Here is a 113,820-nt window from a genome sequence, read left to right on the forward strand (position 1 = left end):
ACGATCAATGATGTCAAAATAGGCAACATCGGCAATGAACATGGCGTGAATGCCAGTAAAATCCCTAATCCTAAGAATAAAGCCAAACTATAAGCTAAAGAATGTTGTTCTAATGTGCTCGACCATTTCTGATCTTGGGCCATAACAGTATTGTTGCTGTCTACCGTTGATTGGTCTTGTGGAGTTTCACTTAATACCGCGTTATTTGTATTCGCTGCCTGAGCAGATCGAGCAACATCTAAAAAACGCTTTTGAGAGTTTGCAGTGGTATTTTGCATACTCACCAAACCATCAATATCGGTTTGAAAGTCAATCGTTTGAGGTGGGTAACAAATTCGATCTTTGGCACAACCCTGCCATGTGACACGGTAGTGCTGCGATGCTAGTGTCGGAATATTGAATTCAACTTGCTGATAATAAACTTGGCTATGACCATAGTTTTCATCATATTGCTCAACGGCTTTGGGCAAATCCAACGCAACAGCTTGATTGCCTTGCTGAACTTCAAATTTATGTTGATATAAATAATAGTTTGGCTGAATTTCCCAACGTAATCGTGCTTGATCGGTTTGCGTCGATTCAACTGAAAATGTAAATGCCTCTTCAGGGCTTAATAATTGTGCTGCTGAATTTTCTTGGGCGTAGGTTAAAGACCCACATAACAGCAATAATGTACCCAAAAAGTATTGGATCAGCGAGACACTAGCCTCACCCCGAACATGCATTTTCATATCATCTCTCTATGTTCTCTCAAATGCCCGATTTCTTGAATGGCAGTTCAACATAGAGCATTTGAGAGATCATCTATCAGAATAAAACGGATACGCCTAAACCACCGTTATAACTTCTCACATCACCATCTAAATCGACACCCACACTTGCATCAAGCTGTGCACGATCATTGATGGCATAAACCAGTCCAGTCCCTAAACCATATTGATAGTCTTGGCTTTCTGCTTTACGATAAACAAACTCTGAAAAACCAGATAATTTACCCGCAATTTTATAATCAATGGTTGGAATTGCAGTCACGGCCCAATCACTGTTTTGTGCTTCATAACGCATGGTAATTGATGTACCCACCAAATCGCTGAAATTATACGCAACTGCTGAAGTGAGGCTATAAATATCATCTTGATTCGTGAATTCATCATTGCCAGTCGCAATAATCGCTTCTGCTAACAATGCCATTGTTAAACGATCATCTTTTAAATTAATCGCCTTTTTCAAACCAATACTGACATCACCCAAACCGTTGGTTTCTTTTTTCATGCCTGCATATTTATGTTGCTGCCAAACAGGACCTTGCCAACCCAGTTGCAGTTCTAGGCCATCAGCTAAACCTGTGCGTAAAAGCATGTCAGCGTTTAATGTAAGCGTCTTATCTTTTACGCCATCGACGGTCCCTTCTTGATAGCTTACGCTCGGTAGTCCTTGCTCCCACGCCAAGTGACCTACAGGTGTGATACCCGTACCTATACCTGAGCCTGGACGGTCAAAAGAAAATTCTGCTGCAAATGTTGCAGTTGTCATGATTGATGCAGCAATCAAGCCTAATACTTGAAACTTTTTCATTGTTCTCCCCTTTATATCTTGTTGGGTAGACTTATGCCGTTAGCTCTTTTGACATTTTCGCGCCATGTTTGCGTAATAATTCGAGTGTTTCACGCTCTTCTACCAAAGATTCTGACCAGTCAATTTCATCAAAATCGCAGTCAAAGAATAACTGGCTAATGGATGACAAAATAGTGAGACCCTCTTCATCTCTTGTGTTTGGATCGACTTTTTCATCGAGTAAGCGTTGAACCACAGGTGCGCATGCTGAACTTGCAGCATCCCAAAGCGGACCATAAAACTCTTCAGCATCCCATAAATGAAGATTGGCTTTCGCTTGAATTAATGCTTCTAAAATGTCTTGATAAACTTGTAATTGTTGTTGTTTGTCTGCTTCAGTCAAGGGCTGACCTGCTTCATAAGCTTCACAGACATTCTCCCACCACACAAATAAGCCATCACATAAAATAGAGACTGGGAAACCATGTTCTGGATCAATAAAGTTCGGGTCGAGTCCTTCAGCAAGTAAAGATTGCACTTGGTCTAAATCGAGTTGTTGTATGGCTTGCACCAAGGCCTGCTGCTGATTGCTTAACATGACCAATTCTCACAATATATTTAATGTTTCTATTATGCCGAATATCCCGACAGGTTTTTATAAAATCACGTATAAATTTGATATACACAAAAAAAAAGCCCAAAACTGGACTTTTTTTTCGCGTTTATCTTTACGCTTCATCATCAACTTTTACATCGTCATCGACGTCAACATATTCTGGTAAACCACCACGATGATGTTCTTTTTTCTCATATAAATGTTCCAAACTACGTTTTAGCTTATCAATCGCACCATGAATAGATGCATCAATATTTGCAGCTTTATGAGTCACGGCAAGTGGCTTCATACCCGCTGGACGAGCTTCGATCATACAACGTTTGTCATGATCGCCCGTTTTCTCCCCATTCTCATCACTAATATGAACCGAAAAATGTGTAATACGCTCGCTATAGCGTTGAAATTCTTGCGTAAGTTCTGCACGGACATAACTAATTAAACGTTCGCTACCTTGAATGTTTTTATCTGTACGGATTTCAATATTCATAAATATCTTCCTCTCTTTTCTATTGAGACGGTGCTACAAAACTTTGTTATCTGGCACACTTTGAGCATGCATTCATTCAGTGCAGTTGTATATTCTGATTATGTAAATGCTTGTGGTCTCCTTGCTTCGCATCTGTTGCTTTTCAGTAGTTAAGAAGATCTTCTATAACTCCAATATCTGACTTTCATAACAAATATGCAAGCTGATTTTTGACATTTTTATTAAAACTTGATCAAAAAGATTTTTAAATTCATTGGCTTTTTTCTTTTGGTCGGCTCTATACAAATCTTTTGAGCATCTGGTCAAATTTGGCTTTATTTTTGCTTAATTCCTTGTATGCTTGACACGCCATTTTTGGGGGGATTTTTTAAATGCAATTGAAGCAACTTGCAGCGACTTGTTTATTGGTATCTACAGCAGCTTTCGTTCAGGCAAAGCCTATTTGGCAAGATTTTAGCCTCACTGGTTTATACGGTGAAAACTATGAAGTTGTCGATGAAAAACAAACGACTTTAACTGTCGAATACGCTGCAAAAGTACAATATGCCGACGTATTCTTCTTTATGGATCGTATGCGTGGTGGTGACGACAACAAAAGTACCTATTTCGAACTTTCTCCTCGTTTGAGCTTAGGCGAAATTTTTGGTCAAAAACTTGCTTTCGGCCCAGTCAAAGATGTCTTGATCTCAACAACATGGGAAAGCAATAGTGCCAATGGCAATAACTTTGACAACTTCTTGTACGGCGTAGGCTTTGATTTAGCAATTCCATATTTCCAATATGCGAATGTAAACTTCTACCGTGCCAATAATGAAAACACTGCTGATGACTATCAAATGACCATTGCCTATGCAGTGCCATTTAAAGTATCCACTGAAGATTTCTTGGTCGATGGTTTCCTTGACTGGTCAAGTGCTGCCCACGATGGTAAGGAGCATCATGAAAGTGAACTCAACTGGACCACACAATATAAGTGGAATGTTGGCAAACATATTTCACCTGAAACACGCTTATATTTAGGTGTAGAACATTCTGTTTGGAATAACAAGTTTGGTATGAAAAACCGCGATGAAAACAATGTCAGCGCCTTGGTTAAATACCACTTCTAAACAGTCAATCAATTCAAAAACAGCAAGCTTAGTCTTGCTGTTTTTTTTGCAATCACGCATATTCAGAATATATGAACTTTCATTAATTCATCCATGCCATTCAAACTTAAGCTTGCAGCGCGTTCTTTGCATTCACCTTATCAAATTCGTTTTGCCACACTGAATGATTTGGAACAGATTCTTACGATTTATAATCATGAAATCCTGACGGGTACAGCCAACTGGAATGATCAAGCTGTTGCTTTAGAACAATATCAACAACGTTTTCAAGACATGCAACAGCAGCAATTCCCAATGATTGTGGTTGAAGACCAACACCATAATAAAGTTGCTGGCTATGCGTACTATGCTGCATTTCGTAGTATCAGCGGCTATCGTCAGAGTATCGAACATTCTGTTTTTGTTGATCCAAGCTACGCACGTCAAGGTCTAGGCAAAGCCTTGATGCAACAACTGATCCATCTCGCGATACAGCAAAACATGCATATCATGGTGGCTGCGATTGATAGTGAAAATATGGGTTCAATTGTGCTACATGAACAGCTTGGTTTTGTACAAACAGGTTATATGCCACAAGTCGGACAAAAATTTGGACAATGGCGTGACTTGGTTTGGATGCAGCTACAACTTTCAAGCTAACAATTTGCTCACAACATCTATTTTCACTTCTTGTTTAAAATGAGTATCAAGCAGCTTTAGAAATATTGAAAATGATGAGAACAACGCAACTTTGCCTAATGGTTATAACAGCAATTGGCTCAGCCTCAACTGTTGCTGAAGATTCATTTGAACAAGAATTACAACAAGGGTGTGCCAAAGTGAAACAATATGCCCAAGCAGGCAAAAAGTTTTACGATCAAAAGCAATATGCCAAAGCAGTGAAACAATTTGAAGATCAAGCCGCATGGGCACATTTCTGCCAAATGAATGCTGAAGAAAGCGGTATTAAAGTGACTGACCGTGAGATTGAAATAGCCAATAATAATGTCGGGTTGAGTTATGCAAAATTAGGCAAGCCACAATGGGCAAGAGTATGGTTTTTACGAGATGAAGATTCAAAAATCAGTCTATACAATTTAAAACAGCTTCCTAAACCGCAGATCACGAAAGACCTACAAGGCACTTATGTCCGAGCCAATGGTTTCGGACAATGGGATTACATCACGGTCAAGAAACAACAAAATAAATATCTAATTAATTTTGAAGGTTATTACTTTGGGATTCGAGGTCTGATTTATGGCCCAAATATGGGGCAGTTTGAAACGACCATGCCCATCACGGCAAAACAAGCAAACTACCGTTATGAACACTGTCAGATCAAACTTCAATTTGCTAACGATCCGAATCTAGGTCAAAAAATTGAGGTGGAACAGAAAGATAGTGAATCTTCTTGTGGCTTTGGACACAATGTTTATGCTGGTGGGACATTCTATAAAGTGGAGAGTAAATAAGTAAAAAGCCTCTTACGAGGCTTTTATTAAATCGCCACCAACTCCCTTATTCCCTTTTCAGGCATTTCTGCACCTTGCCCATGTGCAATCACTTGACCACGCGCCATCACCGTATAGTTATCTGCCAATTCTTCAGCAAAGTCATAAAACTGCTCGACTAAGACAATCGCCATTTCCCCTTGATCTGCCAATTTACGAATCACTCGACCAATGTCTTTGATGATCGAAGGCTGAATCCCCTCAGTCGGTTCATCCAAAATCAGGACTCTTGGCTCCGAAGCCAACGCTCGCGCAATCGCGAGCTGTTGCTGCTGACCACCTGACAAATCTCCACCACGGCGATGCTTCATTTCATCCAAGACAGGAAAAATTTCGTAGAGATGACTCGGTACTTTCCGGGTTTTTGCGCCTGAAAATTTTGCCATGCCAATCAGGATGTTTTCCTCTACCGTCAAAGTTGAAAAAATATCTCGTCCTTGCGGTACATAGGCCAATCCTGCACGTACTCGTTGCTCAGGCGACATCTTGGCAATATCTTTGCCGTCTAACAAAATTTGTCCTGATTTAATCGGTAAAATCCCCATCAAGCATTTCAGCAACGTGGTTTTACCTACGCCATTACGCCCTAAAACGACGCTGCATTTCCCTACAGGCGCTTGAAAAGACACGTCACGCAGAATATGACTACCACCATAAAACTGGTTAACTTCTTTCACTTCTAACATGGCAGTCTCCTAGCGTCCCAAATACTTTTCAATCACATCTTCATTGGCTTGTACCTCTGCCAATGTGCCCTCTGCCAAAATTGCGCCTTGCGCCAATACCGTAACTTTCTCGCTGATAGTGTCAATAAAGCTCATGTCATGCTCGACCACTACTAAGGTGTGATTCTTTTTAAGTTCTAAACACAATTCAGCGGTGCGTTCTGTTTCCGCATCGGTCATACCCGCCACAGGCTCATCCAATAAAATCAGCTTCGGACGTTGCATCAATAACATACCGATTTCTAACCACTGCTTTTGACCATGAGATAATAATCCTGCGGGCTTTTTTACAAATTCCTTTAAGCGAATTTGCTCCAAACTTTCCTCCAGTGCTAACTGTGCTTCTGGATCAAGTCGGCTAAACAAACTTTTTTTCACTCGCTTATCGTGTGGTGCAGCGAGCAATAAATTTTCCATCACAGTGAAATTTTCAAATACCGTTGGTTTTTGAAATTTGCGCCCAATCCCTGCTTCCGCAATTTCCTCGGTACTCATTTTGGCAAGATCATAGTTTTGACCAAAAAAAGCAGTGCCCGTGGTTGGACGCGTTTTCCCTGTAATCACATCCATTAGTGTGGTTTTCCCCGCACCATTTGGTCCAATGATGCAGCGTAATTCACCTTCAGCGATGTACAGTGATAAATCATTTAAAGCACGAAACGAATCAAACCAGACACTGACTTTTTCTAAATACAAGGCAATCCCGTGACTAAAATCTGCGCCCTCAGTTTTGGCACGTCCATAACCCTCGCCGAGTTGACCGCCATGTTGAGCTGAGTCTAGGAATAAATCACTCATTTAATTGCTCTCCTTTTTAAAACGGTCAAATAATCCAATCACACCTTTCGGTAAGAAAATCGTCACCACGATAAATAAAGCGCCTAAGATCAATAACCATGCTTCTGGTGCTGCTACTGTAAAATAAGTCTTCACAGCATTGATTAAACCTGCACCAAGAATCGGTCCAATCAAGGTGCCACGCCCCCCTGCTGCAACCCACACTGCCATTTCAATCGAATTGACTGGATTCATTTCACTTGGGTTAATGATACCGACCTGTGGCACATACAACGCCCCTGCGATACCTGCGATCACAGCCGACAATACCCATGCTGAAAGCTTGTACCACAGTGTGCGATAGCCCAAATATTGCAAACGGTTTTCACTGTCACGAATCGCGCCAAGCACTCGACCATAAGGACGATTCATCAGTTGACGTAAGCCGATAAAACACAGCATTAACATCAAAGCAGTGACAAAACATAAAGTGGCACGCATCGGCGCTGAGGTGATATCAAAACCAAGTAAGGTTTTAAAACCCGTGAAGCCATTATTTCCACCAAAACCTGTCTCATTGCGGAAGAACAAGAGTGCCGCTGCAAAGGTCATGGCTTGGGTAATAATTGAGAAATACACACCCTTGATTTTTGAGCGGAAAGCAAAGAAACCAAAAATAAACGCAACTAAGGCAGGCACAAATAAAACCAAGATCATCGCCCAAGCAAAGTGCTCAGTCCCCACCCAATACCAAGGGAGTTCTGTCCAACTAAGGAAGCGCATGAAATCAGGTAAGCCATCACCTGCGGATTCGCGCATCAAGTACATGCCAAAGGCATAACCACCCAAGGCGAAATACAAACCATGCCCCAAGCTTAAAATCCCTGCATAGCCCCACACTAAATCCAGTGCCAACGCGACCAAAGCCAAGCACATGATTTTGCCAATTAAGGTAATCCAATACGCTGACAGATAAAATGCCGAATCAGGGGATAACAAATGCAACCACGGCAAAGCCAGTAACACCGCAAAACAAATGGCAATCGCGATTGCACTATACGGTTTATCTGCAAATAAAGAAGTGATTTTCATTGGCTTACTCCACGAAACGACCTTTGATGGCAAACAAACCTTGTGGACGCTTTTGGATAAACAAAATCACAAGAACCAAGAGAATAATTTTTGCTAAAACCGCACCTAGACCAATCTCTAGAACTGTACCGCTAATCCCTAAACCTAAGGCTGCAAGTACCGCACCCCACACTTGCCCCACGCCGCCAACCACAACAACAAGGAAGGCATCAATAATGTAGTTTTGTCCGAGGTCAGGCCCGACATTCCCTACTTGTGCCAGCGCACAACCTGCCAATCCAGCTAAGCCTGAACCCAAACCAAATGCCAGCATGTCGATGCGTGCAGATCGAATGCCCACGGCACGCGCCATTTGACGGTTTTGTGTCACAGCACGGACAAATAATCCGAAACGGGTTTTGTTTAATAAGAAAACTAGAAGCAGTAAGACCGCCACGGTAAAACCAATAATCGCAATACGGTTATATGGCAACATCAGGCTTGGCGTCAGGGCAATACCACCACTAAGCCATGCGACATTCGACACTTCAACATTCTGTGCGCCAAAGATCATCCGAACCGATTGCATCAAGATTAAACTCACACCAAAAGTTGCCAATAATGTTTCCAATTGGCGACCATAAAGCGGACGAATCACAGTACGTTCAATCAACATGCCGATCAGCGCACTCACCAGAAATGCAGCAGGAATCGCAGCCAATAAATACCAATCGACTAAGCCTGCAAAGTGCGTTTTAAAAAAACTTTGAATGACGTAAGTGGTATAAGCACCGATCATGATGAGTTCACCATGTGCCATATTGATGACACCAAGCAAACCATATGTGATTGCAAGACCAAGCGCTGCTAAAAGTAAAATACTGGCAGTACTGAGACCCGAAAATACATGTCCTGACCATTCACTGATTTGAATACGCGTTTTAATTTTATTTTGTGCTTCAACTAAAGCTGCTTTCAATGCGGGATTATTTTGTGGTTGTTCTAAACTTTGATTGATTAATGCCAATACATCTGGACGATTTGAATCCGCCAAAACTTTTACCGCTTCGATCTTGGTAAACTCATCTGAGCTATTAAAATCTAAACGTGCTTTCAGTTGTGCTAAACGGGCTTTAACACCTTCACTTTTTTCATTGAGATAGAGTTGTTTGATCGTTGCGACATCAAGCTCATCCAAGTTATTTTCTAAAATATCAACAGCGGCTAAACGTTGTGATGCATCATCAGAATTCAATTTAACTTTGGCTTGTCCAAAGTTCAGTGCCTTACGCAAGGTATTGACCAAAGTCACTTGAGACAAGTCTGAAGGCCAAGTTTCGATGACTTGTAGTTGTGGGTAACTTAATAATTTTTCATCGTTTTTTAGAATATAAGTATTGCCTGCGCTATCAGTATATAACTCATTTTGATCAATATATGCCACCAACTGATCGAGTTGCTCAATACTGGCTGGCCATTGATTCAACATGGCACGACGAGTAGCAAAGTCAGATTTAACAAAAGTTTGGATGGCATCCTGAGAAGTTGTAGACGTCACAATTGTTGGTGAAGTAACTTCTGCCCATGCAGGATTAAACATGATCTGAGCCATGATGCAGAGCATTGCCAAAACATAGTGTTTCGCCATAAGACTCCCCTTATATTTTCTATTTAAACCAATCAACAAGAAATAAAACTAAGAAAAACCTACTGCCGAAACAGCAGGTTGCATAGGAAAATTATTTAGGAATATATGGGCTCCAAGGCTCAGCTTTGATGGTTTGAGGCGTTTTATAAACAACATCAAATTGCCCATCACCACGAATTTGCCCAATCATCACAGGCTTATGTAAATGGTGATTGGTTTCATCCATTTTGAGGGTATAACCCGATGGTGCTGCAAAAGTTTGACCTGCCATTGCATCACGAACTTTATCAACCTCTGTAGAACCTGCTTTTTCGACCGCTTGTTTCCACATATTGATACCAACATAAGTCGCTTCCATCGGATCGTTGGTTACAACTTTATCGGCATTTGGAAGTTTGTACTCCACTGCATATTGCTTGAATTTATTCACAAACTCGGTGTTTTTCGGATTTTTAACTGACATGAAATAGTTCCATGCCGCTAAATGACCTACTAATGGCTTGGTATCAATACCACGTAACTCTTCTTCACCAACTGAGAATGCCATGACTGGAATATCAGCCGCTTTAATACCTTGGTTACCAAGCTCACGATAGAAAGGTACGTTAGAGTCACCATTGATGGTCGAAATCACCGCAGTCTTTTTGCCTGCAGAGAATTTCTTAATATTGGAAACAATGGTTTGATAATTACTATGACCAAACGGTGTGTATTCTTCCATGATGTCTGCATCGGCAATGCCTTTAGACTTCAAGAATGCCCGTAAGATTTTATTGGTCGTACGTGGGTAGACGTAATCTGTACCAAGTAAAACGAAACGTTGTGCTTTACCGCCCTCTTCTCCCATCAAATACTCAACTGCAGGAATCGCTTGTTGATTCGGCGCTGCACCTGTATAGAAAATATTTTTTGATTGTTCCTGACCTTCATATTGCACTGGATAGAACAGTAAACCATTCAACTCTTCAACCACAGGAAGAACCGACTTACGTGATACTGATGTCCAGCAACCGAAAATAACAGCGACTTTGTCCTGAGTAATTAACTGGCGAGCTTTCTCAGCAAATAACGGCCAATCTGATGCTGGATCAACAATAACTGGTTCTAATTTTTTACCGAGTACACCACCATTGGCATTGATTTCATTAATAGTCATCAATGCTGTATCTTTCAGGGAAGTTTCAGAAATCGCCATAGTGCCTGAAAGGGAATGCAGAATCCCCACTTTAATGGTGTCACCACTTTCTGCTGGTGCTGTTTTTGCTTCAGTTTTTGTTTGTTCTGTTTTCTCTGCTGGTTTTGAGCAACCGACCAGTCCTACCCCCATCATCGCTGCCATAAGTACAGACATCGACATCAATTTATTTTGCATCTTTGTTCTCCACAGGTTGATCTTCTGATTTTTACTGAATGGAGTTATTCAATATCTGTGCCAACACATCAAGATATTGTTTTATAATAAAATTAATTCAAACCAGTAGAAAAAAATCCAATCTTGTATACAACATTGCATACAAAAAATACATGCTGAACTAAAATGAAGCACAATTAGGCAAAATAGAAAACTGACACCTTGCTCAGATAAAGAATATTTAACTTTTTGATCCAGAAGATTCAAAAATCAGATTGTTTTAACGAATCCAAGTAGCATTTCGGTATTTAAAACATAAAGCACACATGGTGACAGCTAAGCTATACGACCGAATTAAAGCAATCCAAAACCCATCAATACCCAATGGAGTAATTTCAAAGATCCACCAATCCATTCCCCAATATGCCAATAGCTGTCCGCCACCTAAACCAAAGATCAACAATGAAGTGCTATAAATCATGCTTGGCACAATCGTTATGCCCCAACAGCGTAATACCGTTGCAAAAATACATAACATTGCATCTGCTAAATGAAACAAAATTCCGAGGATAAAGAGGGAGGTCGTGATTTGAATAACCGCTAGGTCTTGGGTAAATAGAGAAATGAACTCATCTCGAAGAAGCAGTAATACACTGCATAAAGTGACGGCAAAAATAAAGATAAGCAGAAAGGCCTTTTTTGACCAAAGCAAAGCAACTTGTTTCTGTTGAGCGCCAATTTTTTCAGATAACATTAAACTGAAAACAACAGAAAATGCAGCTGGTAAAATATATAACATGGAACAAATACTAGCGACCACCTGATGCGAGGCAATCACGATACTTCCTAGTGGCAATGCTAGAATCGAAATTGCCATAAAAGCAATCACATCAATCACGATCATCAGTGCGGTAGGTATTCCAATTCGAAGAAAACGGCGCAACAATTCATAACTAAAGGAAAAACGACTCAGATCAAGTTTAAAAACAGCTTTGCCACGTATATAACCGTATAACAATATCAACATCACACTATCCCCAAGCAATGTCGAAAATACGGCGCCATAGACACCCCAAGGTGCAATATCAAAGTACGCTACTCGATTGATCAAAGCATAGGACAGAGGCAATTTAATCAATAAAAAAATTACGCCTATATAAGTTGCGATAATTGGACGATCAAGAACCTGTATTTGTATGGTTAAAATACGGCAACATAGCCGAACCACCAGATCGATTGAAAAAATCATCAAACAATTTTTAACCAATAACAGGACGGTATCTGATGCTTGAAAAAAGGTTAATAAATGCTCGGCATTATTGATCAAAACAATCGCAACAATACTAAATACAGCTGCGATTAATACCGCCAAGCTTACGATATTGGTTAATTTCTGCTGATTAATTTCCCTCCCTTTTTCTTCAGCGAGGATTTGAAACATTCCTTGTAGTAATCCGTAGCCCACCACAAAAACAATCATATAAACTGAGAGAGAAACCGATAAAGCCGTTAAATGCACATGGCTATAGTGAGATAAAAATGCGGTATCAATGACACCACTCATAATAAAAATCGTATTACTAAACAGAATTGGGAAAAAAATACTTAAAAAACGCTTCATTCTATTTTCACTATATCATTTAAAGATTTGATATATTTGAATTTTAAAATCTTAGAAACAAACAAGCTATTTTGATCAATACGCTTCAAATGTTAGATAAAATTTTACCAAGAGATAAAAAGCAAATAGCATTCCATGTTTGTTTTTCAGCTTATGAATTTACATTTTTTAAAAAGGCATAAAAAAAGCCCAGATCAACTGGGCTATGCAAAAAATCGATTCAAATCAAACCACAATATCCGCCAAATTACCTTTCTGCTCTAACCAGTGTTTACGATCAGCCGCTCTTTTTTTCGCGAGTAACTTGTCTAACAAACCTGCAGTTAAATGTGCATCATCTAGATCCAGTTGCACCAAACGACGTGTATTTGGATCCATCGTGGTTTCACGTAATTGACTGGCATTCATTTCACCCAGACCTTTAAATCGAGTGATTTGTGGATTTTTATTACCTTTTACTTTTTTCAGAATTGCCTCTAACTCATCATCATCTAGGGCATAGTGCACATCTTTGCCAATATCAATACGATAAAGCGGTGGCATCGCGACAAATAAATGACCGTCCTCAACTAAAGCTGGAAAATGTTTCACAAACAATGCACAGAGTAAAGTTGCGATATGTAGACCATCTGAGTCCGCATCGGCAAGGATACAGATTTTGCCATAACGTAGTTCAGACAAATCATCACTACCTGGATCAACACCAATCGCAATCGCAATGTCATGAACTTCCTGAGATGCCAAGACTTCATCCGAAGAGACTTCCCAAGTATTTAGGATTTTTCCACGAATCGGCATAATCGCTTGGAAATTTTTGTCACGCGCTTGTTTAGCACTACCGCCTGCAGAATCCCCTTCGACAATAAACAACTCACTGTCTTCACGGGTTAAACCAACACAATCTGCTAATTTTCCAGGTAATGCTGGACCAGCCACAATCTTCTTACGTTCGACTTTCTTAGCTGCTTTTAAACGACGACCTGCTTTGGCGATTGCCATTTCAGCTAGTTGAGTTGCGATCTCAGCATGTTGGTTTAACCATAACGCAAATGCATCTTTGGCAATATTGAGCACAATATTCGAAGCTTCACGACTCGAGAGACGCTCTTTGGTTTGTCCTGAAAATTGTGGCTCTTGGAATTTTAAAGATAGGATGAAATTCACCCCATCCCAGACATCTTCTGCCGAAAGTTTCATGTTACGCGGTAATAAATTACGTAATTCACAGAACTCGCGTAAAGCCTCTGTGACCCCCGAACGCAATCCATTCACATGCGTACCGCCTTGCGCAGTTGGAATCAAGTTGACATAACTTTCTTGAATCTGTTCACCACCCTCAACATTCCAGCAAATTGCAAATTCACATGCGGCTCTTTCTGCTTGTCCACTACTCACAAAAGCAGGTGCTGGTAAAATCTCTCGATCTTCCAATTCATCCATTAAATAGTCAACGAGACCATTTTCGAACTGCCATTCGATTTTTTCATTATTGATTTTATCGTCATAAATAATTTTTAAGCCTGCCGCCAATACAGCTTTGGCTTTTAAATTATGTTTCAGCGCTTTTAATGCAAACTTAGGACTATCAAAATATTTAGCTTCCGGCCAGAAACGAACGGTTGTCCCTGTCGCACGTTTCGCAACTTTACCTTCTAACACAGACAATGGCGCAACAGGCTCACCTTGCTCAAATGCCATTTGATACAAGTTACCCTGACGTTGTACAGCGACTTCAACCCGTGTAGATAAAGCATTGACCACAGAAATACCAACACCGTGCAAACCACCTGAAAACTGATAGTTATCAGTACTGAACTTACCACCTGCATGTAGCTTGGTCAGAATGATTTCAATACCACTTTGACCATACTCTGGATGGATATCGACAGGCATACCTCGACCATTGTCTTCAACTGACAACGAACCATCCTCATAGACCGTCACACAAATTTGGTCAGCATGTCCTGCCAGCGCCTCATCGACAGCATTATCAATCACCTCTTGCGCCAAATGGTTTGGGCGTGAGGTATCTGTATACATCCCTGGACGACGACGAACAGGATCTAAACCAGAAAGAACTTCGAGGGATTGTGCCGTGTATTGTGTCACTTGATCTGACTTCCTTTTTATATGCCTGCCGACAAAAATTCGAGTACTAAGGGTAATTTGTCTTTAAAATCATCCATTGCATGATTACCACCCACATCCGTTAATATCAATGCAGATGGATGTAGGGCACTATAATAGCGTTGTGCCTGACGATAATCCAAGACCTCATCATCTTGTTGCAACAGCACGAGAATTTTATCAGCCTGTTCTGTTTTCGTATCAGCAATTGATTGTAATTGCTGCAATTGATCGTGATCAAGCGTCCATGATTCAGTGACTTTGAGTGGGATTTGCTCAATACCAAACAACTCTTGAAAGAGTTGCCATGGTTGCATAGCAGGATTGATCAGTACAGCAGGACAATCATATTTGGCGACAAAATATGTCGCATAGAATCCACCCAAACTGCTACCGACCAAGACAACTTGATCGAGTGGTAAACTTTCGATTAAATTAGAAACGTGTTTTAAGACCACTTCAGGCGGTTGATTCAAATCGGGCAAATGCACGTGAATATGATCGTGATTTGCACAATATTGATACAGCTCTTGCCCTTTTTTTGACAGTGGGCTGCTTCTAAAACCATGTAAATAGATAATTTGCATATGCACCAAATTAGACAAGCGCTTGACTTATTGTGAAATAAATCACATTATTTTGCGTAATGATTAAACATATAACAATATAAATTACATTTAAGCTCGATATTGTCTGACACAAAAAACGATACTGAATTCCATTCATCAGTATTCTAAAAAAATTAGTTCTGAAAGACATAAGATGTAAGAGTTTGTTGTAGTTTATCTAAACAATGTTAAGTTAATAACTTCAAACCTTCGGTATATATATCAAGGATGGGGAAAAATAATATGCCAAGTTTAACACCTCTGCATGAAACCTACTGCAAATGGGACAGTACGCCCCCAAGTCAGGCAGATGTTTTGGAAGGTTTGGCACAATTAGTGAGCACAAGTTTAAGTGGTGTTCATGAACTGGTGCAATTAATTCAAACTGAAGTGTTAAGGACTACGCTCGGTTTAAGTGCACAAAAAGCCAAAAAATTACAGAAACATCCACAATTACAGAAATTCTATCAATTTTCATATGATGCTATTCAAAAATACGGAAGTAGCTTTCTTGCTCCTAGTCTGCGTCATATCGTTGAAAAATTTCCAGTTCTACACGATAAACCATTAACGCCAAGCCTTCATTTTGTTGTAGGGGCATTGAATGGGATTTTTGGGGATTTCTTCCTAAAACAACATAACCCAATGGCATTACCGATGGTGTTATATGATCACTATGGATCATTACAGCAAGGTGAACTTACTGGGCGTATCGTAATACTCACACATGGTTTATGTATGAACCATTTGAGTTGGTCAAATCATCGTTATGGCGGAATCGGTGAGCGTTTACTTGCTCAGCGTGACAATAACACGATGCTGTATTTAAATTACAATACAGGTCGTCGAATCTCTGCAAATGGTCGCAGTTTTGCCAACGTATTAGAAGATTTGATCCAGAGAAACCCTCGTATTACCAGTATCGATTTGATCGGACATAGTATGGGTGGACTGGTTTCACGCAGTGCGCTTTTCTATGGCAAACAAAATCTACATCAATGGGTACATATGGTAGAAAATCTCGTATGTATCGGTTCCCCACATCACGGTGCCGTACTGGAACGATTTGGTTTTGTCTTACAAGACAAATTAGGGGCATTCCCTTTTATCAGCCTGATCGGTCAATTAGTAAATGTACGCAGTAATGGGATACTCGATCTACGATATGGTAGTGTTCGTGATGATGACTGGGAACATAATGATGCGCGTATCGGCTTCGCGGACGACAATCGTAAACCTGCACCATTACCATCTCATATCAACACATTCCTGATTGCTGGAACATTAGAATTTGAGAAAGTTAAAAATAAAGCACTTAAAGTGATAGGTGATTATCTCGTCAGTGTTAAAAGTGCTCTTGGTGAACATCCGAACCCTCGTTTTCAGCTTAAATTACCAGATACACATAAAGCTGTTTTCTATGGTTTGAATCATTTTGAAATTCAATACCATTCGAGTGTTGCTGAGCAAATCACAAGATGGCTTTATCCAGAAGTTGGGGAAGTCGTTGAAGAAGGTGTTCAAACACATATGATTAATGTACCCAACAATTATACCTTTGATGATTTAGAAGGGATTGTTGAGACATAAAAGTAAAAAAGCTCAGCTGTATAGCTGAGCTTTTTTTAGATTTTTGAAATTAAATATTCAGATTAATTTTGCTTAACTGTAATTCTAATCATAAAATTCACTGTATCTTAGGTAAAAAAAATCTAAATTTAGAGCATTACTCCTCATAATCGCTGCAATCAATTTTATTGTTTTTCAAATTTTCATCAGTTGTATAGCCAATTTTAAAATTTAAATTCAATAAATCTTTTTTTCTAAAAACCTTAGGAACAATATTCCAAACATTTTTTCCATTAGTGACAAAAACTAAATTAAATTCTGGTACTTTATTATTAGTAGTATCAATTTGATACTCTACAGAAAATCCATCTTTTTTCTTACCAACAATATTATATATACGTGGCTCCTTTAACCCTTGATCACAAGCTTGATATATATAAATTTTATCTTTTAAAATCTTAATTGTACTTTCACTACAATAACATCCACCTGTTTCCAAATCTTTCATGATACCATTTGTATATTTAAATGGTTTTATTAGCTTTCCTTCTAAACTATCAAGGTCCAAATATGAATTTTTCAAATCTTTTATTTTAGAATTATTAAAATCACTTAAACATTTATAGTTTCCACTATTTGCTTCTTTTCCATTAAAATTACATTTTAAATTTCTATTTTTCAACCAAGAACATTGAGTATCAACAAGATATTTAACTTCATTTTTATTATCACTGATATAGCCTTTTATATCTGAATATACACTATTCAGATCATACTCACTATTACTATATATTTTTTTCTCGTCTAACCGTTGTGGTTTATAATCTGCAGCATTTGAGAAAATACATACACTGGTAACCAATAAAAAATTATAAAATTTAATAAAACTAGTTCTCACTATATGTACCTTCAATAAAAATCAAAACTCAGACAAGTTGCTATTTTTATAGTTTTTTTCTAATCCTAAAAACAAATATCACACCTAAGTTATTCATTTTAATAAACTATATTAGGTTGAAAAATGTAAGACTTACCATTCTTACATTTTTATTCAAAAAGAAAAACTAAATCAGTTTACCTGCTTAAAATATACTTTTTCCCCTTCAGAACATACTCCATAAAAAACTCCATAAGATTCATTCTTTACAGAGGGATTATTCAAATAACTATTACAGTCCAATACTAAATCTCCAGCATTTTTCTTAAAAAATATTTTTTGCTTTTGATAATATGGAGCACCCGTATAATTATCAGCTAAATAATAGATTCCCGATTTAAAATTCTTTGATTCAGCCTGTTTAGTTGCATATCCATTTTTTATAAAATCAATCCCACCCAAGGCTAGGTTAACTTTATCAATATTTAAACTCAACTCACTACTATTATTTTTATCAGCTTTAGCTTCTGCCCATCCAACTTGAACATCTTCACTATAAACATTTTTATAATATAAGGTAAAATTACCATTATTATCTTTTATATAAAATTCATCATATGCAGGATCAAGTCTTTTAAAGAGATAATTATCCATCTTTTTTGTAGGTGTAAAATTCTTACACTTTCCTGCCTTTTCACAGATTCGATATGAAAAATAAAGTTTTGTGTTACTTGATTTAGGCTGATCAGCTTCAGTTGTACATGCATACGTTAAACTAATTAAAAATACAAGAAATAATCTGCTCATCATTGCATAGTCTCTATGTGCATAGCACCTTCACCAGCTACATCTGCTAAAATAAAATATATTGAAACATTTGATACTTAATTTTGAACATCAACTGTTTTACGTAATTTAATATCAAATATTTTAGTTAAATATAATTAATAGTAATACATACCATCTTACACCTAATCTTATTACTTAAATAAGATTAGGTGTAAATAATATTATTCTCATATCAAGTACTTAGTCTCTCTAATTTATAAAAGTAAAAAAACTTACCACTCTTGCTATAAAGTTAAAGAGTTAATATAGTAAAAAACAACCTTGGTTATAACTCTGGAATTTCTTTAAAATAAATTTTTTCCTTATCAGAACAAACGCTATAGAACATGCCTGAATAATTATTCTTCGGATCTAAATCTTTCATATAACTTTTACAATCAAGTAAAAGCTGCTTATTTTTCTTTATAAAAGTTAATTTTTGATATTGTTTGAAAGAGTAACCATCATAGAAGTCATTAATTATATACATATCTTTTCTATAGTTTCTCGAGGGAACATAATTAGAGTTATCACCACTACCTATAGAATTATAGTTTCCTAAAGTTTGAAATATCTTATTAGTTTCCATAACTAGATTATTTTCATTATTTGTAACTATTTTCATTTGTGCCCACCCCATTTCAACACCTTCTGAAAAGATATTTTTATATATAACATAATATTTATTATCTTTTATTTCTATATAAAATTCATCTACCGGAGGCTTATAAGCAAACAATGCATAGCTGTTTTGATTTTTTGTATAATTAAATTCATTACAAATGTTTTTTAAAGTGCATTTTTTATATGAATAATAAATTGTATTAGCTGTATTAGCTGTATTAGCTGTATTAGCTGTATTAGCTGTATTAGCTGTATTGAAACATCCAGAAATTAATAAAACTAGTATTAATAATAAAGTATTTTTCATTGGGTTATCTCTATATGCATTGCACCTTCTCCAGGTTCATCCCCAGAAATAAAGCCACTAATGATACCATTAAGCTTAGCATCCTTACAGGCTTGCTTAAATTTTTTCCCTTGTGCATTCAAGTGACTATTAGTACCAAAACCATTACTATTTAATCCTATATCTACTACATTAACCTTGTTATATTGTTCAGTACTGACACAATGTTTGGAAACTTTTTTATTTTGTTTTTGTAATTCAATAATTTTCTCTACCATTTTACTAATAGTTTGTTCCTTCCTCATATTCTTGGCTTTACATTCATCTCTGACTCTTTTTACTTCTTCTCCCGGCGCAGTATACCTAATATTCTGACTATACATTGCATTAGCTTGGGATTCAGCTGTTCGAATTGTGCTTGTTATATATATTTTATTCATTCCCGCTTCTTTAGCTAAAAATGCTAATATTTTTTTGGTTTTTTCAGAAACAATATTTCGTCTCCACTCTTCATTCACGCCGCTAAATAGAACACTTACTCCTTCAACCTTAGCTACTTCTGCTTTTTGAATTTTCAAATTAATCGTTGCCATACTATTTTCAATTTTTCCATCAAAAATAATTTTCTCTTTATTGGATTCCAAAACTATAATTCTAATAGATTCATTTATTACCCCTTTATGAATTTTTTTACCCAGCCCATTTGCACCACTGACATGACTACGTTTTGTTCCTTTATACTCAACAATATAACTACCACCATTAAATAATTGATTAGTTTTAACGTCATAAGTTAAAACTGTAAATTCAACTTCTCTACTATCATTGACCACCATTTTGGGATGACCATCTTTACTTACCGCAGTGTTTTCATCTCTTTTAGGAGTAGAGTCATGAGTTTCAACTGGCTTATCAACTGGTTGTTTATGTTTTGATGAAGGAACTTGTCGTTTAGATTGAGCTATTTCTACAACTTTAGTCCCTGTCTTTATATTTTTTGATGCTTGCTCTATTGCTGACGAGTCAACGTCGATAACACGAAGCGATTTATTTTTATCAACTTTGATAGTCAATAAGTTCCGTTCATCTCTTAATTTATAATTCAGCTCGAATCCTGGCATTGCACTAACAGTTATCTTTCCATTACCATCAGTCTTTTTTTGCTTTATCTGATTTCTATATTTTTGAATTAAATTCAAATTTGTTATAGGTTTTTTCGTATCTTTATGTCTAAAAAGAATATTAAAAGTATGTAAATTAAGCTTTATCGTCTTTTCGCCCATACCTTCGTGTGCTGTAAAACGAATAATTTCTTGTTTTGAGTCTAGCCCACTAATTAAAAATGTAATCTCCTCGCCACTTAATGCTTTTAAGCTATTTTCAATACCATTAGCACCTACCCTATGCTTCTTTTCTGCATTTTTATATTTTAGAAAATAAGAAAAATTTGGAATCGGTTTATTTTCACTGTCTATGACTTTAATACTAAAATTAACATTTTTTTGCTGATCATTACTTTTACTTACTTTCGCGTTTTGCTCAACACTTGCTTTATTTTCTAATTTCACAGGCTCCGGTTTCTGCGAAGGAGTCGGTTGTTGGGTATGGATATCTGTTTGGGATTTGATTCCGCTTATACCATTTGCAACCACCAAAACTGCAGAATGATTTTTACCATCAGCAATTAATAGTACTGGCTTTTGATTATTATCAACAACAGGTTTTCCATCAACGGTAATCCTTGCTCCCCATCCTCCTTTCACTAAAATAGATCTAATTTTTCCTTGACTATTTGTCAATAAATTACTAAGAGTTGGCACTACTTTTGTTTTTTTGTAACCAACACTTACTCTAGAGTTAACTAATGGGCTAGCACTTTTATCTACAAATTGCAGGTAAAACCGTGATGTACCTTTGTATCTATGCCAACTCATATCATCATTTTCAGTACCTTTTATTTCAACTTTTTCTGTTTCAGAGTTTACAAATGCTGGTGGATACTTATAAATTTTTGGCTTATCCTTATGTAGTTGTGCTTGTGCTTTTGGGCTCCAATATAGCACGATGCCATTTGTAAAATCCTCTTCTTGTCTATTATAAATTGGTGACACTAAATCAATAATATGCTGAGTAGATTTAGAAATTTTATTAGATTTCATTTCCAACCTAACTTGTCGAACAGCATCAGTTTCATCTGTTAAAGCATCAAAATCATTTTTTAAATATCCCATTATACTTATGTGTTGAGCCCATTCACCAAAACCTATTCTGTTCATTATACAATGTGCAACGGCTCTCTTTGAAATATCTCCACAAATACCCGCTTCGCCTTTTATAGTTGCGATAAAATCAATAAACTCTTCAGAATAACTCATCGTTATTCTCCACATGGATTAGCTATTTTTTTATTAGCTAATATGGTTGATTCATTATTTGCTATTAAATTTAAACTACCATCAGGTAAAAAAGAACTCATATTTTTAAAATAACTGTAATAATCAAACCTTTGAATCAAACTATTAAATTCTTTAGTTTTTAAATTGACAATTTTTCTAGCCTTATTTGTAAACAATTTTCTTGCATAAATGATTTTCTTTTCACTATCACTTTCAATCAAACAATTATTTTTATTATCAATGGCAATAAATTCGTCTGTGGAATCCTCTTTATTTTGACTATAGAAAAGCGTAACTGAACATGGAGACCCACAAGATGTTTTTACTTTATATAAGTTTTGATTTATTTTTGAAATATTTAAAAGTTTGACACCTTTTATAACTATTTCATTCTGAGCATTTACAGTTCTCACAATGTCACAACTAGAATTATATTCATCCTTACATTTCGCCGAAACTTCAAACGTATCGCCATTTGCATAAAGATTAAAACTAAAAATAATTGTGCTCAATAGAAAAATTGATATAAAAGTCTTTTTCATATTCAATCGCGAAACTTGCGTTGTTTTTCGTTTAAATATTTCAATCATGTTCATGCTCTTCTCCACACCCACAACCATCAATCTCTTCATCGTCTAGTAATTCAGCTTCCTGTTCAGGAATTAGCTCTTTAATTTCTGTTAAATAAGCTCCCGGTATTAAAGCGAGTTCTACATTATCAACAGAATCACTATAAACTCTCGCGCTACTTTCTTGCTCAAACTCATATACAGCTTCAATTTTCTTAGAGTGATTAATCAATTTATACTTCATATTTTTTAATATATTAGTATCAAATATTTGATTTAAATCAAACCTCATACTGTACATCCCAGTTGCCGGCATTTTTGGCAACTCAGCATTTACTGTTGCTCCTCCCGTAAATAAATGCTGCCCAGCTTTACTTTCAAACTTACCGCCTGTGGTTGAAAATACGCCATTAGCATTAATTTTGAGCTGTGAACCACCTGCTGTTAATACAATTTCTTTTGGACTCGTAAGCTCGATTTTTTCTTCAGTAGAAATGAGCTTGATGACCTTCTTGGCAATTGCTTCAATAGCATCATCTTGTGCTTGCAGTTCCAGCTTTCCTTTTGCTGCATAGGCTCTAAAACCTTTTTGTGCTGCAAACAAACTAATTTTGTCTTGTGCATGCCCAATAATATTTTTTTGCGCACTCAGGTTAATTGAACCGCTGGCACTCTCAGCTATGTCCTGAGAAGCCTGCAAAATAATATTTTCAGGTGTGGTTAACGCAATTCCATTAGGGGATGCCAATAACATAAGCGCCTGTCTGAAAATCTTGCCTTGTTCTTGTTGTTTAGTATCGGAACTGCTTTCTAAGCCTTGGGTATAACCTTCCATAAAGCCTTGTAAAGAACTTAATGCTTTAGAAGGTGATACTTCCAATTTACTGCCTTTACTAAAAGTTCCGCACGCACTCATCAAATCAAAGTCTTTAATCTCGACATTGGCTAAGACTTTTCCAACCTCTTGAATACTTTCAAATGGATTTTTATGAATACGGTCTTTAATGCTAGCAAGTTTGCCTTTAACAATGTCAGGGCCATGTTCTTCAACGTTTTCGATAAATGCTTTTAAGTTTTCCACCGCATCTTTGGCATCGCTAAAGAAAGTATTAAATTCATCTACAACACCTTTTGCAGCTCCCCCTAGCGCACCAATATCTTGAATAAAACCACCACAGTCTTTTAAAGCGTGAATAGGATCGTTATTGATCCCTTCTTTAAACAGGTCCACCGTACTATTTAATGCCTGACCTGTGGTTTTTAACTCAAGTGACTGGATAAATTTGGGTAAGCGATTAATCACGTTCAAAGCATCAGTTTGTTGCTTGGCTGCAACTTCACTGAGCATTTTCATGCTTTCATAACCTTGTGACAGCAAAGATTGTGCTTGAGCGGCTTCTAGATGATCTGCAATCGCCTGTTCTTGAGCATAAGTACTAATCAACATGCCTTTACCAGCACGTACAGCCCCCCAAGCATCAGTTCTCAGTTCGAAACCTTCACCGCGACCACTGCTGGTTTCCTGAATTTTAGGATGACTTAAATTACCTAAGTTCAGTTGAGTTGCTGCATGGCTACTTTGCAACTGTGTACTGATTTGTCCTGTTGTATCATCGAAACGTAACTGGTTAAAACCACTACCATTGACTTCTTGACTACGGATACCACTGAGTTTTTTAGTATCGGGAAGCTGCCCTTTGACATCAAATTTGGTTGGAGAACGTTGCGCTTCATGGATTCGTCCTGTCACAAAGGGACGATCAATATTGCCATCAAAAAAATCAATAACGACAACTTCACCGATACGTGGTAAGAAGCGAGCTCCATACCCCTCTCCCGCCCAAGGTGTTAACACATCGACCCATGCTGAATCGGTATCATTGTCATTACTGCCCGCACCGCCATCATGTCCATGATCATCACTACGGGTAAACAGAAAGCGAACCTTAATACGCCCCCATTCATCTACATATATAGTTTCCCCTTCTGGTCCAACAACTTTAGCGCGTTGTGGATAGGCGATTGGGCGATGCTGTAGAGGATCATATTCTGGTGTAATTTTGATTTGACGGCGAATCAATGTCAGTTCATTTGCCTGCCGCTCAGCCTCTTCATCTTCTAGTGCATGCCAACGACTTTGTTTTAATAATTGGCGTACCTGTTGCTGTAAATCTTTCGGTAAATTATTTTGGTTGTAGAACGTTTTAGCAATAATCAAGAACTCTTGATCTACGACGTCATGCTGATTAATTTCTGGATGATCAATAAGGTTGAACCAATATCCTACTTGGCTGTCACGCACAGAACTATAAGCTTTAAAAAACTTGGCCTGAAAAGCATACCTGTCATTTAATATTTGATTTTGCTTTTCTAATTGGCTGTTACCTGAAGCTGTAGCTTGATCTTCACCTTTTAAATCCTGCATCCATGCTGGACTTACATGCCATGCTTGTTCAAGACCTAAACTGACTGAGTCAAAACTTGTAGAATGACTATGTGTGGTGATGACTGAACCAGCGCCTTCGTCTTGTGCTAAAGCATCAGGCTGCCAACGTTGCAAATGAACAGCAGTGGGTTGCAAACTTCGCACTGCGACAAAACCTGTAATACTGTCTTGGTATTCGGTTGCACTACTTCGATGATAGCGAATACTGCGTCGAGCTAAAGCTTGATATTGACTATTATCATCAATCAATCTTAGCTTTTGTGATTGAATCGGTATGGAAAAATGCGGAACAAAAAGCTCTGCTTCATCAATGAGCCAGCTAATCCCTTCACTACGCCATAAGCGTGTAAGAAAATCATAATCAGATTCATTATGCTGCATCACAAATGGACGCACATCATAACTTTGCTTTAGTCCATTCAGGTCAAGACTCAAACTTGCAGCAAATAATGGGCTTTTTTCTTGCCATTCTTTGAATAAAACTTCTGTAACTTCAACGATTGTTTTATTCATAAAAACACGACTATTACGGCGTTTATGCCATAAGTTTGTCGCATCACTCAGAGTCAGTTTATATAGAGTTAAGGCACCATCACTTTGTCCATAGCACGCTTCAGTTACTATGCCAGTCATACGGAACAACTGTCCTGAATCTGTGACTTGATCCACAGCCAGTTGAACACCGATAAATTGTTTTAATGCAATATGAGCATTGGTAGAGAGGCAAATTAACTCCGCATGTAAGCCATCATTCAGTTGATGCTTTCCCTCGATACGCTGTAAAAAAACTTGGTTATTTAATTCTTCATTAGAAAATTGTACGTGTATTGCACGTTTTTGTGCATTTAGCCCTATTTTTTCTAATACATTAGATATATTAAAAAGCATTTTTTTATAATCATAGGATAAAGAAACGGCTGCACTTTATAAAAAAAACAGACCTATCTGTCTATAATTATATTTTATTTTTAGCAAATCTTTACATTTTCGCTTATCAATAAAAAAAGAGCCTATAAATTTCGGCTCTTTTTATTCAAAATGGTATTTTAAGCTTTAGTAGAATCATATTTTCTAAACAACTGCCACAAACAAATCAGCAGAATAAAACTAAAATATACCAAAGACCAAACAGGTAACGACTGACCTAAAAAAGTCCAATCGATCAAGGCACATTCACCAGAACCTGTTAGCACTTGCTGTAAAACCGTTTTCATCGGCAAAGCTTCTACCAAATAATCCAAACCAGGACCACAACTTGGCACTTGATCAGGTGGTAGATTCTGCAACCAAACATGACGTGCAGCAACACCCGCAGACCAACCAATTGATAAGGTCGCTAATAATGCATAAAAACGTTTGAAGCCATTCGAAATCGGATTATGAATAAAAGCAATCAATGCGATAAATCCCATACCGATCAAACCAATACGTTGGAAAACACAAAGTGGACATGGCTCTAATCCTTGTACGTGTTCTAAATACAAGGCAAATGAGATACCAATAATACTGGTCAGAACAAGTAAAGCACTGACCAAACGGTAATTCCAACGCATGGGAAATCCTCTAAAAAATTTTTAACGGTATTTTGCAAGATATTGGCTAAAACTCATGTCGTTATCTTGTTCAAGTTCAGCCTGTTTTTGCAACGAAGTTTGTGCTAGCTCATCAAAATACTGTTTTCTTTCTTGGTTTAATACATGCTGATCATAATATTGCACATGTTGCTGAGCCATAACGCTGCCAAAACTCCATGTACCACCATGCTTCAAGGTATCTTCAATGACATGCGCTGAAAGCGTATTTTCAACATGTGCTAAGCGTTGTTGCATCACAACAATTGCGTCTTGATACAACTGTGTTTGATTCGCTTGATCGAGTAAAATCGCACATTGCTGAATAGTTGCCAAATGCTGCTGTGCCCAAGCTTGAAAAGTCATTGTTTTCTCACCAAGCTCAATCTTTACATCAGCTGCACGACCTCGATTCACAACCTCTGTTTGATTGCGATCAATCTGTTCTTGTTCATCTGCATACAACTCTGGACTATCACTCAGTAAACAATATAAAGCTAGACTTTCAAGAAAACCAGCAGCAATCTCATCAATACCGATTGAACTATACGGATTGACGTCAACAGCACGAAGTTCGACATAACCAACACCACGATTTTTCAACGCTTGTGATGGCGTTTCACCGGCCTGAGGAACTTGTTTTGGACGTACCAAACTATAGTATTCATTTTCGATCTGAAGCACATGATCATTAATTTGGATAGGTTCACCAGACTCATCGTCTAAGCCCAACGCACTAAACTCTGGATAAGGCGTATGTACTGCTTTCTGCAATCCATCCAAATAGTCATGCAGATCGTTATAATGAATGCCTAATTCTTTCTGTGCTGAGTTTTGGTATCCCAAACGCCCCATACGTAAAGCCGTAGCCTCTGGTAAATACAAAGTGCCTTTAACCAAAGGTTGTAAATGATGTTCACGACCTGTCAGGAAACAACGACAAACGGATGGACTCGCTCCTAATAAATACATCACCAAAGGAGTTAAACGAATAAAATTACGAATTAAGCCAAAATAACGATGGCTACGATAATCTTGAGCACTGAGTTGTTTTAATTCTTGATCGCTCTCTTGCTGTTGTAACTCAGCAAACAATTGATCAGGGAAAGATAAATTATAATGCACCCCTGAAATCGTCTGCATACGGCGACCATAACGCACACCTAAACCACGGCGATAAAGCGTTTTAAAACGACCAATATTCGAGGTTCCGTACTGTGCTAATTGGATATTCTCTTCATTATCATCCAGCATACATGGCATCGACAGTGGCCATAAGCGCTCACCTTCTTCTAGGTGTTGATGCACCACGGTGTGAATATCTCGCAATTCATCTAATGCCGCAGCAATAGTAGATTGAGGAGTGGTAATAAACTCCATCAATGCTTCTGAATAATCCGTTGTAATATGAGGGTGCGTGAGTGCAGACCCTAAAGCTTTTGGATGATTTTTTTGTGATAAAAATCCATTGCTTTGCATTCTTAAACTTTCACGTTCTATGCCGCGTAACATCCCCTTCAATAGCGAAGCATCTACCCATGTTGGAATCACAGAGGAAGAAAATGTGTTGGGTTGATTCATAATTTATATGCTCGCTTATTCAAGATCGGCCAACAAGATAAGTGTTAGCGACTTCGTTATTCTGCCAATTATAACGACAATTGTGATCTAGTCATCTGATTTAATTTGGCAATTTTTATCACAATCTTGTTACATAAGACACGCTGAATTTGTGATTTTATTAAAATAATCGATCTTTCATTTGGCACTTCTTCATGCAAGCACAAGACATTCTCGACTTTTGGTTTGATCCGAATCATCGTTCACTTTGGTTCGCGAAAAGTGATGCTTTTGACGATAAAATTCGCGAGCAATTTCAAATAATTCACCAGCAAGCAAGCCAAGCAGAACTTTGGTCTTGGCGCAAAACGCCAGAAGGTCGTTTGGCTGAAATCATTGTACTCGATCAATTCTCTCGTAATATCTACCGTGACCAAGCACAAGCATTTGCTTATGACAGTTTGGCATTGGCACTGGCACAGGAAGCGATTAGCTTACAACTTGATGCGCAATTGAGCCCTGAACAACGTTCTTTCTTATATATGCCGTTTATGCACAGTGAATCTAAATTGATGCATGAATATGCCCTCAAGCTTTTTCAACGCTTGGGGAATGAAATCAATCTGAGTTTTGAAAAGAAACATAAGATCATTATTGATCGTTTTGGCCGCTATCCACATCGAAATGAAATTTTAGGTAGAACATCAACGGCGGAAGAGTTGGAATTTTTAACCCAACCCAACAGTAGCTTTTAAGTCAGTTTTACAGACATTGAAATAGGAATTGCATATGAAAACTGTATTGAAATGCACCCCTCTCCTTGTCGCATTGGCATTTACAGGGTGCGCGACCATTCCACAACAACCCAAAACCTTTGACCAACTTGGTCAATTCACCGCTTATCCATTAAATAGCAAAACGTATCGTATTGGTTTTCAAGCAGGTCCAAATCTAAGTTATGGTACAGCTGAAGAAATTACCTTATTAAAAGCTGCTCAAACAACACTCAAAAATGGATACCGTTATTTTACGGTTGTGGATGACCCAAGTAATGCACGGAATAAAGCACCGCGTCAGACTGTGATTTATCCATCGCCTAGCTATTATCCATATGGCTACTATCGTCGCCATCCAGGCTTTTGGCCCGATCCATTCTATGATATGCCACAAGTGGTCAATATTGATCCAATCCAAGTGTCGTATACTATCGAGTGTTTCAAGACTCAAGATCAATCTCCAGATGCTTTTGACGCGCAAATGATTTTGCAATCATTAGGATCAAAGTACGGATTGAGTCCATCAGGAGATGTGTTACAGCCCGCTGTGCCCACTCAAAACAAAAAGTGAATAAAGGATGACTAAATGAATTCAGTCGAAGAAATCCACGTACCTAGCCTCCAGAGAAGTAAATACTTCGCCACGATGGCACTGATTATTGCGGTAGTGTCATGGATTGGCTTAATGGTCGCGGCGCATTTTTTTCCTGAATACAAATGGATCATCCATATATTTATGCTTGGTGCAGAAGCAGGTGTGGTTGGTGGTTTAGCAGACTGGTATGCTGTCACAGTATTATTTCGTAATCCTTTCGGCAAAATGCCTTTACCGAAATTACTCCGTGACCACACGGAAATTATTCCACGTAATAAAGCCCGTATTGCCGAATCGATGGGTCGCTTCGTCCAAGAAAACTTTTTATCACCGCAAATCGTAGAACGTAGTCTCAAAAATGCAGACATGAGTTTGGCAATTGGTGAATGGTTAGCGAATCCTAAAAACAATACGCAAGTGGTGCAGATGATTCAGCACACAGTCCCTAGAATTTTTGAATTTGTCAGCCAAGATCAAATTGCCCACTTTGTACAGAACAATAGTGTGCAATGGGTTCGTAGCACCAAAATCAACAAACTTGCCAGTGAAATGTTACGTGCTGTTTTAGATAATGATTTCCACCAAGATGTATTGCAACGTGGGCTTGATCTAGCACATGAATGGATGGTGTCTCATCCTGAAGAAGCACGAGACCTATCTCGTAAATTATTTCAAGAATTAGGCGTATGGAAACTGGCAAAAGGTGCGAGCTGGATTGGAATTGATGTACAACAACGGACGATTGATTCACTGATCGAAAAAGTTGAATCGATGTTAGCCAACCCTGATCACCCATGGCGCCAAGACATTGAAGCCACAACACATACACTGATGTTACAACTTGCTGATAACGATAGCGAAGCCAGTCTACGTCTAAATAGTGGCAAGGATGCTTTGCTCGATAGTCCTCAGGTGCTCAATTTTATTAGTGGTGCTATCGCGATCCTGTGTGATGCAATTAAAACGGATTTAATGCAAGAAGATTCAGGTATCGCAACGAATTTAAGAACTGCGATTCAACAGCTTGGTATAAGCTTGATTCAAAATGAAAAAGTTCGTGAAGTTTTGAATGAAAAAATGGTCGGCTTAGCAACCAACTTCAGTGAACAATATAGCGATAAAATTATTCGTTATATCAGTGAGCGCATCCACGAGTGGGATTCTCGAGAAATGATCGCCAAAATCGAAAGCGAAGTGGGTGGCGATTTACATATGATCCGTGTGAATGGTGTGATTGTTGGCGCATTTATTGGTTTGGCACTTGGCGTCATTCGTGCAATTGTTGAAAACGTTTTATAAACGATAGAGCCATATACGGTAGAGTCTTTCGACTTTGCCGTCTTTTGCTCTAAGCACCCTGTGATTAGGGCTCATCCATCTTCCCAACAAAAACACATAAAGAGAAAGATCTCTTTTCCTGTCATTCATCAGCAAACCAACTGCTTACTTTCTTGATAATAGCGTGCCAAAGCTTCGGTATCTTGTTTTAAAAAGGCAGTTACGTACGCTTTTACTTGAACCAATGACAGATGGCTAAAATGAATTCTCTCTTTTGCCTGAAATTGTACTAAACCAAAGATTTGTTTTTTAGCAACGACCACAGGAATATCTGTTTTTACCGTGAAGCTCAACTCTTGAGATGAGGCATAGGGATTTAAAACGATTTCGATGGTGTGTTCTGTATTACCATCTGTAATGGTAAAAGTCGGGCTTGCACCGTCGAGCTGCAACCAACGATTGAGTTGTTGTTTCCAACCCATTCTGTCAAATCGAGTTAATACCCCAATGGTATTTAATGCTCCACATTGTTCTACATCATTTAAATCAAGATGATGCGGATAGCGTATTTTTAGATCGAAATTGTCCATTGCTTAATGTCCTATTTCACAATTATTCGTATTTATTTTAATCTCTCGATATAAATTATATCGCTTAAATAATTAAATTAAAACACCATATGTAATTGAAAAATAATAATTTATTAGACAAATTTAATTAAAAAATGACCAATTCTGTCACTATTGTTTTGATTAAGACACTATTCCACTATTTCTCTTGATATTTAGCACATTATTGAAGCAAGGAAGAGACGTAAATCTCTGTTCGCACCAGTTGCGACGATTTGGATATCTCATCCTTTTACCGATACAATCAACTCAAAACAAAACTTCAATTAGGTTAATCACCATGCTGCAACTTCAGTCAAAACTTCCAAGTCAAGGTGTGACCATTTTTAGTGTAATGACTGAACTCGCTCACAGGCTCAATGCCTTGAACCTATCACAAGGTTTTCCTGATTTTCCTGCCCCACCCGCTCTGTTAGAAGCACTTAGCCAAGCAACATTAGATGGCTATAACCAATACCCAGCAGGAGATGGTGTACTGGCTCTGCGCGAACAGTTAGCACAACAATTTCTGCAACGTGATCAATTAAATTGCGACCCCATCACCGAAGTTACCATTACACCTGGTGCAACCATTGCCATTTTCTGTGCAATCCAAGCCTGTATCCACGCAGGTGATGAAGTTATTATTTTTGATCCAAGTTATGACAGTTATGCACCTGCGGTACAACTCGCAGGTGGTAAGTCGATTCATATTCATTTGGAAGCACCTTCATTTCAGGTAGATTGGCAAAGGGTTCAAGACAGCATCACTGCCAAAACTCGCATGATTATTGTCAATACACCACATAATCCTACAGGAGCAATTTGGTCAGAGCAGGACTGGCAACAACTGATTCAACTTATTGAAGATAAAAATATTGTTGTATTGTCTGATGAAGTTTATGAACATCTGGTCTTTGATGGGCAAAAACATTTTAGTGCTCTAAGTTTTCCCGAACTGCGTGAACGTAGTTATGTCATTGGTTCTTTTGGAAAGACCTATCATGTCACGGGTTGGAAAACAGGATATTGTGTTGCTGCACCGGAATTAATGAGTCTATTTCGACAGATTTATCAGTACGCAAATTTTTGTGGTACTACACCATGCCAAATCGCACTGGCTAATTATATGCAGCAGCATCCTGAGCATATTCAAGAACTTCCTCATTTCTACCAAGCAAAACGTGATCGTTTTAATGCTCAAATCCGAGACTCACGTTTTAAATTTCTACCATCTCAGGGAACCTATTTCCAAAACCTAGACTATAGTGAAATTCGACCTGATCTGAATGACGTGGAGATGTGCCAATTCCTTGCAGAGCAACACAAAATTGTCGCTATCCCAATTTCTGTCTTTTATCAGCAAGCCCCTGAATCGCTCAGACTCATTCGATTTTGTTTTGCTAAAACCGATATAACCTTGCAACGTGCAGGAGAAATCCTCGTACAGTGTTGATCAACAAAACATAAACCGAACTCAACCCAAGCTCGTGCTGCATATGTTATTTTGAAGAGATGATTTGCGTTTCCAATAGACGCGTAAAGGAGTTTAAATGACGCCACGCCAAACGTTGGTGATGCAACCCAATCTCTGGAAAACCTTTTTTGTTTTTCTTGTCCCGCTAATCGCCACAAATATTTTGCAGAATCTTTCAGGTACGATTAATACGATTTTTGTCGGTCAGATGATGGGCGTGGATGCGATTGCAGCCGTTTCTGTATTTTTCCCTATCCTGTTTTTTCTCTTGGCTTTTGTGATTGGAATTTCAGCAGGCACTACCGTATTAGTTGGGCAAGCATGGGGAGCACAAAATCTTGAAAAGGTTCGCTGTGTCATCGGCTCAACATTATTTATTACCCTGATTGGGGGCACCTTGATTGCCATTTTAGGTCTGGTATTTGCTGAGCAGATTTTAAATGTGTTGGGCACCGACCCTAAAGTCATGCATCTATCATTACCCTACGTTCAATGGATGCTAGTGGGTAGTCCGTTATTATTTGTTTATATTATTTATACCTCGATTTTACGGGGTGTTGGCGATAGCGTGACACCGCTAATTGCCTTGAGTTTAACCAGTTTAATTGGCTTGGTGGTTACACCTGTTTTATTAAAAGGCTATTTTGGTTTTCCTGAATTAGGCATTATCGCACCTGCAGTTGCCACCATCATGGGTTATGCGGCTGTACTCATTTTTCTAGCTTTCTACTTAAATTATAAAAATCATCCTCTTAAAATTGATCGTCAACTGCTTCGAAGTATTCGTCACGATCCAAGTTTAAGTAAGTTAATTTTAAAACTGGGTATTCCGACAGGCGTACAAATGGTCACCACGTCTTTGGCTGGCTTAGTGATTATTAGCTTAGTTAATCGTTATGGCGCACACGCAACTGCCGCATATGGCGCAGTCAATCAAGTTCTGAACTACATTCAATTCCCAGCCATGTCGATCTCCATAGCGGCATCAATCTTTGCAGCGCAAGCGATTGGGGCTGGAAAATCCGACTTATTGGCTAAAGTGACACGGACTGCCTTAGGCATGAATATCTTGTTTACAGGAACACTCATCACTTTGGCTTATCTATTTTCTAAGTATTTAATGGCGCTTTTTATCACCGATCATAGTGTGGTGGTATTAGGGCAACAGCTATTATTTATTGTGCTATGGTCAATTTTGTTTTTTGGTGCAAGTGCTATTTTTGCTTCAATTATGCGTGCCAGTGGTACAGTCAATGTCCCAATGATGATCAATATTTTGACCATCCTTCTGATCGAAGTGCCTTGTGCTTATTGGTTTAGTTCTACGTGGGGCTTAAATGGTATTTGGACAGCTTACGCGCTCGCCTTTGTATGTCTATGTATTTTCCAAGCAAGTTATTATCAATTTGTCTGGAAAAAACGTGATATTAAACGACTCATCTAATAAATAAAAAAGCCATTCAAATCTGAATGGCTTTTTTATCAAGCATATAAAGCTTAAAGCATCTTAGTTGCAAAAGCTGCAATACGTTGATAGCCCGTAGGGAATAGACGTTGGAAAGAATCTAAAATTCGAGCATCTGTTCCAATCAACAAACGGCGTTTATCTTTTAATACCGCATTTAAAATTTGACGTGCAGCTTCTTCTGGTGGTGTACGCAAGAATTTATCAAACTGCTTGATTGATTTGCCTGGATCCATACCTAGGCTCTTTAAGCTGTCGTTCATTTTTGCAGCTTTGGCAATATTGGTACGAATACCACCTGGGTGTACGCAAAGTGAACTTACACCGCTCTTTTCAATATCAAGTTCTTGGCGTAATGACTCTGTGAAACCGCGTACCGCAAATTTTGTTGCGTTATAAGCAGATTGAGTTGGTTGTGATGTCAAACCAAAAATACTTGAGATATTGATGATGTGACCATCTTTAGTTTGTTTGATGAATGGAAGGAATTCTTTTGTTCCATACACCACACCCCAGAAGTTAATTCCGACGATCCACTCTAAATCTTCGTAGCTTGCACCTTCAACGGTAGAACCCAATGCAACTCCTGCATTGTTAAAGATCATATTGACACAACCATGATCTTGAACTGTTTCTTGTGCCCATTGTTTTACCGCTTCGCGATCAGAAACATCAAGCACTTTGGTTGTAACTGTAATTGGATTATCTTTCACAAGCTCAACAGTTTGTGCTAAGCCTTTTTCATTGATATCGCTCAATGACAAGTGACAACCTTGTTTAGCCAATAAAACTGCCAGTTGTTGTCCAATCCCAGAACCTGCACCTGTGATCGCTGCGACTTTATTTTTAAAATTTTTCATTGCCTATCCTTTGTATTGCGAATGAATTGCACACATTTGAGTAGATCATGTGCAGTTTGAGTTATAACCAATATAATTTTGACAATACATATTGTCAATATAGTACAATATCACTTTAAGACAAATGGCAAGAATCAACATATTGCTTGTCATATTAGGTCTATTTACATTTCATGACCTAAGATCTTGGAACGAGACAAAGCATATTGCGTGGAATTTAGTTATGCTAGAGCCGCATAAAGCATCGACAATTGGTAAAAAATGTTATTGTCGAGAGTGTTAGGACTAAGATGTTTCCCCAAACTTCGTTATAAAATTTAACAAGGGGAATAATTTTGTCTACCTTTTGCAAGTTGTGGCATGGATGGTCATCCTCATGATTTTTGATCTGAAATGACAGTAATTCAATGCAAACTCGTCCGAGCCACACGATTTAAAGATTTTTTAGGGAACGGTTTTTCTAATGACGACTCAAGATCAGGCGACACGTAAAAAAAAGAATGTTGACGCGAAAGAACGCCAATTTAAAGGGCTTTCTTTGAGTGAGCGTAAAGAAGCGCGCCGAGAGAAACTGATTGAGGCGGGTATCGCCACTTATGGGACACAAGGTTTTTTCTCTGTCACTGTGAAAGATGTCTGTAATGAGGCAAAACTTACTGAACGCTATTTCTATGAATCTTTTAAGAAAAGTGAAGAGTTATTCCAAACCGTTTTCTTAAAAATGATTGGAAAAATGCAAACTTGCTTGACCCAAGCGGTCATCATGGCTGCCCCTGAACCTAAAAACATGGTAACTGCGGGTTTATCTGCATTGCTCACTGCGATTAAAGATGATCCGCGTATGGCACGTATCATTTATATTGATGCCATGCTCGTTCAAGACTTACATAACCAAGCCACCATTCAAGAAACATTGACGCAATTTGACCGCATTATTCAGGCTTTCGTCATGATCACGATGCCGAATGCCCCTCAAGGCAATGATGAAGTGTCGTTAATGGCTACAGGGCTGAATGGATACGTGACTCATATTATTATTCGTTGGGTCTCTGAAGGCTTTAAACAACCACTTGATGAAGTTCTTGCAGCCTGCTGTGCCGTGTTTTTATCCTTTATCGAAACCACATCACAAAAAAATTAAAATCTTTTTACAGTTTTGTTACAAAGCATATACTTAAATGATGATCCGATTAAACGAATGAATTCATTTGATTTATTAATCAGCAACCTGTCATCATTTGGTCATTGCTCTGCCCCACAATTGTCACAATTTATTGCTAAATTCGACTTTATTAACTCTTTTGCAATGATATTGTCATAATTAATCTTTGTAATAAGCCTGTCATAACAACAAAACGGTTCACCGTTACAGATATTAAGGGTATTGCGCTGTGAAAGATGACTATATTTTAATTGTCGATGATGAACTACCGATCCGCGAAATGATCCATACATCTTTGGATATGGCAGGCTTCCAATGTTTGCAAGCGGAAGATGCTAAACAAGCGCATCAGATTATTGTTGACCAGCGTCCTGCTCTTATTTTGCTGGATTGGATGCTACCGGGTGGTGTGAGTGGTGTCGATTTGTGCCGTCGCCTAAAACGCGATGAAAACTTAGCAGAAATTCCTGTGATCATGTTGACTGCACGCGGTGAAGAAGACCATAAAGTTCAAGGTCTTGATGCTGGTGCTGATGACTACATGACCAAACCATTTTCGACGCGTGAACTGGTTTCACGTATTAAAGCAGTGTTACGTCGTGCCAATGCGCTGAGCGGTGAAAAAGTTATTGATGCCAATGGCTTAATGCTTGATCCTGTCAGCCAGCGTGTGAGTTTTGGAAACAGCATCCTCGAGATGGGGCCGACTGAATATCGTTTGCTTGCTTTCTTTATGACTCACCCTGAACGTGCATATACACGTGCTCAATTACTTGACCAAGTTTGGGGCGGCAATGTATATATCGAAGACCGTACTATTGATGTACATATTCGTCGTTTGCGCAAAGTGTTAGAACCCTTTGGTGTTGATCGTTTTGTTCAAACGGTACGTGGCACTGGTTATCGTTTTTCTACACGAGCTGACTTAGCAGCAGGTTAAAACCCTTTATGTATGAACCTTATCCCGTCCCTGAACTGGCACGTGAGCACCAACAATTTCGTTACAGCAGTTTGTGGACGTTTGCAAAACAAGATTTAAGACTGTTGATGTTTTTCTTATTGATTGCAAGCTTAATTGGATTTGGGGTTGGATACTTTTGGAGCTGTATCTTTGTTGCCTTTGTTGTTTTCTTTCTTTTGCAGCTCCGCTCGCTTTATCTAGTCAATGATTGGATTTCAAATCGTCCCTACGATATGCCACCTAATCTAAATGGCATTTGGGGCGCACTATTATTTAATGTCTACCGCGCACAACGCCAAGAACGAATCGTACAAGCTGAGATGGTGGGATTAATAGATCGTGCCCAGTCATCATTAGTTGCATTAGCTGAAGCGGTGGTTTTAATCGATGATCAGCATCAGATTGAATGGTGGAATCCTGCTGCTGAAAAGTTATTGGGAATTAATCCTTTAGATCGTGGTCGCAATTTACTCTCTATTTTGCGCCAACCCAATTTCATTGAATATTTCAAAAATAGTGATCAAGCGCCAGATGGAATTCGTCTTCAAGCACAGATGGACGAAGAGCGTTATGTACAAGTTAAAATCACACGTTTTGGTGGGGAAAGCCGTCTCTTGGTTGCACATGACATTACTCGAATGCATAACCTTGAACAGATGCGTAAAGATTTCGTGGATAATATTTCCCACGAGCTACGCACGCCACTGACGGTATTGAGCGGATACCTTGAAACCTTTACCGATCAAGATGATATTACCCCACGTTGGAAACGTGCATTTACCCAGATGCAGTCGCAAACCAAACGTATGAATGCTTTGGTCAATGATTTATTACTATTATCCAATTTAGAGAATAATAAAAAAGTCGCTAAAAATCAGATTATTGATATGGCAAATCTGATGAATCAATTATTTGATGATGCACGTGCCTATAATCTCGATTATGGTCATACACTCAACTTAGATATTGATAGCCACTGTGATCTGATTGGTTCGGACATGGAAATTGCTAGTGCTTTCAGCAACTTAATTACCAATTCCATTAAATACACACCCAAAGGTGGAATTATTACCATTGGTTGGCACGAAGATGGCGATCATGCCTATTTTTCTGTCCAAGACAATGGTATTGGGATCAACCCTAAACACCTCCCTCGTCTCACGGAGCGTTTTTATCGGGTTGATAGCGCTCGCAGTCGTCAAACTGGCGGCACAGGTCTAGGTCTAGCGATCGTTAAGCATGTGCTGATGCAGCATGGTGCACATCTCGAAATCACCTCTAAAGAAAATGAAGGTTCTACATTTACAGCCGTGTTCCCGAAAGAACGCCTTTACCATATGATCTAAAATAGTTACAGGGAACTGCCAAGTTCCCTGATTTATGATGTTTTTCTATACTTTTAAATAATATAATAAGTTGTTGTTTCATTTCGCTATTTCTACACCTCATCTCGATGTAAAAACGACTTATGATTATTTCTTTAATTCGCAGCTTTGCGTTACTCCTCGGACTCATTACTGCTTTTCATATTCAAGCAAGCCCTTTTGATCCTCTAATTGGTACATGGAAAGTTGTCGATGAACGCACTGGTTCTTATGTGTCAGATATTGTGATTCGACGCAATTCTAAAACAGAACAATACAGTGCTGTCATCGTCAAAATGTATCCCTCTGCTAAAGAGGTCGCTCCGACTACTTGCACAAAATGTACAGGTGCTTTGAAAGATCAACCTATCGTCGGTATGGAAGTATTAACTAAGCTCAAAAAACTCAATCAAGATGAGGAATTTGGTCAAGGTGTCTGGATCAACCCTTATGATGGTCATAAATACAGTATTCAAGGACGTTTAAGCAAAACAGGTAAAATGCTAAATATCAGTGCCAAACATCCAAGTAATAATAGCTTTCGTGCTATGACATGGATTCGCTTATAAAAAATATACATCGCTTAATGTCATAGATAAAAACATGGGGGCTTTTATAAGTCCCCATTTTTATGTGCAATCATGATTGCTTGAATAGGCTTTGATTTAAATTAAAGCTTAGTCGTTGAAGGCAATGGTTTAGTTTCAAGCAAGTGACTGGGTAAACCAAATAAATGATCAAAAAAGTAATTATAAACAAAGGTATAGCATGGAATGATGATCATCAAACTAAAATCTAATAAGAAGGCTTTGACTAAACTGATTTGCATCCACCAAGCAATCAATGGAATCAAAATAGTGACTAAGACCACTTGAAAGCCGATAGCATGGGCGATACGTCTAAAAATGGTTCGTGTCTTAGAATGCTGTCGTTTTTCCCACCATTCAAAGGCATAGTTGTAAAAGAAATTTACGCTGACAGCGATCACCGCAATTAATAATGACAAAGGTCCAGTGTGACTGATCGTTGAGCCTGAAAGTACAGCCAAAATCATCGCACAAATCAAAAAACTGAGTACTTCATAGAAAAATACATAGGTCACTCTTCTTTTCATTCCTTGCATGACAGCACCTCAAAATCAACAAAACGTGGATTTTACGCGCTCTTTCTGATAAAAAAAGTTAATCGTGATCAGTTTTACTGACAAGCAAACTTGAGATAAATATGAATAGTGAACAGCTGGAATTAATTCTTGAAGTGATTGATCGAGGCAATTTCTCTGCTGCAGCACGTGCTTTAAATCGAGTACCTTCGGCTGTGAGTATGGCCATTGCGAATTTAGAAGCAGAATTGAATTTAAAATTATTTGAACGTAGCAAAAATCATTTAGAACCTACCGAGATTGCCCTATCTATTGAACCACATGCACGATTAATTGTGACCAAATTGCGTCAACTTGAAATGCATCTCACAGAGCTTTCTATGGGATTGGAAACAAATCTTAAAATTGGCGTTGCGGCTGATATTAATCAAAAAATTGTATTGGCAGGCATCGAAGATTTAACGCATCGCTATCCGCTGTTAAATATCGAAATGCACTGCGCAGCACAGCAAGAACTCAAAGCACGCCTTAGAAATAATGAAATCGATCTGTATGTTGCTTATAGTTCATCTACGATTGATGCCAATGAACGCTTCCGTTTATTGGGTGTTGAAAAATTTGTTGCTGCGATTTCCCCTAAAGAAGCACAACAGCTTCGGGCACAACATAAAAATGAACTGACGATGTTATCTGAGCTTCGACAAATTATTGTGGCAAGTAAAAATTATCCTCTCCCTGACCCACGTATTTTGGTCTCAGATGCCTACTGGCATACAGATAATTTATCCATGGCGATTGGGATGGTGGAGCAAGGACTCGGCTGGGGTAATTTTCCGTTGTCCATCGTTCATGAGCATTTTGCTAAACAAAGTTTGGTTCGTTTGGAGTTTAGTGATACCACCAACGGACTAGATATGCCAATCCATGCGATTTGGCCTAGTTATAAACCTCTCACTAAAACTCTCCAGTTGCTGATAGAACTTTGGGCAACACAACAGCTTTAACAGAAAAGAAAAAAGCCCGACATCCTGTCGGGCTTTTTCGTATTCCTTTCACTAGATACAACTCCTGTCATATCTCACATCCTGATGCTCAAACTTATTATTATTGTTTTATGTTTTTGGAACTTCCTGTTCCTGATGAGTTGATATTAGGGAATTTAACTTAGGCTGAAAATGGGACATTGACGTTAATCGGTGTAGGAAATGGCTTACAGAATTAGTTTTATGTTTGGCAAGAAATATCAAACATGCTTAAAAAGCAGCCGACTTGTTTCCGAGTCGGCTTTTTAGTGTTTGTTTGGATTATGTAAAATTTATAAGATATTGATTTAATTGAAATAATAAAGAATATGTTATTCCCAAGTAGAAATGTCCTACCTAATAACCAAATAGAAATGTCCTATATGGACATTTCCAAGTCAAGCACAGGATTTAGATTTCGTTGTTCAATCGCTGTTTTCTGTGCTTGTCTACGTGGCATCTTTTGAGAACGATTGCGTTTGTTTTGGTGTTCCAGTTGTTCATGCTGTTGTTGAATATGTGCCAGCACAGAACCCAAACGTTTATTCTCAACGATCTCTCGCTGGTTGAGCTGACTTAATTTATCAAAGATGCTGTAATTGATTTTTCTTCCCTGATATTCAATGGCTACAGTACCATCCGGATATTCCAGGAACTCAAGATACTTGCCGCCCAATCTTTGATTTTCTTCGCTGTTTTCCAAGATATATACGCATTTATCATAAGTAATCGTCAAGCTGTTCGTGACCCTGCGGGGTTCACGCCAGGTAAAAACATCATCTAATTCTTCGGCTGTTTCAGCGATAGGCCGATGTAGATCCTTGGAATTAAAAGCCATCTTGGCGAATTTACGATTAAATTGCTCAATAAAGCACGGCAGCCACTTATTGGCATCTGCAATTGAACTGATGCCTTCTAGACGCATCTCCTTAATCAGACGATCCTGAAGTGTTCTATTCGCTCGTTCTACACGACCTTTGGCTTGAGGGGAGTTAGCGAAAATGATATCGATATTGAGAGTGCTCAGAACACGTCCAAACTGGGTAATCTTGGTGTCTTTCTTGCTACTTTGATTCACCCTAAAAACTGAATGTTTGTCACTGTAAAATGCCAATGGCTTACCATGCTGTTCGATATATAAACGTGTCGAAATCATATAGTCAAAGGCTGACTCTGACGCACAGAAGCGTAAATGCTGCAATTTTCCTGTGGCATCATCGATGAATACTAGCAGACAGCATTTAGGTGCTCGACCTTCAAACCAATCATGGTGTGAGCCATCAATTTGGATCAATTCACCATAACAATCTCGGTTATAACGAGGCTGATATGGTCGTTTCAGGCGCTTGCAGCGAGGGATCCATAAATCGGCTGCAATCATCCAGGAACGCAGGGTTTCTACTGAAAGATCGAATCCATGCACGGTGGTGAGCTTTTCATGCGCTAAAGTGGGTCCGAAACCATAAAGTTGATCTGAAACAATATTGAGACACTTAAGTCTGAGTTCTTCAGGAAGTTTAGAATTGCTGATTTGGCCACGACCGGCATGGGCTAATGCAGCGGGACCTTGAGCTTTGTATTTCTGCAGTAAGCGTCTGATGTGACGTTCTGAGATATGAAGTAGCTGAGCAGCCTGGGATTGAGTTATACGTTGATCACAGATTTCTTGCAAGACCGACAATCGTTTAAGTTCTTTATCCGACATAGACACCAACATATCAAACCGTCCGCTAAGGAAATTGCAAAAGCGCATATTCTAAAAGCGGACATTTTTACTTTGGAGAAACCGGACATTTCTATTTTGGGCTTACATTAGAATTTCGTATAAGGTGTATTATGTTAATTTTAGAAATATTTAAAAATAATAAAATTTACTAAATTTTAGATTTTCATTATTTAATTCTAAAAATATCTTTATAATTGTAAAATCAATATTTTACAGGGGGATATATGAAAAAGTACTTATTACTAGTTAATTTAATCATTTTGACAGGATGTTCTACTGTTGGATATGGCACAGCTAGACACAATGGAAAGCTATATTATTTCCCACCAAACTGTAAGCAATTCTCTTATTCTTACTCAGATACGGATACATTGTATTGCCAGCATAATGGCATGGCTACAGGGCAAGTTATTACACCAGCAGATAGTGCGCAGATCGAAGCATATAAAATGCAACAACAAGCAAATAAACAGGCTTGGAATGATCTTAATGAAAGCCTACAAAAGATGGCTCCAAAAACTACTAATACCAATTGTTATAACTATGGATATGCAGTGAATTGTAGCTCTACAACTTATTAAATCCACCCATTTAACATAATGGCGCTTATGCGAAACTATTCTTGTAAGCCCAAAATAGAAATGTCCGGTTTCTCCAAAGTAAAAATGTCCGCTTTTAGAATATGCGCTTTTGCAATTTCCTTAGCGGACGGTTTGATATGTTGGTGTCTATGTCGGATAAAGAACTTAAACGATTGTCGGTCTTGCAAGAAATCTGTGATCAACGTATAACTCAATCCCAGGCTGCTCAGCTACTTCATATCTCAGAACGTCACATCAGACGCTTACTGCAGAAATACAAAGCTCAAGGTCCCGCTGCATTAGCCCATGCCGGTCGTGGCCAAATCAGCAATTCTAAACTTCCTGAAGAACTCAGACTTAAGTGTCTCAATATTGTTTCAGATCAACTTTATGGTTTCGGACCCACTTTAGCGCATGAAAAGCTCACCACCGTGCATGGATTCGATCTTTCAGTAGAAACCCTGCGTTCCTGGATGATTGCAGCCGATTTATGGATCCCTCGCTGCAAGCGCCTGAAACGACCATATCAGCCTCGTTATAACCGAGATTGTTATGGTGAATTGATCCAAATTGATGGCTCACACCATGATTGGTTTGAAGGTCGAGCACCTAAATGCTGTCTGCTAGTATTCATCGATGATGCCACAGGAAAATTGCAGCATTTACGCTTCTGTGCGTCAGAGTCAGCCTTTGACTATATGATTTCGACACGTTTATATATCGAACAGCATGGTAAGCCATTGGCATTTTACAGTGACAAACATTCAGTTTTTAGGGTGAATCAAAGTAGCAAGAAAGACACCAAGATTACCCAGTTTGGACGTGTTCTGAGCACTCTCAATATCGATATCATTTTCGCTAACTCCCCTCAAGCCAAAGGTCGTGTAGAACGAGCGAATAGAACACTTCAGGATCGTCTGATTAAGGAGATGCGTCTAGAAGGCATCAGTTCAATTGCAGATGCCAATAAGTGGCTGCCGTGCTTTATTGAGCAATTTAATCGTAAATTCGCCAAGATGGCTTTTAATTCCAAGGATCTACATCGGCCTATCGCTGAAACAGCCGAAGAATTAGATGATGTTTTTACCTGGCGTGAACCCCGCAGGGTCACGAACAGCTTGACGATTACTTATGATAAATGCGTATATATCTTGGAAAACAGCGAAGAAAATCAAAGATTGGGCGGCAAGTATCTTGAGTTCCTGGAATATCCGGATGGTACTGTAGCCATTGAATATCAGGGAAGAAAAATCAATTACAGCATCTTTGATAAATTAAGTCAGCTCAACCAGCGAGAGATCGTTGAGAATAAACGTTTGGGTTCTGTGCTGGCACATATTCAACAACAGCATGAACAACTGGAACACCAAAACAAACGCAATCGTTCTCAAAAGATGCCACGTAGACAAGCACAGAAAACAGCGATTGAACAACGAAATCTAAATCCTGTGCTTGACTTGGAAATGTCCATATAGGACATTTCTATTTGGTTATTAGGTAGGACATTTCTACTTGGGAATAACAACATAAAATAAAAAGCCCCTATCTAGGGGCTTTTTATAATTTTACTAATTAAATCGAATGACCTAACCGCTCACCCATTACCACAGTCGAGTTCGCTTTAAATTGTTCTTCCCATACCATTTTATCTTTTTCAAATAAAACCACAGCAGTAGAACCTAAGTAGAAACGACCTAACTCAGCACCTTTATCTAACTGCATTTGATGATGCTGTAATTCAACTTTACCTGAAGGTTTTACTTTACCTGTTGCAACAGTTTCAATCCCAGCCACAATCATCGCACCAACTAAAACCACCGCCATACGACCAAGTTCTGTATCAAACAAACATACCATACGCTCATTACGCGCAAACAAACCTGGTACATTTTCAGCAGTCGTTTGATTAACTGAGAACAACTCACCTGGGATATATAAAGTTTCAGTCAATGTACCTGCAAATGGCATATGTACACGGTGATAATCTTTTGGTGATAAATAAACTGTTGCAAACTGACCATCTACAAATGGCTTTGCAAGTTGCGGATCACCAATCAATTTCTCTACAGAAAAACTTTGACCTTTGGCTTGGAAAATATCACCTGCCTCAATCTTACCCAGCTGAGAAATTGCACCATCCGCAGGACAAACAATACTATCCGCACGCTCGTCCACACCGCGTACACCTTCTTTCAATGCACGGGTGAAGAACTCATTAAATGATTTATATTGATTCGGATTAGTCTGCTCAGCAATGCTCATGTCAATGCCGTATTTCGCTTTGAATGCCTGAATCACAGCAGTTTTTACCAAAACATTTTCACTGGCTGCCACTTTGCCGATGACACGGCTCAGTTGATGTTGAGGTACTAAGTTTTGTGCTTTGATAAAAAGTTGTTTTTTTAGGTCTGCTGAAAAACTCAAGATGGTGACTCCCCTGAAATAATAGGACTATCGAGGCGATTGCCCCATTCACTCCACGCACCATCGTAGGCTCTCACTTGCCAATTGAGTAATTTTGCCAAGATATACGCCAAGCCCGAACGGTGATGTGACTGACAATACACCACCACAGGTTGTTGTAAATTAAAGCCTAATTGTTCCAAACGTTGTTGAGTGCGTTCAAGCGGGTGTAATTTTAGATGATTTTCACGATTTAGGGCAGTACTCCATTCAAAATGCAAAGCATTTGGGATGTGACCACCGCGTCGCGCAGCAAGACGTAAACCCGTATATTCATCTATGGTACGGCAGTCCCAAAGTTGAATATTCTTATGATTGACTTCATTGAGGAGTTCATCATATTCAATACGATGCTGTTGGACTGCCTGCTCATCAATAGCAACTAACTCTGCAACAGGTTTGTATGGCTCAACTTCAGACGTGGTTGGTAAACCTGCACCTAGCCAGCCATGAATACCACCATTAATCAAACTGGTACGTGTGAAACCTAAGCAGTGTAAATTCCAAATCAAACGCCCTGCCCAAGCACCACCCTCGTCGTCATACACCACTACATGATGTTGCGGTGAAATATTTAATTTCTCAATCAAGGTTTTTAAACCATCGACATCTGGCAATACACCATTCGCTTGTTCATTCTGCGCAACTAAATATTTAGGTTGCAAATGAATAGCATGTGGAATGTGCAGTTGCTCATAAACCGAAGCTCGGCTTAGATCGATCACTCGAATCAACTCATGACCCAAGTATGGTACAAGTTGTTCAGGTTCAATCAATAAACCTAATTTAAAATCTGTGTCAGTCATTGTTATGGTGTCTTGTGATTACAGCATTGCATCAAATTTTAGCATAGCTCACTTTTTATCTTTGTCTGATTTTTCATATTCATTTAGCAGAAAACAAGATATAGGAAAAAACCCAACGATTTTAGATTTAAAGCATAAAATTTGCTGACAATTGCGAAAGTTAAGCCATATAAACCTGTCGAAAAAATTTACTGGTGCAGAGGCGGCATCCATGCCGTCTCTGTGGCTGCCTTGCGCTGCTTTCAAAGCGTTGCTTTGAAATTGCTGAGGATGTGCCGTCAGTTCAACAAAAAATTGTTACTTTGGATCTTTCAAAAGTAAAGAGTACCTATTACAGATCTCTCATAACATTTGAGCGATTCCACAGCCGTACTAAATTTTGAGTATGAAAGAATAATTAGGCCTCTTCAATCTCAAACACCTGACGCAAATACGCCAAAAACGTTTCATTATCGCTCATGGTCTTGCCTGAACTATCAGAAATTTTTGCTACCGATTGCCCATTACATTCCACCAGTTTTAAAACAATATTAAGCGGTGTCTGTCCCATGTCATTGGTGAGATTAGTTCCAATACCAAAACTAACCTGAAAGCGATCTTTAAAATATTGGTGCAATAACCATGCTTTCTCTAAATTTAAACCATCACTAAAAGTTAACATTTTGGTCTTGGTATCTATTTTTAATTTGCGATAGTGCGCAAAGGCTTTATCACCCCATTCATAAGGATCACCACTATCATGGCGCAAACCATCAAATAATTTGGCAAAATACAGATCAAAATCTCGCAAGAAAGCATCCATCCCAACCACATCGGTCAAAGCGATACCCAAATCCCCTCGATACTCTTGTACCCACGCTTCTAAAGCCGCTTTTTGGAAATTACGTAACCGTACATCCAATGCCTGAAAAGCCTGTAAAAACTCATGTGCCATGGTTCCGATCGGGCTAATGCCTAATTCTTTCGCTAACAGCACATTGCTGGTGCCACGGAAAACTTTGGGTGCAGCTGAGTGAAAGGCTTGAACTACATGTTTTTGCCATTCAAAACTATAACGTCGTCGTGTTCCAAAATCTGAGACTAAGAATGGAGGATCATTTTCTTGCTGTTGCTGAGCATAATCTTGTAGTTGAACTAGCTTCTGCTGTAAACGGCGCTCGCCTTCTACAAAAACGTCATCATTACGGATGCGTTGGAAATACAGCTCATTGACGATAGCTAAAACGAAAATCTCAAACATCATGGCTTGTACCATTGGACCTTCGATTCGAATATCGAGCCGACCTGCCTCATCCATACTGGCTTGGATAAAACGACGTTTAAGTTGAAATAACTCTAAGTAATCAACAAAATCACTTTTAATAAAACGCAAGGAACGTAAATACTGTAACTCATCATCGGTGAAGCGCAGCTCACACAACAAATCAAGTTGATGGTTCAAATCATCCAAAATCTCAACTAGCGGATAAACCGTGTCATCTAAATTGCGGCAACGAAATAAATAAACACTGTGAGTTTGCGGAAACTGATGTAGCACGACTTGCAACATCGTGAATTTATACAAGTCCGTGTCGAGTAAAGATCGAATAATGGCAGGCATAAAGGATGGTTTTAACCAATTTTTATTAGATATCTGTTGTTATACAACCAAACGCTGGAGATTGAATAGTAGACTTTTGCTGCACGACTCATTTTTATCCTTTTGCTCTGCTAAAATTGCGCATCTCCTATCATCCAATTTTTAAAGTTATGCGTGCATTAATTCAGCGAGTTCTTGAAGCAAAAGTGGTTGTGGACGGACAAACCACGGGCGAGATTGAAAAAGGCTTATTGGTTTTTCTAGGCTTAGGGAAAGACGATACTTTAGAAAAGGGTCAGAAACTGATAGATAAGATTCTCAAATATCGAATCTTTGACGATGAAAATGGCAAGATGGGGTGGAATGTGAGTCAAGCCAGTGGCGGTATTTTATTGGTATCTCAATTTACCCTCATGGCACAAACTCAAAAAGGGTTACGACCAGACTTTGGACCTGCGATGCCACCTTCAGATGCCAAAGCACTCTACGAGCAATTGGTTGAATACGCACAACAGCAATTTGAAAATGTACAAACAGGTATTTTTGCTGCGGATATGAAAGTACATTTGGTGAATGATGGACCTGTGACTTTTAATCTAGAGATTGAATAACTTTAGGCAATAAAAAAACTCCCATCTAGGGAGTTTTTTTCAGGCTTGTTATTTACCTGTTTTTTCTTTAATAAACGCACGTGCTTGGCGAATTTTTTCTTTTACAGGTTTTGGTACTTTAGGTGGGATCAATTTCGCTGCTTGGTTGAACCAAACCAATAAGCTAAAGTCACCTTCCATTTTAATGCTACCGTCTTGCATACCTGTCATGAATGCTGTTGGGTCGCCTTTTACTAAAGTTTTTACGCCTTGCTCACTTGAAGCAAATTGCAAAATAAAATCCGCTTTTTCAGGATTGCCTGCAACTGTATCGATCTTACCGTGATTGACAATAATCTGACGCGCCATACCCAAATCTGTACCAATTTGAATACGAAATTCACGATCATGAACTAACTCAATAAACTTAGGGCTAGTACGTGCCAATTGCTTCATACGCAACGCCAAACCTGCCACCAACAAATCCAGTGGATCTGTACTTACATCAACGATAGGTAACTTAACCACAGGTAGAGAAGAAAGCTTCATGACAATTATGCCCACAGTATAATGATGAAAATTAAGACAACCCGTATCCTAGCACAATTGTGAAGAACTCTGTAAAAGCTTTGTTTCAGAAAGTGAATGTAAAAAAGGCGTGCTGAGCACGCCTTTGATGTGATTAGAATTATTATGTATTTATCGACTAGAACATTGTTGTTGGTCATCCTTATAAACAGGCGTGTGTTCAATATACTGGCGATTTGCCAGTTGTTTTTGTGCTTGTTTGTCTTCACGTAAAAGAATAAATGTCACCGTCACCATCGCAAGGCTGAGCGCTGTCAGATAACTATAAGCGACAGACATTTCGAACATGGTTTGCACACCAAAGCGTACCACTTCGAGCAGTCCCCAACTAATCATACCCGCCAACATAAAACCTAACCAACGACGATAAGGAGAGAAGAAAACAGCAATAACTGCGACAGCGATCAAGCCAAATCCAACCCACATGGTGAAATTCGCTGCTTCCATAGAAACCTCCGTCTTTAAAAGGATGTCTGAATCAACGTTCAGACCTTATATTGTTCTGTAATCTCTAACAGTACTTCGTGTTGCATTAACGTCTTTATGCATTATGGAGCGTTTTTTTTAGAAAAAAAGAGCTTAAAATTAACGATACGACACAAGATGTCGCAATATGCTTTTGTAATTACATTTTTTAAAAATCATAATTCTGAAATTTCTATATAGCATCAATTACTGAGTGTCATTACAAAAAAATACGCTTAATTTTGACGTCAAAAAAACTTTTTTCTGAATTTTTTAATTGTAGGTTTTCTATACATTTAGACATAAATATGACGAAGTGATGACAGCCAATAAAATCAATAAAGCCACATGATCTGTGGCTTTATTTGAGGGCTCAGATCTACATTTATCTATGCTCGATTGAGGTCTTTATCATGCATACCTAAAAGATAAAGCACGCCATCTAAACCCACACTCGAAATTGCCTGATTGGCATTTTGACGAACTAGAGGTTTGGCACGGAAAGCCACACCTAGCCCAGCGATTGACAGCATTGGTAAATCATTTGCGCCATCACCAACAGCCATCGCCTGCTCTAATGAGATACCCATTTTATCAGCCAACTGGCGTAACAGCTCTGCCTTACGCGCACCATCAACAATCGCACCTTTCACTTCACCAGTGACAAGCCCATCTTGCACATCCAAAATATTGGCATGCACTTCATCAATGCCAAGTTTAGCTTGTAAATACTCTGCGAAATATTGGAAGCCACCTGAAAGAATTGCTGTCTTATAACCCAAGGCCTTCAACGTTGAAATTAAGCGCTCTGCACCTTCTGTCACAGTTAGACGCTCAGCAATTTTAGGCAGAACAGATGCATCTAAGCCTTTTAACAACGCAACACGTGCACGGAAACTTTGTTGGAAATCAAGCTCACCTTGCATTGCACGTTCTGTAATTTCAGCAACTTGCTCACCCACACCCGCTTCTAATGCAAGCTCATCAATCACTTCTTGCTCAATCAATGTAGAGTCCATATCAAAGCAAACCAAGCGACGATTACGGCGATAAGCATTATCTTCTTGTACGGCAACGTCGATGTTTAACTCACCTGATAAACTCAAACAAGCAGCACGCATTGCTTGTGCATCCAGCATTTGTCCGCTTAATCCGAACTGAACGCAAGCGCGTCGTGGGAACTGACTTTCTTCTTCTAGTTCTAAACGTCCTGATAAACGTGTTACCGTTTCTATGTTAAACCCTTGACCCGAAACAATTTGAGTCACAGCTTGCAAATGTGCAGCGGTCAGTTCAGGTGCAAGAGCCGTCACGATATAGCGTGTACGTCCGCCCTCACTCACCCATTGGTCATATTCTGCGTTGCTGATTGGTTTAAATCGCACAGTTAAGCCAATATCATGTGCTAAAATCAGAATCTCTTTCATTGCTAATGCTGTTGCAGTCTCGTTATCTGATGCAACAACGATCCCAAGGGTCAGTTGATTGTGAATAACCGCCTGACCGACATCGAGTATTTGCAAAGAATGTACGGAGAGTACCTGCATTAATCGAGTAAACTGATTCGGTTGATCTGGTCCTAAAAAGGATATAAGAATGATTTCTCGCATGAATTGACTCGTGTTAGAGCGACAACTATTGTAAGAATCATAACATAACCCATGAATCTATTTGCCTTGGAAGTTTAACTTGAATGCGCCTCGCCAAGGGCTATTTGCTAGCCTACTGATCGTTAGTTTTGCCTTGCATACCTTTTTATTGGTGATTGCAACGACTCATCAACTCAATGAAAACCGCGCCAGCCAAGGACAACTGATGACCAGTCAGTTAGTGGCAGATACTCTTTCTGAAATGGAACCCGCCAATACTGTTTCTTTAGCGTTGGTTGCTAATCGCTATGCGACCAATCCAAGTGTTGCCTCAATCCGCATCTTGGATGCCAACAAACAAGTGTTAGCAACTAGCGGTATGGCTAAAACTCGTCAAGGCGAAGTATTTGTCCGTGATGCCTTACAGAATGAAAAGAAAGTGGGAACAGTCGAAATAACGCTGATACAACCAAGTATTGGTGAAATTTTACGCACACAGTGGTTAGCGATTCTATTGTCTCTCTTGATTCATGGATTAATTTGGTTAGGCTACCGTGCTATTGCACGCCCAACGCGAACCGAATATCTTGCTCGTATCAATCAAGAAAATCATCTCAAGCATGAAATTCAACGTTTAACTCAAGCTTTGGCATTAGAAAAACAAAATACCGTTACTTTGGTCGCTCAAGCACAACAACAAGCAAAAGTACAACCCAAAACTCGAGTTGAGAAAGTCAGCACTGAAACACCTCCAGTTGATCAGCATACATTGGCGCTTAACATCCAGTTTTATGATCCAAAACAACTCTTAAATAGTGTTAACCAATCCGTTTCATTGCCTTACTTTAAGCTTTGTCAGTTATTTTTGGATAAAAGTATCGATCTATGTGCTAAACATTATCAAATTGATCCATCTAAAATTTGTGTTGAACAAGAGTTTAATGCTGAAGGGGCAACCTTAAGTACTCAGTCAGATCAAACACATGCTTTAGAATGTCTTATGATGATTGGTGCTGTTTTCCAACTGCTCGCAGAAGTACTGTATAAACGTTATCGCGAAGACAAACGCTTTGCCTTGCAAACGCGTGGTTCTGTTGCTAGCCCTGTAGATGCCATGCAGCTCGACGCAATTGAAGCTTCGAAACGCCTAACTCAACATTTACATGCAAAAGAAGCTGCCTTGCATTTGAATCTCGAGCAATTAAAAGCGATTCAACATAGCTATGAATTAGTTGCTATGCCTAACCCAAGCAACATCATGACACGTCATGCATTTATGATTAATGGTATGAATGAGGAGTGTGCAACTTTAGCTCAAAATCTGCGCACTGAAATTTTAATGGGTAAAAAGGCAAAAGTCTCATCTGAATCATCCAGCCTTTCGTAATTCACCTCGATAAAATATCCCCATTTTTTAAGTATAGAATGGGGTTATTATTTGAATAATGATAAAGTTCATTCCATCAAAAAGTGCTTGATTTGCCTAAATCATCAACACACTCAAACTATTTTCTTAAATCGATTCAGCGCAGCTTGAGTTAAAAAATTATTGTAAAATAATGAAATTTTTAGAAAAAACAAAATATTATATTCTGAATCAAAACCAAATATTTAGATCAATAAAAGCGTTGACTCAGCGTGATGTATAAATTCGCCACGTGCGATAAGAAGCACAGGCGAAAAGTTTTAAAATGCGGTAAACTATGCCAAATTTATCGAATACTAATGCCTTAAAAGGCTGCTTAAAAGGTGAAAGCGAATGCCGCTGAGTCGTGTTGAAGAACTTGTCGCAGATATTCGTGCAGGCAAAATGGTTATCCTCATGGATGACGAAGATCGAGAAAATGAAGGTGACTTAGTCATCGCTGCTACCCATGTTCGTCCTGAAGACATTAACTTCATGATTACGCATGCACGTGGTTTGGTCTGTCTGACATTAAGCCGCGAACGTTGTAAGCAACTCAACCTTCCGCTTATGGTTGATCAAAACGGCGCTCAACATGCCACGAACTTCACCCTTTCAATCGAAGCAGCCGAAGGCATCAGCACAGGCATCTCAGCAGCAGAACGTGCTCATACCATTCGCACAGCTGTAGCTGCCCACGCTAAACCAAGCGATATTGTTCAACCTGGTCATATTTTTCCATTAATGGCTCAACCAGGTGGTGTCTTACACCGCGCAGGTCATACCGAAGCTGGATGTGACTTAACACGCTTAGCAGGTTTAGAGCCTGCTTCGGTCATCTGTGAAATTATCAATGAAGATGGCACTATGGCGCGCCGTCCTGATTTAGAAGTATTTGCAGAAAAGCATGGTCTCAAGATCGGTACGATTGCGGATTTAATTCACTACCGCATGACCAACGAGCAAACTGTTGAACGCTTATCTCAAGAAACCATTCAAACTGAATACGGGACTTTTGATCTTTATAAATACCGTGAAATCGGTAACCCAGACATTCATTTAGCTTTGGTAAAAGGTGAGCCGAAAGAAGGTGTGACCACTGTTCGTGTTCATGGATTCAATCCTGTTCGTGATCTTTTAAAGCTCAATAAAGCTGATGGTTCTCCAGCATGGAATCTTGATCTTGCAATGAAAACGATTGCTGCAAGTGACCGTGGTGTATTGGTTTGGATTGGACAAGATCACTTGGAAGATTTAGGTCATGCCATTCATCATTTGAACCAACCAAAGCCACTGAAATCAAATGCAGCGCTATCGCAGCAATATCAAACAATTGGTGTCGGTGCACAAATTTTACGTGATCTTGGTGTTGAGAAAATGAAGTTGTTGAGTTCTCCGCTTCGTTTCAATGCTTTATCAGGATTTCATTTAGAGGTGGTGGAATACATCACTGCCGATCAAATCACAGCAAAATAATCGAGGTTGCTATGGCAATTCGCCGAATTGAAGGTTTATTACATCTCGCAAGCGAAGGTCGTTATGCGATCTTAGTTGGTCGTTTCAACAGCTTCGTTGTAGAACATTTACTTGAAGGTGCGATCGACACATTAAAACGTCACGGCGTTGCAGAAGATGCGATCACCGTGATTCATGCACCAGGTGCATGGGAGCTGCCGATCGTTGCGAAGAAATTAGCGGCTTCAAACAAATTTGATGCCATCATTGCTTTAGGTGCAGTAATTCGTGGTAGCACACCTCACTTTGACTTCGTTGCTGGTGAATGTGCTAAAGGTCTAGGTGTTGTAGCACTTGAAAGCACAATGCCTGTGATCAACGGTGTTTTAACTACCGATAGCATCGAACAAGCGATTGAACGTTCAGGTACGAAAGCAGGTAATAAAGGTAGCGAAGCTGCACTTACTGCTATCGAAATGGTTAACTTATTAAAGGCAATTTAAAGCATGTCGCAAACACTTCAGGCCGCTTATGCAGCGAAACGCAAAGCACGTCGTTTTGCTGTACAAGGGATTTATGAATGGCAAATGAGTCAAAATCCTGTTCATGAAATTGAAGCACGTACACGTGTTGAAAATGCCATGCACAAGGTTGACCTCAACTACTACCATGAATTACTCACTCAAGTGGTTGCTCAACATGAAGCTTTAGATGAGTTACTCATTCCTGTACTTGACCGTGAGCTATCTGCACTTGATGGTGTAGAACTTGCAACCTTACGATTGGGCGCTTATGAATTACGAGATCATCTCGAAGTTCCTTATCGCGTTGTACTTGATGAAGCAATTGAGCTAGCAAAACACTTTGGTGGTGCAGACAGTCATAAATACATCAATGGTGTATTAGATCGTCTTTCTTCAAAGCTTCGTGAAGCCGAAAAACAACAAGCGAAATAATAGGCTTGATGTTTCATGGCTGAGTTTTCAATTATTGACCGTTACTTTAAACGAGCATCTCATCAGGATGTCAGTTTAGGTATTGGTGATGACTCAGCCATCCTCACCCCTCCTTCCTCGCAACAACTCGTCATTTGCACAGACACTCTAGTCGCTGGTCGCCATTTCCCTTTAGACACCTCAGCACATGCTGTGGGTTGGAAAAGTGTAGCCGTGAATTTATCAGATATCGCGGCAATGGGAGCTCAACCACACAGCATCTTGCTTGCACTCAGTTTACCAAGTGTAGATGAGGCATGGTTGGCTGAATTCAGTCGAGGACTCTTTGAATGTTGTGACCAATTCAATGTTGCATTAATCGGTGGAGATACTACGCAAAGCTCCCAATTAACGATTACAGTGACAGCGCTAGGTTGGATCGAACAAGGACAAGCAATTACGCGAGCTGGTGCGCAAATCGGTGACTATATATGCGTGAGTGGGCAAGTTGGTGATGCTGCGTATGGACTGCACCATTTAGGTCATGCACTACAACAACGTTTAGATTATCCAACACCACGTTGTCAGTTAGGTCAGCGACTGAAAGGTCGAGCGACCAGTATGATCGATGTCTCGGATGGTTTAGCACAAGACTTAGGACATATTCTGAAAGCTTCTAGCGTGGGTGCGACCTTATTTTTAGATCGTTTGCCAATAGATTCAGCACTAAAAGCATTAGACCAACAACAAGCTTGGCAATATGCGCTCGCTGGTGGGGATGACTACGAATTATGCTTTACAATATCACCGCAAAAATTCGAAGAACTATCGCGACATCAATCTGATGTACCGTTTACAATAATCGGCGAAATTACCCAACAAACTGGATTGTTATTTAAGTATATGGGCGAAGTTTACCCATTACATGTTCATGGATATCAACACTTTGCATAAACCCCCTATTCACTTTAGCCAAATGACTTGGTTTGACCGCTTTATTGTGTTCTGCGGTGTAGGATTTGGCTCTGGTCTCAGTCCCAAAGCCCCTGGTACTTTTGGGTCAGCGTTTGCTCTTCTTTTCGTCCCCCTGTGGCTAATACTTGGCTTCAATGCCAGTGTTTTTGCAATCCTACTCATGTCGATTGCAGGCATTTATATTTGTGGTCACACTGCCAAAGTGATTAATGTCCATGATGATGGTCGTATCGTTTGGGATGAATTTGCGGGACAATCGATTACCTTTTTACCTCTGCTTTACTTACAGCAAATGAATTGGTTATGGGTCATTGCAGGTTTTATCTTATTCCGTATATTCGACATATGGAAACCATTTCCAATTAATTGGGCTGACCAAAAAGTTTCTGGCGGCTTTGGTATTATGCTTGATGACCTGATTGCAGGACTTTGGGCTGCATTGTGTATTTTTCTTATTCAATTTTATTTTTTGACCTAACACATCAATATTAGGGTTAATTATGTCAACAACCGTCATTATTCTAGCTGCAGGGAAAGGAACGCGAATGCGTTCAAAGCTTCCTAAAGTATTACAACCACTTGCAGGTCGTCCACTTTTGGGACACGTCATTGAAACCGCAAAAAAACTCAACGCCCAAAATATTATTACCATTTATGGGCATGGCGGTGAACTTGTTAAACAAAGCTTTGCACAAGAACAGATTGAATGGGTTGAACAAGCTGAGCAATTAGGTACTGGTCATGCTGTACAGATGACCTTACCCGTTTTACCGCAAGATGGTATCTCACTCATTTTATATGGTGATGTGCCTTTAGTTCGACTCAGTACTCTTGAACAATTACTAGAGGCATCTAGCCAGTCTGGTATTGGGATGATCACACTCGATGTCGAAAATCCAACGGGCTATGGTCGTATCGTTCGTCAGGCTGGAAAAGTTCAAGCCATTGTTGAGCATAAAGATGCCAATGAAGAACAACGTCAGATCCAAGAGATCAATACAGGTATCTACTGCGTTAGCAATGCAAAATTACACCAATGGCTACCAAAGCTGTCGAATAACAACGCACAAGGTGAATATTATCTTACCGATATCGTAGCGATGGCGGTTGCAGATGGTCTAGAAATCGCTTCCATTCAACCTGAACTGGCATTTGAAGTTGAAGGCGTAAATGATCGTCTACAACTCGCTACGTTGGAACGTCAATTTCAACAGCAACAAGCCAAAGAATTAATGCAACAAGGCGTTCACTTAATTGATCCAAATCGTTTTGATCTACGTGGCACATTAAAATGTGGGCAAGATGTTCAAATCGATGTGAATGTTATTATTGAAGGTCACTGTGAGCTCGGTGATAACGTACAACTTGGTGCAGGTTGTATCCTAAAGAACACGCGTATCGCAGCAGGCACTAAAGTTCAGGCTTATAGTATTTTTGAAAATGCAGTAGTAGGCGAAAATACTCAAATTGGTCCTTTTGCTCGTTTACGTCCAGGCGCAAATCTTGCAAATGATGTGCATATCGGTAACTTCGTAGAAGTTAAAAATTCTAATATTGGTGTAGGTTCTAAAGCCAATCATTTCACTTATCTTGGTGATGCTGATATTGGTGCGGATTGTAATATCGGTGCAGGTACGATTACTTGTAACTATGATGGCGCAAATAAGCATAGAACTATTATTGAAGATCATGTATTTATTGGCACCAATAATTCACTGGTTGCTCCGATCAAAATCGGTACTGGTGCTACAACTGGCGCTGGTTCAACCTTAACACGAGATGTGACTGACCATAGTTTGGCTGTCGAACGATCTAAACAGTTTGAAAAAGCAAATTATCAACGTCCCCAAAAGCTGAAAAAATAAGAGGATAAAATTATGTGTGGTATTGTTGGAGGCGTTGCTCAGCGTTGTGTAACTGATATTTTGATCGAAGGACTCAAGCGTCTTGAGTATCGTGGTTACGACTCTGCTGGCTTAGCATTACTCAATAATCAAAAAATTCTACGTGAGCGTCGCGTAGGAAAAGTAGCTAATCTTGCCGAAGCTGTTTCAGACCAACATTTAATGGGTAATATCGGAATTGCACACACACGTTGGGCAACTCATGGTAAACCAACTGAAAATAATGCACATCCACACGTTTCTGGAAATGTCGCTGTCGTACATAACGGTATTATTGAAAATTACCAAGAATTAAAAGACGATCTACAAACCTTAGGTTATGTATTTACCTCTCAAACAGATACCGAAGTTGTTGCTCATCTCGTACATGACGCATTAAAACATACTGATAGCTTACTTGAAGCCGTACAAAAAGTTATTCCACAACTGAAAGGTGCTTACGCTCTTGGAATTATTCATACTGAACATCCAGATGAATTAATCACTGTCCGTGAAGGTTCTCCTCTCGTGATTGGTGTAGGTATCGGTGAAAACTTTATCAGTTCAGATCAATTGGCTCTACTTCCAGTCACGAATCGCTTTGTTTATCTAGAAGAAGGCGATATTGCTCGCTTAACTCGTACGAGCATTGAAGTTTTTGCGCAAGGTGAAGCTGTTCAACGTCCAGTGAAAGAACTGGATGCTACGGTTAGCAACGCATCTAAAGGTGAATATAAGCACTTCATGCTCAAAGAAATTTATGAGCAGCCAGAAGCGATCCAGCAAACCATTTCTCAAGCTCTAAATGGCAATTATTTGCGTGAAGATTTTCTTCAATATGCTAATGCTGATTTTGCTAAAATCCAACAGGTACAAATTATTGCCTGTGGAACCAGCTATCACGCAGGTATGATTGCAAAATATTGGTTTGAACAATTAATCGGCGTACCTTGCCAAGTCGAAATTGCCAGCGAGTTCCGCTATCGTACGCCTGTGATTGTGGCAAATACGCTGTACATCTGTATTTCTCAATCTGGTGAAACGGCAGATACCCTAGCAGCCTTACGTGAAACCCAAAAACGCGCTAAAGCCAATACGATTGACATTAGCACGATGACGATTTGTAACGTTGCGACATCATCGATGGTTCGCGAAACTGATCATCATTTGCTCACTCTTGCTGGCCCTGAAATTGGTGTTGCTTCAACTAAAGCATTTACCACGCAACTTGCTGCATTAATGTTACTGATTCTAAAAATCGGTCAAGTGAAGCAACGTCTCTCTGATGCCCAGTTAACAGAAATTACTGAAGCTTTATGGCATTGCCCGAAAGTAATTCTAGATACTTTGCAGCACAATACTTCGATTCTTCGTTTGTCTGCGTTATTTGTAGAAAAGAACCACTGTTTATTCCTTGGTCGTGGAACACACTTCCCAATCGCACTAGAAGGTGCTTTGAAGCTCAAAGAAATTTCATATATTCATGCTGAAGGTTATGCGGCAGGTGAACTCAAACATGGTCCATTGGCATTAGTTGACAATGAAATGCCTGTGGTAATTTTGGCACCAAATGATGACATGCTCGATAAATTAAAATCGAATATGGAAGAAGTACAAGCGCGTGGCGGCGAGCTTTTTGTTTTTGCTGATGAAAATAGCGGAATCCAAGAAAAAGATCGCCAACACGTGGTTCATATCCCAGCAGTCAATGAATGGTTAGCACCTCTTGTTTACAGTATCCCTGTACAGCTTCTGTCATATCATGTCGCTGTATTGCGTGGTACTGATGTGGATCAGCCACGTAACCTTGCAAAAAGCGTAACGGTCGAATAATAAAAAAATGGAAGAAAGGTTCGCCTGTAAGTAGACAATAAAGCCTCACACCAAACAATAAAGTGTCATACTAAACAAAAAAGTATCATACTAGATTGTTTGTTTTATGAACACCTGTTATGCTCATTTCAGATGAACACAACAGGTGTTTTTTTATGCTCTCAGTCCAACAACAACAGAAATGGATCAAAGATGGCCGAGGTGATGGTGAGTTATCATCATATAAACCGTGGTTGACTGTTCGTGATCTATCATCACTTGGTCGTTCTCATCGAGTTTATGGCCATAAAACAAAGCGGACACACCATCTACTCTCAGACTTAGAGCTCGCTATTTTCTTAATTTTAGAATGGAATCCTCTGATTCAAGATATACGAGAACAATTCCCTCTCCGAATAGAACAGACTGAAGAAATCGCCCATTTAACTTGTATTCCACACCCTGCCGTTAGAGGCATTAAGCAGATAATGAGTACAGATTTTTATGTATTTAGTTCCGACGCTATGAATCCTCGATTTAGCATACAAGCTAAATACCAGAAAGATCTTGAAGATATCCGTACAATTGAGAAACTAGAAATCGAACGACGTTATTGGCAAAGCAAAGAAATCCCTTGGCAAATCATCACTGAACAAGAAATTCCTAAAGTGGTTTTTGACAACATTAAATGGTTATATCCTGCCATTAGAGATAATGATCACATCAATCTGTATGATCAAATTGAATTCTATGTAAAACAGTTCCATAAATATCCAAATTTATCCTTGATTAACTTAGCAAAAAAAATTGATTCATCTTATGACCTTGAGATAGGTACATCTCTATCAGAATTACGTGTACTTTTTGCTCAACGTTATTTTAAATTCGACCTAAAATTAAATTACAAAGATTTAGTCCCACCCAATATTCAATTAGGCAATCTAACGACTTGGGAGGAGGTTCGTTATGCTGCGAATCAATGATGTATATCAGTATCAGGATCTCTCGATCAGAATCCTCAAAATTTTATCTGAACATATTGTTTGGATTGATATCAATGATGTGAAAGCACTTCCTGAAATCATCAGCAAAACGGAATTATTTCATGCCATTGAATCTTTTGAGGTATTTCGAATTGAAGATCCATTCCAAGAAATTGCCCTCATCCAGCCCGAAAAAGGTTCTACTTCTCAGCTAAAAAGAGATGAAAATTATAATTTAATCAAAGCCATAGTGGATAATGAACAGTTTTATATTCCCAGTATCCGATCTTCACTAATTAATGAAATTATAAATAATAAAAAATCTACTAAACAGACAATATACCGCTTGCTTAGACAATACTGGCAAAGAGGACAGACACCAAATGCCTTAATCCCTAACTACCAAAACTCTGGTGCAAAAGGAAGCAAAAAAGTTGCAAGTCAAAAATTAGGAAGAAAGCGCACTCACAAAGAAGGTACTGGAGCTATTATTACACAAGAGATTGAACGTCTGTTTCATCTCACGATTAGCAAATATTTATTATCAAATAAGAAGCATTCTTTAAAATATGCCAATCGAGAATTTCAAAAGCTATATCGCACACTTTACCCAGATATCCCTGAAAATGAATATCCTACATTACGCCAATTTCAGTATTTTTATCACCGAGAATACAATCAAGTAGCTCGTTTACAGAAGCGATCAAACGACATTGAGTACTCTAAAGACTTACGCCAGCTCCATTCTACTGTAAATACACAAGTTCTTGGCCCTGGTTCACGGTATGAAATAGACGCCACGATTGCTGATATCTATTTAGTTTCTAATCTTGATCGAAGCCGAATAATTGGCCGACCAACAATTTACTTCGTCATTGATGTCTTTAGTCGTATGGTTACTGGCTTATATATTGGCTTAGAAAATGCTTCTTATAAAACAAGTATACAAGCTCTTTATTGCGCTTTTACAGATAAAGTCGCTTTATGCAAAAAGTATGGAATAGATATTACTTATGAAAACTGGCCTTGTATCGGCTTGCCTGATGCGATTTTGGCTGACCGAGCCGAGTTATTTGGTCATCAAGTTGAGAATTTAGAAAAAAGTTTTTCGATCAGGCTTGAGAATGCACCACCCTATCGTGGTGATCTAAAACCAATTGTTGAAAGCAGATTCAAATTAATACAAGCTGAATTTAAACCCTTTGCAAAAGGAGTGGTTCAAGATGTGATCACAAAGAAACGAGGTGGAAAGGACTACCGTTTAGATGCAACACTTAATCTAGATGAATTCACTAAAATTATTCTTTTATCAGTTCTGAAATATAACCAATTTCATCAAATCAACAATTATGATCGTGATATCGATTTACCACATGACCTACCAGCCGTCCCAATGGCGTTATGGAACTGGGGAATACAGCATCGTACGGGGAAACTACGAACAGCTTCCGATCAGGCTGTTTACGTCGCATTATTGCCTAGAGAAAAGGTAACTTTGTCGAACCGAGGTTTGAAACTTTTTGGTGTGACTTATACCTGCCCAGAATTATATGAAAAGGGTTGGCTACACCGCCAAAATACAATAAATCGACCCAAGTTTTTATATGCTGCCTATGATCCAAGTAATGCAGAAAAAATTTATGTTTTCTATGAACAAAGTAGTCTGAAATATTGGGAGGCAACGATTTCCGACTATTCCCGTGAATTTAGAGGCTATAGTTTTTGGGAAGTTTGGCAAATTAATAGTGTTCAGAAAAAAACTTTTGAAAAACAAGACATAAAAAACAACTTAGCTCAATCTGAGCTAGAACAAAAAATCATGGATATTATTCAACAAGCCAGTAGCGAAACACCATTGTCCACTCAAAGCCAGAAAAGTCGAATCTCTGAGATCAGAAGTAATCGAAGCCATGAAAAAGAGCTTGAACGTTCTAAATTGAAGGGTACGACTTCCAGTGTTATTGATACTGCGACAAGTGTTATGAAGCCCGAAATCACACAAGATGCTCAGAGCAATGTCATTCCTATGCCAAAGCGAAAGAAGTCATCTGATGAACTTGATGAGGATTTAAAGTTACGTTTCCCCCTATACCACGATTTACTCAGTGAAGATGATGAGCCATAACGTTATTCACGAATAAGGATAAATAGAATGAGTAATAAAGTCATTGTTAAGGAATATCAACCTAGTATTGGGCATTATGCTGGCAATCCATTCATTGAAGCATTACCCCCTATTCTAGATACGCCTGATATTATCAAGGCCTTGAGAGGAAAAGTAAATTTCGATATTACAGATCAATCCCTGCCAGCATCACAGCGCATACATCTTATTCCTCAATTGCTGAATAGTTTTTTTCATCCAATTGAACGACATATTGAACTTTGGACAAAATTTTCAATTATGTTAAGACAAGGGTATGTCGGTCGAAATATATCAAATGGAGAATTGAACAAACATATTCAGAACGGTTATGAGCGAACAATGAAAGGAGATATTTCAGCTTTTAGGTATGAGCCTGCTCGATCAACAGCTCAAAGTATGAGTATTATCGGATGTTCTGGAATCGGTAAAACTACAACAATCAATAATATTCTCAGTGTATACCCACAAGTTATTTATCACGAAAAGTATAACTTTACCCAAATTGTATACTTAAAAATTGACTGTCCTCATGACGGTTCATTAAAAAGCTTGTGCTTACATTTCTTTAGAGCCGTTGATATTGCTCTTGATACCAACTATGAAGCTAAATACGCTTTAAAGCGTCATGGTGTTGAAACGTTACTCAATTTAATGCGTCAGATTGCAAATTTTCATGCAATTGGCTTGCTTATTATTGATGAAATACAGCACCTTAATATCAAAAACTCTGGCGGTGCTGATAAAATGTTAAATTTCTTTGTCACACTCGTTAATGTGATTAGTTTGCCCGTCATCATGGTAGGTACACCAAAGGCAAGGTATATATTTAATGATCTTCGTGGTAACCGTAGGGCTGCTGGATTTGGATCTGTATTATGGGAACCTATAAAAAATGAACCAAACCTTGAGTTAAATAATCGCATATATAAATCTGAATGGAATGCTTTTACCGATGCTTTATGGAAATATCAGTGGTTAAACAAAGCAGATATGCATCTCTCTGATGAGATTCGTGAATGTCTTTATGATCTTAGCCAAGGCATTCTTGATATTGCTGTCAAATTGTTTGTACTTGCACAAATTAGTGCCATTACATCTGGTCTAGAACGCATTACAATTAAATTATTAAAAAAGACTTACCATGATGAACTTAAGCCCATCCATCCAATGGTCAATGCACTTAGATCTAAAGATCCAGAAAAAATCATACAGTTTTCTGATCTAATTATTCCTGAAGTCGATCAGCAAATTCTTAAATTACAAATGATTGTAGATAAGCATACTGAATCTACTGAGTATGATGATTTGAGTGAATACAATGGTAATAAAGAGGCTATACGCTTACATCACCTTTTACTTGGGCTAGACTTTAAATCTGAACTTTTAGTACCAACTATTAAACGAGCCTTTCAGCAACATCCCCATCTTTCAATGCAAGAACTTATGCCAATTGTCATGATATGGCTGAATGATATAGGCAAAAATATTCAGACTAACCCAAAGCCTAAAAATAAAAGTAAAAGGGTTAAACAAGATCAATGGCATACTTTAGATACAGAGGATTTACGATTCCAATTCTCACAAAAAGATGAGAAACAAAATTTCTATCAACATCTTAAAGAACATACTCAGCTTATTTTTAATATGGAACGCTGGTTTGAGCAGGTGAGTTAGATGCTAAATTTCCCTCTGCCATATCAGAATGAACTCATTTACAGTACTGTGGCTAGGGCTGGAATCCGTCTTGCTTTAAGCAGTCCAAAACAATTATTGGATGAAATTTTTCAAAACCGCAAAGTTATTGCTACAGTTGATCTCCCTTGTCACTTAAACGCTATTATCAACCAATATCCTAGCAATCAGTTAAGCCTAGAGGATATTGCATATCAGCATACGCTCTTCCCTATCTATGCCCCCTTTGTACCTGAGGATAGACGGCAACAGTGTTTACAATGGATGGCTGAAGTATCCCAAGGCTCAATTCATCTTGCTCTGGGTGTTAATGCGTCACGACTTAAACCCATCCATAAACTCCGCTATTGCCCAGCCTGTTTTAAAGAACAGTTAGAATTATATAGTGAACTTTATTGGTCACGCTTATGGCAAATACAAGGTGCTTGTTGTCCAATACATGGTGAACTTATTGACTCAATCATTGAACTAAGATCATTACATCGACATGATTTCATCACACCAACATACCAAACGTGCCCTGAGCAAATTCAGTCGAAAGCGACATCAGATAGCCTATTTATTACAAAGAAATTATTAGAATTATTGTCTCTTCCGTCTTCTGAGTCACCTCATTATGAGCAATGGACAAGGTTCTACCATCAGCTTGCTCAAAAAAATCATTGTATACGTGGTCGAAACTACATTAGTCACGACAAAATCTTAGACAAAATCATTGCTCGATGGTCTTCCAAATTTTTAAGACAATACAATTTAGGCGACTTAAAATCTGAAACAGGTTGGTTAAGAAGTATCTTTAGAAAACACCGAAAAAGTTTTAGTTATCTGGAACATATCGTTGTGATTGAAGCATTAAGTAATAAAGAATGGACTTTTTCAGCGATTCTAGAACAAGTTAAAAATTTAAATGAAGACTCGAAAGACAATAATAGTCAAAATTTAAATATATGTGTGCACCCCAACCACTTTGAATATAGAGAAAAATGGCTAAAACTGGTCAAAGAATTAGGTATTAAACCCGCTCGTTCTATAGATCAAGCTTTATATGCTTGGCTATACCGTAATGATAAAGACTGGCTATTGAAAATAAATCAAACCTTCCATCAGGGCTTTATTCCACAGGGAGCTAAAGTTGACTGGTACAACCGTGATCTTACTTATGTAAGACAACTTATTCAGCTCTACAATGAGCTCATTTGGGATGTAGATAGTCCTCGACGCTCTGCAAAATGGTGGCTTTCACAAATCACCCATGTTTCGACTATTGAAAAAAATTTATATCGTTTACCCATTACTCAATCATTTTTGAAACGCTATAGCGAAGATATTAGTAGCTACCAAATTAGACGGTTAACTCAAGTTTTTATTGAAATAAAAATGCAAAGCCAAGACTTACCTCGTTGGAGAATTTTACGCAAAGCAGGTTTGAGTGACGAGCGTATGACCTCTGAAACGGCAAAATTTCTAAATATGGCATTACAATACTTAAGGTTAAATTAATGAAAATTAAGAATTTCCCAGAAAATGCAAAAATTACATTCTTAGGTGAAATATTTAAATTTAATCACTTAAAATCTTGGAATATTAAATTAGGAATCCATGTTGATTCTGAACTATCAGTCAAGCACTCACGTCTATCTAATTTACCAGCTTTTGCAAGAGGTCGATGTCTGAATCCAAGTGACGGTCAATGTAGTAAAGGTGGGTATAAAATTAATATCAATATTCAATCAAATGAAGATTGGAAAGTTAAAGTTGATTCAAAGAATAGAGGGTATTATTTTGAATTTGATTTTAATAGAGGTAGTGAACAAAACCCAGATCTCCTGCATATCCGTATACCCCAGATTGAGTTAGCACGCGTTCTTTTCTTTCACAATGCCTATTTAGCAAGGAACTGTATTGATCAAGGTATCTTAGCGAGAGAGTTTTTTGTTGATCCTATAGATCAGACAACGACCGTTATTCATGTGCTACCACACCGCACATTTCCTTTAGGCCAATTTAGTAATGAAGGCATCCGCAGATTACTCTCATGGATATTATTAGATGAAAACGCTAGGCAATCCTATGAAAGTATTGCTCATTATTTCAAATTAGAAGCTAAGCAATTTGAAGAAAAAACATCCTGGCAATTTCATTTTATACCACCACAATTAGTAAATATTTCACTCAAAATGATTGGTCGATTTGATCCCACCACAAATGAATATATAGTCTTTGAAATCACTGATCTTCATAATATTCAGACCTCTCTTCCTCCAATCGTTCTTTATGAAAGCCCTGAGTTCAAATCAGGTAATTCAACAGGCTCTGGAGGAGGCTCTTCTGGCTCTAATCAAGGGGGAAATGATTCTTCGGTAGATGACGATATTGAAGGTGATTCAAATTCAAAATTAGTAGAAATAGAGATCCCTCAGACATCCTTAAGTTTTTCGAATCCTATTGAAACAAGAAAAGTCGTGAAGAAAAAAACGAAAAGCGGATCATGTGGATATGATGATGTGACTGAGTACGAAGAAGTCGGTGTTGGAACAGGTGAACCAACCGTTAATGGAGATGGGGCTCAAGGCGAATTTAATGGATTAAAAGATGACAGCGACGTGATCGCTCTCTACATGCAACGTTTTGATGCTTTTAAACTTCTTGTAAAACAACTTGCCTTAAAACATCATCTAAAATATGAAGAAAAACTGCACTATTTGCAAAAAGTTGGACGTTCACGTCTGCATCGGACACTAGACGGAAACAATCGATGCCTACTTGAGGTTAGATTCTTTATTGAGAATCACTGGTATGCAATATTAGAAATTGATACCAGTGATAACGCAAAACCACTCTCAACATTGATTGTACAAATTTATGATCTCAATAAATGGAATCATAATTTTAAAGATATTGCTAAAAAGATTGTTAAAAATTCTCTTCGATGGCCATCTGTTGAAAGTCTACAAGATTTTGGGACTCCTTATACGTTGAATCATCCCAAGCATTTAGTAGAGCTAACTGAATCTGATGATGAGTTTAATGGGTGGCTACAACGGATGGAAAAGCTACTCAATCTTTGAAGTAATATTGCTCCAATCATTGCAAAAACTATAAATAAAGCATACTCAGCTTTTACCATTCAATGACTAAAATGGAGTTTATATAAAGCAATAAAAAAACTATATTTTACATTTAATTCCTAGGTGACAAATATAAATATTTGCAATAAAATTTGGTTGACATATTTTTTTATTTGCAATAAATTTTAAGAACCAACATCTTACTAGGGCTTACTTTATGGATTTATCGAAGAATCCTCCCCCTAACTATTATGATTCCTCATTAAATAACGAAATATTAAGTTATTTTGCTAATCATATGTTAGAGGTCCACTCTCAAACATTACGTGATCTTAACAGCCAAGATGATGATAACTACACAATTAGTTGTACTATTTTTGGCCGTTGTCGCAATAGATTTTCACGTGTAATTCGTAATGGTAATGCGCCTGTATCAACCTCTTTGGAAGATTCATCGAATAAATTCACATTTAAAATCGGGAATACATCTGGAATCCGTTTTTTCAAAGAATCTGATTATTTAAGACCTAAAAGACCCAACTTTTTTAAGCAAAGTCATAATTTCGAGCTCTTTGAAATCGATGATAACTTACCAGTTTTTTGGCGCTTCATTTTAGTTCCAGCTAGAACTGATGAGGAAGAAACATTTATTGCTTTTGTTGGTTTTAACCAAAAACTACAGCCGATAACTGCTTGGACATCAAATAATACTTCTAGATTTATTTTTGATCCAGAAGCTATTCTGCCAGAACCAGCAGATTTGAAGTCCTACAATATTGATGATCTATTAGCTGATGATGATTTAGACAACACAAGTGAAATTGAATAAATCCTTAACAGCAAATAGGTAAAAGTTGATGAGAAAATGAATACTTATTTTAATGGCCTAGAATTACGACTCTTAAGACAATTGAACCATTTGTCACTAGAGGATTTATCAACCCATGTAGGTAAATCTCGTCAATTTTTGCATAAAATTGAAATGAATCAAGTCGCTCCGACATCAGATTTAATCGGTGTTCTGAGCAACTTTTTTAATGTTAAAACGGAAATTTTTTTTAGTTCTCATCCTATTTTGCAAGAAGAACAAATAAACTTCCGAAGTAATAAAACAGCAAAAGTATTTACAAAGCAGTCGGTCATTGCACAAGGTGAGTACTTAAAAAGGTTAGTAGAGTTTATAGAAGCTAATTTAAGGCTACCTAGATATTCTATTCCTTCAGTTGATCATGTACAAAACTTCCAAGATATTGAAAATGCTGCTCTGCAATTTAGGAAACATTTTAACTTGGGTTTAGGTCCTATCAGTGACATGACTAAACTCTGTGAAATGCTTGGAATTTTTGTTACTACATTTCCTAGCGTTTCTAATGAAGTAGACGCGCTTTCTATTGCATCAAAACGTCCAATTTTCGTTAATAATGAAGATAGCAGTACGTGCCGCCAACGATTTAATTTAGCACATGAGTTAGGACATCTAGTATTACATGATGGTTGTGTCACTGGCGACTCTCTTACAGAATCCCAAGCTCACCGATTTGCTAGTGCCTTACTAATTCCTCAAGAAATGATGAACTCTCATTTCCGTTATTGTTTCAATGGCAGATTTAACTGGAATAAGTTAAGTAAAATGAAAATGGATTGGAAAATCAGTAAAGCTGCATTGCTTTATAGAGCCAAATCATTGGGGCTTATAGATGACGTAAGTTATCGAAGTGGCTATATTCATTTAAAACGTACAGGTGAAGCACTCTTAGAAACAGAGGATAAGGATATTCCAAGAGAAATTCCCCACTTACTAGAGAATTGTTTCAAAGCTTTGAATAAAAAAAGAATATCAGCTGAATCCATTGCAAATGAGCTCAATATTTCTTTAGATTTATTGAATAAAATTACTCAACTCAATCATCAGAAGCCAAATACCTCAAAACTACAATTAGTGATTTAACCCTTGGCGGGTATTCTCCCGCCTTATTTTTCTAAAATTTTGTTTCGAAGCAAAATTCAAAGTCATGGGAAAAATCAATTTTTGGAAAATAGTAAAGCTAAGAATTTTTATAAAGATCACAAACCTAATCATTTTCGTTTAGAATTACAAAGTTCTCATTTATTAAATTCAAACTAACTGAAAGTCAGAGTAAAGGAGCTGTGGAGTGAAAACTGTTCACCAAGTATGCCAATTGCAGCCAAAAGCATTAGAAATTAACGTTGGTGATCAAATCGAACAGCTTGATCAAATTATTCATGATACTGATGGCAGCGAATATTTTAAAAAAACATTTATTACAGATGGTTTTAGAAATTTACTTTCAAAAGGTATAGCACGCCTTGCTGGTAAATCAAATGATGCTATTTTTCACTTAAAACAAGCTATGGGTGGAGGTAAAACCCATTTAATGGTCGGTTTTGGTTTACTTGCCAAAGATGCCCAACTTCGAGATGAAATTCTAAGTTCAACCCTCTACCAATCCGATTTTATATCAGCAAAAATTGCAGCATTTAATGGGCGAAATAACCCTCATACATACTTTTGGGGCGAAATAGCTCGCCAATTAGGCAAAGAAAAAGATTTTAAAGAATATTGGGAATCGGGCGCAAAAGCTCCTGATGAACAAGCTTGGATAAATCTTTTCGAAGGTGATGAACCTATTTTAATTCTATTAGACGAAATCCCCCCTTACTTTCATTACTACAGCACACAAGTTTTAGGGCAAGGAACTATCGCAGATGTAGTAACCAGAGCTTTCTCAAACATGCTTACGGCCGCACAAAAGAAAAAAAATGTCTGTATTGTTGTCTCAGACTTAGAGGCTGCATATGATACAGGTGGCAAATTGATTCAAAGAGCATTAGACGATGCTACACAAGAATTAGGTCGGGCTGAGGTATCAATTACACCTGTAAATTTAGAATCAAACGAAATTTATGAAATTCTACGTAAGCGATTGTTTTCATCATTACCTAATAAAAATGAAATTTCTGAAATTGCCTCAATTTATGCAGCCAGACTTTCTGAAGCGGCTAGAGCAAAAACCGTTGAACGTAGTGCGGAAGCCCTTGCAAGTGATATCGAATCAACTTATCCATTTCATCCAAGCTTTAAAAGTATTGTTGCTCTTTTTAAAGAGAATGAAAAATTTAAACAAACTCGTGGATTAATGGAACTAGTATCTCGCTTACTCAAATCAGTATGGGAAAGTAATGAAGATATATATTTGATTGGCGCTCAACATTTTGATCTTTCTATACACGAAGTACGCGAAAAATTAGCTGAAATTTCAGAAATGCGTGATGTTATTGCTAGAGATCTTTGGGATTCTACCGATAGTGCTCACGCACAAATTATTGATCTAAACAATGGGAATCAATATGCGAAGCAGGTAGGCTCTTTGTTATTAACTGCAAGCCTTTCTACAGCTATAAACTCAGTTAAAGGCCTAACCGAAAGTGAAATGCTAGAGTGCCTAATTGCTCCAAACCACCAAGCTAGTGATTATCGTAATGCCTTCGTAGAGCTTACAAAATCAGCTTGGTACTTGCATCAAACACAAGAAGGTCGGAACTACTTCAGCCATCAGGAAAATCTTACCAAAAAACTTCAAGGATATGCAGATAAAGCACCTCAGAACAAAGTTGATGAATTGATTCGTCATCGCTTGGAGGAAATGTACCGTCCAATAACTAAGGAAGCCTACGAAAAAGTGCTGCCATTGCCTGAAATGGATGATGCTGATGCCACTCTCAAGAATAGCCGTGCCTTATTAATCATCAGCCCAGATGGAAAAACTCCACCAGGGGTGGTAGCAAACTTCTTTAGAAGCTTAGTGAACAAAAATAATATCTTAGTTTTAACAGGCGACAAGTCCTCTATTGCCAGCATTGAGAAAGCTGCACGTCATGTTTATGCCGTAGCCAAAGCTGACAACGAGATTGCTGGGTCTCATCCACAGCGTAAAGAATTAGATGAAAAGAAAGCACAGTATGAACAAGATTTTCAAACCACTGTACTTTCAGTATTTGATAAACTCCTATTTCCTGGCAATAATCGTGGCGAAGATGTGCTACGCCCTAAAGCATTAGATAATACCTATCCTTCCAACGAGGCTTATAATGGCGAGCGTCAGGTGGTCAAGACTCTGACATCAGATCCGATCAAACTCTACACCCAAATTACTGAAAACTTTGATGCACTAAGAGCAAGAGCAGAATCATTACTGTTCGGTACTCTGGATGAAGTCCGAAAAACTGATCTACTCGATAAAATGAAGCAAAAAACACAGATGCCATGGATACCTAATCGAGGTTTTGACCAGCTAGCTATAGAAGCTTACCAACGTGGTGTCTGGGAAGATTTGGGAAATGGCTACATTACGAAAAAACCCAAACCCAAAACTACTGAAGTCATAATCAGTGAAGATTCATCACCAGATGATGCTGGTACAGTTCGTTTGAGAATTGATGTAGCCAATGCAGGCAATAGCCCTCGTATTTATTATGCTGAAGATGGTGACGTATCTCAAAGCAGTCCAGTGCTCAGCGATAATACTTTGGCAACTAAGGCGTTAAAAGTACAATTCTTAGCAGTGGATCCGACCGGTAAAAATCTTACTGGCGACCCAACTACTTGGAAGAATCACCTAACTTTACGCAATCGTTTTGATGAGATTTCAAGAACGGTTGAATTGTTTGTAGCGCCCAGAGGTTCTATAAAATACACTCTTGATGGTTCCGAAGCGCGTAATGGTGAAACATACACTGTCCCAATTCAACTATCTGATGAAGAGACCACAGTCTATGTTTTCGCTGAATGTGAGGGTTTAGAAGAAAAGCGAAACTTTACCTTTGCTGCATCTGGTTCAAAAGAAATCCCCATCATTAAAGATAAACCAGCCATACTAGTTAGCTCCTCACCGAAACGTATGGATAGCTCAGCAAAAACCTATGAAGGACTAAATATAGCAAAAGACAAAGGTATCAAGTTTGAACAAGTTAGTTTGATGGTTGGTTCTGCTCCAAAGGTGATACACATGTCACTAGGGGAAATGAAAATTAGTGCAGAATTCATTGAGACTGCTTTAGCCCACTTACAAACTCTGTTAAGTCCAGAAGCACCGGTAGTAATGACTTTCAAAAAGGCATATACCCAAACTGGCCATGACCTTGAACAATTTACTAAACAGTTAGGTATAGAGATCGGAAGTGGCGAGGTAGAGCAGCAATGAATAAAACCATTGATTTTGGTGCGTCTCCAGAGTTTGGCATGCATCATTTTTATGTAGAGATTCCTGCAGCACCTCATGATGCAGTAACAATTTATGAAGATTATGGTTTCGATGGTGATGAATCACGTCGAGAAACTATTGAATGTCGCTTGATATTAGCTAGAGAACTATGGACCAAAATCCGTGATGATGTGCGTCGTGATTTCAATGCTCGCCTCAAGGTGAAAAACCAAAGTACAGGTACTTGGTCTACGGGTAAAATAAAGCTTGATCGTTTTCTAGGGCGTGAACTGTGTGTATTAGGCTGGGCAGCCGAACATGCCTCACCCGATGAATGCCTAGTTATTTGTCAAAAATGGCTAGCTCTACGTCCAGAAGAAAGATGGTGGCTTTATAGTAAAACTGCTGCCGAGGCAGGTCGTAACGATCAAACTTATCATGGATGGCGAAAAGCCCTGTATTGTGCACTTTCTGATGGTTCGAATATAAAACTGGGAATCAAGATAAAACCCAAATCTAAAAAGCTACAAACTGAAGAAAAAGTACAAGATCTATTTGGATTTATAGAAAAGGGAGAGATTTAATGGCATTGCAACCCCTTGAATGGAAAGATAAACCATCCTTGATTGAGCATCTTTTTCCTGTGCAGAAAATTTCTGCAGAAAGTTTTAAAGAGCAAAGTGCTGTACAAAGTAAAACTTTAGTTGCTTTGGGTAGTTACTGGAAGGGTCGTAAGCCTTTAGTTCTTAATAAAGCTTGTATTTTAGGTGCTCTGCTACCAGCGACAGAAAATCATTTGAAAGACCTGGAAATCTTTGAGCTTCTTATGGGTATGACTCCCGAAGCAATGCAAAAGCGAATCGAAGAAAATTTGCCTCTTTCCAAACGTGATGATATTGGTGATTATTTAACCCTTCCATTTAATGATCAGGTTCGTGCCGGCAAACGCGCCGAGGAAATTGGAGACTCTCTTTTTTCCTTAATTTGGAATAAAGTTAATACCCATTTAGGTACATCAGCAAACTCGATTCCTGAATTAGTAGAGCAAATGGGTATTGCTCGCTTTGGTCATAGACCAAACGTCGCAGATGTATTTTCAGGTTCAGGGCAAATTCCTTTTGAAGCGGCTCGACTAGGCTGCAATGTATATGCCTCTGATCTGAATCCTATGGCATGTTTATTGACATGGGGAAGTTTTAATATTGTTGGTGCACCTGCAGAGAACATATCAAACTTAACCATTGCTCAAACTAAATTAGTCGAAAGAGTTCAGCAAGAAATTGATGAACTTGGCATTGAAACCGATGGTAAAGGCTGGAGAGCAAAAGCGTATCTTTATTGTGTCGAGGTCATTTGTCCAGAAAGTGGTTGGGCCGTTCCTCTTCTTCCAACACTCATTGTTAGTGCAAGCAAGTTTGTAGTAGTCAATTTGGTTCCTATTGAATCAGAAAAACGTTATATGATAGAAGTTAAGTACTGCAAAAATAAAAATGAAATGGAAATGCAGGATAAACCAACAGTTAGTGGAGGTTATTTAATTCATAGCCCGTCTCCTGATCAAGAGTATAGATCAAAAATTAGTAGTATCCGAGGAGATATTCGCGTCGGAAGAAATACTACTTCAGCCCTTCGAAAGTGGGAAAAGGAAGATTTCACTCCCAGAAAAGATGATATTTTTCAAGAACGGCTTTACTGCGTGCAATGGGAAAAGGTAGCTAAAGAAAAATCACGACTTGAAACTGAATTCCGCTCAGTAACTCAAGCTGATTTAGAACGAGAAGCTAAAGTCATTAGTTATGTTGAGAATCACTTTAAGGAATGGCAGGAAAAAGGTTATATACCTGATATGGTGATTGAGAAAGGATACAACACTGACCAGCCAATTAGAGAAAGAGGTTGGACCTATTGGCACCATTTGTTCGCACCAAGACAGCTCTTAATGTTAGGGATCATAAAAAAAACATTGTTAACAGATCCCGAGTTTTCTGAACAGTTATATGTATCATTCAGTAGGCTTTTAGATTGGTCTACGAAGCTGTGTCGCTATGGAACTGGTGCAGCACGAGAATCTATCGCACAAACATTCTACAATCAGGCACTCAATACATTTTACAATTATGGGGTGCGCCCTTTTTCTTTTGCCACTAAGTATTTATTAGAAAAGACGTATAATTTCCCTCTTCCATCAGAGACATTCGTCAATTGCCACCCTGCTCAAGACATTGAAGTTGAGAATGATATTTATGTAACCGACCCTCCGTATGGAGATGCTGTTAAATATGAAGAGATAACTGAGTTCTTTATTGCTTGGTTACGAAAAAATCCACCAGAAAAATTTTCTCAATGGACATGGGACAGTAGACGATCTCTGGCAATTAAGGGAGAGGATGACGGATTTCGAACAGGGATGATTGCCGTCTATCGCAAAATGGCCCAAAAGATGCCAGACAATGGTTTGCAAATTCTTATGTTTACCCATCAAAGCGGTGCTATATGGGCAGACATGGCCAACATTATTTGGGCTAGCGGTCTGCAAGTAACCGCCGCATGGTACGTTGTAACAGAAACTGATTCTGCTTTACGTGGTGGTTCCAATGTGAAAGGCACCATCATCCTAATCTTACGTAAGCGCCATCAGAACCTAGAAACCTTCCGTGATGATTTGGGTTGGGAAATAGAAGAAGCCGTAAAAGAGCAAGTCGAATCATTAATTGGTCTGGATAAAAAAGTTCGTGCCCAAGGTACTGAAGGTCTTTATACTGATGCTGATTTGCAAATGGCTGGTTATGCCGCGGCATTAAAAGTTCTAACAGCTTACTCCCGTATTGATGGTAAAGATATGGTCACTGAAGCTGAGGCTCCACGCAAAAAAGGCAAAAAGACTTTCGTTGATGAACTGATTGATTTTGCGGTACAAACTGCGGTTCAATTTTTAGTTCCTGTCGGCTTTGAAAAAGGAGAATGGCAGAAACTTCAAGCAGTTGAGCGGTTTTACCTCAAGATGTTAGAAATCGAACATCAAGGTTCTAAGACTCTAGATAATTACCAAAACTTTGCCAAGGCATTTAAGGTTCACCACTTTGATCAATTGATGAGTGATGTCTCAAAGGCAAACTCTGCAAGGTTAAAGCTCTCATCCGAATTCAGAAGTGCCATGATGTCAGGTGATGCTGAAATGGCTGGTACACCATTACGGGCTTTACTCTACGCTTTGTTTGAACTCTCAAAAGAAGTTGAAATAGATGATGTATTGTTACACCTAATGGAGAACTGTCCTAATTACCTACCTAATAAGCAACTGTTAGCAAAAATGGCAGACTACTTGGCAGAAAAACGTGAAGGTTTAAAAAGTACCAAAACATTCAATCCTGAGCTAGAAGCAAGTTGTGCTCGAATATTAGCTGAAGCTATTCGAAACCAAAGGTTATAATCTATGGCTATTCAGCGTTTTTCTTCCCGTACGGAAAAATTAGATACGGAATTCTTAGCTAAATCATTAAAAGGAGCAATCAAGTACTTCCGAATTGCTGGATATTTTAGGAGCTCTATTTTTGAACTCGTCGGTGAAGAAATAGCAAAGATCCCAGAGGTTAAGATCATCTGCAACTCCGAGCTCGATCTAGCTGATTTTCAGGTGGCCACAGGTAGAAATACTGCACTGAAAGAGCGTTGGAATGAAGTAGATGTAGAAGCTGAAGCACTTCTAAAAAAGGAACGTTATCAAATTTTGGATCGGCTTTTACAATCGGGTAATGTCGAAATTCGTGTGGTACCTAGAGACCGTTTATTTCTGCACGGTAAGGCAGGCTCTATTCATTACAACAATGGCTGTCGCAAGTCTTTTATTGGATCGGTGAATGAATCTAAAAGTGCCTTTGCTCACAATTACGAGCTTGTTTGGCAGGATGACGATGAAGAAAGTGCCGATTGGGTAGAAAAGGAGTTCTGGGCACTTTGGAACGATGGAGTACCATTACCTGAAGCGATTCTAGCTGAAATCACAAGAGTAGCTCATCGTAAAGAAATAACCATTGAGGTATTAAAACCAGATGAAGTGCCAGCCGCAGCTATGGCAGAAGCACCGATATATAGAGGGGGTGAACAATTACAGCCATGGCAACGATCATTTGTCACGATGTTTCTGGAGCATCGAGAAGTCTATGGCAAGGCTCGCCTACTATTAGCTGATGAAGTAGGGGTGGGTAAAACGCTATCAATGGCGACCAGCGCATTAGTTAGTGCTCTGCTTGATGATGGCCCTGTTCTGATTTTGGCACCATCTACGCTCACCATACAGTGGCAAATCGAAATGATGGACAAACTTGGTGTTCCTGCTGCAGTTTGGTCTTCACAGAAAAAGGTCTGGCTAAGTGTAGAGGGACAAATACTCTCACCCCGAGGTGATGCTTCCTCCATCAAGAAATGTCCTTATCGAATTGCAATTGTCTCTACTGGTCTAATTATGCACCAACGTGAGAAGGCTGACTTCGTTAAGGAAGCTGGAATGCTTCTGAAGAATCGTTTTGGCACAGTTATTCTGGATGAAGCGCATAAAGCTCGTGTTCGTGGTGGCTTGGGTGATCAGGCTATAGAGCCTAATAATCTCATGGCCTTCATGCAACAGATTGGCAGGCGCACGCGGCATCTGATACTGGGTACAGCGACACCTATTCAAACTAATGTTCGAGAACTTTGGGATTTAATAGGTATTTTAAATAGCGGCGCAGAGTTTGTGTTAGGTGATGCCTTATCACCATGGCATGATCATGAACAAGCCATACCTTTGATCACTGGCAAGGCTCAGATAACATCTGAGGCTGAAGTCTGGCATTGGTTAAGTAATCCTTTACCTCCAGGAAAAGAACACCACATTGTCCAGCAAATACGTGATTACTTGTCGATTGATAATAAATCCTTTGGTTGTTCACATCGTTTTGAGGACCTCGACTATATGATTCAAAGTCTATGGCTCTCAGAATGCATGTCAGCTGATTTCTTTAAAGAAAATAATCCCATCCTTCGTCATACTGTACTACGCAAGCGTAAACAACTGGAAGATGACGGTCTTTTAGAGCGAGTTGGAGTATACACACACCCAATAGCACGCAATCTGGCTCAGTATCAAGCCCGATTTGTAGGGCTTGGAATTCCGACCAATACACCATTCCAGGTAGCTTACGAAAAAGCAGAAGAGTTCAGCAAGCTGCTTCAGTCTCGTACACGATCCGCAGGTTTCATGAAATCTTTGATGCTGCAACGGATCTGTTCTAGCTTTGCGTCGGGTTTAAAAACTGCTCAGAAGATGCTAAAACATACCGTTTCTGATGAAGACGAAGATTTGATTGCAGATGTTGAACATGTACTCTCCGAAATGACTCCCGCAGAAGTAGCCTGTTTAAAAGCTATAGAAACACAACTATCACGCCCCGAGGCCGTTGATTCAAAGCTAAACACAGTGAAATGGTTCTTAACGGACTTCCGCACCGATGGAAAAACTTGGATGGAACATGGTTGTATTATCTTTAGCCAGTATTACGACACAGCAGAGTGGATAGCGAAAGAACTAGCCAAGTCCTTTAAAGGCGAAGTAGTAGCTGTTTATGCTGGTGTTGGCAAAAGTGGGTTATTCAAAGGTGAGCAATTTAATAATGTAGAACGTGAAGTTATTAAATCTGCAGTAAAGACACGCGAAATCCGATTAGTAGTTGCTACAGATGCCGCCTGTGAAGGTTTAAACCTACAAACCCTTGGGACACTCATCAATATCGATCTACCTTGGAATCCATCACGGTTGGAACAGCGGCTTGGGCGAATCAAACGTTTTGGTCAGACACGTAAGTTTGTAGATATGCTCAACCTTGTATACAGTGAAACACAGGATGAGAAAGTCTATAACGTGCTGTCAGAACGTTTACGCGATACATACGACATTTTTGGCAGTCTCCCTGATACAATTGATGACGAATGGATCGACAATGAGGAAGAGCTCAATAGTCGCATGAATGAATACATGCACGAGCGTAAAAAAGCACAAGATGCTTTCTCAGTGAAGTACCGCGGCACCCTTGATCCAGATGCCCATCTATGGGAACGTTGTGCTACAGTTCTATCACGTAGAGATATTGTGAATAAACTTAGTGAACCATGGTAAAAGACTTTACAGAGCTTTTCGTTATTCAGTATGAAACTTTATTGTTTCTTTTTCCATCTTGGATACTCTAAACCAAAAAGTAGTATGAAACTTTATTGTTTTATGATGAAATAAATATCAATAACTTACGAAAAATCCAGTATGAAACTATATTGTCTCATTACATCGCCTTTCTTCCATTTCTTTTTAGAAACTTTTAATCGTATTAAGCAATATAACGACTGGTTTTATGATTCAATAAAATAATTAAATTTAAAATTACCGCACCCAAAATTGAAAATAGAATTAACTTCCAATCCACATAAAATAACGATGCCAGTAAAATTGCAACATCGATGCCCATCTGTACTTTTCCAGCAGGAATTTTAAATCTCTCTTGCAGATATAAAACCAACAAGTTAATTCCACCTAAACTCGAACGATGTCGAAATAAGATCAAAAAACTGACTCCCATCAATACATTTGCAAAGATAGTTGCATAAATCGGATTGACATCAGACAACTGAAAAAAATGTGGAATGGTCTCTGTAAAGCTAGCCAGTAAAGCAACAGCAATGAAGGTTTTGACCACCAACCCCATACCCATCTTTTTATAAGCAAAATAATAAAATGGAATATTAATCAGGAAAAAGAGTACCCCGAATTTAATATCGGTCACATAGTGGATGAGTAAGGATAGACCAGCTGTACCACCTGTCATAATGCCCGCTTGCTGCAATAGGGTCATCGCAAAAGATAAAATGAAGGTACCGATTAACATGGCCAAGGCATCCTCAATCTTAGAATGCTGATCTATTGCAGACATGACTGGACTTACCAAAGATACATTTTGATCGGTATTCATAATGGTATAACTCAATAGGAGAACAACAGAAGGGAGAGATCTTTAAAAAAGATATGACATATTTGATCATTTTTATTTAATTTTCGCAATTTTTTCTTATATTTTTTATCATAAATGCAATTTATATTCACAATAACGGATTTCGAATGATCAATCAGATATGAATATCCAGCAATTTGACTAATCAGCTTTTAGCGTCATAGATCAAATTTTTTATTTCATCGCGATGCCATTTTCTTTTAATTTTTCTAAAACAATTGAGGTATTTAAGTTACTTACACCAAAATCACTGGAGGACAAGATCCCAATCAGTTTTACCATTTCATCTAAGCTTTTAACAGCGACTTTAAGTGCAAAGTCATAACTGCCTGTAAGTTTATGAATATCTTTAACCGCAGGTTCTCTTAAGAGAAAGTCGACAAAGCGATCATGCGTCGCATCATTATAATTCTGCAATTTAACTTCAATAATTCCCATAATTGGCGTGGGATCTGCGCTCAGAGCCACCTGAGCATAATATCCTGTAATCACTTTGGTCTGTTCTAAATGGATTCGTCGACGAGAACATTGCGAGGTCGAAAGCCCCACCAGCTCAGCCAATTCTTGATTAGCTAAACGACCATTGAGTTGTAAATGATGAATAATTTTTTTATCAAAATCATCTAATTCGTCAATCATACAACTCTCAAATAAATCTGGGTAAATACAAAGCATCACTCGATAAAGTGTAGCTGTTTTGGGATATAAACCACAAGTTTAAAGCAAAATGCTGGAGGCTTCGATGCGATGCACGCCCTTCTGCGACATATCTTGCCATGCTTGTTGCAAAGAGCCGTTTAAATCAATTGCCTTGCAGGCATCTTCTATCACATAAGTATCAAAACCCAGTTCAGCAGCATCAATCGCAGTCCAAGCGACACAAAAATCTGTAGCAATCCCAACGATAAACACAGTATTTATCTGATGTTCTCTCAAATATCCATTCAATCCAGTTGGTGTCTTACGATCTGCTTCCATAAAAGCTGAATAACTATCAATATTTTGATGGCAACCTTTTCGAATAATCAGTTGGGCTGTCGGGATATTTAAATGGGGATGAAATTCAGCATCATGCGTCCCTTGAACACAATGTTTAGGCCATAATACTTGGCGACCATAATCCAATTCGATGGTCTCAAAGGGATTTTTATTGGGATGATTATCTGCAAAAGAAATATGTTGGTCAGGGTGCCAGTCCTGCGTTAGCACAATATGCTCAAACTTTTGTGCAAGTTGATTAATCTTCGGAATAATTTCATCGGCGTTTGCCACCGCTAAATTTCCTCCTGGCGTGAAACCATTCTGCACATCCACTACAATTAAAACACTTTGTTTTACTTGCTTAAGCATTTGATCAACCTATTTAAATTCCATCATTCTAAAATACGCTGCTGCTTGTTCTATGACTAGTCATGTTTAACTTTTTCAGCAAATGAAAAGAATTCAATACAAAGATCAATTAAAGTTTTCCACAGTTTAACTAAAGCATATTGTTCTTATGTCGCTGATCAGTCATAATTTGCATAATTGTCATTCAACTCACCATATTGATTGAGTGACGAATCAAAATACTGCAACCATCCAATATTTCGTTTCAAATACTTCAATCTCGGATGGGAAAATAGGATATTTTTTCAAAATGACTCAGCTAGCACAGAATATTCAAGGCTCAATTGTCGCAATCGTCACCCCTATGTATGAAGATGGCAGCGTAGATTGGAAGAGTCTTGAGAAGCTTGTTGAGTGGCACATCCAACAAGGTACTCACAGTATCGTTGCGGTCGGCACAACAGGCGAAGCATCGACCCTTAGTATGGAAGAACATACTCAGGTCATTAAAGAGGTGATTCGTGTTGCAAACAAACGTATTCCGATTATTGCGGGTACAGGTGCAAACTCAACACGCGAAGCGATTGAGCTGACCAAAGCTGCGAAAGAATTAGGCGCAGATGCAGCATTACTTGTAACGCCATATTATAATAAACCAACTCAGGAAGGCTTATACCAACACTATAAAGCTATCGCTGAGGCCGTTGATATTCCACAAATTCTTTATAATGTTCCAGGTCGTACAGGCGTGGATATGCAAAATGAAACTGTTATTCGTCTTGCAGATGTGAAAAACATTATTGGTATCAAAGATGCAACAGGCGATGTTCCTCGCGGACAAGCTCTCATCGAAGGTTTAGCTGGTAAAATGGCTGTTTACTCAGGCGATGATGAAACTGCTTGGGAACTGATGCTACTAGGTGCTAAAGGCAACATCTCTGTAACTGCGAATGTTGCACCAAAGCAAATGAGCGACGTCTGTGAAGCTGCTTTAGCTGGCGACAAAGAAAAAGCTCAACGTTTAAATCAACAAATTGCAAATCTACACAATATTTTGTTTTGCGAATCAAACCCAATTCCTGTGAAATGGGCTTTGCATGAGATGGGTTATATTAGCACTGGTCTTCGTTTACCGCTAACCCCTCTCGCTGAACAATATCGTGAACCTATCCGTAACAGTCTAAAAGCTGCGGGAATAATTTAATACGAGCAATTTATGATGCAATTACGTCTTGGTGTTGTCCTTGTTATTTCAGCTTTAAGTTTGGCTGGTTGTGGTCGCTTTGCCCTCAATAATCACTCATTAGATTATAAAAATGCGAAAACACTGGAACCTCTCAAATTCCCTGAGAATGCAACGGTAAGACCATTTACACCATTGTATCCAGCTCCAACGGTTGATCCACTTGCGATTCAACATGCACCTACATTCGAAAATAAAAGTGGCAACCGTTACGCTTTACCTCGCCCTGATCCGATGCAGGCAACAGCGAATACCAGTGATGCGACTACAGCAACTTTAGGTCGTCCTCAACTTGTAATGGATGGCAATAAAAACCCGTTACTTAAAGTTGAAGGTCCAACTGCTGCAGCTTGGCAATACACTTTCGCAACATTGAGTAGTCTCAACTATAAGATTGTCTCTCAAGCAGATAATGGTTATGAGGCGACGATTACTGTAGGTGATCAAAATTACCTACTCAAACTCTCTGCTGTGGGCTCAAGTAATACTGTTGCTCTGTTTAAGCTAGATACAACTTTTGCTGACCCTACTGTCGCAACTGAAGTATTAGCCCAGATTTATCAAAATTGGCCAGCCTAGTCGTTTACTAGGCATATTTTTCAAAAGGTTCCCCCATGTTAAAACAAACCTTGCTCTATACTGGTAAAGCAAAATCTGTGTATGAAACAGATAATGCTGACCACCTGATTTTAGTCTTTCGTGATGATGCCTCTGCGTTCAATGGCGAAAAAATCGAACAACTAGATCGTAAAGGCAAGGTCAACAACCGTTTTAACGCCTTCATCATGGAGAAGTTGGCTGAAGCAGGTATTGAAACTCATTTTGAAAAGTTACTTTCTCCAACGGAAGTACTTGTTAAAAAGCTTCAAATGATTCCTGTAGAGTGTGTCATCCGCAATTATGCTGCTGGTTCACTTTGCCGTCGTTTAGGTGTTGAAGAAGGCAAAGAGTTAACGCCTCCTACATTTGAATTATTCTTCAAAGATGATGCTCTTGGCGATCCAATGGTAAATGAATCGCAAGCAATCGCTTTAGGTTGGGCAACTGCTGATCAACTTGAAAAAATGAAAGAACTTACTTACCAAGTGAATAATGTACTTAAAGCATTATTCGATGCAGGTAATATGATTCTTGTTGATTTCAAACTTGAGTTTGGTGTGTTCCATGACCGCATCGTATTGGGTGATGAATTCTCTCCAGACGGTTGCCGTTTATGGGATAAAGATACCAAGAAAAAATTAGATAAAGACCGCTTCCGTCAAGGTTTAGGCGGTGTGGTTGAAGCTTATGAAGAAGTTGCTGCACGTTTAGGCATTAACTTAGATGATATCTAATCATTTTAAGCATTCATGATTTATAAAAAACCAGCTCCTTTGAGCTGGTTTTTTATGTCTTCATTTTGAATACTGCTGATAAATAAATTTACCTTCTTTATAGGTCGCCAAAACTTTAATTTTTTTGATTTCTCGGCTTGGTACAGTCAGTGGGTTCTTATCTAAAATCACTAAATCAGCGAGCTTTCCTTGCTTTAAGGTACCCTTATATTGATCTTCAAAATATTGATAAGCAGCCCAATCCGTCATCGATTTTAAGGCAAGATAAGGACTTATACGTTCATCGGCACCTAGAACATAATCACTACGCGTCACGCGATTGACTGTAGCATCGAGCATCATCATGCTATGTGGTGGAACAACGGGAGCATCATGGTGTTCGGTAAAGATTAAATTTTTCTTTAGTGCAGTTGCTGTTGGGGAAATATGTGCTGCTCGCGTCTCGCCTAGTGTTTGTTGGCGATGCCAATCCCCCCAATAATAGGTATGTAATGAGAAGAACGAAGGAATAATATCTAAAGCCTTCAATTGGTCTAGTTGATCATCTCGAATCGTTTGCGAGTGAATCAATACACTTCTGCGGTCTGCTTTACCTTGTTTTGCCGTAGCATCTTTGACAGCACCTATAAACTGATCTATTGCCGCATCTCCATTGGCATGAACGAGCACTTGCCAGCCATGTTTGAAGGCTACATTAATATATTGATCGACCTGTTGATCGTCTTTGATCGCTGGATAGCCTTTATAATTTTTATCTTTACCTTCAGGTGGAATCTTATAGGCTTGAGTTAACCATGCAGTCTTACCTTGAGGTGAACCATCTAAACTGATTTTAACGCCACCTATACGGAAGTGATGATCGTATTGTCGGCTACTTCCTTGCTTAAGCATATATTCTTGGCTAGTGGTGATATCAGGATAAGATACGACATCTATCGGAAGTTGATTTTGCTTGGCAAGCGCCTGCCACATCTCCGTCGTACCTTGATCTGCTCGTTCCTCTTGTACTGTAGTGAAACCATTTTTGACATAAGCATCAAGACCTTTACGAGCAATTTCAAACATCACTTGCGGTGGCACATCTTTGAATATTGAACCAATCGCAGTAAATAATGCGGACTCTTCCAGCACCCCATTAGGAACATTCGAATTTGCTTCTCGACGAATAATCCCCCCTGCTGGATTTTCAGTATTTTTATTGATATTTAGCTTTGTGATTCACTGAAGCGAGATGCCCTGATTGATGTAAGATCATCACGGGCTGATCTTTGGAAACTCGATCTAAATCGGTTGCTGTCAGATGACGCTGTTCACTTAATTGCGCATCATCATAGCCATTTCCTAAAATCCATCCCCCCATCGTTTGAATGACTTGAGGATTTTGCTTTTTCCATTGTGTTAATTAATACTTGAACCAAAGAATCAATATCAGAAACTTGACCGTCTGGCGCAGGATAAAGATTTGCAACCATCTGATGGAATCCAACCATATTTACATGGCTGTGTGCATCAATAAAACTTGGCAAAAGTGTTTTATTTTTTAAATCAATGGATTGAACATTCGAATTTGCTAAATGCTCTGCCTGTTTTTTTGAACCAACAAAAATGATCTTTCCATCTTTAACCAGCAAGGCTTCTGCATATGTTGGCGTCATACCTTCCATCGTTAAGATCGAACCACCAAAGAACAATTGTTCTGACCGATCTTGATCAAGTGGAGTACTTGCACAGCCTGATAAGGTAAAGGCGATGATTGTTGCTGTCGTCAGTTTATTCAAATATTTAAAAGTCATAGATTAAAACCATATTTTTATTATGCCTTTTTAGATTAAGGCTCATTCTTTCTGATATAAAAAGGCATAACTTGTTATTTTTGTAATGCTTGATAAATTTTTGAATCAATAAATAGTTTAAACCATTGATCAATAGCTATTTCACCAAGCTGATTTGAATAAAAAACACTTTTTGCTTATGACTTCGCCTTTGTCGCCAACCAACACAGTATAGAACCGACACACACCATCAGCGCACCATACCAAAAAGAAAGACCTAATGGCGTACTCAGTAACAATGCAGCAAAAAAAGCGGAAAGCACAGGAATAAAATAAGATGCTCCTGCCAGTAATGTCACATTACCATGCAAAATTCCAACATTCCAAGCTGCATAGCCGAAGCCCATCGCAGCAGCAGCAAAAACCAAGGAAATAGAGGATGACCAATGAAAAATAAAGCTATTACCCCCCATCACAAGATATTTAATCCAAAGCACGATCGAAACCAAAATAAAGAATAAAGTAATTCCATTTGCTCCCTGAGCGATTCGTGCTGTAAGGGTACAATAAGCCGCCCACAACAATGTCCCTAGAAATGCCAATCCATAACTCAGTGGGTTCTGTTGAATATTGTTAGCCATGCCAATCAAATCAAATCCTTGCTCTCCTCCCAAAACCCAACAAATACCGAGTAGAGAAACAACGAAGCCAGGAATGATCAGAAAATTTGCTTTTTGTTGATTAAATAAAATCGCCGCAACCATCGTGAAAGTTGGCCATAAATAATTGACCATTCCGACTTCAATTGCTTGTCTATTTGTTTGGCTATATCCAATTGAAAGTGAAAGACAAATTTCATAGGCGACAAATAAAAAAGCACCCCAAATCAAATAAGTTTTTGGAAAACTTTTGAGAGGCGTCCAACCAACAGAAAGTAATAAGAATATTGAAGCAAGTGTATAGATTAATGCCGCACCACCAACTGCACCAAACTGAGTACTTACTTCTTTAATGAGCGCAACAATTAAACTCCAAAGCAAAATGGCAAGCAGTCCAATCAGTGTTGCTGTTTTTGAGTTCATATTGATATCAATTGAATCTTGGAACCAAAGCAACATGCCATCAATCGGGGCTAAAATGCTGTTTGGTAAATTTAAAATGAGGCACGCGCCCAGAACGTATTATTGCTGTTGCTGTTCTTGCTGCCAGCGGCGCTGTTGCAAACGTTCAGCTTCAACTTCACGTTTATTTAAGGCTCGTTCATACAGCTTCGTACCACGCAATTCAGGTGGTAAATAGTCTTGTAATACAAAATGTTCAGGATAATTATGTGGATACAAATAATCCACCCCATATCCTTGTTGCTTCATCAGTTTGGTTGGCGCATTGCGTAAGTGCAATGGTACAGGCAAATTCGCCGTTTTCTCTGCCAACTCTAAGGCACGATTGATGGCTAAATAGGTACTATTACTTTTCGGGCTGGTTGCCAAATAAACTGCGCATTGTCCTAAAATAATACGCGCCTCAGGCATACCCACCGCTTGAACTGAACGGAAGCACTCCCCTGCAAGTAACAAGGCATTTGGATTAGAATTTCCAATATCTTCTGATGCCGCAATCAACATGCGACGAGCAATAAATACTGGGTCTTCTCCACCTTTCAGCATTCTTGCCATCCAATACAAGGTAGCATCTGGATCACTTCCCCGAATCGATTTAATAAATGCTGAAACCAGATCGTAGTGCTGCTCACCTGACTTGTCATAACGCGCAATGTTCTGCTGTGCAACTTTGACGACAATCGCGTTGGTCACGACATTTTCAACATCAGCTTCAAAGGTACTGGCGATTAAATCGATCAGATTAAGCGCCTTACGCGCATCACCTGCAGCAAATTGAATCAGTGCATCATATTCTTCAACTTGAATAAAACGCTCTTTGAGAAACTTATCACTTTGAATCGCTTTATTGATGAGTGTTTGAATGGCATCCGCATCCAAACTATTCAGCGTGTAGACCTGACAACGCGACAGTAAAGCGCTATTAACCTCAAAAGATGGGTTCTCTGTGGTTGCGCCGATCAGCGTAATTTTGCCTTTTTCGACTGCATTTAGTAACGCATCTTGCTGCGATTTATTAAAGCGATGAATCTCATCAATAAACACCACTGGAGTCAGCAGATCACCACTTTCCGCAATCACTTCTCGCAGCTCTTTTACACCAGTATTCAACGCAGATAAGCTAATAAATGGGCGATCAACTGCTTGCGCCAGCAATAATGCGATCGTAGTTTTACCTACCCCTGGCGGACCCCAAAAGATAATCGAAGGTAAATGCCCTTGATCAATCATTTGGCGCAAAGGTGCATTTTCACCTAACAAATGATCTTGTCCGATAATTTCGGATAAGTCACGAGGACGTAAACGTTCAGGTAAAGGAATATGCGTATCTGACATCATCACTGGCTTTATGCTGTTTTATCCTAGTCTATTGTGTCTGAATCAAATCTACAATTTGAATCTACCAACAACTGAATAAGTTAACGGGTCGCTTTCTCTTTAAGAATCTGCTGCATCGCTTGATAGGTTGCTTTAATACGCGCTTCATTTGGGAAATTGGTATTGGCGAGCATCACCATACCGATTTTATGCTGAGGGACAAATGCGGCATAAGCTCCAAAGCCATTGGTAGATCCTGTTTTATTAAAATAAGTGGATTGTGAGGCAATTTTGGGGTGTTTGATCAGCGTTACTGCATGGCTTTCTAAAGCCATTTTACTTGAGTTGCCTTGTAAAAGTGTTTCAAGCTTAACGGGATAAGCATATTGCTCCCATCCCAAACCCTGCGTCATTGCACCGACTTTAAAATAACCGATATGGGTATTTTCAACGGCTTGACGAATTGGCTGATCTAATTGAGCTGAATTGATCTGTGCATCTAAAAATTTCAGCATATCCGAACTACTGCTTTTGACACCATAGGCTTCAGCATCAAAGATCCCCGCTGATACACGGATTGCTTGGTTATTCTTATAGCCCCAAGCATATTGTGACATCTTTTGTTCAGGGACATGAATATAACTCTGCGTCATTCCTAATTGAGGAAGTAAGGTTTTCTCTATCAATTCCGCATATGGCTTTTTCATCGCCAAAGCTGTGACATAACCCATTAAACCAATACTCGGATTTGAGTATTGACGAGCCTCCCCGATTTTGGTTTTTGTTTTCCAGTTTTGAAAATATTGAACCATATCCTGCTGAGTAACAACTTCATCTGGAAATTGCAGTGGAAAACCACCTGCACTATAGGTTCCCAAATTCAGCAATGTAGCCTGATTCACGGCTGCATTTTTAAGTTCAGGGAAGTATTTGGCAGGATGATCCGATAATGACAACCGTCCTTGTGCTTGCGCATAACTTGCTAGAGTAGCATTGAAAGTTTTACTGACTGAACCAAGTTCAAATAAGGTACTGTTGCTGACCACTTGTTTGCTTTTGCTTTGTAGCGAAGCAACACCATAATTTACAAAGTAATGTTGACCATCTAAAGTCACGGCAACGGCTAAACCAGGAATTTTGTATTCTTCTAAAAGTGGTTTAAATTGCTGATCGACTATTTTTTTTATCTGTAGCTCAGTTAAAGGCTGTGCCCATAAACTGGAGCTACAGGACAACAGCCCAATCAACATCAATGTTTTATTTGAAAATAAATTTTGGTATTTCGACTGCATCATTAATCTTTTCACTTTGAGTTCATATTTAGTTTGCATTGAGCTTTAGCAATTTCGCTTGTGGACCATTCTCAATCACCCAAATCGAACCGTCTTGTGCTTGTTGTAAGCCACGAATTCGTTGCTTCATATCCAAACGTTGCACTTCTTTAACGGGTTGCGATTTTAAATCAACCACAATAATCGACTTGGAAGACAAACCACCAATCAAAGCTTTCTGCTGCCATAATGGGAATTTATCGCCCGTGTAAATAATCATGCTTGAAGGTGAAATCACAGGTGTCCAATCGATTGCTGGTGCTTTAAATTCTGGGCGTGTTTTGTGATCTGGAATTGGTAATCCTGAGTAATGATCGCCATTCGATACGATTGGATAACCATAGTTCGCGCCTTTAAGAATCTGATTAAGTTCATCACCTCCTTTCGGCCCCATTTCCACTACCCACAATTGTTTTTGGTCATCAAACGCCATACCCAGTGGATTACGATGACCCAATGACCAAATTTCAGCAGTCACGCCACCTTGTTGACTAAAAGGGTTATCTGATACAGGAGTTCCGTCTTCATTTAAACGTAAAATCTTACCTAGATTGCTTTTCATATCTTGGGCAGGATCGAATTTTTGTCGCTCACCTGAACTTACCCAAAGTTTTCCATCAGCACCAAATAACATACGATGAGCATAATGTCCTTGCCCTGACACTTTAGGTACTTGCTGCCAAATTCGTGTTAAATCGGTTAATTTCGGTTGTTCAGGATTAGATAAATCAAGTTTGGCACGAGAAATTTCAGCACCATAACCACCACTGCCTTGCACAGCATAGCTGAGATAAATCCAATGATTATTTTTAAAATCAGGATGCAAGACTACATCACCTAAGCCACCTTGCCCCCCATAACTTACAGTTGGGATGCCCTGAACATTAAGATTCTTCTTAGTTTTAGGATCAAATAATTTTAACTGTCCTTTACGCTCAGTGATCAGTAAACGCTGATCAGGTAATACAACAACAGCCCAAGGTTCATCAAACTGGGCAAAAGTATCAATTTGAAAAGTTTGGTTGAGCGTATTTTGAGTATGTTGAACAGAGTTTTCTGGTGCCTTAGAGTTGGTGTTATTGGGACCACAAGCGAGTAGCAAAAGTGCACTGCTACAAATTAAAGGTGCTACAAATAATTTTGACATGACTGATCTCCCTTCGCATTCATTCATATTACGGGGATCAGCATATAGAAATACTGTAAAATTGTTGTTTTTGATCAAGATCCATTTAACCAAACGATATGATTAAAAGATCAACGCACCCACCGTACGACATAATCTTCAATGTCATCTTCATTAACTTCAGTTTCTGAAATACAACGTCCTGCCGCAGATTTTTTTGCTTTTAGAACACTCTGACGAGAGCCAGTATTCAAATAATGCCATGACGGAAGATTTTTCCCCTCATTCAGACGTCTGTAAGCACAGCTTGGGGGCAACCATGTAATCGTTTGCAAACGTTCAGGGGTTAATTGTAGACAATCTGCAACATGCTCTTGGCGGTGTGCATAGTCTGAACAGCGTGCCGTTTTACAGTCTAGAAGCTTACATGCCACTTTGGTATATACGACTTCTGCGGTGTCTTCATCTTCAAGCTTGACCAAACAGCACAAACCACAGCCATCACATAGAGCTTCCCACTCAACAGGATTTAGCTGATCAAGTGAGTAGTTTTTCCAAAAGTTAGGACGCAGTTCTAAAGACATGGTTTTAAGCTAAAGAGGAGAATGTACATAGTATAGCATTCCAATTCAAAAAACTGAGTTACTGAAATCATTCGCTTTTTAACACTTCTTTCTATAGTGAACATTTCAACCACAGAAACACCACATTTTGCTCAAAAAATACACGCTATAGTAAAAACATAATAAAATTAGGAGGGTAACTCATATGTTCCGTTGGGCTATTATATTTGCAATCATCGCATTAATTGCTAGTTTACTTGGCTTTGGTGGTGTAGCAGGTTTATCCAAAGATTTTGCCGTTATTTTACTTGTTGTCGCTGTTATTCTCGCTGTCGTGGGCTTCTTGTCACGTGGCAAAGTATAGAAAATTAACATCTCAATTTATAAAAAGAAGAATCTTTGTATTCTTCTTTTTTATTGCCATTATTTAACAAAAGCAACAGTTTATTAGTTTTCTCAGCGTATCAACTTTTGCTTTTTATGTTTTAATCAATGCATTCTAAAAATACAGATTAGGATTTGAAAATGAGCTTCCCGATTACAACTCGTGAAATTGAATATACAGCACCAGATGGTCAACGTTTGGTAGGTTATTTTGCTGCACCTGCAATCGATATGCCGACAGCAGGCGTAATCGTTGCACCTGAATGGTGGGGACGTAATGAATATACAGAACAACGTGCACGTGAACTGGCTGAACACGGCTTTGCTGCTCTCGCAATTGATATGTATGGTGATAAGAAAGTAACAACAGTTTCAGCACAAGCATACGAATGGATGATGCAAACGTTTGAGCATGTGGATACTGTAGTTGATCGTGCACAAGCAGGTCTAAATACTTTGGCAAATCAGCCTGAGGTAAATGCCGAAAAACTTGCAGCGATTGGCTTCTGCTATGGCGGCAAAGTGGTATTGGATCTAGCTCGCTCAGGTGCTAACTTAAAAGCGGTAACAACGTTCCATGCGAATCTCAGTCCCAAAGCTCCTGCTGAAAAAGGTAAGCTAAAAGCAGAAATCTTAGTGTTACATGGTGAACTAGATAGCATGGTTACTTTGGACGATGTTGCAAGTTTCCGTGAAGAAATGCACGCTGCTGAAGTGAACCATGAAGTAATTATTTTCGAAGATGCTAAACATGGTTTTAGTAACCCACAAGCCGATGAGCGTGCTAAAGCCAATAACGTAGATTTGGGCTATAACGCAGAAGCAGAGCGTCAAGGTCTTGAAGCGATGTATGAATTGTTAGATAAGCATTTAAAGTAATTCTAAAATTCGTATTTATACCAACACTTGCCAAGATTGACTTGTGAAACGGCGACATGGATGTCGCCAACAGACTGCAATTTTTTTCGAGAGTTTTTAGAAATTTCAGATAATCCTCTCATCCTCCTAGATAGAAATCGTAAAGCTCATGAGCTCTTCGCACAAACCCTCTAGTGCATATTTCCGCTATACTATAATTCTACTTTTCAATGTTCTGATTCATGTCTGATTTCTCATTTTCTGATGCTTTACTTACATGGTTTGATCAACATGGTCGCCATGACCTACCTTGGCAAGTTGCCGATGACCCGTATAAAGTTTGGGTATCAGAAATTATGTTGCAACAGACTCAAGTCAAAACAGTGTTGCAATATTTCGATCGTTTTATTCAACGCTTTCCTACCGTAAATGATCTAGGTCAGGCAAGCTGGGATGATGTTGCTCCTTATTGGGCGGGTCTTGGATATTATGCAAGAGCAAGAAATTTGCACAAAGCCGCAGCGATTGTTCATCAGCAAGGTAAATTCCCCGCAACCTTAGAACAATGGATTGAACTTCCTGGGATCGGACGCTCAACCGCAGGGGCGCTCATGTCGCTCGGTTTGCGTCAATACGGTGTAATCATGGATGGCAATGTGAAACGTGTTTTGGCTCGTTTCTTTGCGATTGAAGATGATTTATCCAAGCCACAACATGAGCGTGCTTTATGGAAAATTGCTGAAGATTTATGTCCAGAACAGCGAAATCATGACTATACCCAAGCCATTATGGATTTGGGTGCAACAGTATGTACTCCGAAAAAACCTCTCTGTTTATATTGCCCTATGCAACAACACTGTCAGGCATATCAACAAGGCCTAGAACAAGAGTTGCCATTTAAAAAGACCAAGAAACCTGTTCCTGTTAAAACAGCAAGTGTCGTTGTGATTCAGTCAGGTGAAGAATGGTTTTGGCAACAGCGTGAAGCTCATGGTCTTTGGGGTGGATTGTATTGTCTTCCTATCATTGAAAGTGCAACTGAATTACAACAGATCGAACAGCACTTTAAGTTACAAGCTCAAGTATCATCCTTACAGATCAGTCATAGTTTTACACACTTCACATGGTTGCTCGATGAAAAAATGTTCCACGTGGAACATGATCAGAAAGAACAACTGAGCTTAGAATTAAATGGGATATGGCTCACACCAGAATCTGCGATTGCTAAAGGTATTCCAACCGCGATGAAGAAACTGATCACTGCAAAACAAAAAACTTAAACACTTTAAAATGCGATGGATCAAAACATAGGAGTTTATGTGCGACATTCAATTTCGTATACGGTGATTGGACTGCTCATTATTTTTCTATCTGCGTGTACCACCACACCCCAAAAACCATCTCCTTTACCCAGTGCACAAGTCAGCAAATTAAAAAATATGGGCTTAGACTCTCGTCTCCCCATACCTGTAAAAGGTGTTCGCAAAAACGAGTTGCGCGATACTTGGGGAGCTGCACGTAGCCAAGGGCGAAGCCATGAAGGGATTGATATCATGGCAGAGCGTGGCACGAAAGTGTATAGTGCAACCGAAGGACTCATCGCAGATTTACGCAATAATAATTTGGGTGGCAAGGTCATTTGGATCTTAGGACCATCAGGTTCTTGGCACTACTATGCACATCTGGATGACCACAAACGCGGACTTAAAGTTGGGGATTATATTCGCAAGGGTGATGTGATTGGCTATGTCGGCAATACAGGTAATGCACGTCATACTGCTCCGCATTTACATTACGGTATTTATTTAAATGGCAAAGGGCGTGGAGCAGTCAATCCATACCCATATTTACGTTAGGAACACACAATGTCAGAAGCATTGATAGAACGTCTGGTTACATTTGCAGAATCAGGAAATCAGCAAAAAATTATTCTGAATGGCACCAGCTATCAAGGTTGGATTATGGAAATCACCGAAGATGCTTTGCTGATCAGCACAGGTTTCGCAGATAAATCTGGTAAAGACTTTTGGTTGAAATTCACTGATTTGAGTTCTGCTGAGTTGTATTATTGGGATACTCGCCCAAATGAATGGGTTGCATTCAAACTTTAATTTTCTCGATATTTATAACGATATGGAGCATCAAAATGACAATTCAACGCTGTGGTTGGTGCTCTGATGACCCCCTGTATATCGCTTACCATGATGAAGAATGGGGTAAGCCTGAATACGATGAAGCGCGTTTATTTGAAATGCTTTGCCTAGAGGGTCAACAAGCTGGTCTCTCTTGGATTACGGTACTCAAGAAAAGAGAACACTACCGTGCTCATTTCTTTCAACATCCTGTAGCAAAAATTGCCGAGCTTACAGATGATCAACTGGAACATAAACTGAGTGATACAGGTCTGATTCGCCATTTAGGTAAAATAAAAGCCATTCGAGACAATGCGATTGCTTGGCAACAATTAAAGCAGGATGTTGACGATGTCTCTGCATGGCTGTGGGCTTTTGTCAGTCACGATGTATTGAACAATGATGTGATCAATTATCGAGAAGCCCCTGCACAAACAGAGATCAGCCAAACCCTGTCTAAAACCTTAAAAAAGCGTGGATTTAAGTTTGTGGGTCCAACGACTTGTTATGCATTCATGCAAGCTGTGGGCATGGTCAACGATCACGAAAATCATTGTCCCTTTAAATAAAATACAATCCTCTCCAAAGGAGTCCTTCCATGAGCAACAATCAAATACGTGCTTATGCTGCGATGCAAGCAGGTGAACAACTGGTTCCTTATCAATTTGACGCAGGCGATTTACAAGCCCATCAAGTCGAAGTCAAAGTTGAATATTGTGGTTTATGTCATTCAGATATTTCAGTGATTAATAACGATTGGCGATCATCTACTTATCCTGTGGTTGCTGGTCATGAAATTATTGGAACCATCACTGCTCTTGGTTCTGAAGCGAGAGGACTCAAAGTAGGTCAACGTGTAGGTATCGGATGGACAGCAGAAAGTTGTCAAGCTTGTGATCCCTGCATCGGTGGTAATCAAGTGTTATGTACTGGCGGCAGTGTTGCAACGATCGTAGGACATGCTGGTGGATTTGCAGATAAAGTTCGAGCTGGCTGGCAATGGGTGATTCCGCTACCCGATGATTTAGACCCAGAAAGTGCAGGTCCTTTGTTATGTGGCGGGATTACAGTTTTCGATCCTCTACTTAAACATAAAATTCAAGCCACGCATCATGTCGGTGTAATTGGTATCGGTGGCTTAGGTCACATGGCGATTAAACTGCTCAAAGCATGGGGTTGTGAAATTACGGCATTTAGCTCAAATCCTGAGAAAACTGATGAGCTGAAAGCCATGGGTGCAGATCACGTGGTGAATAGCCGCGATGCGCATGCCATCAAAGCTCAACGAGGAAAATTTGATTTATTGTTGAGTACAGTCAATGTGACGCTAAACTGGCAAGCCTTTCTCAGCACTTTAGCACCGAATGGCTCATTGCATTTTCTAGGTCTGACTTTAGAACCTATTCCAGTTTCAGTCGGTGCTTTGATTGATGGTGCCAAATCAGTAACTGGTTCACCGACGGGTTCTCCTTTGGCACTTCGTCAACTTCTTCAATTTGCAGCACGTAAAAATATCGCCCCGCAAATTGAACTCTATCCAATGTCACAGCTCAACGATGCCATTGAGCGACTTCATTCAGGTCAAGCACGTTATCGCATCGTATTGAAAGCAGACTTCGACTAACTCAATTTCGACGTGAGACTTTCTCTGACCCAATCCGCCAACTGCTGAATAGCTTGGCGGATTTCATCTGTCAAAGCATGGCCAGCGTTTAATCGTAGAAAATGCTGATAGCGCTGATCTTCACCAAATACCTCACCTGGAACGATATTGATTCCATATTGCTGCGCGCGATAATACAACTCTAAACCTGTAATGGTGTTTGGTAGTTGCATCCACAGCGCATATCCACCACTCGATTGGCTAAGTGCGATCGGAATCCCCTGAAACTGCTCCAAAATACATGCACGATATTGTTCGACTTGCTGCATGAGAGCAGGTCTTAAACGTTCCAAATGTTCTCGATAGGCACGACTATAGATAAAGTCGGCTAAACCAAGCTGTAAGGGGGTATTAACCCCAACATTATTTGCTAACAGAGCTGGTCTTAAGTGCTGTAATTGTTGACCTAAACAAAACCACCCCACACGATAAGCACTCGATAAAGATTTAGAAACAGAACCACACCAAATTACATAGCCCTGTTGATCCCAATAACGAATCGGTAAAGGGCGTTCTTTTTGAAAACTACATTCAGCATAAATATCATCTTCCAAAACAAAGCATTGATACTTTTGTGCCAACTCGGCAATTTTTTGTTTTTGCTGATTGCTCAGACAATAGCCCAAAGGATTTTGAAAATTCGCAGTCAGTAAGCATAACTTCGCACTACCCTGCTGCATAAAATATTCTAACCGCTCTAGGTCTATGCCTTGATGATCCGCAGGTATTTCAATAATTTTACGTTTCAATCCTGCAAGGAGCTGAAGCTGACCGTTAAAGGTTGGTGTTGGAACGATAATACTGTCGCCCTCTCGACTCATTTGCTGAATCAACAGTGACAGTGCAGGCATACATCCATTACTAATAAAAATATCGTCTGGGGCGATGTAGATACCATCCTCACGCCAATGATCAGAAAGTGCTTGTCGGAGCTGTAGATGTCCTTGTTTATTACAGTACAAAAAATCTTCAGGTTGGCAATGCTTCAAAGCTCGCTGCAAAGAGTGGCGTAATCCATCCACAGGTATTAAATGAGGAGATAACTGAATCGCACCTAAGGGCGTTAAATGACTTTGTATGGATGCCGTTTGAATTTGATTTTGCAACTCTAAATTTGAAACTCGTCTTGGCATCGATTCAAATTTTGGGCTTTCAGGTACCGGACTTTGGTATTGTCTCGAGCTAACAAAGTAACCTGATTTAGGTTTGACATAAATCAAGCCTTTGGCTTCTAACAATTCATAACATTGCTGCGCTGTGCTTAAACTGATTTTTTGTTGGCGTGCAAATTCTCTTAATGAACTTAACTTCTGTTGCGGTTGCAGTTCATGTTGGTAAATCTTTTGTGACAGCTGTTCCGCCAAGCGTTGATATTGAAATGTCATGTCTGTACTGATTTTTTAAAAATTTCTGTATCTGTATTGGTTTATACAACACCTTTAAGCTATAAAAATCAACAGCAGAGGAATAAAACAATGAAAATTAATAACTTATTTTTAGTAAGTATATTGCTACTTACAGGTTGTCAGTTGCCTGATCAGAAAACATATCAGCAGCAAGAAATTTGCAAATCTCTCGCTGAAGGTTATTTAAAAATTCAAAACCGACAAGGTTATGAGCTATGGAAACTAAAAAATCATAACCCTCAAACCAAAACAGATACGGTAGAGTTGACCTATAAAAAACCCAATGAAAATGGTGTGGTCGTAAGCGCATCATTATTATCAACAGTTGTTTTGGAGTGTACGCGCAAAGAGCAACAGATTGTCATGTCTATCCCTCAAACAACAGGAGAATCTATTCCTGTTCTCGAAGTTCAAGTTCCACCCACGTCTACTGACACACAGAAAAACCTTGGCTTAGTTGCTCAGACAAAAATTCAATAAAGAGACGAACACGTTTGGGTAAATGCTCTTGTTGGTAATAAACAGCATGGATGCTTTGATAAGAGTGCTCAATTTGGTCTTCAAATAATGCGACCAAACGTCCTTCGTTTAAATCTTGCCAGATTTCAAACTCAGATAATCGTGCAATTCCCTGTCCTCGTAGACACAATTGCCGTACTGTCTCCCCACTAGATGCTTTGATTTTGGCTTGTGCAAAGAAGTATTCATCATCTACTTTAATCGGCCACTGATTAATATGAATCGGGCGTGTGAAGCCAATTAAATCATGCTGTAACAATTGTTTTGCTTGCGTCGGTGTCCCCATCCGTTTTAAGTAATGTGGACTTGCCACAATATACAAGCGACTTTTACATACCAATTTTGCATGAAGACTTGAGTCATGTAATTCACCAAAGCGAAATGCAACATCAGTTTTATGCTCTAGTAAATCAATCACTTGATCATTACTGTTTAATTCAATTTCAATATTCGGATAGCGCTGCCGAAATACGCGCATCAAAGGAGCAATCACGTGCAAGATAAATGGCGCAGCCGAATCAACACGAATCAAACCAGATGTATCTTGATCTGAACGCTGCAAAGCTTCTTCGGCCGCATTCAAATCATTTAAAATCTTTCGGGCATGCGCTAAGAACTGCTGACCTTCTTGAGTGAGTTTTAATTTTCGTGTGGTGCGTTCCAGCAAAGTCACTTCAAGCTTAGACTCTAAACGACTTAAAGAACGACTCAAGCCAGATGCTGTTTGACCTAATCGCTCAGCAGCTGCAATAAATGAACCTGTATCAACAATCGTTATAAAGGCGAGCAATTCCTCAATACTTGATTTCATCATCTCCCCCTATTGTTGATATTTAGTCAACTATATTTTGCAAATTCATCTATTTTTTAGCAACAATAATCATCGCAAAATTGCCTTCATCAACAAATTAGACTCTTTTGAGTTAAAAAATTAGGTGAAGAATATGCAAATCCCTCAATTTGGTTTAGGTACTTATCGTTTAAATGATCAAATCCTGATTGATTCAGTCAAAACTGCCTTAGATGTCGGCTATCGCGCTATTGATACAGCACAAATTTATGAGAATGAAGCAGCAGTAGGACAGGCTATCCGTGAAAGCGGGATTGCTCGCCAAGATTTATTCTTAACTACAAAAATATGGGTCAATAACTTTTCTGAACAACGCCTGATCCCAAGCCTAAAAGAAAGTTTGCAAAAATAGGCACTGAAGCAGTTGATCTGACCTTAATCCATTGGCCAGCACCATCGCAAGGGACAGATATCACAGAAGTGATGCAATTATTATTAGAAGCCAAACAACAAGGCTTAACCAAACTCATTGGGATTTCAAATTTCAATATTGCACTTACTCAACAAACGATTGATAGCATTGGCGCAGAACATATTGCCACCAATCAAATCGAACTAAGCCCTTATTTGCAAAATCAAAACTTGGCAAATTACCTGATACAACAACAGATTGATGTAACCTCTTATATGACTCTTGCTTACGGGAAAGTGCTCAAAGACCCAACTTTGCTTGAGATTGCAGCACAACATCAGGCTACTTCAGCACAAGTTTCTTTAGCTTGGGCACTACAAAAGGGTTATGCGGTTATTCCATCATCAACCAAACGTGAGAACCTGATCAGCAACTTGAAAGCACAAGAATTAAAACTAAGCGAACAAGAAATGCAGCTGATTGCGGAACTGGATCGTAATGGTCGTGAAATTGACCCACCTGAACTTGCACCAGTATGGGATAAATAAACATGAAGCAGCGCATCAATCTTCCTTTGCTCGCATTAGCTATTGGTGCGTTTGCCATTGGAACCACTGAATTCTCGCCTATGGGCTTATTGCCGAACATTGCCCATGATCTTGGTGTTTCGATTCCAAGTGCAGGTATGTTGATCACAGGTTATGCCTTGGGGGTGATGCTAGGTGCCCCAATTGTCACTTTATGGTTCGGTGGTTTTGCTCGTCGCAATGCTTTAATTCTTCTGATGGCCATTTTTACCATAGGCAACTTAATTGCGGCATTTGCACCAAATTATATGAGCCTGATGGGCGCACGCTTGATTACCAGTCTCAATCACGGTGCTTTCTTCGGGATTGGGCTGCGAGTGTTGTACCTGCACATAAACAAGCCAGTGCTGTAGCTACCATGTTCATGGGACTAACAATTGCCAATATTGGTGGCGTTCTTTTAGCGACATGGGTAGGACAAACCATTGGCTGGCGGATGTCTTTTCTTGCGATTGCGGTGTTGGGTGTAGTGACGATGTTTTCTCTATGGAAAGCACTGCCTGTGGGTGCTGTTGGACAAAAACCTGATGTTAAAATGGAATTAAAAGTTCTCACTCGGCTCCCTGTGATTTTGGCACTTCTTACCACCGTGTTCGGTGCCTCCGCAATGTTTACCCTATACACTTATATCGCCCCGAGTTTAGTTGCTTTCAATCACGCCTCACCGATGTTTATCACCATGATGTTAGTTTTAATTGGGGTTGGCTTTTCAATTGGAAACCATCTAGGTGGCAAGCTTGCAGATCGGTCTATTGATAAGACTTTAATTGGTTTCTTCATCGCCTTGATTGTATTGATGGCAGTTTTCCCTCTGCTGGCTCAAACCCAAGTCGGAACTGCTGTTGGGCTGGTTTTATGGGGCGCGGCAGCATTTGCAATTGTGCCATCACTGCAAATGCGCGTTATGTCGGTAGCACATGAAGCATCTGGTCTCGCTTCCTCTGTAAATATCGGAGCATTTAACTTAGGCAATGCAGTTGGTGCGGCGGCTGGAGGAGCTGTTTTAAGTCTAGGTCTGAGCTATGCCTCAGTATCAATGATCGGAGCAGGTCTTGCAGCGATTGGATTACTTTTGGTGTTTATCCAAATCTTTCTCGCATCTCGATCTAAGCTTAACTATCAGCACTGCACCCAAACCTAGAACATAAAAAAGCCTGATTGAATCAGGCTTTTTTATTACTTCAGTACATCTGGTAATTTCGGTTGTGCATACAAAGGATTATTCACTTCCTTTTTCATTTTCATCAGCATTTGATAGGGTTGTTGCTGTACAAACATATTCACAAAACTAAGCGGAATTGCACCAGCTGGATCTGCATAACCCGTTGTTGATACTTTGACTTTATTATTTGCTAACTTTTGAAAAGTCCAATCACCCTCATAGCGGGTTAAACGAATCACATCAGGCTGTTCAGGATAGTTATTTTTAATGGCATTGTTTTTAATACTAATACTGCCATCCGCGTTTTTACTCATTTTCCCTTTAATCACTACATCGCGATCTTTTAATGGAAAAGGAAAATCAAGCACCATATATAACGTGAACTCACCCTTCTTCTCGTCTCGAGATAATAGTTGAGCCTTACCCACATAAGGAACCCATTGTGGGGTGCGTTCAACATCTAGAACTACGGCTACAGCCCGTTCTAATGGCACATCAAACGTTGTTTCTGCTTTATATTGGAATACTGGATTATTTTTAGTTTGATATGTCCAAACTTTAATATTATTTCGATGCAAACTGAGTTTTGGAGCTTCTGCGGCACTGACGACCAAACTCGTCGCACTTAGCAGCGTAGCAAGAACAATATGTTTTTTATTCATGTCATGCTCAATTGTTGTAATGAGGTTTGGAGCTTATCGTGCTTTTTGGGATGTATTGAAAGCGCAATAAGCTCTTTTTATAGTGCAAAAAGGGAACTTTTTATACTTGAATATCGTTAAAGCCTAAGACATCTTTCATGTCATATTTACGAGCTTCACGCCCTACAACCCATGCTGCTGCACGTACTGCACCCGAAGCGAAGTTCATACGGTTTGTCGCTTTGTGCGTCACTTCAACACGTTCACCTTCACCGATAAACATAACGGTATGCTCACCCACAATATCGCCACCACGAATGGTTTCAAAACCGATAGTTTGACGATCACGTGGACCCGTATAGCCTTCACGACCATAGACTGCAACTTCTTTTAAGTTGCGCCCTAAGGTATCAGCTATTGCTTCACCCATCATAAATGCTGTGCCAGACGGTGCATCTACTTTATGACGGTGATGTGCTTCAATGATTTCGATATCGACCGTATCACCAAATACTTTTGCTGCAAGTTCCAAAAGTTTGATTGATACATTTACACCTACAGAATAGTTTGCAGCATAAACAACTGGGGTTTGAGTTGCTGATTCATCTAAGAATGCTTTTTGTTCCTCAGACATGCCCGTCGTTCCAATCACCATCGCTACACCAGCTTCACGACAAAGCTTTAAGTGTTGTTCTGTTGCGGCTGGTGCAGTGAAATCAATCACCACTTCACAATCTTTTAATACTTCAGCTAAACTGCCAACGATCTTTACGCCCAAACTTCCAACGCCTGCAAGCTCACCTGCATCTGCGCCGACTAAACTGCTTTCAGGGCGTTCTACTGCTGCTGCAAGTTGATAGCCTGCTTCTTGTACAGCCTGAATCAGAATACGGCCCATGCGTCCGCCAGCACCTAAGATCCCAATGCGTGGAGAAGTTGACATAATGTTTCCCAGTCTTTTATTTAAACAATTTCGCTACTATAGCAAATGAATGGCATCTATACATCTATAAAGTATTACTTATCATAGACTTAAATCCCCCTAACACCTCTTTAAAAATAGAGGGTAAATTTCTGCTAATTCAGTATGTTATAGGATAGACAATGCGCCCTCATTTGAAAAATGAAGGTTGCTGAGGATTTAAAATTTCCCATAAAAAAACCTGCCGAAGCAGGTTTTTTATTGATGCCTATTAATCAAAGAGGCGATCAAAGAATGATTTTTTCTTTGGAGACGATGCATGACCATCACCATCTAAAGAGGCTTGTAATTCTTTAAGTAACTCGCGTTGACGGCTGGTTAAATTTACTGGGGTTTCTACAACGATGCGGCAAAGTAAATCACCCACCATACTACTACGTACAGGGCGAACACCTTTACCACGTAAGCGGAATAATTTACCCGTTTGAGTTCCCTCAGGAATCTTCAAACTCACACGACCGTCCAAGGTTGGGATTTCAATTTCTTTACCCAAAGCGGCATCCGCGATACTAACTGGCACATCCATATATAGATCAGCGCCATCACGTTGAAAAATTTCATGCTCGCGCACAACCACTTCAACGTATAAATCACCTGATTGACCATCACGAATCGCTTCGCCTTTACCTGTTAAGCGAACACGATCACCGTTGTCCACACCCGCAGGGATAGTAACTTCAAGTGTTTGTTGACGATCTGCAACACCAGAGCCATGACAAGTATTACAAGGATTTTTAATAATTTTGCCTTGACCACGACAGGTGCTACAAGTTTGCTGCACAGAGAAGAAACCCTGTTGCATACGAACTTGACCTGAACCATGACAAGTACGGCATGTTTCGACATCGTTTGGATTTTTAGATCCTTTACCGTCACAAGTTTCACATGGTGCAGGAGCCGTAAAAGTAATGGTTTTTTTAACGCCTTTAACTGCTTCTTCTAAGGTCAATTCCATCACATAGCGGAGGTCTGAACCACGGCGTTGGCGTTGCTGCTGGCGACCGCCACCAAATGCACCACCAAAAATATCACCAAATTGGCTGAAAATATCTTCGGCACTAAAACCGCCACCGAAGCCACCGCCACCACCAAAACCGCCTTCAAATGCACTATGTCCAGCACGGTCATACATACTGCGCTTTTCACTGTCAGACAGGATTTCATAGGCTTCTGATGCTTCTTTGAATTTTTCTTCAGCTTCAGCGTTGTCAGGGTTACGGTCAGGGTGATACTTCATCGCCAACTTACGATAGGCTTTTTTGATCTCATCATCACCTGCGGTTTTCGAAACGCCTAAAACCTCATAATAATCACGTTTAGCCATGGTTGGCGATGCTCCTCACGGAATTTATTAAATCTCTACGAATAAATAGGCTCTGTTGATCTTATTTTTGAGATCAACAGAGCCTAGATAGGGGCTATATTACAAATTTACAAGGTCTAAGTTAATAAAAAAGCAGCTTTATTAGAAAACTGCTTTATTTTTTAAATACTTAGAAAGTCCTTTCAGCCAAGCATTCAACAAGAATAACCAAGCAATTGAACTAAATACGACACCTGCGACTGTTGTAGCAGTCACCCAAATTGCACTGTCCCATGCAAAAAAGAACAATGGGATAAACCACAAAGAGGCAAAAAAAGCCATCATAATAAATAACAGCACATTACGCATGATCCATAGGGCATGCGCATGAATCCAAACTTCGGCATTATCCACAATCGCAACTTTTCGTGCAAACATGTATGCAAACGCAGCAAACAAAATTGTAAATAATGCAAGAAACATGAACACGTAAGAAATCGCTACATAGCGACGATGCTGCTCAATATTGTCTTGCCCCATGCTCTATTTCACCTCAATCCATGCATTTTGCCAAATCAATCATGCAATGAAATTCAATTATTTTTTGGTCTTAAAATATAGGTGCTACTATATTGAAATTTTCAATATTTCGCACCTTTATTCACAAAATAATTACGTTAGATATGTTGCTTTTTTGACCTTAAACCACGCTGCATAGAGTGCAGGCAGGAAAAATAGGGTTAATAAGGTCGCAACAATCAATCCACCCATAATTGCAACAGCCATTGGACCAAAGAAAATACTGCGTGAAAGTGGGATCATTGCAAGAACTGCAGCAAGTGCTGTCAGTACAATCGGACGGAATCGTCGCATCGTCGCATCAATCACCGCATCCCATGCTGCTTGTCCAGCCTGAATGTCTTGCTCAATCTGATCAATCAAGATCAATGAGTTACGCATGATCATACCAGACAAGGCGATTGTCCCAAGCATAGCCACAAAACCAAAAGGCTTATTAAACAATAGCAAGAATGCAACAACGCCTATTAACCCTAATGGTGCGGTTAACAATACAATCGTCGCACGCGACATACTGCGTAATTGAATCATGAGCAAAGTCATCACTACAGCTAGGAATAATGGCATTCCTGCATTGACTGAACTTTGACCCTTAGCAGATTCTTCAACAGTTCCCCCAACTTCGAGCAAATAACCATTTGGCAGATCATCACGCAAGTCCTGCATCTGATCAGCTAACTGCTGAACTACCGTGGCAGGTTGTAGATGGCTACGAATATCTGCTCTTACAGTAATGGTTGGTAAACGGTTACGATGCCAAATCAAGCCTTCTTCAAATCGTGATTCGATTTTTGCAATCTGTGCCAATGGGACTGTTGTGCCCTGCGTTGTCGGAACGGCTAAAGATGCTAAAGATGCCACTTCTGCACGCTCAGCCTGATCTCCTCGCAAGCGAATTTCAATTAACTCACGTTTTTCGCGATACTGATTCATCACTGTACCAGTCACCGAAGCATTCAAGAAATTGGCTAAATCAAAACTCGTAACACCCATTTGACGCGCACGGTCTTGATCGATTTCGATAGCAATAATCTTGCTTGGCTCACCCCAATCTAAATGCACATTGGTGGTATTCGGATCTTCACTCATCACTTTTGCCACTTTTTGTGCCCATAGACGCACGGTGCTTAGATCTTCTCCTGAAACACGATATTGCAATGGGTATCCCACTGGTGGACCATTTTCGAGCAACGAAACACGAGTACGCACTTGAGGCAATAATTGCTTGATTTGCGTTTCTAAAGAACGGCGAATTTCATCACGATCATCTAAAGACGATGCGAGTACGACAAACTGCGCAAAACTGGCTTGCGGTAGTTGTTGGTCTAAAGGTAAGTAAAAGCGAGGAGAACCTGTTCCAACGTAGGCAACATAATTATCGATCCCTTTTTGTTTAGATAAGAATGACTCCACCTTTTTAACAGCCTGTTCAGTCGCTGTCAGTGACGCACCTTCTTCAAGCTTTAAATCCACTAAGATTTCTGCACGGTTAGATGGTGGAAAGAATTGTTGAGGAACGAATTTAAACATCGCAACTGATAAAACAAAGATTGCCACCGTGACTCCGATTACTGTTTTACGATACGTAATACAGAGCTCTACCATACGACGGAAAGACTGATAAAACTTGGTTTGATAGGGATCATGGTGCTGTCCATGTGCCTGTACAACAGGTTCAGGCTGTTTCCGCAATCTCGCCCAAAGCCTCAAATACCATGCTGCTTTCTGTTGTTGCTTGGTGAAGTCAGGGAGTAATTTTTCACCCAAATATGGAACAAATAGTACGGCTGCTATCCATGACACAATTAACGCAATGGTTACGACTTGGAAAATAGAACGTGTATATTCGCCAGTGCCTGATTGTGCCGTTGCAATCGGTAAGAAACCTGCTGCGGTAATCAATGTTCCTGTCAGCATTGGAAATGCCGTGGTTTGCCACGCAAATCCTGCTGCTTTGAGTCTGCTATAGCCCTGCTCCATTTTAATTGCCATCATTTCAACAGCAATAATGGCATCATCGACCAACAAACCGAGTGCAAGAATCAAGGCACCGAGGGAAATCTTATGCAGACCGACATCAAATAGATTCATCCCTGCAAAGGTCATTGCCAAAACGAGTGGAATAGACAAAGCCACCACCAGTCCTGTGCGAAAACCCAATGAAAAGAAGCTGACCAATAAAACGATAATAACCGCTTCAGCCAATACCTTTAAAAATTCCTGAATACTGCGTTGTACTGCGACTGGTTGATCTGAAACTTTTTGAAGTTTCATGCCCACAGGCAATGATTTCTGCAAATGATTAAATTCGGTTTCTAAGTTTTTGCCCAAAGCGATAATGTCACCGCCTTTGCGCATCGAAACCGCGATGCCAATTCCATTTTCCCCCATAAAACGCATGCGAGGCTGAGCAGGTTCACTGAAGCCCCGATAAACATCAGCAACATCCCCCAATTGAATGGTTTTATCACCGACCAATAGCGGCATTTTTTTCAGATCATCTACACTGTGCAAATGTCCACTGACGCGAAGTTGAATACGATCTGTGCCAGTCTCAAAGAATCCTGCACTTGCCATATCATTTTGCTTTTGTATCGCTTCTTGAATCGCTGTCACAGGTACACCGAGCTGCACCGCTTTGGTATTGGATAATTCAATCCATATTTTTTGATCTTGTAATCCGACTAAATTGACCTTGCTCACATCTTTGACTCGTTGCAATTGCAGTTGCAAACGATCGGCATATTCTTTCATTACCGCATAGTCAAAATCGTTCCCTGTAAGGACATAGATGTTGCCAAAAGTATCGCCAAACTCATCATTGAAAAATGGTCCTTGTACACCACTGGGTAACTGATGGCGGATATCATTGACCTTTTTTCTGACGTTGTACCAAACATCAGGTATTGCACTCGAAGGTAAACTGTCTTTAGCAACAAAAGTCACCAAAGATTCTCCAGGACGTGAATAAGCCATGATGCGGTCATACTGACCTGTGGTCATTAATTCTTTTTCAATTCGATCGGTCACGAGTGTCGAGACTTCTTTAGCCGTTGCACCTGGCCAATAAGTCTGTACCACCATCACTTTAAAGGTAAAAGGTGGGTCCTCACTTTGCGACAGCTTGGAATAAGACATAATCCCGACGATGCCGAGTAGCAGCATAAAATAAAGCACAATGCCTTTATTTTTCAGTGCCCATTCTGAGAGGTTAAATTTCATGATTAACCTCCAGTTTTGATCGTGACTTCACGATTCTCTCGGTCTACAGGATGAATCTTTTGTTGCTCACGTAACAAATGTACACCGCCAACCACAACCCAGTCCGTTGCTTTTAAACCAGACAGGACAGGAACACTATCTCGACCATAAGCACCCAAGCGAACTGGAACTTTACGTAAGGTCTTATTTGTCGTCACGACCCATACAAATGCCTGCTGATCATTAGCCGTCACACTAGAAAGTGGGACGCTGAGGACATTCGTTTGATTTGCAACAAAGAATACACGCGCACTTTGTCCCAACTGAATGCTAGATTGACCTTCCAATAAGGAAACCTTGACCGTAAATGTTCGAGATTGATCAGCAGCAGGAGAAACCTCTCGTACTTTAGCTGCAAAGCGAAGGTCTGGCTGAGACCACAGTGTGACCCAAGCAGGCTGCCCCACTTTAATCGTTGCGACTGCTTGTTCAGGGACTCCAAATACAACTTCACGCTCTCCATCAATCGCGAGCAGATAGGCAGCCTGTCCTGCTGCAACCACCTGACCCACTTCAATTTGACGTTCGGTAATCACGCCATTTTTATTGGAGATCAGCTGGTTATATCCCGTTTGATTCGAAGAAACTTCATAGTTTGAGCGTGCTTGTTGCAAACTTGCTTGTGCCGCTTCGTATTGATTTTTGATCGCATCAAATTGTGAGCGACTGACTGCATTTACTGGCAATAATTGCTGATAACGCTGATATTCTTGCGCTGCAATTTTTGCTGCTGCTTGTGCGCTGTCTAGCTGTGCTTTAGCTGCATTAAGTTGTAACTGAGCATCTTTAACATCTAACTTCGCTAATACTTGCCCAACTCTGACTCGATCACCAACATCAACAAAGCGTTCGGTAATTTGTCCTCCAACACGAAATGCCAATGCCGTTTGCTGTCTCGCCTGTACATCACCTGCATAGCTTTTTTGATCAATATGATTACTACTCGGTTGCGCGACCATGACATAAGGAATTTCTTCCGTCTTTGGAACCTCTTTTTGACATGCTGTTAAAGTGACACTGCTGAGTACGAGCAATCCCACAATTACATGATTTAGCAGATTCATCTCTTTTTCGCTCTTATTCAAATTGATTTTTTAAGGCACAATATGAATATCATGATAAATTGTTTATTTTTTAATTAATATACCCATGAGTACACTAATTAAAAATTAAAGTTATTTATTTGATTTTTAATTTAATTAAAAGAGAACGATAACGTGCAAAACAGTAGTGGTCGCCCTAAAGATTTGGAAAAAAGAGCTAAAATTTTACAGGCTGCGAAATCTCTTTTCCTAAAAATGGGTTATCACGCTGCCAACATGAATCAAATTGCCAAAGAAGCAGGCGTCACGAAACTGACCGTGTATAACCACTTTCAAGACAAAGCCAATTTATTTATCTGTGCAATTGAAGAAACCTGTGAAGAATCTATTTGTGCTAAAGAAATCATTCTCACGGCAGAAACCAATTTTACACAAGCACTCTATCTGATGTGCCATCGTGCTTTAACTATTATTTATCTTCCTGAGGCATTAAAACTTGATCGTTTATTGTTCGAACTCGCAGCAGAACAAAGCCCTTTAACACAGCAGTTTTTCGATGCTTCACATACACGTATGAGCAATGTTTGGTGTAATTTTTTTGAGCAGGCAATTGCACTTAAATTTATTCGTGCTGACGATCCTTTAAAACAAACTGAATTAATCGTGTCTTTAATGTTGGGCTTACGTCATTACCGAGTTCTACTCGGATTGGATGAAGTGCCGACCGCGAATGAAATCGATCAGATGATTCAACAAGCGATTGAGCTTTTTTTGCTTAAATATCAACCCAAAAATTAAATAAAATTCACATTTTTTTACGTTCTGCTCTTGGATTGTCTCTCAATCACGTTATAGTCGAATGAGAACATCAGGAGAAATAGAATGATTCAACAAATCACAGCTCCATTACGGGAAGACGTCCGATTACTGGGCAACTTACTTGGCGAAACATTAAAACTACATGCTGGGCAAGATTTGTTTAATCAAATTGAGCAAATTCGCGCTTTAGCAAAAGGCGCACGTGACGGTCAAATAGAAGCAGAGAAGCAGTTAGAACAGCTTTTTCTTGGGCTAAAAGATGAGGAGATTTTGCCCTTAACACGAGCATTCTCACATTTTCTTAACTTCGCTAATATCGCTGAACAATATCACGTGGTACGTAGTCGACGTCATGCAGAGTTTGACGAGCATGCGCCTAGCCCAAATCCACTCACTCATCTATTTGAGAAATTTAAAAATCAGCAAATTTCTGAACAGCAATTATTTCAACAAATTTGCGATCTAAAAATTGAGCTAGTACTGACAGCGCATCCAACAGAAGTGAGTCGTCGTACCCTGATCCAAAAATATGATGATATTACGGATTGTCTATCACAGCTTGATCAAAAGAAATTAACGCCTCGTGAACGTCAACAGACCATCGCCACACTCAAACAGCTAGTCACCTCTGCATGGCAAACCGATGAAATCCGTCAACACCGCCCGACGCCTGTAGATGAAGCAAAATGGGGGTTTGCAACGATTGAACAAACGTTATGGAATGCTGTACCTAAATTTATTCGTGAATTAAATGAATTAACACAACAGCATTGCCTGCAAGCTTTGCCTCTCAGCATAGCGCCGATCCGCTTTGCTTCATGGATGGGTGGCGACCGCGATGGTAATCCGAATGTCACTCATCAAGTGACACAGGAAGTTCTGTGGTTATCGCGTTGGCAGGCTGCAGATTTATACCTCCGTGATATTGAGAATCTACGTTGGGAACTTTCTATCCAAAATTGTTCTAAAGAACTTAGTGAAGCTTTAGGTTATGAACATCCTGAGCCGTACCGTGAATATCTACGCATTACCCGTGAACGACTTAAAGCAACACGTTATTGTTTAGGTCAACGTTTACAAGGTTTGGATGCCGACGATAGCAATATCATTCGAAATAAAGATGAATTATTGGCTCCTCTTCTGCTTTGCTATCGCTCCCTTGTGGACAGTAACCTTGCTGAAATCGCCAACGGACAACTGCTCGATTTTATCTATCGTGTGAATTGTTTCGGAATTGAACTACTCAAACTCGATATCCGCCAAGAATCAGGTCGTCATCGTCAAGCCATTTCTGCGATTACGGAATATTTAGGTTTGGGTAATTTCGAATCGTGGACAGAACAAGCGCGTCAAAACTTCTTGATTCAGGAATTACAAAGTAAACGTCCATTATTACCTAAGTATTTGAATGAGCCAGAAGGTAGTCTCATTCAACATCCAGATGTGCTCGAAGTGTTTGCCACTATGCGTACTCTAGCTGAGCAACCAGCAGAGAGTTTAGGGGCTTATATCATTTCAATGGCTGAATATCCAAGTGATGTGTTGGCTGTATTGCTCTTGCAAAAAGAAGCGGGTATTCAACATCCTCTGCGTGTCGTGCCATTGTTCGAAACCTTGAAAGATTTGGACGGCGCTGCCAAAACCATGGATACCTTGTTTAATATGCATTGGTACAAGCAGCATATCCATGGCAAACATGAAGTGATGATTGGTTATTCTGACTCTGCCAAAGATGCAGGCTTTATGTCAGCAAATTGGGCTCAATATCGTGCACAAGAAGAACTCACCTCGGTTGCAAAAAAACATGATGTGCAATTAACCCTATTCCATGGTCGTGGTGGTTCAATCAGTCGTGGCGGTGCTCCAACCCAACAAGCGCTCTTTTCTCAACCACCAGGCTCAATCTCAGGTGCTATTCGTGTGACTGAGCAAGGTGAAATGATCCGCTTTAAATTTGGTTTAGAAGGGATTGCCTTACAAAACTTGGAAATCTATACTGCTGCGACCTTAGAAGCGACTTTATTACCACCGCCAGAACCTAAGAAAGAATGGCGTGATTTGATGAATCAGATGACGGATCTCTCCGTTAAGGTATATCGCCAAACGGTTCGTGAGAATCCAAATTTTGTGAGTTATTTGCGTACCGTTACACCAGAATTAGAGTTGCAAATGTTGCCATTGGGATCACGCCCAGCAAAACGAAAAGTCAGTGGTGGCATCGAATCCTTACGTGCAATTCCATGGGTATTTGCTTGGACACAAATTCGTTTGATGTTGCCCGCTTGGCTGGGAACTGGCACCGCAATTAATCAAGTGCATGAACAACATAAAAATACGCTCAATGACATGCTAGATCAGTGGCCGTATTTCCAAACCTTAATTGATATGTTGGAAATGGTACTGTCTAAATCAGATGCAGACATTGCGTTGTATTACGAATCTCATTTGACTGATGATCAGGACCTCAAAGCTCTCGGGATAGAGTTAAGACAACGATTACAAAATGCGGTTGATACACTTTTGAATCTGAAAGGTGAGTCTAAACTTCTGAGCAATAATGAGGTCTTAGATCAGTCGATGCAGGTTAGAAAACCTTATCTACTGCCTCTTCATTTGTTGCAAGCTGAGTTGATGAAACGTCGTCGTTTATATTTAGCTGAGCATCAAACAGAACATACTCCTGTTGATCATGCCTTAATGGTGAGTATTGCAGGTATTGCCGCAGGGCTTCGCAATACAGGTTAATCATTCTCTATGTCTAACCCTCATCAAATAATTCAGTTTGATGAGGGCTAAATTGGCAAAATATGCCAACTGGACAAAATTTTTTTAAATTTATTTTAAAAATTAAATTGAGCTATTTTGCAAATACAACAATCAAAATCAACAATGAATTCTAAAGTTTATTTACATATATATTTTACCAAAAGGTAAAAATATGAAATTTATGACCATTTGCGTTCATTCAGATCAATGACCAATAGATGAAAGCATAATTTAAGACAGGGTATCATACGCGCTGATATCACATAATGAGTCTACTTTATGTCAAATTGGTTTCCAAAATGGCAGCCGTATCAGGGGAAGATTGATCATCGCCCTGTTGCGACAAACGAATATTTACCGCCCTTACAAAGCGCGGTACTCGGGGTACAACACGCATTTGCAATGTTTGGAGCAACTGTTCTTGCGCCATTGCTGATGGGTTTTAATCCAAATCTCGCGATTTTAATGTCAGGGATTTGTACGATTATCTTCTTCTTGATCACAGGTGGACGTGTACCGAGTTATCTCGGTTCAAGTTTTGCGTTTATTGGTGTGGTTGCAGCCGCTACAGGTCACATCACGGGCTCTGGTGCAAACCCGAATCTATCAGTTGCACTTGGAGGTATCGTTGCTTGCGGTATCTTGTATGCTTTAATTGGCTTTGCCGTCATGTTGACAGGCACACGCTGGATTGAAAAATTAATGCCACCTGTTGTAACAGGTGCGATCGTAATGATCATTGGTTTAAATCTTGCTCCAGTAACAATCAAAGGTGTTGCAGGTCAGCCTTTTGAAATGTGGATGGCGCTCATCACTGTGCTGAGCATGGGTGTTATCGCGGTATTTACCAAAGGCTTATTACAGCGTTTATTACTGTTGGTAGGTTTACTGATTGCCTATGCCATTTACGTCATCGCGACGAATGTGCTTGGCTTTGGAAAACCAATCGATTTTTCACAAATCGCGGCAGCACCATGGTTTGGTATTCCAAGCTTTTCGCATCCTACTTTTGATATGAATGCCATGTTAATTATTGCACCTGTTGCATTAATTTTAGTTGCAGAAAACTTAGGTCATATCAAAGCAGTGGGTGCAATGACAGGCGAAGACCTAACCCCTCAACTTGGTAAAGCATTTGTTGCCGATGGTTTAGCAACCACGTTATCAGGTGGTGTGGGTGCACCAGGGATGACGACTTACGGTGAAAATATCGGTGTCATGGCTGTTACCCGTGTTTATTCAACCATCGTCTTTGTAATCGCTGGTGTCTTTGCAATCTTTTTAGGTCTATCACCAAAATTTGGTGCCGTGATCAGCACAATCCCTACCGCGGTACTTACGGGTGCCTCAATTGTGGTCTTTGGTTTAATTACCATTGCTGGCGCAAAAATCTGGATCGAAAACAAAGTCGACTTCTCTAATAATAAAAATCTGATCGTTGCATCTGTGACAATTATCTTAGGTGCGGGTAATTTCGAGTTATTATTCGGAAGCTTTAACTTAGGTGGAATTGGTACAGCAACCTTTGCCGCTATCTTTCTAAATGTTCTATTTAGCCTAAAAAAATAAAAATTTAATCATCAAAGGCAGCATGAGCTCACTACTGTCCCATAGTTTGCTTTAAATAAAAAAACCTGAGTCTAAATAGTTAAAATATGAGTGCAAACAAACACTTTAACTATAAAGGACTCAGGTTTTGTCACATCAGAATACCGTATTTCATCAATTACTCAAACCCATTCTAAGACAAGATTTTGAACGTCTGGCTAAACTGCACCACTCTGGGCAAAAATTAAGATC

The 113,820-nt window shown here is 39.4% G+C and carries 97 protein-coding genes and 3 pseudogenes (1 of these 100 running past the window's edge); 53 read left to right on the forward strand and 47 right to left on the reverse strand.

Features of this window, described 5'->3' with window-relative positions; genetic code table 11:
• The 4 genes from dsbD to F948_RS13985 form a co-directional block, all read right to left on the reverse strand.
• A protein-coding gene (gene dsbD, locus F948_RS13970; protein WP_004964978.1) for a protein-disulfide reductase DsbD crosses the window boundary here: on the reverse strand, positions 1-731 show its beginning. 1,114 nt of this gene lie to the left of the window's left edge; the window shows 731 of its 1,845 coding nt (coding positions 1-731); it begins with the start codon at positions 729-731; the stop codon falls past the left edge of the window.
• A gap of 76 nt (positions 732-807) precedes the next feature.
• Positions 808-1,575 carry a transporter gene (locus tag F948_RS13975; RefSeq protein WP_004964983.1) on the reverse strand — a complete coding sequence of 256 codons (768 nt, stop codon included), beginning with the start codon at positions 1,573-1,575 and terminating at the stop codon, positions 808-810.
• 31 nt (positions 1,576-1,606) lie between these two features.
• Positions 1,607-2,152, reverse strand: a complete 546-nt coding sequence (locus F948_RS13980; RefSeq protein WP_004964986.1) for an ankyrin repeat domain-containing protein — start codon at positions 2,150-2,152, stop codon at positions 1,607-1,609.
• A gap of 130 nt (positions 2,153-2,282) precedes the next feature.
• Entirely contained in the window at positions 2,283-2,657 is a 375-nt protein-coding gene (locus F948_RS13985) for an HPF/RaiA family ribosome-associated protein (RefSeq protein ID WP_004659842.1), read from the reverse strand.
• A gap of 371 nt (positions 2,658-3,028) precedes the next feature.
• Between F948_RS13985 and F948_RS13990 the strand changes: the two genes are divergently transcribed.
• The 3 genes from F948_RS13990 (at position 3,029) to F948_RS14000 (ending at position 5,217) form a co-directional block, all read left to right on the forward strand.
• Positions 3,029-3,766: an outer membrane protein OmpK gene (locus F948_RS13990; protein WP_004964989.1), complete on the forward strand. Its 738-nt coding sequence runs from the start codon at positions 3,029-3,031 to the stop codon at positions 3,764-3,766.
• 93 nt (positions 3,767-3,859) lie between these two features.
• Complete coding sequence (locus F948_RS13995; protein ID WP_004964992.1) at positions 3,860-4,405, forward strand: GNAT family N-acetyltransferase; 546 nt, start codon at positions 3,860-3,862, stop codon at positions 4,403-4,405.
• Between the two features lie 71 nt (positions 4,406-4,476).
• Positions 4,477-5,217, forward strand: a complete 741-nt coding sequence (locus F948_RS14000; protein WP_005403421.1) for a hypothetical protein — start codon at positions 4,477-4,479, stop codon at positions 5,215-5,217.
• A gap of 26 nt (positions 5,218-5,243) precedes the next feature.
• On the opposite strand, the gene urtE is transcribed toward F948_RS14000, so the two are convergent.
• The 8 genes from urtE to F948_RS14040 form a co-directional block, all read right to left on the reverse strand.
• Positions 5,244-5,942 (reverse strand): urea ABC transporter ATP-binding subunit UrtE, encoded by a 699-nt coding sequence (gene urtE / locus F948_RS14005; RefSeq protein WP_004964999.1) that lies wholly within the window; start codon positions 5,940-5,942, stop codon positions 5,244-5,246.
• Positions 5,943-5,951: 9 nt separating this feature from the next.
• Positions 5,952-6,779, reverse strand: coding sequence for an urea ABC transporter ATP-binding protein UrtD (gene urtD / locus F948_RS14010; RefSeq protein ID WP_004965001.1), 828 nt, complete (start codon positions 6,777-6,779; stop codon positions 5,952-5,954).
• A complete protein-coding gene (gene urtC, locus F948_RS14015; RefSeq protein WP_004965003.1) occupies positions 6,780-7,850 on the reverse strand; it encodes an urea ABC transporter permease subunit UrtC in 1,071 nt (356 codons plus the stop codon).
• Positions 7,851-7,854: 4 nt separating this feature from the next.
• A complete protein-coding gene (gene urtB, locus F948_RS14020; protein WP_004965005.1) occupies positions 7,855-9,477 on the reverse strand; it encodes an urea ABC transporter permease subunit UrtB in 1,623 nt (540 codons plus the stop codon).
• Positions 9,478-9,568: 91 nt separating this feature from the next.
• A complete protein-coding gene (gene urtA, locus F948_RS14025) occupies positions 9,569-10,849 on the reverse strand; it encodes an urea ABC transporter substrate-binding protein (RefSeq protein ID WP_004951211.1) in 1,281 nt (426 codons plus the stop codon).
• A gap of 259 nt (positions 10,850-11,108) precedes the next feature.
• Entirely contained in the window at positions 11,109-12,449 is a 1,341-nt protein-coding gene (locus F948_RS14030) for an MATE family efflux transporter (RefSeq protein WP_004965008.1), read from the reverse strand.
• 225 nt (positions 12,450-12,674) lie between these two features.
• Positions 12,675-14,558 (reverse strand): DNA topoisomerase IV subunit B, encoded by a 1,884-nt coding sequence (parE, locus tag F948_RS14035; RefSeq protein ID WP_004910003.1) that lies wholly within the window; start codon positions 14,556-14,558, stop codon positions 12,675-12,677.
• 17 nt (positions 14,559-14,575) lie between these two features.
• On the reverse strand, positions 14,576-15,163 hold the full coding sequence (locus tag F948_RS14040; RefSeq protein WP_004910006.1) for a YqiA/YcfP family alpha/beta fold hydrolase: 588 nt from the start codon (positions 15,161-15,163) through the stop codon (positions 14,576-14,578).
• Between the two features lie 264 nt (positions 15,164-15,427).
• On the opposite strand from F948_RS14040, the gene F948_RS14045 reads away from it, so the two are divergent.
• The gene (locus F948_RS14045; RefSeq protein WP_004910011.1) at positions 15,428-16,774 is read left to right on the forward strand and encodes a PGAP1-like alpha/beta domain-containing protein; all 1,347 of its coding nucleotides are present in this window, start codon (positions 15,428-15,430) and stop codon (positions 16,772-16,774) included.
• A 136-nt stretch (positions 16,775-16,910) separates the two neighbouring features.
• On the opposite strand, the gene F948_RS14050 is transcribed toward F948_RS14045, so the two are convergent.
• The 8 genes from F948_RS14050 to gshA all read right to left on the reverse strand — a co-directional run bounded on the left by F948_RS14050 (position 16,911) and on the right by gshA (position 27,931).
• Positions 16,911-17,651 carry a lysozyme inhibitor LprI family protein gene (locus tag F948_RS14050; protein WP_004965012.1) on the reverse strand — a complete coding sequence of 247 codons (741 nt, stop codon included), beginning with the start codon at positions 17,649-17,651 and terminating at the stop codon, positions 16,911-16,913.
• A gap of 171 nt (positions 17,652-17,822) precedes the next feature.
• Positions 17,823-18,440: a hypothetical protein gene (locus tag F948_RS14055; protein ID WP_004910016.1), complete on the reverse strand. Its 618-nt coding sequence runs from the start codon at positions 18,438-18,440 to the stop codon at positions 17,823-17,825.
• 304 nt (positions 18,441-18,744) lie between these two features.
• Positions 18,745-19,389 carry a hypothetical protein gene (locus tag F948_RS14060; RefSeq protein ID WP_004965014.1) on the reverse strand — a complete coding sequence of 215 codons (645 nt, stop codon included), beginning with the start codon at positions 19,387-19,389 and terminating at the stop codon, positions 18,745-18,747.
• Positions 19,386-21,743 carry a cell wall hydrolase gene (locus F948_RS14065; protein WP_004965016.1) on the reverse strand — a complete coding sequence of 786 codons (2,358 nt, stop codon included), beginning with the start codon at positions 21,741-21,743 and terminating at the stop codon, positions 19,386-19,388. The genes F948_RS14060 and F948_RS14065 overlap by 4 nt, the downstream gene beginning before the upstream one ends.
• 2 nt (positions 21,744-21,745) lie before the next feature.
• Complete coding sequence (locus tag F948_RS14070; RefSeq protein ID WP_004965018.1) at positions 21,746-22,360, reverse strand: hypothetical protein; 615 nt, start codon at positions 22,358-22,360, stop codon at positions 21,746-21,748.
• Complete coding sequence (locus tag F948_RS14075) at positions 22,347-25,667, reverse strand: type VI secretion system Vgr family protein (protein ID WP_004965020.1); 3,321 nt, start codon at positions 25,665-25,667, stop codon at positions 22,347-22,349. Before F948_RS14075 ends, F948_RS14070 begins: the two co-directional genes overlap by 14 nt.
• Positions 25,668-25,825: 158 nt before the next feature.
• Positions 25,826-26,332, reverse strand: a complete 507-nt coding sequence (locus F948_RS14080) for a disulfide bond formation protein B (RefSeq protein ID WP_004910048.1) — start codon at positions 26,330-26,332, stop codon at positions 25,826-25,828.
• Between the two features lie 21 nt (positions 26,333-26,353).
• A complete protein-coding gene (gene gshA / locus F948_RS14085; protein WP_004965023.1) occupies positions 26,354-27,931 on the reverse strand; it encodes a glutamate--cysteine ligase in 1,578 nt (525 codons plus the stop codon).
• Between the two features lie 194 nt (positions 27,932-28,125).
• Between gshA and F948_RS14090 the strand changes: the two genes are divergently transcribed.
• Genes F948_RS14090 through F948_RS14100 form a run of 3 tightly spaced genes read left to right on the forward strand, consistent with a single transcriptional unit; the run spans position 28,126 to position 30,580 of the window.
• Positions 28,126-28,665 (forward strand): DUF924 family protein, encoded by a 540-nt coding sequence (locus F948_RS14090; RefSeq protein ID WP_004965025.1) that lies wholly within the window; start codon positions 28,126-28,128, stop codon positions 28,663-28,665.
• A gap of 34 nt (positions 28,666-28,699) precedes the next feature.
• On the forward strand, positions 28,700-29,257 hold the full coding sequence (locus tag F948_RS14095) for a CC0125/CC1285 family lipoprotein (RefSeq protein ID WP_004965028.1): 558 nt from the start codon (positions 28,700-28,702) through the stop codon (positions 29,255-29,257).
• 15 nt (positions 29,258-29,272) lie between these two features.
• Positions 29,273-30,580: a DUF445 domain-containing protein gene (locus F948_RS14100; protein ID WP_004910060.1), complete on the forward strand. Its 1,308-nt coding sequence runs from the start codon at positions 29,273-29,275 to the stop codon at positions 30,578-30,580.
• Positions 30,581-30,708: 128 nt separating this feature from the next.
• Here the strand turns inward: F948_RS14100 and F948_RS14105 are convergent, their stop codons facing one another.
• Positions 30,709-31,149 (reverse strand): hypothetical protein, encoded by a 441-nt coding sequence (locus F948_RS14105; protein ID WP_004965030.1) that lies wholly within the window; start codon positions 31,147-31,149, stop codon positions 30,709-30,711.
• Between the two features lie 319 nt (positions 31,150-31,468).
• On the opposite strand from F948_RS14105, the gene F948_RS14110 reads away from it, so the two are divergent.
• Positions 31,469-32,623 (forward strand): pyridoxal phosphate-dependent aminotransferase, encoded by a 1,155-nt coding sequence (locus tag F948_RS14110; RefSeq protein ID WP_004965031.1) that lies wholly within the window; start codon positions 31,469-31,471, stop codon positions 32,621-32,623.
• Between the two features lie 97 nt (positions 32,624-32,720).
• The gene (locus F948_RS14115; protein WP_004965034.1) at positions 32,721-34,088 is read left to right on the forward strand and encodes an MATE family efflux transporter; all 1,368 of its coding nucleotides are present in this window, start codon (positions 32,721-32,723) and stop codon (positions 34,086-34,088) included.
• Positions 34,089-34,141: 53 nt separating this feature from the next.
• Here the strand turns inward: F948_RS14115 and F948_RS14120 are convergent, their stop codons facing one another.
• Positions 34,142-34,969, reverse strand: coding sequence for an SDR family NAD(P)-dependent oxidoreductase (locus F948_RS14120; RefSeq protein WP_004910072.1), 828 nt, complete (start codon positions 34,967-34,969; stop codon positions 34,142-34,144).
• A gap of 463 nt (positions 34,970-35,432) precedes the next feature.
• On the opposite strand from F948_RS14120, the gene F948_RS14125 reads away from it, so the two are divergent.
• From F948_RS14125 to F948_RS14140, 4 genes are all read left to right on the forward strand, one after another.
• Complete coding sequence (locus F948_RS14125) at positions 35,433-36,110, forward strand: TetR/AcrR family transcriptional regulator (RefSeq protein ID WP_004910075.1); 678 nt, start codon at positions 35,433-35,435, stop codon at positions 36,108-36,110.
• Between the two features lie 250 nt (positions 36,111-36,360).
• Positions 36,361-37,071, forward strand: coding sequence for a phosphate regulon transcriptional regulator PhoB (phoB, locus tag F948_RS14130; protein ID WP_004679100.1), 711 nt, complete (start codon positions 36,361-36,363; stop codon positions 37,069-37,071).
• Positions 37,072-37,079: 8 nt separating this feature from the next.
• Complete coding sequence (phoR, locus tag F948_RS14135) at positions 37,080-38,438, forward strand: phosphate regulon sensor histidine kinase PhoR (protein ID WP_004965039.1); 1,359 nt, start codon at positions 37,080-37,082, stop codon at positions 38,436-38,438.
• A 122-nt stretch (positions 38,439-38,560) separates the two neighbouring features.
• Positions 38,561-39,025: a DUF2147 domain-containing protein gene (locus F948_RS14140; RefSeq protein ID WP_004965041.1), complete on the forward strand. Its 465-nt coding sequence runs from the start codon at positions 38,561-38,563 to the stop codon at positions 39,023-39,025.
• Positions 39,026-39,126: 101 nt separating this feature from the next.
• On the opposite strand, the gene F948_RS14145 is transcribed toward F948_RS14140, so the two are convergent.
• Positions 39,127-39,579, reverse strand: a complete 453-nt coding sequence (locus tag F948_RS14145) for a PACE efflux transporter (RefSeq protein ID WP_004965047.1) — start codon at positions 39,577-39,579, stop codon at positions 39,127-39,129.
• 95 nt (positions 39,580-39,674) lie between these two features.
• On the opposite strand from F948_RS14145, the gene F948_RS14150 reads away from it, so the two are divergent.
• Positions 39,675-40,562: a LysR family transcriptional regulator gene (locus F948_RS14150; protein WP_026057352.1), complete on the forward strand. Its 888-nt coding sequence runs from the start codon at positions 39,675-39,677 to the stop codon at positions 40,560-40,562.
• A 397-nt stretch (positions 40,563-40,959) separates the two neighbouring features.
• On the opposite strand, the gene F948_RS14155 is transcribed toward F948_RS14150, so the two are convergent.
• Entirely contained in the window at positions 40,960-42,285 is a 1,326-nt protein-coding gene (locus F948_RS14155) for an ISNCY family transposase (RefSeq protein ID WP_008942541.1), read from the reverse strand.
• Between the two features lie 245 nt (positions 42,286-42,530).
• Between F948_RS14155 and F948_RS14160 the strand changes: the two genes are divergently transcribed.
• Complete coding sequence (locus tag F948_RS14160; RefSeq protein WP_004965052.1) at positions 42,531-42,887, forward strand: hypothetical protein; 357 nt, start codon at positions 42,531-42,533, stop codon at positions 42,885-42,887.
• Between the two features lie 149 nt (positions 42,888-43,036).
• Positions 43,037-44,362 carry an ISNCY family transposase gene (locus F948_RS14165; RefSeq protein ID WP_008942541.1) on the forward strand — a complete coding sequence of 442 codons (1,326 nt, stop codon included), beginning with the start codon at positions 43,037-43,039 and terminating at the stop codon, positions 44,360-44,362.
• Positions 44,363-44,459: 97 nt separating this feature from the next.
• On the opposite strand, the gene asd is transcribed toward F948_RS14165, so the two are convergent.
• The 3 genes from asd to pncB all read right to left on the reverse strand — a co-directional run bounded on the left by asd (position 44,460) and on the right by pncB (position 47,756).
• Positions 44,460-45,311 carry an archaetidylserine decarboxylase gene (asd, locus tag F948_RS14170; protein WP_004910093.1) on the reverse strand — a complete coding sequence of 284 codons (852 nt, stop codon included), beginning with the start codon at positions 45,309-45,311 and terminating at the stop codon, positions 44,460-44,462.
• Positions 45,308-46,156 (reverse strand): sulfurtransferase, encoded by an 849-nt coding sequence (locus tag F948_RS14175; protein ID WP_004951163.1) that lies wholly within the window; start codon positions 46,154-46,156, stop codon positions 45,308-45,310. The genes asd and F948_RS14175 overlap by 4 nt, the downstream gene beginning before the upstream one ends.
• A 397-nt stretch (positions 46,157-46,553) precedes the next feature.
• Positions 46,554-47,756: a nicotinate phosphoribosyltransferase gene (gene pncB / locus F948_RS14180; protein ID WP_004951160.1), complete on the reverse strand. Its 1,203-nt coding sequence runs from the start codon at positions 47,754-47,756 to the stop codon at positions 46,554-46,556.
• Positions 47,757-47,905: 149 nt separating this feature from the next.
• Here pncB and dtd point away from each other — a divergent pair, with 149 nt between their 5' ends.
• Positions 47,906-48,346, forward strand: a complete 441-nt coding sequence (dtd, locus tag F948_RS14185) for a D-aminoacyl-tRNA deacylase (RefSeq protein WP_004910099.1) — start codon at positions 47,906-47,908, stop codon at positions 48,344-48,346.
• Between the two features lie 48 nt (positions 48,347-48,394).
• On the opposite strand, the gene F948_RS14190 is transcribed toward dtd, so the two are convergent.
• The 3 genes from F948_RS14190 to serB all read right to left on the reverse strand — a co-directional run bounded on the left by F948_RS14190 (position 48,395) and on the right by serB (position 50,988).
• Positions 48,395-48,874, reverse strand: a complete 480-nt coding sequence (locus F948_RS14190) for a hypothetical protein (protein ID WP_004910100.1) — start codon at positions 48,872-48,874, stop codon at positions 48,395-48,397.
• 150 nt (positions 48,875-49,024) lie between these two features.
• On the reverse strand, positions 49,025-49,360 hold the full coding sequence (aciT, locus tag F948_RS14195) for a ciprofloxacin tolerance protein AciT (RefSeq protein ID WP_004951151.1): 336 nt from the start codon (positions 49,358-49,360) through the stop codon (positions 49,025-49,027).
• Positions 49,361-49,767: 407 nt separating this feature from the next.
• Positions 49,768-50,988, reverse strand: a complete 1,221-nt coding sequence (gene serB, locus F948_RS14200; protein ID WP_004910102.1) for a phosphoserine phosphatase SerB — start codon at positions 50,986-50,988, stop codon at positions 49,768-49,770.
• Between the two features lie 61 nt (positions 50,989-51,049).
• Here serB and F948_RS14205 point away from each other — a divergent pair, with 61 nt between their 5' ends.
• The 19 genes from F948_RS14205 to F948_RS14295 all read left to right on the forward strand — a co-directional run bounded on the left by F948_RS14205 (position 51,050) and on the right by F948_RS14295 (position 78,694).
• Positions 51,050-52,354, forward strand: coding sequence for a DUF4175 domain-containing protein (locus F948_RS14205; RefSeq protein WP_167543096.1), 1,305 nt, complete (start codon positions 51,050-51,052; stop codon positions 52,352-52,354).
• A 372-nt stretch (positions 52,355-52,726) separates the two neighbouring features.
• The gene (gene ribBA / locus F948_RS14210; protein WP_004951142.1) at positions 52,727-53,848 is read left to right on the forward strand and encodes a bifunctional 3,4-dihydroxy-2-butanone-4-phosphate synthase/GTP cyclohydrolase II; all 1,122 of its coding nucleotides are present in this window, start codon (positions 52,727-52,729) and stop codon (positions 53,846-53,848) included.
• Between the two features lie 11 nt (positions 53,849-53,859).
• On the forward strand, positions 53,860-54,330 hold the full coding sequence (gene ribH, locus F948_RS14215) for a 6,7-dimethyl-8-ribityllumazine synthase (RefSeq protein ID WP_004637206.1): 471 nt from the start codon (positions 53,860-53,862) through the stop codon (positions 54,328-54,330).
• A gap of 3 nt (positions 54,331-54,333) precedes the next feature.
• Positions 54,334-54,783, forward strand: a complete 450-nt coding sequence (nusB, locus tag F948_RS14220) for a transcription antitermination factor NusB (RefSeq protein WP_004679125.1) — start codon at positions 54,334-54,336, stop codon at positions 54,781-54,783.
• Positions 54,784-54,798: 15 nt separating this feature from the next.
• The gene (gene thiL, locus F948_RS14225; RefSeq protein ID WP_004965060.1) at positions 54,799-55,716 is read left to right on the forward strand and encodes a thiamine-phosphate kinase; all 918 of its coding nucleotides are present in this window, start codon (positions 54,799-54,801) and stop codon (positions 55,714-55,716) included.
• Positions 55,694-56,215 (forward strand): phosphatidylglycerophosphatase A family protein, encoded by a 522-nt coding sequence (locus tag F948_RS14230; protein ID WP_004965062.1) that lies wholly within the window; start codon positions 55,694-55,696, stop codon positions 56,213-56,215. The genes thiL and F948_RS14230 overlap by 23 nt, the downstream gene beginning before the upstream one ends.
• A gap of 22 nt (positions 56,216-56,237) precedes the next feature.
• Entirely contained in the window at positions 56,238-57,602 is a 1,365-nt protein-coding gene (gene glmU / locus F948_RS14235; protein WP_004965064.1) for a bifunctional UDP-N-acetylglucosamine diphosphorylase/glucosamine-1-phosphate N-acetyltransferase GlmU, read from the forward strand.
• Positions 57,603-57,614: 12 nt separating this feature from the next.
• Positions 57,615-59,453, forward strand: a complete 1,839-nt coding sequence (gene glmS / locus F948_RS14240; protein WP_004965066.1) for a glutamine--fructose-6-phosphate transaminase (isomerizing) — start codon at positions 57,615-57,617, stop codon at positions 59,451-59,453.
• Positions 59,454-59,608: 155 nt separating this feature from the next.
• Complete coding sequence (locus tag F948_RS14245; protein ID WP_004965069.1) at positions 59,609-60,415, forward strand: heteromeric transposase endonuclease subunit TnsA; 807 nt, start codon at positions 59,609-59,611, stop codon at positions 60,413-60,415.
• The gene (locus F948_RS14250; protein WP_004965071.1) at positions 60,399-62,540 is read left to right on the forward strand and encodes a Mu transposase C-terminal domain-containing protein; all 2,142 of its coding nucleotides are present in this window, start codon (positions 60,399-60,401) and stop codon (positions 62,538-62,540) included. Before F948_RS14245 ends, F948_RS14250 begins: the two co-directional genes overlap by 17 nt.
• 27 nt (positions 62,541-62,567) lie before the next feature.
• Positions 62,568-64,235 carry an AAA family ATPase gene (locus tag F948_RS14255; RefSeq protein WP_004965076.1) on the forward strand — a complete coding sequence of 556 codons (1,668 nt, stop codon included), beginning with the start codon at positions 62,568-62,570 and terminating at the stop codon, positions 64,233-64,235.
• Positions 64,236-65,753, forward strand: coding sequence for a TnsD family Tn7-like transposition protein (locus F948_RS14260; protein ID WP_004965080.1), 1,518 nt, complete (start codon positions 64,236-64,238; stop codon positions 65,751-65,753).
• Complete coding sequence (locus F948_RS14265) at positions 65,753-67,321, forward strand: Tn7-like element transposition protein TnsE (protein ID WP_004965082.1); 1,569 nt, start codon at positions 65,753-65,755, stop codon at positions 67,319-67,321. Before F948_RS14260 ends, F948_RS14265 begins: the two co-directional genes overlap by 1 nt.
• 217 nt (positions 67,322-67,538) lie before the next feature.
• Complete coding sequence (locus F948_RS14270; RefSeq protein ID WP_004965086.1) at positions 67,539-68,150, forward strand: hypothetical protein; 612 nt, start codon at positions 67,539-67,541, stop codon at positions 68,148-68,150.
• Positions 68,151-68,186: 36 nt separating this feature from the next.
• The gene (locus tag F948_RS14275) at positions 68,187-69,269 is read left to right on the forward strand and encodes a helix-turn-helix domain-containing protein (RefSeq protein WP_004965091.1); all 1,083 of its coding nucleotides are present in this window, start codon (positions 68,187-68,189) and stop codon (positions 69,267-69,269) included.
• A gap of 205 nt (positions 69,270-69,474) precedes the next feature.
• Complete coding sequence (locus F948_RS14280) at positions 69,475-72,543, forward strand: anti-phage-associated DUF499 domain-containing protein (RefSeq protein ID WP_004965096.1); 3,069 nt, start codon at positions 69,475-69,477, stop codon at positions 72,541-72,543.
• On the forward strand, positions 72,540-73,127 hold the full coding sequence (locus F948_RS14285; RefSeq protein ID WP_004965097.1) for an anti-phage-associated DUF3780 domain-containing protein: 588 nt from the start codon (positions 72,540-72,542) through the stop codon (positions 73,125-73,127). The genes F948_RS14280 and F948_RS14285 overlap by 4 nt, the downstream gene beginning before the upstream one ends.
• Complete coding sequence (locus tag F948_RS14290) at positions 73,127-75,973, forward strand: anti-phage-associated DUF1156 domain-containing protein (RefSeq protein WP_004965098.1); 2,847 nt, start codon at positions 73,127-73,129, stop codon at positions 75,971-75,973. The genes F948_RS14285 and F948_RS14290 overlap by 1 nt, the downstream gene beginning before the upstream one ends.
• Positions 75,974-75,976: 3 nt before the next feature.
• Positions 75,977-78,694, forward strand: a complete 2,718-nt coding sequence (locus F948_RS14295) for a phospholipase D-like domain-containing anti-phage protein (RefSeq protein WP_004965100.1) — start codon at positions 75,977-75,979, stop codon at positions 78,692-78,694.
• Positions 78,695-78,899: 205 nt separating this feature from the next.
• On the opposite strand, the gene F948_RS14300 is transcribed toward F948_RS14295, so the two are convergent.
• The 3 genes from F948_RS14300 to pncA form a co-directional block, all read right to left on the reverse strand.
• Positions 78,900-79,538 carry a YitT family protein gene (locus F948_RS14300; RefSeq protein WP_004910249.1) on the reverse strand — a complete coding sequence of 213 codons (639 nt, stop codon included), beginning with the start codon at positions 79,536-79,538 and terminating at the stop codon, positions 78,900-78,902.
• 213 nt (positions 79,539-79,751) lie between these two features.
• Positions 79,752-80,216, reverse strand: a complete 465-nt coding sequence (locus F948_RS14305) for an Lrp/AsnC family transcriptional regulator (protein WP_004910252.1) — start codon at positions 80,214-80,216, stop codon at positions 79,752-79,754.
• A 78-nt stretch (positions 80,217-80,294) separates the two neighbouring features.
• Entirely contained in the window at positions 80,295-80,927 is a 633-nt protein-coding gene (gene pncA, locus F948_RS14310) for a bifunctional nicotinamidase/pyrazinamidase (protein ID WP_004965102.1), read from the reverse strand.
• Positions 80,928-81,216: 289 nt separating this feature from the next.
• Here pncA and dapA point away from each other — a divergent pair, with 289 nt between their 5' ends.
• From dapA to purC, 3 genes are read left to right on the forward strand one after another with little or no spacing between them, the layout of a single operon-like run.
• Positions 81,217-82,110, forward strand: a complete 894-nt coding sequence (gene dapA / locus F948_RS14315; protein ID WP_004951127.1) for a 4-hydroxy-tetrahydrodipicolinate synthase — start codon at positions 81,217-81,219, stop codon at positions 82,108-82,110.
• A 15-nt stretch (positions 82,111-82,125) separates the two neighbouring features.
• On the forward strand, positions 82,126-82,728 hold the full coding sequence (locus F948_RS14320) for a hypothetical protein (RefSeq protein WP_020899820.1): 603 nt from the start codon (positions 82,126-82,128) through the stop codon (positions 82,726-82,728).
• A gap of 35 nt (positions 82,729-82,763) precedes the next feature.
• Entirely contained in the window at positions 82,764-83,483 is a 720-nt protein-coding gene (purC, locus tag F948_RS14325; protein WP_004965104.1) for a phosphoribosylaminoimidazolesuccinocarboxamide synthase, read from the forward strand.
• A gap of 60 nt (positions 83,484-83,543) precedes the next feature.
• Here the strand turns inward: purC and F948_RS14330 are convergent.
• The 6 genes and pseudogenes from F948_RS14330 to F948_RS14355 form a co-directional block, all read right to left on the reverse strand.
• Positions 83,544-85,276, reverse strand: a pseudogene (locus F948_RS14330) (amidohydrolase).
• A gap of 176 nt (positions 85,277-85,452) precedes the next feature.
• On the reverse strand, positions 85,453-86,337 hold the full coding sequence (gene yddG, locus F948_RS14335; RefSeq protein WP_026057385.1) for an aromatic amino acid DMT transporter YddG: 885 nt from the start codon (positions 86,335-86,337) through the stop codon (positions 85,453-85,455).
• Between the two features lie 99 nt (positions 86,338-86,436).
• Positions 86,437-87,711, reverse strand: coding sequence for a replication-associated recombination protein A (locus tag F948_RS14340; RefSeq protein ID WP_017397391.1), 1,275 nt, complete (start codon positions 87,709-87,711; stop codon positions 86,437-86,439).
• Between the two features lie 83 nt (positions 87,712-87,794).
• Positions 87,795-88,988: a class C beta-lactamase gene (ampC, locus tag F948_RS14345; RefSeq protein WP_026057384.1), complete on the reverse strand. Its 1,194-nt coding sequence runs from the start codon at positions 88,986-88,988 to the stop codon at positions 87,795-87,797.
• A gap of 25 nt (positions 88,989-89,013) precedes the next feature.
• Positions 89,014-90,171, reverse strand: coding sequence for a PQQ-dependent sugar dehydrogenase (locus tag F948_RS14350; protein WP_004965118.1), 1,158 nt, complete (start codon positions 90,169-90,171; stop codon positions 89,014-89,016).
• A 110-nt stretch (positions 90,172-90,281) separates the two neighbouring features.
• Positions 90,282-90,734, reverse strand: a complete 453-nt coding sequence (locus F948_RS14355) for a YcgN family cysteine cluster protein (RefSeq protein ID WP_004910274.1) — start codon at positions 90,732-90,734, stop codon at positions 90,282-90,284.
• A gap of 184 nt (positions 90,735-90,918) precedes the next feature.
• On the opposite strand from F948_RS14355, the gene F948_RS16250 reads away from it, so the two are divergent.
• The 7 genes from F948_RS16250 (at position 90,919) to ahr (ending at position 95,711) form a co-directional block, all read left to right on the forward strand.
• Entirely contained in the window at positions 90,919-91,077 is a 159-nt protein-coding gene (locus tag F948_RS16250; protein WP_004910276.1) for a DUF1328 family protein, read from the forward strand.
• A gap of 161 nt (positions 91,078-91,238) precedes the next feature.
• Positions 91,239-91,976 carry a dienelactone hydrolase family protein gene (locus F948_RS14365; RefSeq protein ID WP_004965122.1) on the forward strand — a complete coding sequence of 246 codons (738 nt, stop codon included), beginning with the start codon at positions 91,239-91,241 and terminating at the stop codon, positions 91,974-91,976.
• A gap of 221 nt (positions 91,977-92,197) precedes the next feature.
• Entirely contained in the window at positions 92,198-93,235 is a 1,038-nt protein-coding gene (gene mutY, locus F948_RS14370; protein ID WP_004965124.1) for an A/G-specific adenine glycosylase, read from the forward strand.
• A gap of 15 nt (positions 93,236-93,250) precedes the next feature.
• Complete coding sequence (locus F948_RS14375) at positions 93,251-93,811, forward strand: M23 family metallopeptidase (RefSeq protein WP_373866318.1); 561 nt, start codon at positions 93,251-93,253, stop codon at positions 93,809-93,811.
• Positions 93,812-93,820: 9 nt separating this feature from the next.
• A complete protein-coding gene (locus F948_RS14380; protein ID WP_004910282.1) occupies positions 93,821-94,066 on the forward strand; it encodes a hypothetical protein in 246 nt (81 codons plus the stop codon).
• Positions 94,067-94,101: 35 nt separating this feature from the next.
• Positions 94,102-94,656 (forward strand): DNA-3-methyladenine glycosylase I, encoded by a 555-nt coding sequence (locus tag F948_RS14385; protein ID WP_004965130.1) that lies wholly within the window; start codon positions 94,102-94,104, stop codon positions 94,654-94,656.
• A gap of 29 nt (positions 94,657-94,685) precedes the next feature.
• Positions 94,686-95,711: an NADPH-dependent aldehyde reductase Ahr gene (gene ahr, locus F948_RS14390; RefSeq protein WP_004965132.1), complete on the forward strand. Its 1,026-nt coding sequence runs from the start codon at positions 94,686-94,688 to the stop codon at positions 95,709-95,711.
• Here ahr and F948_RS14395 read toward each other — a convergent pair.
• Positions 95,708-97,135, reverse strand: a complete 1,428-nt coding sequence (locus F948_RS14395) for an aminotransferase-like domain-containing protein (protein WP_004965136.1) — start codon at positions 97,133-97,135, stop codon at positions 95,708-95,710. The two genes, ahr and F948_RS14395, sit on opposite strands and share 4 nt — an antisense overlap.
• Positions 97,136-97,225: 90 nt before the next feature.
• Between F948_RS14395 and F948_RS14400 the strand changes: the two genes are divergently transcribed.
• Positions 97,226-97,636: a hypothetical protein gene (locus tag F948_RS14400; RefSeq protein WP_004965139.1), complete on the forward strand. Its 411-nt coding sequence runs from the start codon at positions 97,226-97,228 to the stop codon at positions 97,634-97,636.
• Here the strand turns inward: F948_RS14400 and F948_RS14405 are convergent.
• Positions 97,584-98,486 (reverse strand): LysR family transcriptional regulator, encoded by a 903-nt coding sequence (locus F948_RS14405; RefSeq protein ID WP_017397389.1) that lies wholly within the window; start codon positions 98,484-98,486, stop codon positions 97,584-97,586. The genes F948_RS14400 and F948_RS14405 overlap by 53 nt on opposite strands.
• Before the next feature lie 133 nt (positions 98,487-98,619).
• Between F948_RS14405 and dkgB the strand changes: the two are divergent.
• A pseudogene (gene dkgB / locus F948_RS14410) lies at positions 98,620-99,425 on the forward strand (2,5-didehydrogluconate reductase DkgB).
• A 2-nt stretch (positions 99,426-99,427) separates the two neighbouring features.
• A pseudogene (locus F948_RS14415) lies at positions 99,428-100,605 on the forward strand (MFS transporter).
• 35 nt (positions 100,606-100,640) lie between these two features.
• Here F948_RS14415 and F948_RS14420 read toward each other — a convergent pair.
• From F948_RS14420 to F948_RS14445, 6 genes are all read right to left on the reverse strand, one after another.
• Entirely contained in the window at positions 100,641-101,288 is a 648-nt protein-coding gene (locus F948_RS14420) for an START domain-containing protein (RefSeq protein WP_004965151.1), read from the reverse strand.
• Between the two features lie 100 nt (positions 101,289-101,388).
• Positions 101,389-102,210 carry a 4-hydroxy-tetrahydrodipicolinate reductase gene (gene dapB / locus F948_RS14425; RefSeq protein WP_004965153.1) on the reverse strand — a complete coding sequence of 274 codons (822 nt, stop codon included), beginning with the start codon at positions 102,208-102,210 and terminating at the stop codon, positions 101,389-101,391.
• A 250-nt stretch (positions 102,211-102,460) separates the two neighbouring features.
• On the reverse strand, positions 102,461-103,573 hold the full coding sequence (gene dnaJ, locus F948_RS14430) for a molecular chaperone DnaJ (protein ID WP_004951083.1): 1,113 nt from the start codon (positions 103,571-103,573) through the stop codon (positions 102,461-102,463).
• 141 nt (positions 103,574-103,714) lie between these two features.
• A complete protein-coding gene (locus F948_RS14435; protein WP_004910303.1) occupies positions 103,715-104,092 on the reverse strand; it encodes a hypothetical protein in 378 nt (125 codons plus the stop codon).
• 132 nt (positions 104,093-104,224) lie between these two features.
• Positions 104,225-107,353, reverse strand: a complete 3,129-nt coding sequence (locus tag F948_RS14440) for an efflux RND transporter permease subunit (protein ID WP_004910306.1) — start codon at positions 107,351-107,353, stop codon at positions 104,225-104,227.
• Positions 107,354-107,355: 2 nt separating this feature from the next.
• A complete protein-coding gene (locus F948_RS14445; RefSeq protein ID WP_004910310.1) occupies positions 107,356-108,456 on the reverse strand; it encodes an efflux RND transporter periplasmic adaptor subunit in 1,101 nt (366 codons plus the stop codon).
• Positions 108,457-108,609: 153 nt separating this feature from the next.
• On the opposite strand from F948_RS14445, the gene F948_RS14450 reads away from it, so the two are divergent.
• The 4 genes from F948_RS14450 to F948_RS16885 all read left to right on the forward strand — a co-directional run.
• A complete protein-coding gene (locus tag F948_RS14450; RefSeq protein WP_004910315.1) occupies positions 108,610-109,233 on the forward strand; it encodes a TetR/AcrR family transcriptional regulator in 624 nt (207 codons plus the stop codon).
• An 84-nt stretch (positions 109,234-109,317) separates the two neighbouring features.
• Complete coding sequence (gene ppc, locus F948_RS14455) at positions 109,318-111,999, forward strand: phosphoenolpyruvate carboxylase (protein WP_004965157.1); 2,682 nt, start codon at positions 109,318-109,320, stop codon at positions 111,997-111,999.
• A gap of 300 nt (positions 112,000-112,299) precedes the next feature.
• The gene (locus tag F948_RS14460) at positions 112,300-113,589 is read left to right on the forward strand and encodes a solute carrier family 23 protein (protein WP_004910321.1); all 1,290 of its coding nucleotides are present in this window, start codon (positions 112,300-112,302) and stop codon (positions 113,587-113,589) included.
• A gap of 127 nt (positions 113,590-113,716) precedes the next feature.
• Positions 113,717-113,820, forward strand: a 104-nt coding sequence (locus F948_RS16885) for a DUF4372 domain-containing protein (RefSeq protein ID WP_004965161.1), incomplete at its 3' end; no start/stop codon positions are given.

The sequence above is a fragment of the Acinetobacter junii CIP 64.5 genome (genome assembly GCF_000368765.1).
In the GTDB taxonomy this organism is placed as follows: Bacteria; Pseudomonadota; Gammaproteobacteria; order Pseudomonadales; family Moraxellaceae; genus Acinetobacter; species Acinetobacter junii.

Excerpts from the sequence above, each read along its gene's own strand:
- F948_RS14030 (WP_004965008.1), bottom strand. The coding sequence starts at position 12,449 with ATGAAGCGTTTTTTAAGTATTTTTTTCCCAATTCTGTTTAGTAATACG.
- F948_RS14160 (WP_004965052.1), top strand. The coding sequence starts at position 42,531 with ATGAAAAAGTACTTATTACTAGTTAATTTAATCATTTTGACAGGATGT.
- ppc (WP_004965157.1), top strand. The coding sequence starts at position 109,318 with ATGATTCAACAAATCACAGCTCCATTACGGGAAGACGTCCGATTACTG.
- F948_RS13995 (WP_004964992.1), top strand. The coding sequence starts at position 3,860 with ATGCCATTCAAACTTAAGCTTGCAGCGCGTTCTTTGCATTCACCTTAT.
- yddG (WP_026057385.1), bottom strand. The coding sequence starts at position 86,337 with ATGAACTCAAAAACAGCAACACTGATTGGACTGCTTGCCATTTTGCTT.
- F948_RS14260 (WP_004965080.1), top strand. The coding sequence starts at position 64,236 with ATGCTAAATTTCCCTCTGCCATATCAGAATGAACTCATTTACAGTACT.
- ahr (WP_004965132.1), top strand. The coding sequence starts at position 94,686 with ATGAGCAACAATCAAATACGTGCTTATGCTGCGATGCAAGCAGGTGAA.
- F948_RS14300 (WP_004910249.1), bottom strand. The coding sequence starts at position 79,538 with ATGAATACCGATCAAAATGTATCTTTGGTAAGTCCAGTCATGTCTGCA.
- purC (WP_004965104.1), top strand. The coding sequence starts at position 82,764 with ATGTTAAAACAAACCTTGCTCTATACTGGTAAAGCAAAATCTGTGTAT.
- F948_RS14320 (WP_020899820.1), top strand. The coding sequence starts at position 82,126 with ATGCAATTACGTCTTGGTGTTGTCCTTGTTATTTCAGCTTTAAGTTTG.
- F948_RS14295 (WP_004965100.1), top strand. The coding sequence starts at position 75,977 with ATGGCTATTCAGCGTTTTTCTTCCCGTACGGAAAAATTAGATACGGAA.
- F948_RS14400 (WP_004965139.1), top strand. The coding sequence starts at position 97,226 with ATGAAAATTAATAACTTATTTTTAGTAAGTATATTGCTACTTACAGGT.
- F948_RS14095 (WP_004965028.1), top strand. The coding sequence starts at position 28,700 with ATGAAAACTGTATTGAAATGCACCCCTCTCCTTGTCGCATTGGCATTT.
- F948_RS14190 (WP_004910100.1), bottom strand. The coding sequence starts at position 48,874 with ATGAAGCTTTCTTCTCTACCTGTGGTTAAGTTACCTATCGTTGATGTA.
- mutY (WP_004965124.1), top strand. The coding sequence starts at position 92,198 with ATGTCTGATTTCTCATTTTCTGATGCTTTACTTACATGGTTTGATCAA.
- F948_RS14125 (WP_004910075.1), top strand. The coding sequence starts at position 35,433 with ATGACGACTCAAGATCAGGCGACACGTAAAAAAAAGAATGTTGACGCG.
- gshA (WP_004965023.1), bottom strand. The coding sequence starts at position 27,931 with ATGAATCAACCCAACACATTTTCTTCCTCTGTGATTCCAACATGGGTA.
- urtA (WP_004951211.1), bottom strand. The coding sequence starts at position 10,849 with ATGCAAAATAAATTGATGTCGATGTCTGTACTTATGGCAGCGATGATG.
- F948_RS14045 (WP_004910011.1), top strand. The coding sequence starts at position 15,428 with ATGCCAAGTTTAACACCTCTGCATGAAACCTACTGCAAATGGGACAGT.
- F948_RS14145 (WP_004965047.1), bottom strand. The coding sequence starts at position 39,579 with ATGCAAGGAATGAAAAGAAGAGTGACCTATGTATTTTTCTATGAAGTA.
- dtd (WP_004910099.1), top strand. The coding sequence starts at position 47,906 with ATGCGTGCATTAATTCAGCGAGTTCTTGAAGCAAAAGTGGTTGTGGAC.
- F948_RS14265 (WP_004965082.1), top strand. The coding sequence starts at position 65,753 with ATGAAAATTAAGAATTTCCCAGAAAATGCAAAAATTACATTCTTAGGT.
- ampC (WP_026057384.1), bottom strand. The coding sequence starts at position 88,988 with ATGATGCAGTCGAAATACCAAAATTTATTTTCAAATAAAACATTGATG.
- pncA (WP_004965102.1), bottom strand. The coding sequence starts at position 80,927 with ATGCTTAAGCAAGTAAAACAAAGTGTTTTAATTGTAGTGGATGTGCAG.
- urtD (WP_004965001.1), bottom strand. The coding sequence starts at position 6,779 with ATGAGTGATTTATTCCTAGACTCAGCTCAACATGGCGGTCAACTCGGC.
- F948_RS14250 (WP_004965071.1), top strand. The coding sequence starts at position 60,399 with ATGCTGCGAATCAATGATGTATATCAGTATCAGGATCTCTCGATCAGA.
- F948_RS14305 (WP_004910252.1), bottom strand. The coding sequence starts at position 80,216 with ATGATTGACGAATTAGATGATTTTGATAAAAAAATTATTCATCATTTA.
- F948_RS14365 (WP_004965122.1), top strand. The coding sequence starts at position 91,239 with ATGAGCTTCCCGATTACAACTCGTGAAATTGAATATACAGCACCAGAT.
- F948_RS14290 (WP_004965098.1), top strand. The coding sequence starts at position 73,127 with ATGGCATTGCAACCCCTTGAATGGAAAGATAAACCATCCTTGATTGAG.
- aciT (WP_004951151.1), bottom strand. The coding sequence starts at position 49,360 with ATGGAAGCAGCGAATTTCACCATGTGGGTTGGATTTGGCTTGATCGCT.
- F948_RS14080 (WP_004910048.1), bottom strand. The coding sequence starts at position 26,332 with ATGCGTTGGAATTACCGTTTGGTCAGTGCTTTACTTGTTCTGACCAGT.
- F948_RS14230 (WP_004965062.1), top strand. The coding sequence starts at position 55,694 with ATGGATATCAACACTTTGCATAAACCCCCTATTCACTTTAGCCAAATG.
- nusB (WP_004679125.1), top strand. The coding sequence starts at position 54,334 with ATGTCGCAAACACTTCAGGCCGCTTATGCAGCGAAACGCAAAGCACGT.
- phoR (WP_004965039.1), top strand. The coding sequence starts at position 37,080 with ATGTATGAACCTTATCCCGTCCCTGAACTGGCACGTGAGCACCAACAA.
- F948_RS14140 (WP_004965041.1), top strand. The coding sequence starts at position 38,561 with ATGATTATTTCTTTAATTCGCAGCTTTGCGTTACTCCTCGGACTCATT.
- F948_RS14175 (WP_004951163.1), bottom strand. The coding sequence starts at position 46,156 with ATGACTGACACAGATTTTAAATTAGGTTTATTGATTGAACCTGAACAA.
- F948_RS13990 (WP_004964989.1), top strand. The coding sequence starts at position 3,029 with ATGCAATTGAAGCAACTTGCAGCGACTTGTTTATTGGTATCTACAGCA.
- F948_RS14100 (WP_004910060.1), top strand. The coding sequence starts at position 29,273 with ATGAATTCAGTCGAAGAAATCCACGTACCTAGCCTCCAGAGAAGTAAA.
- F948_RS14460 (WP_004910321.1), top strand. The coding sequence starts at position 112,300 with ATGTCAAATTGGTTTCCAAAATGGCAGCCGTATCAGGGGAAGATTGAT.
- F948_RS14120 (WP_004910072.1), bottom strand. The coding sequence starts at position 34,969 with ATGAAAAATTTTAAAAATAAAGTCGCAGCGATCACAGGTGCAGGTTCT.
- ribBA (WP_004951142.1), top strand. The coding sequence starts at position 52,727 with ATGCCGCTGAGTCGTGTTGAAGAACTTGTCGCAGATATTCGTGCAGGC.
- F948_RS14075 (WP_004965020.1), bottom strand. The coding sequence starts at position 25,667 with ATGCTTTTTAATATATCTAATGTATTAGAAAAAATAGGGCTAAATGCA.
- F948_RS14040 (WP_004910006.1), bottom strand. The coding sequence starts at position 15,163 with ATGCAAATTATCTATTTACATGGTTTTAGAAGCAGCCCACTGTCAAAA.
- F948_RS14105 (WP_004965030.1), bottom strand. The coding sequence starts at position 31,149 with ATGGACAATTTCGATCTAAAAATACGCTATCCGCATCATCTTGATTTA.
- F948_RS13975 (WP_004964983.1), bottom strand. The coding sequence starts at position 1,575 with ATGAAAAAGTTTCAAGTATTAGGCTTGATTGCTGCATCAATCATGACA.
- F948_RS14115 (WP_004965034.1), top strand. The coding sequence starts at position 32,721 with ATGACGCCACGCCAAACGTTGGTGATGCAACCCAATCTCTGGAAAACC.
- F948_RS14110 (WP_004965031.1), top strand. The coding sequence starts at position 31,469 with ATGCTGCAACTTCAGTCAAAACTTCCAAGTCAAGGTGTGACCATTTTT.
- F948_RS13985 (WP_004659842.1), bottom strand. The coding sequence starts at position 2,657 with ATGAATATTGAAATCCGTACAGATAAAAACATTCAAGGTAGCGAACGT.
- F948_RS14380 (WP_004910282.1), top strand. The coding sequence starts at position 93,821 with ATGTCAGAAGCATTGATAGAACGTCTGGTTACATTTGCAGAATCAGGA.
- glmS (WP_004965066.1), top strand. The coding sequence starts at position 57,615 with ATGTGTGGTATTGTTGGAGGCGTTGCTCAGCGTTGTGTAACTGATATT.
- dapA (WP_004951127.1), top strand. The coding sequence starts at position 81,217 with ATGACTCAGCTAGCACAGAATATTCAAGGCTCAATTGTCGCAATCGTC.
- F948_RS14000 (WP_005403421.1), top strand. The coding sequence starts at position 4,477 with ATGATGAGAACAACGCAACTTTGCCTAATGGTTATAACAGCAATTGGC.
- F948_RS14270 (WP_004965086.1), top strand. The coding sequence starts at position 67,539 with ATGGATTTATCGAAGAATCCTCCCCCTAACTATTATGATTCCTCATTA.
- F948_RS14440 (WP_004910306.1), bottom strand. The coding sequence starts at position 107,353 with ATGAAATTTAACCTCTCAGAATGGGCACTGAAAAATAAAGGCATTGTG.
- F948_RS14245 (WP_004965069.1), top strand. The coding sequence starts at position 59,609 with ATGCTCTCAGTCCAACAACAACAGAAATGGATCAAAGATGGCCGAGGT.
- F948_RS14285 (WP_004965097.1), top strand. The coding sequence starts at position 72,540 with ATGAATAAAACCATTGATTTTGGTGCGTCTCCAGAGTTTGGCATGCAT.
- F948_RS14420 (WP_004965151.1), bottom strand. The coding sequence starts at position 101,288 with ATGAATAAAAAACATATTGTTCTTGCTACGCTGCTAAGTGCGACGAGT.
- F948_RS14065 (WP_004965016.1), bottom strand. The coding sequence starts at position 21,743 with ATGAGTTATTCTGAAGAGTTTATTGATTTTATCGCAACTATAAAAGGC.
- dapB (WP_004965153.1), bottom strand. The coding sequence starts at position 102,210 with ATGTCAACTTCTCCACGCATTGGGATCTTAGGTGCTGGCGGACGCATG.
- F948_RS13980 (WP_004964986.1), bottom strand. The coding sequence starts at position 2,152 with ATGTTAAGCAATCAGCAGCAGGCCTTGGTGCAAGCCATACAACAACTC.
- F948_RS14435 (WP_004910303.1), bottom strand. The coding sequence starts at position 104,092 with ATGGGGCAAGACAATATTGAGCAGCATCGTCGCTATGTAGCGATTTCT.
- thiL (WP_004965060.1), top strand. The coding sequence starts at position 54,799 with ATGGCTGAGTTTTCAATTATTGACCGTTACTTTAAACGAGCATCTCAT.
- dnaJ (WP_004951083.1), bottom strand. The coding sequence starts at position 103,573 with ATGGCTAAACGTGATTATTATGAGGTTTTAGGCGTTTCGAAAACCGCA.
- F948_RS14090 (WP_004965025.1), top strand. The coding sequence starts at position 28,126 with ATGCAAGCACAAGACATTCTCGACTTTTGGTTTGATCCGAATCATCGT.
- glmU (WP_004965064.1), top strand. The coding sequence starts at position 56,238 with ATGTCAACAACCGTCATTATTCTAGCTGCAGGGAAAGGAACGCGAATG.
- urtE (WP_004964999.1), bottom strand. The coding sequence starts at position 5,942 with ATGTTAGAAGTGAAAGAAGTTAACCAGTTTTATGGTGGTAGTCATATT.
- F948_RS14255 (WP_004965076.1), top strand. The coding sequence starts at position 62,568 with ATGAGTAATAAAGTCATTGTTAAGGAATATCAACCTAGTATTGGGCAT.
- F948_RS14340 (WP_017397391.1), bottom strand. The coding sequence starts at position 87,711 with ATGTCAGATACGCATATTCCTTTACCTGAACGTTTACGTCCTCGTGAC.
- urtC (WP_004965003.1), bottom strand. The coding sequence starts at position 7,850 with ATGAAAATCACTTCTTTATTTGCAGATAAACCGTATAGTGCAATCGCG.
- F948_RS14355 (WP_004910274.1), bottom strand. The coding sequence starts at position 90,734 with ATGTCTTTAGAACTGCGTCCTAACTTTTGGAAAAACTACTCACTTGAT.
- F948_RS14350 (WP_004965118.1), bottom strand. The coding sequence starts at position 90,171 with ATGTCAAAATTATTTGTAGCACCTTTAATTTGTAGCAGTGCACTTTTG.
- F948_RS14055 (WP_004910016.1), bottom strand. The coding sequence starts at position 18,440 with ATGATGAGCAGATTATTTCTTGTATTTTTAATTAGTTTAACGTATGCA.
- F948_RS14165 (WP_008942541.1), top strand. The coding sequence starts at position 43,037 with ATGTCGGATAAAGAACTTAAACGATTGTCGGTCTTGCAAGAAATCTGT.
- F948_RS14395 (WP_004965136.1), bottom strand. The coding sequence starts at position 97,135 with ATGACATTTCAATATCAACGCTTGGCGGAACAGCTGTCACAAAAGATT.
- serB (WP_004910102.1), bottom strand. The coding sequence starts at position 50,988 with ATGCGAGAAATCATTCTTATATCCTTTTTAGGACCAGATCAACCGAAT.
- F948_RS14385 (WP_004965130.1), top strand. The coding sequence starts at position 94,102 with ATGACAATTCAACGCTGTGGTTGGTGCTCTGATGACCCCCTGTATATC.
- F948_RS14375 (WP_373866318.1), top strand. The coding sequence starts at position 93,251 with ATGGATCAAAACATAGGAGTTTATGTGCGACATTCAATTTCGTATACG.
- F948_RS16250 (WP_004910276.1), top strand. The coding sequence starts at position 90,919 with ATGTTCCGTTGGGCTATTATATTTGCAATCATCGCATTAATTGCTAGT.
- F948_RS14275 (WP_004965091.1), top strand. The coding sequence starts at position 68,187 with ATGAATACTTATTTTAATGGCCTAGAATTACGACTCTTAAGACAATTG.
- F948_RS14445 (WP_004910310.1), bottom strand. The coding sequence starts at position 108,456 with ATGAATCTGCTAAATCATGTAATTGTGGGATTGCTCGTACTCAGCAGT.
- urtB (WP_004965005.1), bottom strand. The coding sequence starts at position 9,477 with ATGGCGAAACACTATGTTTTGGCAATGCTCTGCATCATGGCTCAGATC.
- F948_RS14155 (WP_008942541.1), bottom strand. The coding sequence starts at position 42,285 with ATGTCGGATAAAGAACTTAAACGATTGTCGGTCTTGCAAGAAATCTGT.
- ribH (WP_004637206.1), top strand. The coding sequence starts at position 53,860 with ATGGCAATTCGCCGAATTGAAGGTTTATTACATCTCGCAAGCGAAGGT.
- F948_RS14060 (WP_004965014.1), bottom strand. The coding sequence starts at position 19,389 with ATGAAAAATACTTTATTATTAATACTAGTTTTATTAATTTCTGGATGT.
- F948_RS14070 (WP_004965018.1), bottom strand. The coding sequence starts at position 22,360 with ATGAACATGATTGAAATATTTAAACGAAAAACAACGCAAGTTTCGCGA.
- F948_RS14405 (WP_017397389.1), bottom strand. The coding sequence starts at position 98,486 with ATGAAATCAAGTATTGAGGAATTGCTCGCCTTTATAACGATTGTTGAT.
- pncB (WP_004951160.1), bottom strand. The coding sequence starts at position 47,756 with ATGCCTGCCATTATTCGATCTTTACTCGACACGGACTTGTATAAATTC.